The sequence below is a fragment of the Streptomyces sp. MK7 genome (assembly GCF_032658145.1).
Taxonomy (GTDB): Bacteria; Actinomycetota; Actinomycetes; order Streptomycetales; family Streptomycetaceae; genus Streptomyces; species Streptomyces spiralis.
This window is the reverse complement of the sequence record NZ_JAVACL010000016.1, coordinates 1-113,370: the sequence shown is the minus strand read 5'-3', so window position 1 is coordinate 113,370 and position 113,370 is coordinate 1. Positions and strand designations below refer to the sequence as shown.

General features: G+C 72.3%; 106 protein-coding genes, 2 pseudogenes and 1 riboswitch (1 of these 109 only partly in view). Of the genes and pseudogenes, 47 read left to right on the top strand and 61 right to left on the bottom strand.

Features of this window, described 5'->3' with window-relative positions; all coding sequences use genetic code 11:
• Positions 1–247 carry the 3' end of a helix-turn-helix domain-containing protein gene (locus R2S09_RS19490; RefSeq protein WP_316742349.1) on the top strand. It extends 320 nt beyond the left edge of the window, so the window shows 247 of its 567 coding nt (coding positions 321–567); its start codon lies beyond the left edge, outside the window; its stop codon occupies positions 245–247.
• Between the two features lie 71 nt (positions 248–318).
• Here the strand turns inward: R2S09_RS19490 and R2S09_RS19485 are convergent, their stop codons facing one another.
• From R2S09_RS19485 to R2S09_RS19455, 7 genes are all read right to left on the bottom strand, one after another.
• Positions 319–1,575 (bottom strand): TerD family protein, encoded by a 1,257-nt coding sequence (locus tag R2S09_RS19485; protein WP_306183983.1) that lies wholly within the window; start codon positions 1,573–1,575, stop codon positions 319–321.
• A gap of 131 nt (positions 1,576–1,706) precedes the next feature.
• A complete protein-coding gene (locus R2S09_RS19480; protein ID WP_316742348.1) occupies positions 1,707–2,696 on the bottom strand; it encodes a zinc-dependent alcohol dehydrogenase family protein in 990 nt (329 codons plus the stop codon).
• The gene (locus R2S09_RS19475) at positions 2,693–3,553 is read right to left on the bottom strand and encodes a carbohydrate ABC transporter permease (protein ID WP_316742347.1); all 861 of its coding nucleotides are present in this window, start codon (positions 3,551–3,553) and stop codon (positions 2,693–2,695) included. Before R2S09_RS19475 ends, R2S09_RS19480 begins: the two co-directional genes overlap by 4 nt.
• Positions 3,550–4,488, bottom strand: a complete 939-nt coding sequence (locus tag R2S09_RS19470; protein WP_306183769.1) for a carbohydrate ABC transporter permease — start codon at positions 4,486–4,488, stop codon at positions 3,550–3,552. Before R2S09_RS19470 ends, R2S09_RS19475 begins: the two co-directional genes overlap by 4 nt.
• Positions 4,485–5,855, bottom strand: coding sequence for a sugar ABC transporter substrate-binding protein (locus tag R2S09_RS19465; RefSeq protein WP_306183771.1), 1,371 nt, complete (start codon positions 5,853–5,855; stop codon positions 4,485–4,487). The genes R2S09_RS19470 and R2S09_RS19465 overlap by 4 nt, the downstream gene beginning before the upstream one ends.
• 78 nt (positions 5,856–5,933) lie before the next feature.
• Positions 5,934–6,713, bottom strand: coding sequence for a DeoR/GlpR family DNA-binding transcription regulator (locus R2S09_RS19460; RefSeq protein ID WP_316742345.1), 780 nt, complete (start codon positions 6,711–6,713; stop codon positions 5,934–5,936).
• 293 nt (positions 6,714–7,006) lie between these two features.
• On the bottom strand, positions 7,007–7,816 hold the full coding sequence (locus R2S09_RS19455) for an NAD(P)-dependent oxidoreductase (protein ID WP_316742343.1): 810 nt from the start codon (positions 7,814–7,816) through the stop codon (positions 7,007–7,009).
• Between the two features lie 227 nt (positions 7,817–8,043).
• Between R2S09_RS19455 and R2S09_RS19450 the strand changes: the two genes are divergently transcribed.
• Both R2S09_RS19450 and R2S09_RS19445 read left to right on the top strand, forming a co-directional pair.
• Positions 8,044–8,994, top strand: coding sequence for a 5-dehydro-4-deoxyglucarate dehydratase (locus R2S09_RS19450; RefSeq protein WP_316742342.1), 951 nt, complete (start codon positions 8,044–8,046; stop codon positions 8,992–8,994).
• Positions 8,991–10,157, top strand: coding sequence for a hypothetical protein (locus tag R2S09_RS19445; protein WP_306183779.1), 1,167 nt, complete (start codon positions 8,991–8,993; stop codon positions 10,155–10,157). The genes R2S09_RS19450 and R2S09_RS19445 overlap by 4 nt, the downstream gene beginning before the upstream one ends.
• 142 nt (positions 10,158–10,299) lie before the next feature.
• Here the strand turns inward: R2S09_RS19445 and R2S09_RS19440 are convergent, their stop codons facing one another.
• Positions 10,300–11,544, bottom strand: a complete 1,245-nt coding sequence (locus R2S09_RS19440; RefSeq protein WP_306183781.1) for an MFS transporter — start codon at positions 11,542–11,544, stop codon at positions 10,300–10,302.
• Between the two features lie 157 nt (positions 11,545–11,701).
• Here R2S09_RS19440 and R2S09_RS19435 point away from each other — a divergent pair, with 157 nt between their 5' ends.
• The 5 genes and pseudogenes from R2S09_RS19435 to R2S09_RS19415 form a co-directional block, all read left to right on the top strand.
• Positions 11,702–12,301, top strand: coding sequence for a TIGR03086 family metal-binding protein (locus R2S09_RS19435; RefSeq protein ID WP_306183783.1), 600 nt, complete (start codon positions 11,702–11,704; stop codon positions 12,299–12,301).
• Between the two features lie 308 nt (positions 12,302–12,609).
• Positions 12,610–13,266, top strand: a complete 657-nt coding sequence (locus tag R2S09_RS19430) for a GntR family transcriptional regulator (protein WP_316742339.1) — start codon at positions 12,610–12,612, stop codon at positions 13,264–13,266.
• Positions 13,263–14,186 (top strand): dihydrodipicolinate synthase family protein, encoded by a 924-nt coding sequence (locus R2S09_RS19425; RefSeq protein WP_306183786.1) that lies wholly within the window; start codon positions 13,263–13,265, stop codon positions 14,184–14,186. The genes R2S09_RS19430 and R2S09_RS19425 overlap by 4 nt, the downstream gene beginning before the upstream one ends.
• On the top strand, positions 14,183–15,913 hold the full coding sequence (araD, locus tag R2S09_RS19420) for an L-arabinonate dehydratase (RefSeq protein WP_316742336.1): 1,731 nt from the start codon (positions 14,183–14,185) through the stop codon (positions 15,911–15,913). The genes R2S09_RS19425 and araD overlap by 4 nt, the downstream gene beginning before the upstream one ends.
• 342 nt (positions 15,914–16,255) lie before the next feature.
• A pseudogene (locus tag R2S09_RS19415) lies at positions 16,256–17,050 on the top strand (pectinesterase family protein); the annotation flags it as partial.
• Between the two features lie 422 nt (positions 17,051–17,472).
• Here R2S09_RS19415 and R2S09_RS19410 read toward each other — a convergent pair.
• Together R2S09_RS19410 and R2S09_RS19405 are read right to left on the bottom strand one after the other, a co-directional pair.
• Positions 17,473–19,098: an RHS repeat-associated core domain-containing protein gene (locus R2S09_RS19410; RefSeq protein WP_316742335.1), complete on the bottom strand. Its 1,626-nt coding sequence runs from the start codon at positions 19,096–19,098 to the stop codon at positions 17,473–17,475.
• 51 nt (positions 19,099–19,149) lie between these two features.
• Complete coding sequence (locus R2S09_RS19405; RefSeq protein ID WP_316742334.1) at positions 19,150–19,386, bottom strand: RHS repeat domain-containing protein; 237 nt, start codon at positions 19,384–19,386, stop codon at positions 19,150–19,152.
• A gap of 332 nt (positions 19,387–19,718) precedes the next feature.
• Between R2S09_RS19405 and R2S09_RS19400 the strand changes: the two genes are divergently transcribed.
• The gene (locus tag R2S09_RS19400; protein ID WP_316742332.1) at positions 19,719–20,513 is read left to right on the top strand and encodes an HAD family acid phosphatase; all 795 of its coding nucleotides are present in this window, start codon (positions 19,719–19,721) and stop codon (positions 20,511–20,513) included.
• 43 nt (positions 20,514–20,556) lie between these two features.
• On the opposite strand, the gene R2S09_RS19395 is transcribed toward R2S09_RS19400, so the two are convergent.
• The 7 genes from R2S09_RS19395 to R2S09_RS19365 all read right to left on the bottom strand — a co-directional run bounded on the left by R2S09_RS19395 (position 20,557) and on the right by R2S09_RS19365 (position 26,733).
• Complete coding sequence (locus tag R2S09_RS19395) at positions 20,557–20,757, bottom strand: hypothetical protein (RefSeq protein ID WP_306183796.1); 201 nt, start codon at positions 20,755–20,757, stop codon at positions 20,557–20,559.
• 66 nt (positions 20,758–20,823) lie between these two features.
• Positions 20,824–22,272 (bottom strand): penicillin-binding protein 2, encoded by a 1,449-nt coding sequence (locus R2S09_RS19390; protein ID WP_316742330.1) that lies wholly within the window; start codon positions 22,270–22,272, stop codon positions 20,824–20,826.
• Between the two features lie 61 nt (positions 22,273–22,333).
• The gene (locus R2S09_RS19385) at positions 22,334–23,029 is read right to left on the bottom strand and encodes a response regulator transcription factor (RefSeq protein WP_306183984.1); all 696 of its coding nucleotides are present in this window, start codon (positions 23,027–23,029) and stop codon (positions 22,334–22,336) included.
• Positions 23,030–23,046: 17 nt separating this feature from the next.
• Positions 23,047–24,306 carry a histidine kinase gene (locus tag R2S09_RS19380; protein ID WP_316742329.1) on the bottom strand — a complete coding sequence of 420 codons (1,260 nt, stop codon included), beginning with the start codon at positions 24,304–24,306 and terminating at the stop codon, positions 23,047–23,049.
• A complete protein-coding gene (locus R2S09_RS19375) occupies positions 24,303–25,349 on the bottom strand; it encodes a hypothetical protein (protein WP_316742327.1) in 1,047 nt (348 codons plus the stop codon). Before R2S09_RS19375 ends, R2S09_RS19380 begins: the two co-directional genes overlap by 4 nt.
• Positions 25,350–25,485: 136 nt before the next feature.
• On the bottom strand, positions 25,486–25,956 hold the full coding sequence (locus tag R2S09_RS19370; RefSeq protein WP_306183802.1) for a GNAT family N-acetyltransferase: 471 nt from the start codon (positions 25,954–25,956) through the stop codon (positions 25,486–25,488).
• A gap of 3 nt (positions 25,957–25,959) precedes the next feature.
• Positions 25,960–26,733, bottom strand: a complete 774-nt coding sequence (locus tag R2S09_RS19365) for an IclR family transcriptional regulator (protein ID WP_030180087.1) — start codon at positions 26,731–26,733, stop codon at positions 25,960–25,962.
• A gap of 141 nt (positions 26,734–26,874) precedes the next feature.
• Between R2S09_RS19365 and R2S09_RS19360 the strand changes: the two genes are divergently transcribed.
• From R2S09_RS19360 to R2S09_RS19340, 5 genes are all read left to right on the top strand, one after another.
• Positions 26,875–28,404 carry an aldehyde dehydrogenase (NADP(+)) gene (locus R2S09_RS19360; RefSeq protein ID WP_316742325.1) on the top strand — a complete coding sequence of 510 codons (1,530 nt, stop codon included), beginning with the start codon at positions 26,875–26,877 and terminating at the stop codon, positions 28,402–28,404.
• Between the two features lie 44 nt (positions 28,405–28,448).
• Complete coding sequence (locus R2S09_RS19355; protein WP_306183804.1) at positions 28,449–29,057, top strand: DUF1349 domain-containing protein; 609 nt, start codon at positions 28,449–28,451, stop codon at positions 29,055–29,057.
• An 87-nt stretch (positions 29,058–29,144) separates the two neighbouring features.
• The gene (locus R2S09_RS19350; RefSeq protein WP_316742323.1) at positions 29,145–29,648 is read left to right on the top strand and encodes a GNAT family N-acetyltransferase; all 504 of its coding nucleotides are present in this window, start codon (positions 29,145–29,147) and stop codon (positions 29,646–29,648) included.
• A gap of 76 nt (positions 29,649–29,724) precedes the next feature.
• Positions 29,725–30,441 carry a DsbA family oxidoreductase gene (locus tag R2S09_RS19345; RefSeq protein ID WP_316742322.1) on the top strand — a complete coding sequence of 239 codons (717 nt, stop codon included), beginning with the start codon at positions 29,725–29,727 and terminating at the stop codon, positions 30,439–30,441.
• Positions 30,442–30,511: 70 nt separating this feature from the next.
• Positions 30,512–31,609 carry an aminotransferase class V-fold PLP-dependent enzyme gene (locus tag R2S09_RS19340; protein WP_306183810.1) on the top strand — a complete coding sequence of 366 codons (1,098 nt, stop codon included), beginning with the start codon at positions 30,512–30,514 and terminating at the stop codon, positions 31,607–31,609.
• Positions 31,610–31,766: 157 nt separating this feature from the next.
• Here the strand turns inward: R2S09_RS19340 and thpD are convergent, their stop codons facing one another.
• The 4 genes from thpD to ectA all read right to left on the bottom strand — a co-directional run bounded on the left by thpD (position 31,767) and on the right by ectA (position 35,052).
• A complete protein-coding gene (gene thpD / locus R2S09_RS19335) occupies positions 31,767–32,660 on the bottom strand; it encodes an ectoine hydroxylase (protein WP_306183811.1) in 894 nt (297 codons plus the stop codon).
• A gap of 5 nt (positions 32,661–32,665) precedes the next feature.
• Entirely contained in the window at positions 32,666–33,070 is a 405-nt protein-coding gene (locus R2S09_RS19330) for an ectoine synthase (RefSeq protein ID WP_306183813.1), read from the bottom strand.
• Positions 33,071–33,132: 62 nt separating this feature from the next.
• A complete protein-coding gene (gene ectB / locus R2S09_RS19325; protein WP_306183816.1) occupies positions 33,133–34,404 on the bottom strand; it encodes a diaminobutyrate--2-oxoglutarate transaminase in 1,272 nt (423 codons plus the stop codon).
• A 108-nt stretch (positions 34,405–34,512) separates the two neighbouring features.
• A complete protein-coding gene (gene ectA / locus R2S09_RS19320) occupies positions 34,513–35,052 on the bottom strand; it encodes a diaminobutyrate acetyltransferase (protein ID WP_316742320.1) in 540 nt (179 codons plus the stop codon).
• A 739-nt stretch (positions 35,053–35,791) separates the two neighbouring features.
• On the opposite strand from ectA, the gene R2S09_RS19315 reads away from it, so the two are divergent.
• Entirely contained in the window at positions 35,792–36,889 is a 1,098-nt protein-coding gene (locus tag R2S09_RS19315) for an amidohydrolase family protein (RefSeq protein WP_316742318.1), read from the top strand.
• A gap of 298 nt (positions 36,890–37,187) precedes the next feature.
• The gene (locus R2S09_RS19310; protein ID WP_306183821.1) at positions 37,188–38,105 is read left to right on the top strand and encodes an SCO1860 family LAETG-anchored protein; all 918 of its coding nucleotides are present in this window, start codon (positions 37,188–37,190) and stop codon (positions 38,103–38,105) included.
• 164 nt (positions 38,106–38,269) lie between these two features.
• On the opposite strand, the gene cobC is transcribed toward R2S09_RS19310, so the two are convergent.
• From cobC to cobM, 6 genes are read right to left on the bottom strand one after another with little or no spacing between them, the layout of a single operon-like run.
• Positions 38,270–39,349 carry an Rv2231c family pyridoxal phosphate-dependent protein CobC gene (cobC, locus tag R2S09_RS19305; RefSeq protein WP_316742316.1) on the bottom strand — a complete coding sequence of 360 codons (1,080 nt, stop codon included), beginning with the start codon at positions 39,347–39,349 and terminating at the stop codon, positions 38,270–38,272.
• The gene (locus tag R2S09_RS19300) at positions 39,339–40,253 is read right to left on the bottom strand and encodes a sirohydrochlorin chelatase (RefSeq protein ID WP_316742314.1); all 915 of its coding nucleotides are present in this window, start codon (positions 40,251–40,253) and stop codon (positions 39,339–39,341) included. The genes cobC and R2S09_RS19300 overlap by 11 nt, the downstream gene beginning before the upstream one ends.
• Complete coding sequence (locus R2S09_RS19295; protein WP_306183826.1) at positions 40,250–40,840, bottom strand: precorrin-8X methylmutase; 591 nt, start codon at positions 40,838–40,840, stop codon at positions 40,250–40,252. Before R2S09_RS19295 ends, R2S09_RS19300 begins: the two co-directional genes overlap by 4 nt.
• A complete protein-coding gene (gene cobJ / locus R2S09_RS19290; protein ID WP_316742312.1) occupies positions 40,837–42,546 on the bottom strand; it encodes a precorrin-3B C(17)-methyltransferase in 1,710 nt (569 codons plus the stop codon). The genes R2S09_RS19295 and cobJ overlap by 4 nt, the downstream gene beginning before the upstream one ends.
• Positions 42,543–43,793, bottom strand: a complete 1,251-nt coding sequence (gene cbiE, locus R2S09_RS19285) for a precorrin-6y C5,15-methyltransferase (decarboxylating) subunit CbiE (RefSeq protein WP_316742311.1) — start codon at positions 43,791–43,793, stop codon at positions 42,543–42,545. Before cbiE ends, cobJ begins: the two co-directional genes overlap by 4 nt.
• Positions 43,790–44,608, bottom strand: a complete 819-nt coding sequence (cobM, locus tag R2S09_RS19280) for a precorrin-4 C(11)-methyltransferase (RefSeq protein ID WP_306183831.1) — start codon at positions 44,606–44,608, stop codon at positions 43,790–43,792. The genes cbiE and cobM overlap by 4 nt, the downstream gene beginning before the upstream one ends.
• A 95-nt stretch (positions 44,609–44,703) precedes the next feature.
• On the opposite strand from cobM, the gene R2S09_RS19275 reads away from it, so the two are divergent.
• Positions 44,704–45,435, top strand: a complete 732-nt coding sequence (locus R2S09_RS19275; protein ID WP_306183833.1) for a ZIP family metal transporter — start codon at positions 44,704–44,706, stop codon at positions 45,433–45,435.
• Positions 45,436–45,449: 14 nt separating this feature from the next.
• Here the strand turns inward: R2S09_RS19275 and cobI are convergent, their stop codons facing one another.
• From cobI to R2S09_RS19230, 9 genes are all read right to left on the bottom strand, one after another.
• The gene (gene cobI, locus R2S09_RS19270) at positions 45,450–46,181 is read right to left on the bottom strand and encodes a precorrin-2 C(20)-methyltransferase (protein WP_316742310.1); all 732 of its coding nucleotides are present in this window, start codon (positions 46,179–46,181) and stop codon (positions 45,450–45,452) included.
• A complete protein-coding gene (locus R2S09_RS19265; RefSeq protein ID WP_306183835.1) occupies positions 46,178–47,542 on the bottom strand; it encodes a cobyrinate a,c-diamide synthase in 1,365 nt (454 codons plus the stop codon). The genes cobI and R2S09_RS19265 overlap by 4 nt, the downstream gene beginning before the upstream one ends.
• Complete coding sequence (gene cobO, locus R2S09_RS19260) at positions 47,536–48,135, bottom strand: cob(I)yrinic acid a,c-diamide adenosyltransferase (RefSeq protein WP_306183836.1); 600 nt, start codon at positions 48,133–48,135, stop codon at positions 47,536–47,538. The genes R2S09_RS19265 and cobO overlap by 7 nt, the downstream gene beginning before the upstream one ends.
• A complete protein-coding gene (locus tag R2S09_RS19255; RefSeq protein WP_316742309.1) occupies positions 48,135–50,192 on the bottom strand; it encodes a putative cobaltochelatase in 2,058 nt (685 codons plus the stop codon). The genes cobO and R2S09_RS19255 overlap by 1 nt, the downstream gene beginning before the upstream one ends.
• Positions 50,193–50,361: 169 nt before the next feature.
• Complete coding sequence (gene cobN / locus R2S09_RS19250) at positions 50,362–54,012, bottom strand: cobaltochelatase subunit CobN (RefSeq protein ID WP_316742308.1); 3,651 nt, start codon at positions 54,010–54,012, stop codon at positions 50,362–50,364.
• Complete coding sequence (locus tag R2S09_RS19245) at positions 54,009–55,541, bottom strand: cobyric acid synthase (RefSeq protein ID WP_316742307.1); 1,533 nt, start codon at positions 55,539–55,541, stop codon at positions 54,009–54,011. The genes cobN and R2S09_RS19245 overlap by 4 nt, the downstream gene beginning before the upstream one ends.
• Positions 55,538–56,509 (bottom strand): cobalamin biosynthesis protein, encoded by a 972-nt coding sequence (locus R2S09_RS19240; protein WP_306183842.1) that lies wholly within the window; start codon positions 56,507–56,509, stop codon positions 55,538–55,540. The genes R2S09_RS19245 and R2S09_RS19240 overlap by 4 nt, the downstream gene beginning before the upstream one ends.
• A gap of 99 nt (positions 56,510–56,608) precedes the next feature.
• Positions 56,609–56,750: riboswitch (cobalamin riboswitch) on the bottom strand.
• Positions 56,751–56,910: 160 nt separating this feature from the next.
• Positions 56,911–57,141 carry a hypothetical protein gene (locus tag R2S09_RS19235; protein WP_316742306.1) on the bottom strand — a complete coding sequence of 77 codons (231 nt, stop codon included), beginning with the start codon at positions 57,139–57,141 and terminating at the stop codon, positions 56,911–56,913.
• Between the two features lie 34 nt (positions 57,142–57,175).
• Positions 57,176–58,558, bottom strand: coding sequence for an anion permease (locus R2S09_RS19230; RefSeq protein WP_316742305.1), 1,383 nt, complete (start codon positions 58,556–58,558; stop codon positions 57,176–57,178).
• 199 nt (positions 58,559–58,757) lie between these two features.
• Here R2S09_RS19230 and R2S09_RS19225 point away from each other — a divergent pair, with 199 nt between their 5' ends.
• The 3 genes from R2S09_RS19225 (at position 58,758) to R2S09_RS19215 (ending at position 62,267) form a co-directional block, all read left to right on the top strand.
• Positions 58,758–59,471: a class II aldolase/adducin family protein gene (locus tag R2S09_RS19225; RefSeq protein ID WP_316742304.1), complete on the top strand. Its 714-nt coding sequence runs from the start codon at positions 58,758–58,760 to the stop codon at positions 59,469–59,471.
• Between the two features lie 89 nt (positions 59,472–59,560).
• The gene (locus R2S09_RS19220) at positions 59,561–60,691 is read left to right on the top strand and encodes an alpha/beta fold hydrolase (protein ID WP_316742301.1); all 1,131 of its coding nucleotides are present in this window, start codon (positions 59,561–59,563) and stop codon (positions 60,689–60,691) included.
• 157 nt (positions 60,692–60,848) lie between these two features.
• The gene (locus tag R2S09_RS19215) at positions 60,849–62,267 is read left to right on the top strand and encodes a hypothetical protein (RefSeq protein ID WP_306183850.1); all 1,419 of its coding nucleotides are present in this window, start codon (positions 60,849–60,851) and stop codon (positions 62,265–62,267) included.
• Positions 62,268–62,310: 43 nt separating this feature from the next.
• On the opposite strand, the gene R2S09_RS19210 is transcribed toward R2S09_RS19215, so the two are convergent.
• The gene (locus R2S09_RS19210) at positions 62,311–62,724 is read right to left on the bottom strand and encodes a VOC family protein (protein ID WP_306183853.1); all 414 of its coding nucleotides are present in this window, start codon (positions 62,722–62,724) and stop codon (positions 62,311–62,313) included.
• 221 nt (positions 62,725–62,945) lie between these two features.
• On the opposite strand from R2S09_RS19210, the gene R2S09_RS19205 reads away from it, so the two are divergent.
• The 3 genes from R2S09_RS19205 to R2S09_RS19195 all read left to right on the top strand — a co-directional run bounded on the left by R2S09_RS19205 (position 62,946) and on the right by R2S09_RS19195 (position 66,114).
• Positions 62,946–64,544 carry an ABC-F family ATP-binding cassette domain-containing protein gene (locus tag R2S09_RS19205; RefSeq protein WP_316742300.1) on the top strand — a complete coding sequence of 533 codons (1,599 nt, stop codon included), beginning with the start codon at positions 62,946–62,948 and terminating at the stop codon, positions 64,542–64,544.
• Between the two features lie 394 nt (positions 64,545–64,938).
• Positions 64,939–65,160: a helix-turn-helix domain-containing protein gene (locus R2S09_RS19200; RefSeq protein ID WP_029385158.1), complete on the top strand. Its 222-nt coding sequence runs from the start codon at positions 64,939–64,941 to the stop codon at positions 65,158–65,160.
• A gap of 129 nt (positions 65,161–65,289) precedes the next feature.
• Entirely contained in the window at positions 65,290–66,114 is an 825-nt protein-coding gene (locus tag R2S09_RS19195) for an enoyl-CoA hydratase/isomerase family protein (protein WP_306183861.1), read from the top strand.
• Between the two features lie 426 nt (positions 66,115–66,540).
• Here R2S09_RS19195 and R2S09_RS19190 read toward each other — a convergent pair whose 3' ends face one another.
• The 8 genes from R2S09_RS19190 to R2S09_RS19155 form a co-directional block, all read right to left on the bottom strand.
• Positions 66,541–67,296 (bottom strand): SDR family oxidoreductase, encoded by a 756-nt coding sequence (locus R2S09_RS19190; protein ID WP_316742297.1) that lies wholly within the window; start codon positions 67,294–67,296, stop codon positions 66,541–66,543.
• A gap of 5 nt (positions 67,297–67,301) precedes the next feature.
• Positions 67,302–69,116, bottom strand: a complete 1,815-nt coding sequence (locus R2S09_RS19185; protein WP_306183986.1) for a glycoside hydrolase family 15 protein — start codon at positions 69,114–69,116, stop codon at positions 67,302–67,304.
• Between the two features lie 395 nt (positions 69,117–69,511).
• Positions 69,512–70,339 (bottom strand): SURF1 family protein, encoded by an 828-nt coding sequence (locus tag R2S09_RS19180; RefSeq protein ID WP_306183864.1) that lies wholly within the window; start codon positions 70,337–70,339, stop codon positions 69,512–69,514.
• 57 nt (positions 70,340–70,396) lie between these two features.
• Positions 70,397–70,630, bottom strand: a complete 234-nt coding sequence (locus R2S09_RS19175; protein WP_037869664.1) for a hypothetical protein — start codon at positions 70,628–70,630, stop codon at positions 70,397–70,399.
• Positions 70,631–70,828: 198 nt separating this feature from the next.
• Complete coding sequence (locus R2S09_RS19170) at positions 70,829–71,815, bottom strand: DEDDh family exonuclease (protein ID WP_306183867.1); 987 nt, start codon at positions 71,813–71,815, stop codon at positions 70,829–70,831.
• A 194-nt stretch (positions 71,816–72,009) separates the two neighbouring features.
• On the bottom strand, positions 72,010–73,020 hold the full coding sequence (locus R2S09_RS19165) for a CopD family protein (protein WP_316742295.1): 1,011 nt from the start codon (positions 73,018–73,020) through the stop codon (positions 72,010–72,012).
• A 103-nt stretch (positions 73,021–73,123) separates the two neighbouring features.
• Complete coding sequence (locus R2S09_RS19160) at positions 73,124–74,548, bottom strand: CoA transferase (protein WP_316742293.1); 1,425 nt, start codon at positions 74,546–74,548, stop codon at positions 73,124–73,126.
• A 69-nt stretch (positions 74,549–74,617) separates the two neighbouring features.
• On the bottom strand, positions 74,618–76,144 hold the full coding sequence (locus tag R2S09_RS19155; RefSeq protein WP_316742292.1) for a S8 family serine peptidase: 1,527 nt from the start codon (positions 76,142–76,144) through the stop codon (positions 74,618–74,620).
• Between the two features lie 293 nt (positions 76,145–76,437).
• Here R2S09_RS19155 and R2S09_RS19150 point away from each other — a divergent pair, with 293 nt between their 5' ends.
• The 3 genes from R2S09_RS19150 (at position 76,438) to moaA (ending at position 79,557) form a co-directional block, all read left to right on the top strand.
• Entirely contained in the window at positions 76,438–76,794 is a 357-nt protein-coding gene (locus R2S09_RS19150) for a DUF485 domain-containing protein (RefSeq protein ID WP_306183874.1), read from the top strand.
• Entirely contained in the window at positions 76,791–78,425 is a 1,635-nt protein-coding gene (locus R2S09_RS19145; RefSeq protein ID WP_316742289.1) for a cation acetate symporter, read from the top strand. The genes R2S09_RS19150 and R2S09_RS19145 overlap by 4 nt, the downstream gene beginning before the upstream one ends.
• Before the next feature lie 142 nt (positions 78,426–78,567).
• Positions 78,568–79,557: a GTP 3',8-cyclase MoaA gene (moaA, locus tag R2S09_RS19140; protein ID WP_316742287.1), complete on the top strand. Its 990-nt coding sequence runs from the start codon at positions 78,568–78,570 to the stop codon at positions 79,555–79,557.
• 49 nt (positions 79,558–79,606) lie between these two features.
• On the opposite strand, the gene R2S09_RS19135 is transcribed toward moaA, so the two are convergent.
• Together R2S09_RS19135 and R2S09_RS19130 are read right to left on the bottom strand one after the other, a co-directional pair.
• Complete coding sequence (locus R2S09_RS19135) at positions 79,607–79,834, bottom strand: hypothetical protein (RefSeq protein WP_306183880.1); 228 nt, start codon at positions 79,832–79,834, stop codon at positions 79,607–79,609.
• A gap of 200 nt (positions 79,835–80,034) precedes the next feature.
• Positions 80,035–80,481, bottom strand: a complete 447-nt coding sequence (locus tag R2S09_RS19130; protein WP_306183881.1) for a DUF3099 domain-containing protein — start codon at positions 80,479–80,481, stop codon at positions 80,035–80,037.
• Positions 80,482–80,774: 293 nt separating this feature from the next.
• On the opposite strand from R2S09_RS19130, the gene R2S09_RS19125 reads away from it, so the two are divergent.
• Complete coding sequence (locus tag R2S09_RS19125) at positions 80,775–81,062, top strand: GlsB/YeaQ/YmgE family stress response membrane protein (RefSeq protein WP_306183882.1); 288 nt, start codon at positions 80,775–80,777, stop codon at positions 81,060–81,062.
• 63 nt (positions 81,063–81,125) lie between these two features.
• Here R2S09_RS19125 and tyrS read toward each other — a convergent pair whose 3' ends face one another.
• From tyrS to R2S09_RS19100, 5 genes are all read right to left on the bottom strand, one after another.
• Positions 81,126–82,394: a tyrosine--tRNA ligase gene (gene tyrS / locus R2S09_RS19120; RefSeq protein ID WP_306183883.1), complete on the bottom strand. Its 1,269-nt coding sequence runs from the start codon at positions 82,392–82,394 to the stop codon at positions 81,126–81,128.
• Positions 82,395–82,496: 102 nt separating this feature from the next.
• Positions 82,497–83,891, bottom strand: coding sequence for a metallopeptidase TldD-related protein (locus R2S09_RS19115; RefSeq protein WP_316742284.1), 1,395 nt, complete (start codon positions 83,889–83,891; stop codon positions 82,497–82,499).
• A complete protein-coding gene (locus tag R2S09_RS19110; protein ID WP_316742283.1) occupies positions 83,888–85,411 on the bottom strand; it encodes a TldD/PmbA family protein in 1,524 nt (507 codons plus the stop codon). The genes R2S09_RS19115 and R2S09_RS19110 overlap by 4 nt, the downstream gene beginning before the upstream one ends.
• 227 nt (positions 85,412–85,638) lie before the next feature.
• On the bottom strand, positions 85,639–85,839 hold the full coding sequence (locus R2S09_RS19105; RefSeq protein ID WP_316742281.1) for a DUF397 domain-containing protein: 201 nt from the start codon (positions 85,837–85,839) through the stop codon (positions 85,639–85,641).
• Positions 85,836–86,687, bottom strand: coding sequence for a helix-turn-helix transcriptional regulator (locus R2S09_RS19100; RefSeq protein WP_316742279.1), 852 nt, complete (start codon positions 86,685–86,687; stop codon positions 85,836–85,838). The genes R2S09_RS19105 and R2S09_RS19100 overlap by 4 nt, the downstream gene beginning before the upstream one ends.
• 169 nt (positions 86,688–86,856) lie before the next feature.
• Between R2S09_RS19100 and R2S09_RS19095 the strand changes: the two genes are divergently transcribed.
• The 7 genes from R2S09_RS19095 (at position 86,857) to R2S09_RS19065 (ending at position 91,461) form a co-directional block, all read left to right on the top strand.
• Positions 86,857–87,315, top strand: coding sequence for an ATP-binding protein (locus R2S09_RS19095; RefSeq protein ID WP_316742277.1), 459 nt, complete (start codon positions 86,857–86,859; stop codon positions 87,313–87,315).
• 76 nt (positions 87,316–87,391) lie between these two features.
• Complete coding sequence (locus R2S09_RS19090; RefSeq protein ID WP_316742275.1) at positions 87,392–88,537, top strand: SEC-C domain-containing protein; 1,146 nt, start codon at positions 87,392–87,394, stop codon at positions 88,535–88,537.
• Positions 88,538–88,624: 87 nt separating this feature from the next.
• The gene (locus R2S09_RS19085; protein ID WP_316742273.1) at positions 88,625–88,912 is read left to right on the top strand and encodes a type II toxin-antitoxin system Phd/YefM family antitoxin; all 288 of its coding nucleotides are present in this window, start codon (positions 88,625–88,627) and stop codon (positions 88,910–88,912) included.
• Between the two features lie 5 nt (positions 88,913–88,917).
• A complete protein-coding gene (locus R2S09_RS19080; RefSeq protein ID WP_316742372.1) occupies positions 88,918–89,304 on the top strand; it encodes a PIN domain-containing protein in 387 nt (128 codons plus the stop codon).
• A 182-nt stretch (positions 89,305–89,486) separates the two neighbouring features.
• The gene (gene fabG / locus R2S09_RS19075; protein ID WP_030182681.1) at positions 89,487–90,206 is read left to right on the top strand and encodes a 3-oxoacyl-[acyl-carrier-protein] reductase; all 720 of its coding nucleotides are present in this window, start codon (positions 89,487–89,489) and stop codon (positions 90,204–90,206) included.
• A gap of 5 nt (positions 90,207–90,211) precedes the next feature.
• The gene (gene fabI / locus R2S09_RS19070) at positions 90,212–90,979 is read left to right on the top strand and encodes an enoyl-ACP reductase FabI (protein ID WP_316742270.1); all 768 of its coding nucleotides are present in this window, start codon (positions 90,212–90,214) and stop codon (positions 90,977–90,979) included.
• A gap of 158 nt (positions 90,980–91,137) precedes the next feature.
• A complete protein-coding gene (locus tag R2S09_RS19065; protein ID WP_316742268.1) occupies positions 91,138–91,461 on the top strand; it encodes a hypothetical protein in 324 nt (107 codons plus the stop codon).
• Here the strand turns inward: R2S09_RS19065 and R2S09_RS19060 are convergent.
• A complete protein-coding gene (locus R2S09_RS19060; RefSeq protein WP_306183898.1) occupies positions 91,439–92,137 on the bottom strand; it encodes a FadR/GntR family transcriptional regulator in 699 nt (232 codons plus the stop codon). The genes R2S09_RS19065 and R2S09_RS19060 overlap by 23 nt on opposite strands.
• A gap of 82 nt (positions 92,138–92,219) precedes the next feature.
• Here R2S09_RS19060 and R2S09_RS19055 point away from each other — a divergent pair, with 82 nt between their 5' ends.
• The 4 genes from R2S09_RS19055 (at position 92,220) to R2S09_RS19040 (ending at position 94,749) form a co-directional block, all read left to right on the top strand.
• Positions 92,220–93,569 carry a CynX/NimT family MFS transporter gene (locus R2S09_RS19055; RefSeq protein ID WP_399144157.1) on the top strand — a complete coding sequence of 450 codons (1,350 nt, stop codon included), beginning with the start codon at positions 92,220–92,222 and terminating at the stop codon, positions 93,567–93,569.
• Between the two features lie 48 nt (positions 93,570–93,617).
• Complete coding sequence (locus tag R2S09_RS19050) at positions 93,618–93,737, top strand: SGM_5486 family transporter-associated protein (protein ID WP_316742264.1); 120 nt, start codon at positions 93,618–93,620, stop codon at positions 93,735–93,737.
• 181 nt (positions 93,738–93,918) lie between these two features.
• On the top strand, positions 93,919–94,125 hold the full coding sequence (locus R2S09_RS19045) for a hypothetical protein (RefSeq protein ID WP_306183902.1): 207 nt from the start codon (positions 93,919–93,921) through the stop codon (positions 94,123–94,125).
• 105 nt (positions 94,126–94,230) lie between these two features.
• The gene (locus tag R2S09_RS19040; protein WP_306183904.1) at positions 94,231–94,749 is read left to right on the top strand and encodes a histidine phosphatase family protein; all 519 of its coding nucleotides are present in this window, start codon (positions 94,231–94,233) and stop codon (positions 94,747–94,749) included.
• 142 nt (positions 94,750–94,891) lie between these two features.
• Here R2S09_RS19040 and serB read toward each other — a convergent pair whose 3' ends face one another.
• Positions 94,892–96,100, bottom strand: coding sequence for a phosphoserine phosphatase SerB (serB, locus tag R2S09_RS19035; RefSeq protein ID WP_306183905.1), 1,209 nt, complete (start codon positions 96,098–96,100; stop codon positions 94,892–94,894).
• Positions 96,101–96,183: 83 nt separating this feature from the next.
• A complete protein-coding gene (locus R2S09_RS19030) occupies positions 96,184–98,598 on the bottom strand; it encodes a streptophobe family protein (RefSeq protein ID WP_316742262.1) in 2,415 nt (804 codons plus the stop codon).
• Positions 98,599–98,839: 241 nt separating this feature from the next.
• Here R2S09_RS19030 and R2S09_RS19025 point away from each other — a divergent pair, with 241 nt between their 5' ends.
• Positions 98,840–101,380 carry an FHA domain-containing protein gene (locus R2S09_RS19025; RefSeq protein WP_316742260.1) on the top strand — a complete coding sequence of 847 codons (2,541 nt, stop codon included), beginning with the start codon at positions 98,840–98,842 and terminating at the stop codon, positions 101,378–101,380.
• A 129-nt stretch (positions 101,381–101,509) separates the two neighbouring features.
• On the opposite strand, the gene R2S09_RS19020 is transcribed toward R2S09_RS19025, so the two are convergent.
• Both R2S09_RS19020 and R2S09_RS19015 read right to left on the bottom strand, forming a co-directional pair.
• Positions 101,510–102,343 (bottom strand): transglycosylase SLT domain-containing protein, encoded by an 834-nt coding sequence (locus R2S09_RS19020; protein ID WP_316742258.1) that lies wholly within the window; start codon positions 102,341–102,343, stop codon positions 101,510–101,512.
• A gap of 296 nt (positions 102,344–102,639) precedes the next feature.
• A pseudogene (locus R2S09_RS19015) lies at positions 102,640–102,787 on the bottom strand (S-adenosylmethionine:tRNA ribosyltransferase-isomerase); the annotation flags it as partial.
• 121 nt (positions 102,788–102,908) lie between these two features.
• Here R2S09_RS19015 and R2S09_RS19010 point away from each other — a divergent pair.
• The 4 genes from R2S09_RS19010 to R2S09_RS18995 all read left to right on the top strand — a co-directional run bounded on the left by R2S09_RS19010 (position 102,909) and on the right by R2S09_RS18995 (position 106,617).
• Complete coding sequence (locus R2S09_RS19010; RefSeq protein ID WP_316742257.1) at positions 102,909–104,129, top strand: RNA-guided endonuclease TnpB family protein; 1,221 nt, start codon at positions 102,909–102,911, stop codon at positions 104,127–104,129.
• Positions 104,130–104,398: 269 nt separating this feature from the next.
• Entirely contained in the window at positions 104,399–105,544 is a 1,146-nt protein-coding gene (locus tag R2S09_RS19005; protein ID WP_316742255.1) for a GAF domain-containing sensor histidine kinase, read from the top strand.
• Positions 105,537–106,178, top strand: coding sequence for a response regulator transcription factor (locus tag R2S09_RS19000; protein ID WP_316742253.1), 642 nt, complete (start codon positions 105,537–105,539; stop codon positions 106,176–106,178). Before R2S09_RS19005 ends, R2S09_RS19000 begins: the two co-directional genes overlap by 8 nt.
• Positions 106,179–106,371: 193 nt before the next feature.
• Entirely contained in the window at positions 106,372–106,617 is a 246-nt protein-coding gene (locus tag R2S09_RS18995) for a chaplin (protein ID WP_306183916.1), read from the top strand.
• A gap of 159 nt (positions 106,618–106,776) precedes the next feature.
• Here the strand turns inward: R2S09_RS18995 and R2S09_RS18990 are convergent, their stop codons facing one another.
• Entirely contained in the window at positions 106,777–107,565 is a 789-nt protein-coding gene (locus R2S09_RS18990; RefSeq protein WP_316742252.1) for a hypothetical protein, read from the bottom strand.
• Positions 107,566–107,717: 152 nt separating this feature from the next.
• Here R2S09_RS18990 and R2S09_RS18985 point away from each other — a divergent pair, with 152 nt between their 5' ends.
• The 3 genes from R2S09_RS18985 (at position 107,718) to R2S09_RS18975 (ending at position 110,166) form a co-directional block, all read left to right on the top strand.
• Positions 107,718–108,515 carry an ABC transporter ATP-binding protein gene (locus R2S09_RS18985; protein WP_306183920.1) on the top strand — a complete coding sequence of 266 codons (798 nt, stop codon included), beginning with the start codon at positions 107,718–107,720 and terminating at the stop codon, positions 108,513–108,515.
• A gap of 71 nt (positions 108,516–108,586) precedes the next feature.
• A complete protein-coding gene (locus R2S09_RS18980; RefSeq protein WP_306183922.1) occupies positions 108,587–109,018 on the top strand; it encodes an NfeD family protein in 432 nt (143 codons plus the stop codon).
• Positions 109,019–109,206: 188 nt separating this feature from the next.
• The gene (locus tag R2S09_RS18975; protein ID WP_306183923.1) at positions 109,207–110,166 is read left to right on the top strand and encodes an SPFH domain-containing protein; all 960 of its coding nucleotides are present in this window, start codon (positions 109,207–109,209) and stop codon (positions 110,164–110,166) included.
• Between the two features lie 68 nt (positions 110,167–110,234).
• Here R2S09_RS18975 and R2S09_RS18970 read toward each other — a convergent pair whose 3' ends face one another.
• The 3 genes from R2S09_RS18970 to R2S09_RS18960 form a co-directional block, all read right to left on the bottom strand.
• Entirely contained in the window at positions 110,235–110,741 is a 507-nt protein-coding gene (locus R2S09_RS18970; protein WP_306183925.1) for an HNH endonuclease, read from the bottom strand.
• Between the two features lie 188 nt (positions 110,742–110,929).
• Positions 110,930–111,469 (bottom strand): YbhB/YbcL family Raf kinase inhibitor-like protein, encoded by a 540-nt coding sequence (locus R2S09_RS18965; protein ID WP_306183927.1) that lies wholly within the window; start codon positions 111,467–111,469, stop codon positions 110,930–110,932.
• A 75-nt stretch (positions 111,470–111,544) separates the two neighbouring features.
• The gene (locus R2S09_RS18960) at positions 111,545–112,327 is read right to left on the bottom strand and encodes a sporulation protein (protein ID WP_316742249.1); all 783 of its coding nucleotides are present in this window, start codon (positions 112,325–112,327) and stop codon (positions 111,545–111,547) included.
• Positions 112,328–112,467: 140 nt separating this feature from the next.
• On the opposite strand from R2S09_RS18960, the gene R2S09_RS18955 reads away from it, so the two are divergent.
• Positions 112,468–113,118: a DNA-3-methyladenine glycosylase gene (locus R2S09_RS18955; protein WP_306183930.1), complete on the top strand. Its 651-nt coding sequence runs from the start codon at positions 112,468–112,470 to the stop codon at positions 113,116–113,118.
• Positions 113,119–113,370 lie beyond the last annotated feature (252 nt).

Below are 113,370 nucleotides of genomic sequence, written 5' to 3'. Positions count from 1 at the left end.
GCTGCTGGGTTCGGCCGTCACGGAGGGCGGCTCGGCCGCGCTCACGGCCTGCGGGAAGTCGATCAAGAGTGCCGCGGCCCGGCTGGTGGAGGCGGCGCAGCGGGAGGGGGCCCTGCGGGCCGATGTCGAGCCGGTCGACGTCCTGCGGCTGGCGCACGGCGTGGTGTCGGCGTCGGAGCTGGCGGACGGGCAGGGCCGGCACATCCGCCGGTATCTGTCCCTGCTGGTCGATGGGCTGCGGGCGTAGTCGCCGGCCCGGGGCCTGGCCGGGCGGGCGCCCCGCGGGTGAGGGCGCCCCGGCCGTCGTACGGGCAGCGCCTACAGCGCCTGTGCCGCCGGCTTCACCATGTTCCGTACGGTGCGGGCCTTGACGAAGTCGCCCATGGCCGTCATCTCCCACTCGCCGGAGAACTGGCGGATCAGCTTGGCCATCATCACGCCGGTCTGCGCCTCGGCATGGGTGAGGTCGAAGCGCACCAGCTCCTCGCCGGTGGTGGCGTCCAGGAGGCGGCAGTAGGCCTTGGCGACGTCGGTGAACTTCTGGCCGGAGAAGGAGTTGACCGTGAAGACCAGGCCGGTGACCTCCTGCGGAAGGCGTCCGAGGTCGACCGTGATCACCTCGTCGTCGCCGGCGCCCTCGCCCGTGAGGTTGTCGCCGGAGTGCTTGACCGCGCCGTTCAGGATGGCCAGCTTGCCGAAGTAGCAGCTGTCGATGTGATTGCGCTGCGGCCCGTAGGCGATGACGGAGGCGTCCAGGTCGATGTCCGCGCCGCGGAACGCGGGTTCCCAGCCGAGGCCCATCTGCACCCGGGACAGCAGCGGGCGGCCGCCCTTGACCAGGGACACGGTCTGGTTCTTCTGCAGGCTGACCCGGCCCTTGTCGAGGTTGACCTTCCCGGTGCCGGGCGCGGGCGCGGCGGCGGCCGGCGGGGCCGCGGGAGCGGGCGGGGCCTGCGGAGTGACCTGGGGCTGCATGGCGGGCGGCGGCGGGGCCACGGGCTGCGGCGGCGTGCCCGGGTGCGGCGGAACGACCGGCTGGGCCGGCGCGACCGGCTGCTGCGGGGCCGCCGGCGCCGGTGCCGGTTCCTCCACCGTCACGCCGAAGTCGGTCGCGATGCCCGCGAGCCCGTCGGCGTACCCCTGGCCGACGGCCCTCGCCTTCCACTGGCCGTTGCGCAGGTAGATCTCGACGACCACCAGCGCCGTCTCGGTGCCGAGCCGCGGGGGCGTGAACGTGGCCAGGACGCTGTTGTCGTCCGCGTTGCGGATGGTGGCCGTCGGTTCGATGCCCTGGAAGGTCTGGCCCGCGGCGTCCGGGCTCGCGGTGACGACGATCTTCTCGATGCCGGGCGGTACGGCCGCGGTGTCGACCGTGATCGCGTCGGGCGCGGTGCCGCCGCCCGAACGGTAGGTCACGCCCGGGCCGACGGGTTGGTTGTAGAAGATGAAGTCGTCGTCGGAGCGCACCTTGCCGTCGGCGGTGAGCAGCAGGCCCGAGACGTCCAGTCGCACCGGAGCGGCCACGTCCACCGAGACGCGGGCGGCGGCGAGAGGAATGTTCGAGCCGGGGGTCATAGCTGTCATGTGGGGGGTAACGAACGAGGGCGCTTTACCGTTCCCTTACCTGGCGCCCCGGCCCGGCGAACGGGTGACGCGCCCCGCCCCCGCCCTCGGAACGGGCGGCGCGCCCCCCTCGCGGCGCCGCCCTACGGCACCACCACGATCTTCCGTCCCACCCCCGCCGCGAACTGCTCCAGTGCCTCGGGGTAGCGCTCCAGCGGGATCCGGTCGCTGATGAAGACCTCCGGGTCCAGCACCCCGTTCGCGAACAGCTCCGCCGCCCGCTCGAAGCTGTGCAGCACGGCCATGGAGCCGGTGATCGTGATCTCCTGGTTGTAGATGCGGTACGGGTCGATCGTCACCCGTGTGGCGTAGTCGGCCACGCCGAACTGGAGGAACGTGCCGGCCTTCGCCACCCGGTCCAGGCCGTCCTGGATGGCCGCCGCGTTGCCGGTCGCGTCGATCACCAGGTCCCAGCCCTGGGGGCGGTCCAGTTCGTCCGCGCTCGCCGCCGACGCCGACACGCCCAGCCGCCGGGCCGTCTGAAGCCGGGCGGGGTTCAGGTCCACGACGTCCACGCTCGCCGCGCCCGTCCGCTTGGCCAGCTCCAGCATCATCAGGCCCATGGTTCCGGAGCCGTAGATCAGCACATGGGCGCCGAGCCGCGACTGGAGCACGTCGTAGCCGCGCACCGCGCACGACAGCGGCTCCACCAGCGCCGCGTCCTCGGTGCGGACGTGCTCCGGCAGTTTGACGCAGTTGGCCACGGGTGCCACCGCGTACCGGGCCGCGCCCCCCGCCGTCGTCACGCCGATCGCCGCCCACCGCTCGCACAGGTTGTTGTGGCCGGCGCGGCAGTACCGGCACTCGTAGCAGTACAGGGACGGGTCCACCGCCACCCGGTCGCCGGCCGAGACCTCCGTGACCTGGGCGCCGACGCCGACCACCTCGCCGGCGAACTCGTGGCCCGGCACGATCGGCAGCTTGGGCGCGAACTCGCCCTGGAGGATGTGCAGGTCCGTCCCGCACAGGCCGCAGGCGGCGACCTCCACGACGACCTCGCGCGGACCGGGCGTCGGGTCCGGGACGTCGGTGACGACGGCGCGGCCCACGGACTCGATGACGGCGGCCTTCATTTCACGGCTCCCAACGACAGGCCCTGGACCAGTTTGTCCTGGGCGGCGAACCCCGCGGCGAGCACCGGCAGGGAGATGACGAGCGACGCGGCGCACACCTTGGCCAGGAACAGGCCCTGGCTGGTGATGAAGCCGGTCAGGAAGACGGGGGCGGTCTCGGCCACCACGCCGGTCAGGACCCGGGCGAACAGCAGCTCGTTCCAGCTGAAGATGAAGCAGATCAGGGCCGTCGCGGCGATGCCGGGGAGGGCGATGGGGGCGACCACCCGGGCCAGGATCGTGGGCAGGCGGGCGCCGTCGACGCGGGCCGCCTCGATGACCGCGACCGGCACCTCGGCGAGGAAGGACTGCATCATCCACACCGCGATCGGCAGGTTCATGGAGGTGTAGAGGACGACCAGCAGCCAGATGTTGTCGAGCATCCCGGCGTTCTTGGCGAACAGGTAGATGGGCAGCAGGCCCGCCACCACCGGCAGCATCTTCGTGGACAGGAAGAAGAACAGGACGTCCGTCCACTTCCTCACCGGGCGGATGGAGAGCGCGTAGGCCGCCGGCAGGGCCAGCAGGAGCACGAACAGGGTCGAGGCCACCGACGCCGTGACCGAGTTGATCAGCGCCGGCCAGGGGTCCGCGCCGCCGCCGGCGCCGAAGAACTCGCGGTAGCTGTCCAGGGTCAGTGAGGCACCGAAGGAGGGCGGGTTCGTGGCGGCGTCCGCCTCGGAGTGCAAGGAGGTCAGCGCCATCCAGGCGATGGGCAGGAAGAACAGCAGCCCGACCAGCCAGGCGACCAGACCGAGCCCCGCTCCGCCGCGTCGGCGCGGACGGACGGCCGCCGGCTGTGTTGTGATCGTGCTCATGCGCGGGACACCTCCTCGCGGAACAGGGACGACACCACGCGCAGCGCGAAGGTCGCGATGACGATCGAGCCGATGACCACCAGGACGCCGGCGGCCGAGGCGAGGCCGTTCTCGTGGGCCTGGTAGAAGCTCTGGTAGACGGTGTAGGGGAGGTTGGCGGTGCCCAGGCCGCCGGACGTGATCGTGAAGACGGCGTCGAAGTTCTGGACGATGTAGATAGAGCCCAGCAGCGCGCCGAGTTCGAGGTAGCGGCGCAGGTGCGGGAGCGTCAGATGGCGGAAGACCTGCCAGTCGTTCGCGCCGTCCACCCGCGCGGCCTCCAGTTGCTCGTTGTCGCGGCTCTGCAGGCCGGCCAGCAGGATCAGCATCATGAACGGCGTCCACTGCCACACCAGCGAGGCCTCGACCGCGAGCAGCGGAGTGTTGGAGATCCAGTCCGGCTGGGGGCCGCCCACGTAGTGCAGCAACCCGTTGAACAGGCCGTATTCAGGGTTGTAGAGCACATGCTTCCAGAGCAGTGCGGCGGCCACCGGCACGATCAGGAACGGAGCGATCATCAGGGTGCGGACCACGCCGCGACCGGGGAACCTGCGGTTGAGCAGCAGTGCGATGGCCAGGCCCAGGACCAGGCTGGCCAGGACCACGGTGACCGTCAGCAGGACCGTCGTCCACACCGAGTGGCGCAGGTCCGGGTCGGTCAGGACCTGGCGGTAGTTGTCGACGCCGGTGAAGTGACGGTCCTTCGGATACAGGGCGTTCCAGTCGAAGAACGAGATCACCAGGGTGGCCACGAACGGCAGCTGGGTCACCACGATCATGAAGACCAGTGCCGGCAGCAGGGGCGCTCGGACGGCCCACGCGCGCATACGGTTCGGGGGCCGGGTCGCCGGCCGCGCGGCGGCGGTGGCGACCCGGGCGGAGGTGGTGGCTGTCATGATCCCTCGTACTTCTTGCCGACGGCCTCGGCGAGCCGCTGCGACTTCTTCAGCGCGCTGTCCACGGACTGGCGGCCCGCGATGGCGGAGCTGAGTTCCTGCGAGACCTTGGTGCCGAGGTCGGTGAACTCGGGGATGTCGACGAACTGGATGCCGGGCGCGGGGCGCGGCTGCACGCCCGGGTCGTTCGGCTTGGCACTGGCGATGGCGTCCCGGGTGACGTCCGCGAAGGCGGCCGCCTCCTTGCGGTACTCCGGGATGTCGTACGTCGAACTGCGCTTGCCGGCCGGCACGTTGGCCCAGCCGGCCTTCTCGCCCACGAGCTTCTCGTAGCCCTTGCCGGACGCCCAGGAGATGAACTTCCAGGCGTCGTCGGCGTTCTTGGACGCCTTCTGGATGCCCCAGGCCCAGGTGTACAGCCAGCCGGAGCTGGTGGTCTTCTCGACCGGGGCAGGGACATAGCCGATCTTGCCCTTGACCGGGGAGCCGGAGGCCTCCAGCGAACCGGCACCGGACGTGGCGTCGTACCACATGGCCGTCTTGCCCTGGGTCATGTTGTTCAGGCACTCGGCGAAGCCGGACTGCGGGGCGCCGGACTCGCCGTGCCTGCGGACGAGGTCGACGTAGAACTGTGTGGCCCGCTTGAACTCGGGGGCGTCCAGCCGCGCCTTCCAGTCCTTGTCGAACCAGGTGCCGCCGAAGGTGTTGACCATCGTGGTCAGCGGAGCCAGCATCTCGCCCCAGCCGGGCAGCCCGCGCAGGCAGATGCCCTTCATTCCGGGCCGGGCGCCGTCCGCCTTGGCGGCCAGGTCGGCGACCTGCTGCCAGGTGGGCTTGGCCGGCATGGTCAGACCCTTCTGCCGGAAGACGTCCTTGCGGTACATCAGGAAGGAGGACTCTCCGTAGAAGGGCTCGCCGTAGAGCTTGCCGTCCGCCGCGGTCAGGGCCTGCCGCATCGGCTCGAGGATGTCCTGCTGGTCGAATGCGGTGTCCTGCTTCACGTACGAGTCCATCGAGTGCAGCCAGCCGTTCTTGGCGTAGATCGGGATCTCGTAGTTGCTCAGCGTGGCGATGTCGTACTGGCCCGCCTGGTTGGCGAAGTCCTGACTGATCTTGTCCCTGACGTCGTTCTCTGGCAGGACGGTGAAGTGCACCGAGATCCCGGTGTCCTTGGTGAAGTTGTCCGCGGTGAGCTTCTGCAGCTCGACCATCTGCGGGTTGTTCACCATCAGGACGTTGATGGAGTGGGAGGAGGATCCGCCGCCGGCGCCGGCGCCCGAGCAGGCGGCGAGCAGGGGGGTGATCAGCGTTCCTACGGCGGCCACCGCAAGCAGGGCGCGGGGGCTTCGTCGGCTCTGGGGTCGCATGGAGTGCTCCTGGACTCATGGGGAGATATGGGCGCACGCAGGCGTCGGCGTGCCGTTCCGGGGACTGTGTCGGGTTGTTCAGACGCGGATGACCTGCGGTCCCAGCAGGGAGTAGCGGTGGGCCTCGGCCGACGGCAGCAGCGTGCTGGTGACGATCGTCTCCAGGGCGTCGATCTCCGCGAACCGGCAGAAGCTGACCGCTCCGAACTTGGTGTGCACGCCCACGAACACCGTGCGGCGCGCGGCCCGGATGGCCTGCGCCTTCACCTCGCTGACGGCCGGGTCGGGGGTGGTCAGGCCGTGCTCGCGGGAGATGCCGTTGGCGCCGATGTAGGCGAGGTCGATGACGAAGCCGGCCAGCATCTTCGTCGTCCAGTGGTCCACGGTGGCGAGGGTGCCGGAGCGGACCCGGCCGCCGAGCAGCAGCACGGAGATGCCCTCGGCCTCGGCGAGGGTGCCCGCGACCGGCAGGGACGCGGTGACCACCGTCAGCGGCCGGTCCCTGGGCAGGGCCTCGGCGATGAGCTGCGGGGTGAAGCCCTCGTCGACGAAGACCGTCTCGGCGTCCCCGAGCAGTTCGGCCGCGGCGGCCGCGATCCGGCGCTTCTCGGGCACATGGCTGGTGGCGCGGACGGCGAGGGTCGTCTCGAAGCCGGCGCTCTCCACGGGGTAGGCACCGCCGTGCGTGCGGCGGACCAGGCCGTGGTCCTCCAGGGCGCGCAGATCCCGCCGTACGGTCTCCTTGGCCACGCCCAGTTCGGCGGCGAGCACGGTGACGTCGACGGAGCCCGTGGTGCGTGCGACCCGCACGATCTCGCGCTGGCGTTCTTCTGCCGATCTCGCGGTGTTCGCCGTCATCGCCGCACCTGCTTCCGTGCTCACTGCCCGTTCGGGCCCGATCGGGCCGTGGGGGAAGTTCTACCTCCGGCGCGCGGCACTGACCAGGCCTCTTGCCCGCCCGATGCTGCCCGCATGTGCCCGTTTGCCGAGCGGAGTGCCCGCCGCGGACCTGCGCGGCTGTGCGCGGGGGCGTGAGATCGGGCAGGCGGGGTGCCCGAATAGGGGGGCGGGCGGGCCCGTTCGGTGCCCGCCCGCCCCGCGAACGATCGTTTTCCGCCGTATCCCGGCCGTGCCGGCCGGAGCGGCACGGTTCAGTACGGCCAGATCGGCGGGTCGGTCACGAAGTGGCCGCCGAGGCAGGCGTGCGCCGCGTTGTCCGGGTCGAGCTCGCCCTGCTCGGCGACCAGTTTCTCGGCGTACGGCTCGGAGTCGTCCTGCGGCTCGTAGCCCAGCGCCCGCGCGCTGGTGAGGTCCCACCACAGGCGGGTGTTGGCGGAGGAGCCGTAGACGACGGTGTGGCCGACGTGCTCGGCGGTCAGGGCCGCGTGGAAGAGGCGGGCGCCGTCGGCGGGGCTCATCCACATCGAGAGCATGCGCACGCTGGTGGGCTCGGGGAAGCAGGAGCCGATGCGCACCGAGACGGTCTCCAGGCCGTGCCGGTCCCAGTAGAGCTGGGCCAGGTCCTCGCCGAAGGACTTCGACAGGCCGTAGAAGGTGTCGGGGCGGCGCGGGGTGTCGACGGGGATCAGCGGGTCGTCGCCCTGCGGGCGGGGGGTGTAGCCGACGGCGTGGTTGGAGGAGGCGAAGACGATCCGGCGGACGCCCTCCTCGCGGGCCGCCTCGTACAGGTTGTACGTCCCCTCGATGTTCGCCCGGAGGATCTTCTCGAACGGGGCTTCCAGGGAGATGCCCGCGAGGTGGATGATCGCGTCGACGCCCCGGACCGCCTCGCGCAGGGCCGCCCGGTCCGAGAGGTCCGCGGTGATCGCGTCCGGCTCGTCCTCGATCGGCCGGACGTCGAGGAGGCGCAGCGCGTAGCCGTACCCGGGCAGCAGGCCCCGCATCAGGGTGCCGAGCCCGCCGGCGGCGCCGGTGAGCAGAACGGTGCGGGGAGCGGGCATCTTCGGATCTCCTTCAGTCGGCGACCGCATGTATAGACGACATTCACATGCATGGACACGCTAGGGATGCGGGCCGCACCGCGTCAAGTGTGGTGCGCGGGCGCGGATTCCGCCGCCGTGTTGCCGGTTCGCGCGCTTGACCGGCCCCGATGGGGCCCTTTAGCGTGGGATCGTTCATGAATATGGACGTTAATCAGAAACGTGAGCGCCTGTCCTAGGGAGAGCCCGTGCCGTCAGCCCCCCTCGCCGAACGACTCAGCATCCCCAGCGGGCCGCTGTTCTTCCCCGTCACCGCCTACGGCCCGGACGGCTCCGTCGACCTCGACGCCTACCGCACCCATGTGCGCCGCGGCGTCGAGGCGGGCGCCGCGGCCGTCTTCGCCTGCTGCGGCACCGGGGAGTTCCACGCGCTCACCCCCGAGGAGTTCGAAGCCTGCGTCAGCGCGGCCGTGGAGGTGACCGAAGGGCGCGTACCGGTCGTGGCCGGCGCCGGATACGGCACCGCGCTCGCCGTCCGCTACGCACGGCTCGCCGAAGCCGCCGGCGCGGACGGGCTGCTCGCCATGCCGCCCTACCTGGTGGTCGCCAGCCAGGAGGGACTGCTGCGCCACTACCGCGAGCTGACCGCCGCGACCGCCCTGCCCGTCATCGTCTACCAGCGCGACAACGCCGTCTTCACCCCGGAGACGGCCGTCGAACTGGCCCGCACCAAGGGCATCATCGGCCTCAAGGACGGCGTCGGCGACCTGGACCTCATGCAGCGGATCGTCAGCGCCGTCCGCAGCGAGGTCCCCGGCGACTTCCTCTACTTCAACGGCCTGCCCACCGCCGAGCAGACCCAGCTCGCCTACCGCGGCATCGGCATCGGCCTCTACTCCTCCGCCGTGTTCTGCTTCGCCCCCGAGATCGCCCTCGCCTTCCACAGGGCGCTGCGCGACGGCGACGACACCACCGCGCACCGGCTGCTGGACGGCTTCTACCGCCCGTTCGTCGAACTGCGCGCCCAGGGCAAGGGCTACGCCGTCTCCCTGGTCAAGGCGGGCGTACGGCTGCGCGGACTGGACGTCGGCGAGGTGCGCCCGCCGCTGCACGAACCGGCCGAGGACCACGTCAAGCAGCTCGCCCACCTGATCGAGCGCGGCCAGGCGCTGCTGACGGAAGAAGGGGGCCACGCGTGAGGACGTCGGCGTTCGTCTACCCCTGGGATGTCAACGGCGACCCGGCGGCACCGGCCCGTCTCGCCGCGCTCGGCGTCGAGCAGGTGACGCTCGCCGCCGCCTACCACTCCACCCGCGCCCTGACCCCCCGCCACCCGCGCCACCGTGTGGTCACCGCCGAACACGCCGCCGTGCTCTACCCGCCCGGCGGCCGCTGGGCGGGCCGCACCCCGAGGCCGTACCCGGCCGGCGACTGGGCGCCCGGGGACGCCTACGGCGAGGCGGCGGCGGCTCTCGCCGAGGCGGGCCTGGACGTGCACACCTGGGTGGTCCTCGCCCACAACTCCCGCCTCGGCGCCGAGCACCCGGACACCTCGGTCGTCAACGCATACGGCGACCGCTACCCGTGGGCGCCGTGCATCGCCCGGCCCGCCACGCGCGCCTACCTGGTCGATCTGGCCGCCGAGGCCGCCGTGCGGCCCGGGGCGCGCGGCACCGAACTGGAGTCCCTCGGCTGGTACGGCCTCGCCCATCTGCACGCCCACGACAAGACGGCGGGCGTCGCCCTCGGCGAGGCCGGGCAGTACCTGATGTCCCTGTGCTTCTGCCCGGCCTGCCGCGCGGGCTACGGCGAACGCGGCCTCGACCCCGAGGAGCTGGCCGCCGCGGTACGCACCGCCCTGGAACCGGTCTGGCAGGGCGCGGCGCCCTCCGACGGAGGCTGGGCGGGCGTCGAGAAACTGCTCGGCGAGACCATGGCGGACGTCACCCGCGCCTGGCGCGACGACACCGCCCGCACGCTCCAGGAGGCGGCGGTCGCCGCCGTCCGCGCGGCGGCCCCCGCCGGCTTCCAGGTGCTGCTCCACGCCGACCCGGTCTCCTACCGCTGCGGCGCCAACGCCGGCGTCGACCCTGCCCACATCCTGTCCGTCGCCGACGGAGTGGTGGTCCCCTGCACGGGCGGTGCGGGCCTTCTCACCCCGTTCGCCGACCAGAACCGCGCCGGCGCCGTGCTCGCCGCCAACCTGACCATCGTCTCCGGCATGGGCGGCAGACCGGACACCCTGTCCCAGGACGCCGACCGCGCCCGAAACCTCGGCGCGACCGAACTGCGCCTGTATCACGCCGGATTGGCGTCGGACGGCGACCTGGCGGCGGTGCGCTCGGCGCTCGCCGGGCTGTGAGCCAGGGCAGGGGCTGCCGCCGTTTTGGTGCCGAGGGCGGGGTGGTGTCCTGTGGGCCCTTGGTGTCCCGTACAGGGGTGGGGCGGATGCGCTGGGGACGTGGGCCGTGCACGGGTCCGGTCGCGGCCGGACCGCGGCTGTGTCATGTCGGGTTGGCGTCGGACGGCGACCTGGCGGCGGTGCGGCCGGCGCTCGCCGGGCCGTGAGCCAGGGCTGCCGCCGTCACCAGCAGTCCCACAGCCGGCAGGACCAACAGCGCGCGCTGGTCGACGGCCTCGACCAGTACGGCTCCCGCCGCGAGCCCGACGACGTTCGGCACGAAGACCAGCGTGTGGGCGGTGGCGGCCACCCGGCCGACCAGTTCCGCCGGTGTCTCGCGCTGCACGGTGGTGAACACGGCGATCAGCGCGCACGGCAGCCCCGCGCCGATCGCCGCACTGCCGGCCAGGGCCGCCGGGTCGTGCGGCACCGCCCGCACGGCCACCCCGACCGCCGTGAGGGCGATCCCGTACACCGCGAACCGGCGCCCGCCCAGGACGCGCAGCCCCGCACCCGACAGCAGCCCGGCCACGACCGACCCGGCGCCCTGGACGGCGTACAGCACCCCGGCGTACGCCGGGGCGTGCCCGAGGGCGTCCACGACCGCGTAGACCAGCGCCCCGTTCAGGCCCGCGCACAGCATGGTGGCGCCCCCGGCCGGCACCAGGGACCGCAGCCGCGGGTGCGCCCACAGCCGGGGCGCGCCGTCGGCGGTCTGCTCCCACCAGGTACGGGCCGGCCGTACCGGCTTCTCCTCGCGCAGGCGCAACCGCGTGTACAGGACCGCGGCGAGCACGAACGTGACCGCGTCCAGCAGGGCCACCGACCCGCCGCCGTACGCCGCGTACAGGCCCGCGCCCGCCAGCGGCGCGACCAGCTTCATGCCCTCTGTCGCGGCCGTGCGCAGCCCGTTGAAGTCGCCGAGCAGCGCCGGTGACACGGCCGAGGCGACCAGCGCCGACCCCGCCGCGTCCGCCACGACTCCCGTGGCGCCGTGGAGGAGCAGGACCGCGTACAGCAGCCAGACGCGGCCGGGGGAGTCGACGGTGAGGAGGGCGGGCAGGACGGCCGCGAGCAGCAGGTTCGCCCCGACCAGCAGGGGCCTGCGGCGGACGCGGTCGGCGAGCGTGCCCAGCAGCGGTCCGGCCAGGGCCGGTGCCCACATCGCGAGCAGGCACAGGGCGGCGAGAGCGTCGGAGCCGGTGAGGTCCTTCACCCACACCCCGCACGCCAGCCACAGCGCCGACGAGCCGAAGCCGGAGATCACCACCGCCGCCAGGCACAGCCCGGCCGCGCGGTCCCGCAGCACCCGGAGCACCGTCCACTCGGTCGTCCCGATCGTCCTCATGCCTGGCGATCGTGGCCCTAAGGCCCCCTCGTACGGATGGGGCAGATGCCGTAAGCCGGGGTGCCGCCGCCTCCCTCGGCGGCGGCCGGCGATGAGTTCCGGGGCCGGGGACGGTCTGCCCCTCAGGAAGGACCCGACCGGAAACGAGGAGCAGCCGATGAACGACACGACCTTCGACCTCGGACCGCAGACCCGGGCCGTGGCACGGCTGGCGGAGGGCGTGCGCGACGAGCAGCTCGCCGGCCCCACGCCCTGTCCGGACCTGGCGACCCGGAACCTGCTGGGGCACCTGCTGGGCCTGACGGTGGCCTTCCGCGACGCCGGCCGCAAGCACCTGGGCGTCACCACGGACACCTCCCCGAACGCCACCGTGCCCGACATCGGCCCCGGCTGGCGCGAGGAGCTCCCGAAGGCACTCGACGACCTCGCCGAGACCTGGCGCGACCCGGCGGCCTGGACCGGCATGACCCGCGCGGGCGGCGTGGATCTGCCCGGCGAGGCCGCCGGCGCCGTCGTCGCCGACGAGCTGGTGATCCACGGCTGGGACCTGGCGCGCGCCACCGGCCAGGAGTACGAGCCGGACCCGGCCGCGCTGCGGGCGGCGTACGGCTTCCTGCGCGCCGCCGCGGGTGACGGCCTCGTCAGCGGCCGTGGCATCTTCGGCCCCGTCGTGCCCGTCCCCGAGGACGCCCCGCTGCTGGACCGGGCGCTGGGGCTGAGCGGACGGGACCCGCGCTGGAGCCCCCGGCTGCCCTGACCACCCGCGCAAGTCCGGTCCTCCGACGCGTCCGCGCTCTTCGCCGGAAGCCGCCCGCCGGCGAAGCGCGCCAAGTGCGCGCCGGAAACCGCCCGCCTGCGCCGGGCGCCAAGCGCGCGCCGGAAACCGCCCGCCGGCACCGGGCGCCAAGCGCGCGCCGGAAATCCCCCGTCAGAGCCGTCCGCCGGAAACCGTCCGTCCCGTCTTTGTCAGAAGCATTGACGAAACACCGCGCCCCTCTTACCTTCATCGCGTCGTACTCCATACGTCATATATGAGACGCGATACGCGAGATCCGAGAGGCGCGCATGACCTCTGTGCCCACCCCGATCCCCTCCCGCACGCAGTTCGTGCTGGAGGAGATCAAACGCCGTATCCTCACCGGGCAGCTGACGCCGGGCCAGGCCCTGGTCGAGACCGAGCTCGCCGCACAGTTCGGGGTGTCCAAGACCCCGGTGCGCGAGGCGCTCAAGACCCTGGCCGGCACCGGGCTGCTGGTGATGAGCCAGTACAAGGGCGCCACGGTGCGCATGGTGGACGCGGACATGGCGCGCGAGGTCTACGACGTGCGGCTCCTGCTGGAGCCCGAGGCCCTGAAGCGCTCGGTCCGGCGCGGGGCCTGTCTGGACGCCGCCCAGGACGCGCTGCGCCGCGCCGACGAGGCCGCCGACACCGCCGAACGCTCCCTCGCCAACCGCGAGTTCCACCGCGCGCTGTACCTGCCCTGCGGCAACCCGCTGCTCGGCCGGATGCTCGACGAGGTCCGCGACCAGGCCGCCCTCGTCTCCGCCGTCGCCTGGTCCGCCGACCCCTCCTGGGAACGGGAGGCCGCCGAGCACCGGGAGATCCTGCGGCTCGCCCTGGCCGGTGACGCCGACGGCGCGGCCCGTGCCCTGCACTCCCACATCGCGTCGTTCGTGCACCGGGCCTTCCCCGAAGTCCTCGACGAGGAAGGCGGACAATGACCAGCACCGCGTTCGACACCCGGTTCGGGACCCAGCGGGCGGCCCTGGCCGACGTGGTGGCGATCCCGGTGACTCCGTTCGCCGAGGACGGCCGCATCGACCAGGACACCCACCGGGCGCTGCTGCGCCGCCTCCTCGACGGCGGCGTCACCACCCTCACCCCGTGCGGCAACACCGGCGAGTTCTACGCGCTGACCCCTCCGGAGCGGCGGCTGGTCACCGAACTGACCGTCGAGGAGGCCGGGGAGCGCGCGAGCGTCCTCGTCGGGGTCGGCCACGACGTGCCCACCGCCGTCGCCTCCGCCCGCCACGCCCGCGAACTGGGCGCGCGGATGGTCATGGTGCACCAGCCCGTCCATCCCTACGTCTCCCAGGCCGGCTGGGTCGACTACCACTGCGCCATCGCCGAGGCCGTGCCCGAGCTGGGCGTCGTCCCCTACATCCGCAACGCGCAGCTGCCCGGCGCCCGCCTCGCCGAACTCGCCGACGCCTGCCCGAACGTGATCGGTGTGAAGTACGCCGTCCCGGACGCGGCCCGGTTCGCCGCCTTCGCCCGGGACGCGGGACTCGACCGCTTCGTGTGGGTGGCCGGGCTCGCCGAGCCCTACGCCCCCTCCTACTTCTCCGCGGGCGCCACCGGCTTCACCTCCGGCCTGGTCAACGTCGCCCCCGCCGTGTCCCTGAACATGCTCCACTCGCTGCGGGCCGGCGACTACCCGGCCGCGATGAAGGTGTGGGAGCGGGTCCGCCGCTTCGAGGAGCTGCGCGCCGAGGGCGGCTCCGCCAACAACGTCACCGTGGTCAAGGAGGCCCTCGCCTCGCTCGGCCTGTGCCGGCGGGACGTGCGCCCGCCGAGCAAGCCGCTGCCCGAGAGCGAGCGCGCCGAGGTCGCCGCCATCGCCGCGGGGTGGTCGATATGACCGCCCGCAAGCGCCCGGAGGAGCTGCGCAGCCACCAGTGGTACGGCACCGACGGCCTGCGCTCCTTCAGCCACCGCGCCCGCACCCGCCAGCTCGGCTACCTGCCCGAGGAGCACCTGGGCAAGCCGGTCGTCGCGATCCTCAACACCTGGTCCGACATCAACCCCTGCCACGTCCACCTGCGCGACCGCGCCCAGGCCGTCAAGCGCGGGGTGTGGCAGGCCGGCGGCTTCCCGCTGGAGTTCCCGGTCTCCACCCTCAGCGAGACTTTCCAGAAGCCCACCCCGATGCTCTACCGCAACATGCTCGCGATGGAGACCGAGGAGCTGCTGCGGTCCTACCCGGTCGACGGCGCGGTGCTGATGGGCGGCTGCGACAAGTCCACTCCCGCCCTCCTCATGGGCGCCGCCTCCGTCGACCTGCCCACCGTCTTCGTGCCGGCCGGTCCCATGCTGCCCGGCCACTGGCGAGGCGAGGTCCTCGGCTCCGGCACCGACATGTGGAAGTACTGGGACGACAAGCGCGCCGGTCTGATCGGCGACTGCGAGATGACCGAGCTGGAGAGCGGACTCGCCCGTTCCCCCGGCCACTGCATGACGATGGGTACGGCGTCGACCCTGACCGCCGCCGCCGAGGCCCTCGGCGTCACCGTCCCCGGCGCCTCCAGCATCCCCGCCGTGGACTCCGGGCACGACCGGATGGCGGCCCGGGCCGGCCTGACGATCGTCGAACTGGTCCACAAGGACCGCAAGCTGTCCGAGGTCCTCACCGCTGAGGCCTTCGAGGACGCCGTCACCACGGTCCTCGGGCTCGGCGGCTCCACCAACGCGGTGATCCACCTGATCGCCATGGCGGGCCGGGCAGGGGTGAGGCTCACCCTCGACGACTTCGACCGCATCGCCCGCACCGTCCCGGTCCTCGCCGACGTCCGCCCCGGCGGCGAGGAGTACCTCATGGAGGACTTCCACTTCGCGGGCGGCCTGCCCGGCTTCCTCTCCCGCATCCCGGACCTGCTCCACCTGGACCGGCCGACCGTCTCGTACGAGACCCTGCGCGAGCAGATCGCCGGGGCACAGGTGCACGACGACGACGTGATCCGGCCCCGGGACAACCCGGTCGCGGACGAGGGCGGGGTCGCCGTGCTGCGCGGCAACCTCTGCCCGGACGGCGCCGTCATCAAGCACATCGCCGCCGAACCGCACCTGCTGAAGCACACCGGACCCGCGGTCGTCTTCGACGACTACAAGCAGATGCAGCGGACCATCAACGACCCGTCGCTGAACATCACCGCCGACAGCGTGCTGGTGCTCCGCAACGCCGGCCCCAAGGGCGGCCCGGGCATGCCCGAGTACGGCATGCTGCCGATCCCGGACCACCTGCTCAAGCAGGGTGTGCGGGACATGGTGCGGATCTCCGACGCCCGGATGAGCGGCACGAGTTACGGCGCCTGCGTGCTGCACGTGGCTCCGGAGTCGTACGTCGGCGGACCCCTGGCTCTCGTGCGCACCGGGGACCTGATCACCCTGGACGTCGAGGCCCGCGCCCTGCATCTCCACGTGGACGACGAGGAGCTGGCCCGGCGCCGGGCCGCGTGGACACCCCCGCCCACGCGCTACGAGCGCGGCTACGGCGCCCTCTACCACGACCAGATCACCCAGGCCGACACCGGCTGCGACTTCGAGTTCCTGACCCGGCCGGGGAGGGTGCCGGACCCGTACGCGGGGTGATCCCCACAAGTGGAACCCGCACCCCGGCACCCCGCCGGAACCATTCTGGAAGCCCTTCGCCACGTGTATGTGGCAAGCGCTTACTGCCCCGCGAACGGAGAACAGTCGTGACTCCACCTACCGCCGAAGCGGTTGGCTTCCAACTCGAAGGTCGCGGTCCAGCCCGAACCGACCCCGGTTAGCGGAGCGTACGCACGTCACCGCAGAGCATGATGACCATGTCTGCGTCAATCCAGAAGGGGACCCTCGTGGCCCAAGCCGCAGCCGTGGCGAAACCGCCCGCGCCACCCCGGCGGCGCCGTGCCTCCGCCACGCCGCGCAGGCTGCCCTACCTGCTGATCGCCCCGGCCGCCCTGCCGCTACGGCTCACCAGCCGCCCGCCTCACCCCGCGGACCCTCTACGTCGACCCGCACGGCCGCGGCGACTCCACCACCGTCCAGGCGGCCGTGAACGCGGCCACCGGCACCGGCCGGACCCTGGTCCTGGCGCCCGGCACCTACCGGGAGACGGTCGCCGTGGACGCCTCCCGCACGGACATGACCTGGCTCGGCGCCACGGGAGACCCCCGGGACGTGGTGATCGTGTACGACAACGCGGCCGGCACGCAGAAGCCGGACGGTTCGGGCGCCTACGGCACCAGCGGCTCGGCCACGACGACCGTCCGGGCCGACGGTTTCACCGCGCACCGGATCACCTTCGCCAACGACTGGCTGCGCGCGGACCACCCGGACTTCTCCGGCACCCAGGCGGTCGCGCTGAAGGTGCTGGGCGACCGCTCGGCGTTCCGGCAGTGCCGCTTCCTCGGCCACCAGGACACCCTGTACGCCGACTCGATGTCACTCGCGGCCTTCCCCCGCCAGTACTTCGGGCACTGCTACGTCGAGGGAGACGTCGACTTCGTCTTCGGCCGGGCCACGGCGGTGTTCGACGGCTGCCACTTCCACACCCTGAACCGCACGGACCTGGCGGCCGCCCCGTACGGCTTCGTCTTCGCGCCCTCCACCGCGGTCGCCGACCCGCGCGGCTACCTGGTCACGCGCAGCCGTGTCACCAGCGAGGCCCCGGACGGGTACTACAAGCTGGCCCGCCCCTGGGTGCCCAGTTCCGACCCCACCGCCCGCCCTTCACGCACAGTCTTCCGAGGCGAGCGGGCGGAACGCCGACAGAGCGTCCTGGTAGTCGGACGATGCCGCATCCTCTGGAGGGAGAGTGCGGGACAAGGCTTCGGCAGCGGATGCGATCGCCGCAGCGAGCTCAGGTGCGGTCGTGCGGGCGATGAGACCGTCCTTCGTGGCGACGGACACGCCGTCCTTCGCGCGCCGGAACACGAGACCGAAGGAAGTGTCGACGCCGGTGAACGCGTATGTCTTGGCGCTGCTTCGCAGAAAGGGGCCCAGGCCGTCCAGGAGTTGCACGACAGACAGGTAGATCATCATGCCTTGGTCCGGGGAGTGTCCCGCCGACTGCGCCGTGCCGAGATCGCCGGTGACGTGGATGTCTCCCAGGTCGAATCCGCTGGGTCGGCCCTGGCCGGGGCGAACGGTGAACTGCACGGTGATCACGGCGTGTAACTCTTTCCTACGGGGAAGAAGGTGATGATGCGGTTTCCGTCCTCCGAGTCGACGACCAGTCGGTACCGGGCTCGCATTCCGTTGACGACCATTCTCTTTTCAAAGGTCTGCATCCGACGCGCGGGGTCCGATACCCGTGTCCCCTTGTCGATCATCGTCTGCGCGGCTTTCTCCACCTGTGCACGGGTGGTCGACGGGGGCATGAGGTCACCATGACCGCCGGAGGCGGTGCCGGCGATGTGCCGCTCGTCGATGTGCTGCCACCCCTCCTTGGGGTTGCCGTTCTCCATTCTGGGAGATGTGCGGCAAGCCGCGAGGCCATGGGGATCGATCCAGGTGAGCGGGTTCGGCCCGTACCAACAGGGATTTGGGCCGGCGTCGAGTCCGAGCGGATCGGGTGATATGTAGCGCGCGGTCTCCGGGTCGTAGTACCGGTGGAAATTGTGGTGCAGACCCGTCTCGGCGTCCCAGTACTGGCCCGGAAAGCGGATGGGGCAATCCACGGACTCGCTGTCGTCCGTCGGAGCCGGGTATGCGTTCCCCCACAGAGTCGTACGGCGCTGCCATGCCACGTCGCCGTCGACGGACACAAGTTCGGTCGGCGTACCGACCAGGTCCGTGATGACCGCATGGAAACGGGCGGTGCGGTCGGGGTCGGCCGTCGCTTCCTCCGCCAGCCGGGCGAAGAACGAGGTGCCCGGGTGCCGGACCGCGGGTCTGTGGTCGATCTGGGCGACGGGACGGTGCGTTCCCGGTGCGTACTCCCACGTCTTGACCCTGCCGTCAGCCGTGCTCTGCTCGGCCACCTGACTGCCGTCCCAGCACCATTCCGTGCGTTCGCCGGCCGTACCGGAGCCGTCCGTACGGTATTTCGCGGTGCGGCGGCCGATCGCATCATATGCGTAGCGCCAGTGCTCGCCCTCGGGGGTGATGGCGTCGGTGAGCCGATCCTCGGCGTTCCAGCTGTACGTCCACTGCCGCTTCTGCCCATTGAGCAGTCTGCGGGTCCTGCGGACCAGGCGGCCTTGAGCGTCGTACTCGTACTCGGTGCGCCCGGAGCGGCGGATCAGGGTGCCCTTGAACTCACGATCACCGGATGCGTCGTGATGCGGAGCGGCGACGTGGACCACGTTGCCGACGACGTCGTATGCGTACGTCTCGGCCCAGCCGTGCGCTCGTACCCCCGTGACGCGTCCCATGGTGTCCACGTCGAAACGGCGGGTACCGGACGTCAGTTCGCGGATCTCTGTCACATGACCGGCGGCCTGGTAGGCGTAGGCGCGATGCTGAAGCAGGCGCTCGGTACCCGCAGATACATGCACCGCCAGGGACTGAGTGGTGAGACGGTCGCCTCGGTCCCAGGTCTGGGTGAGCGCAACCGCCTTTCCGATACGCCGCTGGACTTCGCGTCCCACGGCATCATGGACGAACCGCAGTTCGCCGTTTCCGCTCTCCAGACTGATGGGCCTGCCCACGGGGTCGTATGTCCACCGCGACACCATCCCGCTCGGTGTCTGCCGACCGGTGCGGCGGCCGAGGGCGTCGTACGTGTACCGGGTCGTGCGACCATTGACCGTCTCGGTCAGAATCCGCCCCAGTGCGTCCCGCTCCATGGTGACATCGGCGTCCGCATTGGCCGCGCGGACCAGAGCGCCGTCGGGCCCCTAGACGAACGACGTGACATCCTCCGTACCGGACCGATGCTCCGCGACCCGCCCCAGGGCGTCCCGGGTGAAGCGCATGGTTTCCCCGGCACCGTTGGTGCGTGAGGCAAGGCGTCCTGCCGCGTCGTGCGCATACGTGAGGACACGGCCGTCGAAGTCCGTCTCCGTGACCAGCCGCCCCGCCTCGTCGTAGCGGTACGACCAGGTCAGGTTACGGGCCTCGTCCTCAACGCTCACCGGCACCGCCGTGCTTGCCGTCACCGTCGACCTCGCCGTGGCCCATCGGCGGTCTTGATGTCCAGGACCTTGCTCGGGTCCTTGCCTTCGCCCACCTGGCAGTCCTTCCCCCGTTCGCGATCGCGGCTCCCGACCCTAGGGGAGGCGGGTCAAGCGGAGGTCATGCCGCAACCACATGCGGGCAATGCCCCGTGTGAAGGAATTGCGTATCGATCGGGTAACGCCGCTCGCGGCTGGTGCGCAATGCGCGTAGACAGTGCGTGACCTGGTGCCGCGTCATGTATTTGGCGCAATCTCACCGGTCACGTCCATCGACCAGATCCGGAGATCCCATGCGGAAGTCCCTCAGAGCCGCCGCCCTCGCCGCGGCCTGCGCCGTCGCCGGTGGTGCCCTCTACGGCGCCGGTGCCGCCACCGCCGGGCAGTCCACCGCCAACTCCACCCACGAGCCCTACAACATCGGGCTGCTGACCAAGGACATCGACACCTACTACGGCACCACGCCGGACGGCAACGGCGTCTACCAGGCGTCCCCGGACAGCCCGTACGCCAAGGACCTGGCGCGCATCGACGCCGACGCCAAGCGGTACATCGACAAGGCGGCCCGCCAGGCCGGGCACAAGGCCGACAAGCCGGCCGTCGTCTTCGACATCGACGACACGCTGCTGCTCAGCCTGGACTACGAGAAGAAGAACAACTACGGCTACAGCAGCGCCACCTGGGCGGCCTACGTCAACCAGGCCGACCGGCCGGAGGTCTTCGGCAGCCCCGAGCTCGTGCGGTACGCCGCGAGCAAGGGCGTCACCGTCTTCTACAACTCGGGTCTGAGCGAGGCCCAGCGCTCCGCCGCCGTGGAGAACCTGAAGAAGGTCGGCGCCGACGTCAACCTCGACGCCGACCACATGTTCCTCAAGGACACGGCCAACCCGCCGGCCTACCTGAGCGGCTGCGCCGCCCCGGGCGCCTGGAAGTGCACCACCGTCCAGTACAAGTCCGGTACCCGCAAGCACATCGAGGACCTCGGGTACGACATCGTCGCCAACTTCGGCGACCAGTACTCCGACCTCGACGGCGGCTACGCCGACCGCACCTACAAGCTGCCCAACCCGACGTACTTCGTCGGCTGAGCCGCACGGCGCGCGGGCGGCACGGCGTCCGGCGGCCGATCCGCTACGGGTCCGCGCCGGGTGCGGTGCCGCCGGGTGCGGTACCGCCCGGCGAACTGCTGTCGGCCGAGGTGCCGGCGCCGTCGCGCGGCGTGAAGTCGCCGGTCACCGACCGGTGCCGTCCCCGCGCGATGGCCGTCGCCGTGCAGCGGTCCTCCCGCGCGTTCCGGCCGCCGCGGTCGTGGTCGTACTGCCCCGCGAACACCCACGTGCCCGCCGGGACCGTACGCCCGGTCCTGAAGGCCGCCCGCACAGCCTGCGGGGGCCACTGTCAGTCGGCGAGGGCCGCCTTCATCATCGCCTTGGCCACCGGTGCCGCCAGTCCGTTGCCGCTGACCTCCGAGCGGGCCGCGTCCGACTGCTCGACGACCACCGCGACCGCGACCTGCTTGCCGGTCGCCTGCGAGGTGCCGTAGGACGTGAACCAGGCGTAGGGCACCTTGCTGTTGTTCTCGCCGTGCTGGGCCGTGCCCGTCTTGCCGCCGACCGTCACACCGGGGATCCGGGCGTTGGTGCCGGTGCCCTGCTCGACCACCGTGCGCATCGCCGACCGCAGCTGCTCGGCGGTGCGGGAGCTGACGATCCGCTTGCTGTCGGCGGAGTCGTCGTAGTTCCGCAGCACGTCGCCGTTGCCGTCGGTGGTCCGCGACACCATGTGCGGGGAGACGAGCTCGCCGCCGTGGGCGATGGCCGCCGACACCATCGCCATCTGGAGCGGAGTGGCGGTGACGTCGAACTGGCCGATGCCGGTGAGCGCGGTCTGCGCCTTGTCCATGCCGGAGGGGTACACGCTCGGGTAGGCGCGCACCGGCACGTCCTGCGACTCGTCGTCGAAGCCGAACTTCTCGGCCATCGCCCGCACCTTGTCCTGGCCCAGATCGACGGCCATCTTCGCGAAGACGTTGTTGCAGGAGTACTGCAGCGCGGTGCGGATGTCGGCGTCCTCGCAAGGGGCGCTCGGGTTCTCGTTCGACAGCACCCGTGTGGTGCCCGGCAGCGTGTAGGGGTCGGGGCTGTCCGTCCTCACGTCGACCGACGAGTACAGCCCGTCCTCCAGCGCGGCCGCCGCCACGACCAGCTTGAACGTCGAGCCCGGCGGCAGCGGCCGGCGCAGCGCGCGGTTGGTCATCGGCTTGTCGGGATCCCGGGTCAGCTTCTTCCAGGCGTCGCCGTCGCCGGCGCTGAGCACGGTGGGGTCGTACGACGGCGTGGAGACCACCGCGAGGATCTTCCCCGTGGCCGGGTCGATCGCGACGGCGGCGCCCTTCTTGTCGCCGAGCGCCTCGTAGGCGGCCTTCTGCACGTCCGGGTCGATCGTCGTGATCACGTCGCCGGGGGTGGCCCGCTTGCCGGTGAGGGTGTCGAGCGGGTTCTTCAGCCGGGTGTCGGTACCGTCCAGGAGGTCCTGGTAGATGCCCTCCAGCTGGGTCGCGCCGTAGGCCTGCGAGCTGTAGCCCGTGACCGCCGCGTACAGCTTGCCGTCGAGGTACGTCCGCTTGTACTTCAGGTCGCCGCTGGTCTCGGCCGAGCCGGTGATCGCGCTGCCGGCGACGACGATGTTGCCCAGCGGCTGGGCGTACGTCTCGATCGCCCTGCGCCGGTTGTCCTTGTCGTCGGCGAGGGCCTTGCCGTCGTAGAACTGCACCCAGGTCGCCCTGGCCAGCAGCGCGAACACGAGCAGCAGTGTGAAGACGGCCGCCCGCCTGATCGTCTTGTTCATCCCGTTCATCCCAGTGGAGGACGAGGGGGAAGGGGCGGAACGTTCCCGTCCGCCCGGTTTCTCATCGGACGTTCATGAAGCCCGACTCGTAGGCGGCGATCACCGCCTGGGTGCGGTCGCGGGCGCCGGTCTTCGCCAGCACCCCCGCCACATGCGTCTTGACGGTGGCGGGGCCGACCTCCATGCGCCGGGCGATCTCCGCGTTGGTCAGCCCGGCCGCCATCAGCCGCAGCACCTCGCCCTCCCGGACGGTGAGCCGCGCCACCCAGGCCGGCGGTGCCGCGGACGCGCGCGCGTGCTCCTCGGCCAGCGCCCGTACGGCCGACGGGAACAGCAGGGTGTCGCTGCGCGCGACGAGCCGCACCGCCTGCACCAGGGTGTCGGCGTCCGCCCGTTTGAGCAGGAACCCGGCGGCTCCGGCGCGCAGAGCGTCGTAGACGTAGGAGTCGTTCTCGAAGGTGGTGACGACCACGATCCGGGGCGGGGCCGCGGTGAGTGTGGCGAGGATCTGCTCGGTGGCCCGGATGCCGTCGACCTCGGGCATGCGCACGTCCATGAGGACCACCTCGGGCCGTGTCTCTCGCACGACGGACACCGCCTCGGCGCCGGTCGCAGCCTCCCCGACGACCGTCAGGTCCGGCTCGGCGGCCAGGATGGCCCGCAGGGCGGTGCGGACCATGCGCTCGTCGTCGGCGAGCACGATCCGGATGACCGGCTCAGGCGCCGGCGGCTCACGTGTCAGCGGCTCACTCGTCATACGGGTCCCTTCGACCGTCATACGGGTCCCTTCAGCGGCAGTCGTACCCACAGGCGCCACGCCCCGTCCGCCTCACCCGCGTGCGCAGCGCCGCCCAGCAGCCGGGCGCGGTCCGCGACGCCCCGCAGCCCGTGGCCGCCGCCGGGCCGGGCGGGGGCCGCCGCAGGCCCCTGCCTCAGCGGGTTCTCGACGGTGATCTCCAGGTGCCCGTCCACGGCGCCGATCCGGACCGTGACCGGGACCTGCCCGCCCGCGTGCTTGAGCGCGTTGCTCAGCCCCTCCTGGACGATGCGGTAGGCCTCGCGGGAGACCACCGGGGGCAGCGCCGAGGGGTCGGTGTCCACCTCGGCGGTGATGCGCGGACCGCCGGCGCGGGTGCGGCGCAGCAGTCCGTCGAGGTCGGCGGCGAGGGTGGGCGCCGGGGCCGTTCCGGGGGCGTCGCCGTCCCGCAGCACACCCAGGACGGCGTCGAGTTCCCCGACCGTGCGCCGTGCGGTGTCCTCGATCGCGGCGAGCGCCTCCCGGACGAACTCCGGGTCGGTGCCGAGGAGGCGGCGGGCCGCGCCCGCCTGGAGGGTGACGGCGCTGAGCGCGTGCCCCACGGAGTCGTGCAGTTCGCGGGCGAGCCGGTTGCGTACGGCGAGGCCGGCGGCGCGGGCCTCGGCGGCGGCCAGCCGGTCCTCCGGGCCGGGCCCGAGCAGGGCCGGCGCCCAGCGGGCGAGGAGGGTGCCGCAGCCGGCCGCGCAGCCGGCGAGCGCGAGCAGGGTCGCCGCGCCCGCGACCGGAGCGAGCACCAACGCCCAGGAGCGGCTCAGCACTTCGGGCAGGCCGAGCCGGGTGTCGCGCAGGCCCGCGAAGACGGGCAGCACGATCAGCACCACCCCGAACGGCGGCACCGACAGCGACATGCCGGAGACGATCCCGCCGAGTCCCAGGTGCAGCGTGAACCAGGCCGCCGTACGCCCCTTCGCGGCCCGGGTCCGGGCGGGCCCGTCGGCCAGAGCGCCGGCGTCCACCCCGCACAGCGCGCGCACCGCCGCCACCGACATCGGCCGGGTCAGCGGGAACAGCGAGGTGACCGCGGCCAGCGGCAACCCGACGGCGAAGGAGGCCAGTTGCAGCGGAAGCGAGGTGAACACGTCCGACGAGCCGCTGACCGGGCCGACGATCACCGCGCCCACCAGGACGTACGGCATGACGAGTGCGCCGCCGAGGATCAGATGGATCCAGCGGCGGCGCGCCACACGGCCCAGCAGCAGCCGGAGGAATCCCCTCACGCCACCCGCCGGTCCTGTTGCCCCGCGTGTGCGGCCGAGCGCTCGGCGAGGAAGTGCGCGCCCAGGGCCGCCACCAGGAAGCCGGTGATCATCTGGACAGCGTAGACGAGGTTCATCGGCGGTGTGGGCCGGTCGGCGAGTTCCTCCACGGAGGTCAGCGAGGCCAGCGACAGCCAGCCGCCCCAGCAGACCAGGACGCCCGAGCCCACCCAGGCCGGCGCGAGCGGCACGGCCACCGGCAGCCGGCGGCCGCGCCGGAAGGCGAGCTGAACGGCGCCGGCGACGGCGGCGAGGACGAAGCAGGCGTCGGTCGCCTCCAGGACGTAGAAGTCGGAGGTCCGGTCCGCGACGCGGCCCGCACTGAGACCCGCGGTGCCGCCGCACGCCCACACCAGGTGCGTCACCAGCGGGAACAGGGCGAACACGCAGGCCGCCACGGCGCACACGCGCTGCGCCGGCCTGACCGCCCCGGCGGGCAGCTCTCCCACCCGCCCGCGCCACACATGCCCCCAGCGGCCCCGGGCGTAGAGCAGGAACAGCGCGCCGAGGGCCAGACCCTGCACGATGAAGCCGGTGTACACCACCCCGAACACCCACTCGTGCAGGAACGGCCGGCGGCCGGTGCCGGACGACTTGTCCACCGCCCCGCCCAGCGCGCGCACCAGGAGTTGCAGCGGGTAGCCCGTCATGATCGGCGCGAGCAGCCCCGTGGCCACCCATGCCGGCAGGGCGAGCAGCCAGGCCGGCACCCGCAGCCCCCGCGGCCGGGTCAGCAGCAGCGCCAGCACGATCACGGCCGCGTCCAGGAGCACGCTGACGGTGTTGGCGACGGCCATGGCCGTGCGGTGCTCCAGCAGCGTGCTGCCGTCCGGGATCCCGATGCGGCTCCCCGCGATCCAGGCGGTCTTGAGCGAGAGGTACGGCACACAGGCCGCGATCGCGACGGCCCGCAGCACTCGGCGCGGCCGGTCGAGGACGGCCGCGGGGGTGCCGGCGGTGGGGGCCTCGGCGGTGCCGGGCGGAAGGGCGGGCGACTCGGTCATGCCTCCACGCTCCCGCGGGCACCGCGCCCCGGCCTCCCGCGCGCCGACGATCCGCCTCCGCCGCGCGGGGGAGGCGCCGTACGCCCCTACGGCGCCTGCCCGTACGCCGCTACGGCGCTCGCTGTCCGGGGCCGCGTCAGCCGTGCAGGGTGAGCACCGTCTCGTCGATCTCCTCCCCGCGTGCATGGGCGTACCCCCGGGCCGTCGCGGTCCGCCGGAAGCCGCACTTCTCCAGCACTCGCAGCGAGCCGGCGTTGTCCGAGGCCGCCCGGGCGTACAGCGGGCGTTCGGGGACCTGGGCCAGCAGGGCGCGCAGCGCGGCCGTGGCGATGCCCTGCCCCCAGTAGGCGCGGTCCACCCAGTAGGTGACCTCCCGCTCGCCCGGCTCGCCGTACACCGCGGTGCTGCCCACCACGTCACCGTCGGCCAGGATCGTGCGCAGCACGTCGGAGGAGGCGCGCACCTTGGCCCAGTGGGCGTCGAAGGCGTCCCGGTCGGCCGGGTCCTGCGGGGTGAAGGCGGCCATCCGCAGGGACTCGGGATCGTTCATCTGCCGGAAGAACACGGGCAGATCGCTGTCGTGGACCTCGCGGAGCACGACTTCCATGGCTCACAGCCTCCGGGTGGCGAGCGTCAGGCGGTCACGGGCGTCGAAGAGGGCATCCTTCACCATCTGCTCGTGCGCGGGCGTCAGGCGCGCCACGGGGATCGAGCAGCTGATCGCGTCGCGGGCCGGGGTGCGGTACGGGATCGCCACGCCGAAGCAGCGCAGGCCCAGCGTGTTCTCCTCGCGGTCGACGGCGTAGCCCTGCTCACGGATCTGGTGCAGCTCCTCGATGAGCTTCTCGCGGTCGGTGATGGTGTGCTCGGTCAGCGCGGGCAGCGTCTCCGGGAGCATCTTGCGGACCTGCTCGTCGGTGTACGTGCTCAGCAGCGCCTTGCCGAGCGAGGTGGAGTGGGCGGGCAGGCGGCGGCCGACGCGCGTGAAGGGGCGCAGGTAGTGCTGCGACTGGCGGGTGGCCAGGTAGACGACGTTGGTGCCGTCCAGACGGGCCAGGTGGATGGTCTCGGTGGTGTCGTCGGAGAGGCGGTCCAGGGTCGGCCGGGCGGCCGCGACCACCTCGTCGCCGTCGATGTAGGAGGTGCCCACCAGCAGCGCGCGCACCCCGATGCCGTACCGGGTGCCGGTCGCGTCGGTCTCCACCCAGCCCAGCTCGACGAGCGTGCGCAGCAGCATGTACAGACTGGACTTGGGATAGCCGACGGCCTCCTGGACCGCGGCCAGGGAGTGCATGCCGGGGCGGCCGGCGAAGTACTCCAGCAATTCCACGGTCCGCACCGCGGACTTGACCTGCGCCCCGCCGCCCGTCTCGCCTGCCGCCATCGCCCTTGACCCCTTCGTTCGACGAGGACCTGAAGATATAGTCTCCGGGAGCATATTCATCATCAGAGACAGTGTTCAGTATATCGAACGTCTCTGAGGGATGACCCACGTACTGCGGCAAGACATGTGGAGGGACCCGCGGTGGCAGCAGCACCAGTCTGGAGCGTCGATCCCCGTACCGGGAAGCAGCGGGAACAGGTTGCGGTGGAGGCCACAGCGGAGGAGGTCGACGCCGCCGTCCGGGCCGCGCACGCGGCGCGCGGCGCGCTCGCCGACCGCACCGTGCGGGCCGCCTTCCTGCGCACGGCCGCCGACCGCCTCGAGGCGGCCCGGGACCACCTCGTGGAGGCCGCGGACGCCGAGACCGCGCTCGGCCCGGTCCGGCTCACCGGCGAACTCGCCCGGACCTGCTACCAGCTGCGGGCCTTCGCGGGCATCGTCGACGAGGGCGCCTTCCTCGACGTGATCATCAACCACCCCGACGACACCGCCACCCCGCCGGTGCCGGACCTGCGCCGCTACAAGGTGCCGCTCGGCGTCGTCGCCGTCTACTCCGCCTCCAACTTCCCCTTCGCCTTCTCGGTCGCCGGCGGCGACACCGCGAGCGCGCTGGGCGCCGGGTGCCCGGTGGTCGTCAAGGCCCACCCCGACCACCCGGCGCTGTCCGAGCTGGTCGCCAGGGTGCTGCGGTCCGCCGCCGCCGAGCACGGCATCCCCGGGGGCGTGCTCGGGCTGGTGCACGGCTTCGAGGCGGGCATCGAGCTGATCAGGCACCCGCTGGTGGCCGCCGCGGGCTTCACCGGCTCCGTACGCGGAGGCCGGGCCCTGTTCGACGCGGCCGCGGCGCGGCCGGTGCCGATCCCCTTCCACGGCGAGCTGGGCTCCCTGAACCCCGTCCTCGTCACCGAGGCCGCCGCCGCGGAGCGCGCCGAGGCCATCGGCGCCGGGCTCGCCGGGTCGATGACGCTCGGCGTCGGACAGTTCTGCGTCAAGCCCGGCCTGGTGCTGGTCCCGGCGGGCGCGTCGGGCGACACCCTGGTGAAGTCGCTGACGGACGCCGTCAGCGACACCGAGGCCGGCGTCCTGCTCGACCACCGCATGCGCGACAACTTCCTCACCGGCATCGCCGAACGCGCCGAACTGACCGGCGTGGACTCGCCGGTCACTCCGGGCGCGGGCGGCGAGCACACGGTGAGCGCCGGCTTCCTCACCGTCCCGGCCGAGCGGCTGGCCCGGGAGGGCGACCACGACCTGCTGCTGGAGGAGTGCTTCGGACCCGTCACGGTCGTGGCCCGCTACACCGACGACGGCGAGGCCACGGCGGTCCTCTCCCGGCTCCCCGGCAACCTCACCGCGACCGTGCACCTGTCCGCCGAGGAGGCGGCCGGCGAGGGACGCGGCGCCGAGCTGCTGGCCGAGCTGACCCCGCTCGCCGGACGCGTCCTCGTCAACGGCTGGCCGACCGGTGTCGCCGTGGCCCCCGCCCAGCACCACGGCGGCCCCTACCCGGCGACCACCTCCACGTCCACCTCCGTGGGCGGCACGGCGATCGAGCGCTGGCTGCGGCCGGTGACGTACCAGAACGCCCCCGAGGCGCTGCTGCCGCCGGAGCTGCGCGACGACAACCCGCTGGGCCTGCCCCGCCGCTACGACGGCCGCCTGGAACGCTGACCCCCCGGGCCGTACGGCGCGGGGAGAACTGGGAGACTCCGGCCATGGACGTAGAACTCCCCGAACTCCCCTTCGCCCTGCGCACCTACGGTCCGGACGGCCACTGGTCCTACGAGGACGGGGTCCTCACCGGCTGGGCGGGTCCCCGGCAGGACCGTTTCGTCCCGCCCACCGGTGAGGCCCTGGACCCCGCCTCCGACGCGCCCCGCCTCCTCGGGGCGCCCGAGGGCGACTTCCAGCTGATCGCCCGGGTCACGGTCGGCTTCAACGCGTCCTTCGACGCGGGCGTGCTCTACGTCCACGTCGGCGAGCGCGCCTGGGCCAAGCTCTGCCTGGAGTACTCCCCGAACGTGCCCACCATCTGCACGGTGGTCACCCGGGGTCACTCCGACGACGCCAACTCCTTCACGGTCGAGGGCAGCTCGGTGTGGCTGCGGGTGAGCCGCACCGGCCGCGCGTTCGCCTTCCACGCCTCCCGCGACGGCAAGCACTGGACCTTCGTACGCCTGTTCACCCTGGGCGACGAGAAGGAGACGGGCGCGGCCCTGATCGGCTTCATGACCCAGTCGCCCCTGGGCGAGGGCTGCGTGGTGACCTACGACCACCTCGAGTTCCGCCCCAACTGGCCGGACGACCTGCGGGACGGCAGCTAGAGGTTCAGCTAGGGGGTGTCTCGTTCTTTCGAACCGGGCCGGGTCCGGCCTGAAACCGGCGGCGGCCGCCGGTACGTCCTCCGTTGTGTGATCAGTGAACGAGTGAAGGGCGCTCCGGTGATCCGCACCGCCCTGCCCGTCGAGGCCGAGACCATCGCCGACCTGCACTTCCGGGCCCGTTCGACGTACTACCCGGACGGCGTCCCGCAGGCCGGCGTCGACTGGTGCGAGGCCTGGCGCGGGTCCATCGAGCGCCCCGACGGACATGTGCTGTGCGCCGTCGAGCACGGCCGGATCGTCGGCATCGCCTCCTTCCGCACCCCGGACGGCGCACCCGCGGACACGGTCAAGCTGTTCCAGTTCCACGTCGACCCCGGCCACTGGCGCTCCGGCATCGGTACGGCCCTGCACCGGGCCTGCGTGGAGGAGTGGCAGGCCGACGGCAAACGCACGGCCGTCCTGGAGGTCCACGCCGACAACACCCGCGCCCAGGCCTTCTACGCCCGCCGGGGCTGGCTCCCCGACCCGGGGAACCCGCCCGCCGAGGGGGACCACCACCTGGCCCTGCGGTACGCCGTGACCGGGGAATGAAAGCGAGCTCGTTGAAGGTTCAGGTATCGGCGGAGAGAGTCTCCGTGGCTGTGCGAGCTGGAGAAGAGCCGAGAGTATGCGTGTCGAAATCTGGACCGATATCGCCTGTCCCTGGTGCTACGTCGGAAAGGCCCGTTTCGACAAGGCGCTGGCCGCCTTCCCGCACCGTGACCAGGTCCAGGTGGTGCACCGCTCGTTCGAGCTGGACCCGCACCGGGCCAAGGGCGATGTGACGCCCGTGCTCACCATGCTCACCCGGAAGTACGGGATGAGCGAGGCGCAGGCGCAGGCCGGTGAGGACAACCTGGGCGCGCAGGCCGCCGCGGAGGGCCTGGAGTACCGCACCCGGGGCCGCGACCACGGCAACACCTTCGACATGCACCGTCTGCTCCACTTCGCCGAGGAACAGGGCCGGCAGAGCGCACTGCTGGACGCCCTCTACCGGGCGAACTTCGCCGAGGAGCGGTCCGTCTTCACCGAGGGCGACGAACGGCTGGTCGAGCTCGCCGTCGCCGCCGGGCTCGACGCCGACGCCGCCCGCACGGTGCTCGCCGACCCCACCGCCTACGCCGACGAGGTCCGCGCCGACGAACGCGAGGCCGCCCAGCTCGGCGCCACCGGGGTGCCGTTCTTCGTGCTCGACCGGAAGTACGGCGTCTCCGGCGCCCAGCCCGCCGAGGTGTTCACCCAGGCGCTCGGCCAGGCGTGGGGCGACCGCCCCCCGCTGACCCTGCTCGACGACGGTGGCGCCGAGGCCTGCGGGCCGGACGGATGCGCGGTGCCTCAGCACTGACGGCCGCCTGATCGCGCAGGTCGGCGCCCATGCATAAGCGTTCCTTGGGAGCTTCGCGCAGAATTCTGCGATGGACTTCGACTTCACGGGGCCGCACAGTGGTCCCATGGAGACCTTCGAGACCCTCGTCCGTGCCGAGTTCGCCCCGAAGAACACCTACCTGAACACCGCCGGCAACGGCCTGCTCCCGGCCCGCACCGTGACCGCCCTGCACCGGGCGGTGCGGCTACGGGCCGAGGGCAGGCCGCTCGGTTCCCTGTACGAGGACGTGGAAGCCGTCCGAGCCTCCTTCGCCCGGCTGGCCGGCGTGCCGGTGGAGCGGGTGGCCACCGGCGCCTCCGTCGCCGAGTACGGAGCCCTGATCGCCGCCTCGCTGCCCGCCGGGGCCGAAGTCCTCACCGCCGAGGCCGACTTCTCCTCGCTGGTGAACCCCTTCCACATGCGCGCGGACCTCACGGTGCGCGTCGTCCCGCTGCAGCGGCTGGCCGAGTCCGTCCGGCCCGGCACCGCGCTCGTCGCGGTCAGCGCCGCCCAGTCCGCCGACGGCCGCCTGGCCGACCTGCCCGCGGTGCGCGCCGCCGCCCGGACGCACGGGGCCCGCGTCTACGTCGACGCCTCCCAGTCGGCCGGCTGGCTGCGCGTCGACCCGGACGGCTACGACTTCCTCGCCGCCGTCGGCTTCAAGTGGCTCATGGGCCCGCACGGCGCCGCGTTCTTCGTCGCCCCGGGCGCCGCCGACGACTTCGGCGGGCTCACCCCGCTGCTCGCCGGCTGGTCCGCCGGTGAGCGGCCCTGGGACAGCTGCTACGGCCCGGTCACCGAACTCGCCCACGCCGTCCGGCGGTTCGACGTCAGCCCCGCCCTGTTCACCTACGCCGGGCTGCGCACCTCCCTCGAACTGATCGAGGAACTGGGCGCGGAAGCCGTCCACGCGCACGACGTCGCGCTGGCCGATCGGTTCCGCAAGGGGCTCGGCTCCCTCGGGCACGAGCCGGTTGCGGCGCCGGGCTCCGCGATCGTGTCCGTACCCGGACTCGGCCGTCGCCAGGGCGAGTTGAGTGCCGCCGGCATCGAGGTGTCCGACCGGGCGGGCAACCTGCGCGCCGCGTTCCACCTCTACAACACGGAGGCGGACGTGGACCGGCTGCTGGACGTGCTGGCCGGGTGAGAACAGCCGGCAGACACAGCCGGGCAGGGGCCTCCCGTCCCACACGAGGAGGCCCCTGCCCTGGATCAGAGGGAAGCGCGGGTCACTTCACGGGAGTGAAATCCCTCGCCCCGATGCTGCCTTCTCCGGGGGGCGACCCCCGGAGCCCCGGCCGGGCTCAGCGCACCGGAGTGAAATCCCTCGCCCCGATGAACTCCGGCCGCCGGACCGGTGCCGCGAACGGCTCCACCGCCGTGTTCTCGACGCTGTTGAACACGATGAAGACGTTGCTGCGCGGGTACGGCGTGATGTTGTCGCCGGAGCCGTGCATGCAGTTGCAGTCGAACCAGGTGGCCGAGCCGGCCTTGCCGGTGAAGAGCCTGATGCCGTACTCGCTCGCGAGCGCGGTCAGTGCCTCGTCGGACGGCGTGCCCGCGTCCTGCATCTGCAGCGACTTCTTGTAGTTGTCCTGGGGCGTGGCGCCGGCGCAGCCCAGGAACGTCCTGTGCGACCCCGGCATGATCATCAGACCGCCGTTGGTGTCGAAGTTCTCGGTCAGCGCGATCGAGACGGACACCGTGCGCATGTTCGGCAGGCCGTCCTCGGCGTGCCAGGTCTCGAAGTCCGAGTGCCAGTAGAAGCCGCTGGCCCCGAAGCCCGGCTTGACGTTGATCCGGGACTGGTGGACGTAGACGTCCGAGCCGAGGATCTGCCGCGCCCGGCCGACCACCCGTTCGTCGCGCACCAGGTTCGCGAACACCTCGCTGATCCGGTGCACCTCGAAGACCGAGCGGATCTCCTTGGACTTGGGCTCGACGATCGAACGTTCGTCGGCCCGGATCGCCGGGTCGCTCACCAGCCGGTCCAGCTCCCGCTTGTAGACGGCGACCTCGTCCGGGGCGATGAGCTGGTCGACGGCGAGGAAGCCGTCGCGCTCGTACGCCTGGAGGTCGGCGCCCGCGATCGGTCCGGGCGTGTCCGGGGAACCCCAGACGACCGGGTCCTGGCGGGGGGCGGTCACCTCGGTGGTGCCGCGGGTGGGGTACAGGTCGGTGACGCTCGTGGTCGTCATGCGGTTCACACCTCCTCGGGCTCGGTGAGCAGCGGGTAGACGCCGTTCTCGTCGTGGTCCTCGCGGCCGGTCACGGGCGGGTTGAAGACGCAGATGCAGTGGAAGTCCTCCTTGACCTTGAGCGTGTGCCGCTCGTGGCCGTTCAGGAGGTACATCGTGCCGGGCGTGATGTGGTACGTCTTCCCGGTCTCGCGGTCGGTCAGCTCCGCCTCGCCCTTCGTGCAGACGACGGCCTCGATGTGGTTCGCGTACCACATGTCGGTCTCCGTGCCCGCGTACAGGATCGTCTCGTGCACGGAGAAGCCGACCTTCTCCTTGGCGAGGACGATCCGCTTGCTCTCCCAGGTGCCGGATGCCGCCTTCACATGCCGGTCGGTGCCTTCGATCTCCTTGAACGAACGGACGATCACGGTGTTGCGATGCCTCCTAGGTGGGGGTTCGGACAGGTGGGGGGTTCGGACAGGTGAAAGGGTCAGACGGTTTCCCGCACGGCGCGGGCGAGGCTGCGCAGGCCCTCGTCCAGCTCGTCCGGGGTGATGGTGAGGGCCGGCAGGAGTTTGACGACCTCGCTCTCCGGACCCGACGTCTCGACGAGCAGACCGAGTTCGAAGGCGCGCCGGGCGACCCGCGAGGCACGCGCCTTGTCGTGGAACTCCATGCCCCACACCAGGCCGCGGCCGCGGTACTCCTTGACGTCGGCCAGGTTCTCCTCGGTGATCGAGATCAGCGCCTGCTCGATCTGCTCGCCGCGCGTCCGGGTCTGCTTCTCCATGGCCGCCCCGTCGGCCCAGTAGGCCTCCAGGGCGGCCGTGGCGGTGACGAACGCCGGGTTGTTGCCGCGGAAGGTGCCGTTGTGCTCGCCCGGCTCCCAGATGTCCAGCTCGGGCTTGAACAGACACAGCGACATGGGCAGCCCGTATCCGCTGATGGACTTGGACACGGTGACGACGTCCGGCGTGATCCCGGCCTCCTCGAAGGAGAAGAACGCGCCGGTGCGCCCGCAGCCCATCTGGATGTCGTCGACGATCAGCAGCATGTCCTGGCGCGCGCACAGGTCGGCGAGCGCCCGCAGCCACGCGGGGCGTGCCACGTTGATGCCGCCCTCGCCCTGCACGGTCTCGACGATCACCGCGGCGGGCTTGTTGAGCCCGGAGCCCTGGTCCTCCAGGATCCGCTCGAACCAGAGGAAGTCCGGGACCTGGCCGTCGAAGTAGTTGTCGAACGGCATGGGCGTGCCGTGCACCAGCGGAACACCGGCGCCGGCCCGCTTGAAGGCGTTGCCGGTGACGGCGAGGGAGCCCAGCGACATCCCGTGGAAGGCATTGGTGAACGACACGATGGCCTCGCGTCCCTTCACCTTCCGCGCCAGCTTCAGCGCGGACTCGACGGCGTTCGTCCCCGTCGGCCCCGGGAACATGACCTTGTACGGCAGGTCGCGCGGACGCAGCACCAGGTCCTGGAACGTCTGCAGGAACTGGCGTTTGGCGGTGGTCGACATGTCGAGCCCGTGCGTGACGCCGTCGCGCTCCAGGTAGTCGATCAACGCCCGTTTCAGGACGGGGTTGTTGTGGCCGTAGTTGAGCGAACCGGCGCCCGCGAAGAAGTCGAGGTACTCGTGTCCGTCCTCGTCGTACAGATGGCTGCCGCGCGCGCGGTCGAACACGGTGGGCCAGCCGCGGCAGTAGCTGCGCACCTCGGACTCCAGGGTCTCGAAGACGCTCAGGTCGGGCTGGGTGATGGTCACGACGAATCGCTCCTCGGGTGGGGAGAGGGGGAGGTCGGTCGAGGTCGGAAGGGGAAGTGAGTGACGGTCAGGCGGGGCCGGTCGGTCAGGTCGGCCAGGCCGGCCAGGTCAGAGGGCGAGCGGCCCGATGCGGTACAGGACCTCGGGGTCGTGCGGCCCGTCCGGGAACTGCTCGGCCCCGAACAGGACCTCGCGCTCGACCGGGGCGTTGTGGCGGGCCGCGTAGGAGGTGAAGAGCCGCTCGGAGGCGATGTTGCCCGGGGTGATCGTGGTCTCGACGGCGGTCAGCCCGCGCTCGGCGGCGACGCGCGCGGTCAGCGCGTCCAGCAGCCGGGCGGCCAGGCCCTTGCCGCGGTGGCCGGCGTCGACGGCGACCTGCCACACCAGGAGGGTGCGGGGGCGGTCGGGCCGCACGTATCCGGTGACGAAACCGACGGGCGCGCCGTCGGCGCCGCGCGCCACCGCGGAGGTGGCGGCGAAGTCGCGGCACCACAGCAGATAGCTGTACGAGGAGTTCACATCCAGCGTTCCGGAGTCCTTGGCGAGCCGCCAGAGCGCGGCGCCGTCGGCGACGGCGGGACGCTCGACGGAGATGGCGTCCGGCATTTCCGTGCGGTCGGTTCGCAGGTCTGCTTGTGCGGCAGTCATGCGAATTGAACTTACCGAGCCGAATTCAAAAATGCATCGTCGGATGCCCTTACGTGACACGCCTGCTTGTGTTATCACGCGGGCGCGCGTTCGCGCGTAGGGCTGGCGTGATGTGGGGTTTTGTCCATCTGTGCCCGGGCAAAAAGGGCAGGACTATGGGGTGTGTCACAATGACGTAACTCTCCCGGAATCCCTTGGAATTGCATCGCTGAGTGTTCGCGGAATCTATGTGTTTAGGGTCCGGAAAACGGGGCAGAAGAAGACGGGAAGCTGCCTGGTTCATATTCTCGGAATTACTTTGTTGCATTCATGTCCCGGTAACCCCGTCAATGCGTTGGAAAGCGGTCCGTTCGACCTCCGTGAGGTGGGGTGCCGGACCGGTCCGGGCGGGATGGGCGACGGAGCGGGGCGGCCCGACCGCCGGGCCAGGTGCGGGGGTCGGAGTGAGACCTGGGACGAATCAAACATCCACTTTCGGCCATCGTGCCGCCGCAGCGGGCCCCGGCACGCGTGGGCATCCGGCCCGGACCGCCGGGTGCTCCGGGCCGTCCGGGTGGTCCGATGGGCCCGGATTCCGGGTCCGGTCGTCTCTCGATCGCCGCGGGGGCGACGGCGACGCATTCGAGCGTATCCGGCGGCCGTCACCCGCCTCCGCCCGGTGATGCCCGAGGGGCAGGCAGGCCGGCGGCGGAGGGAGGGGGTGGACGCGGCCCCGCGGTGGCTCATTAGGGTGCGGGACATGAGCGATGGCGCGGTGCTGCACGTGAAGGGGCGGGTGCTCGTCGGCCCCGACGAGGACCAGGTCCGGGACGAGCTGTGGGTGGTCGGCGGCCGGATCACGTACGAGTGCCCCATCGGTGCCCGGGACGTGCGGACCGTGGCGGGCTGGGCGCTGCCCGGCCTGGTCGACGCCCACTGCCACGTCGGTCTGGACGCGCACGGCCCGGTCGCGGACGACGTCTCCGAGAAGCAGGCACTGACCGACCGCGAGGCCGGCACGCTGCTGATCCGCGACGCCGGCTCCCCCTCGGACACCCGCTGGATCGACGAGCGCGACGACCTGCCGAAGATCATCCGGGCGGGCCGGCACATCGCCCGCACCCGCCGCTACATCCGCAACTACGCCCACGAGATCGAGCCCGAGGACCTGGTCGCGTACGTCGCCCAGGAGGCCCGGCGCGGCGACGGCTGGGTCAAGCTGGTCGGCGACTGGATCGACCGCGACCTCGGCGACCTGTCCGCCTGCTGGCCCCGCGAGGCCGCCGAGGCGGCGATCACGGAGGCGCACCGCCTGGGCGCGCGCGTCACCGCGCACTGCTTCGCCGAGGACTCCCTGCGCGACCTCGTGGAGGCGGGCATCGACTGCGTCGAACACGCCACGGGCCTGACGGAGGACTTGATCCCGCTGTTCGCCGAGCGCGGCGTCGCGATCGTCCCCACCCTGGTCAACATCGCCACCTTCCCCGCTCTGGCGGCCGGCGGCGAGTCGAAGTACCCGCGCTGGTCGGCGCACATGCGCAGCCTCCACGAGCGCCGCTACGACACCGTCCGCGCCGCCCACGACGCGGGCATCCCGGTGTACGTCGGCACGGACGCCGGAGGCGCGCTGCCGCACGGCCTGGTCGCCGGCGAGGTCGAGGAACTGGTCACGGCCGGCATCCCGCCCCTTCAGGCCCTGTCCGCGGCGACCTGGGCGGCACGCTCGTGGCTCGGCCGGCCCGGCCTGGACGAGGGCGCGCCGGCGGACCTCGTCGTCTACGAGACGGACCCGCGCGCGGACGTACGGGTGCTGGCGGGCCCGCGCCAGGTGGTGCTGAACGGCAGGATCGTCGCCTAGCGCCGGTCAGCGGCTCGTGCGGCAGCGGTCAGCGGTTGTCGCCGCACCGGGTTGACGGAACGTGACCGGTGGGGGTCCCGCTCGTTGCGCACTCCCGTCGTGCGCGCCGGGGCGTCCACCAGCGCCTTCGCACGGAAGGGGGAAGAGGAGGGACGACAGGGAACGCCCGTGCCGAAAGAATCGAAAACCAGGCCGGAAACCCCACGATGGAGTGAAGTCACGCTGGATCGCTGTCCGTTCACTCTCAGTGCGTAATCCTTTCGGGGTCCCAAGCAGTCATCTCTGGGGGTCCCACACCGTGAACGGCCACACCTTCCGCCTGCCCGCGCGCCGTTGCGCCACCGCCGCCGCGGCCACCGTCCTGGCCGCCGGCCCGGTGACGCTGGCCGGCGCGGGCTCCGCCCACGCGACCGCCGACCACGGCCGCGCGAGCGCGTCCGTGCTGCGCACCGGCCTCGACGTGTCCCTGCTCAACAAGTCGGTGAACGTCCCGCTCGCCGTCTCCCTCGACGAGGTCCAGGCACCGCGCAGCGCCGAGCAGACGGCGCTGACGGCCCGTCTCGACGGCGTGAACGGCGGAAAGCCGTTCAGCGTGCTGCGCGCGGACGTGGCGAAGTCCGCCGCGACGACCTCGGCGGCCAAGGCCGAGGGCACCGTGACCCTCGCCCACGCCCGCATCCACGTCCCCGGCCTCCCCCTGCTGTCCCTCATCGAGGTCGACCAGGTCACCTCCCGCGCGACCTGCGAGGCGGGCAAGCCCCCGGTGGCGACGAGCAACGTCCTGGGCGCCGTGACGGTGCTCGGCAAGAAGGTGACCCTCACTTCCGGCGGCACGACCGCTGTTCAGGTCCCCGGCGTCGGAGGGGTCCGCCTGGACCTCTCCCAGCGCGAGACCACCTCCCGCACGGCCGCGGCGACGGCCCTCCGGCTGAAGGTCTCCGTCAACCCGCTGAAGCTCAACGTCGCCGAGGTGGAGGGCACGTTGACCCTCGCCAGGACGACGTGCGAGTCCCCGACACCCGCCGAGGAGCCGTCGGCGCCCTCCACACCCCCCACCCCCGACACGAAACCCCAGGCCGCCCCCGCCGCGAAGCAGGACCTCGCGGAAACAGGAGGCAGCTCCCTGACCCCATACCTGGCAGGCGGCTCGGCCGTGCTGCTGGCAGCGGGCGGGGGAGCGGTGGCGTTCGCCCGCAGGCGCAAGGGGAGGGACTGAGCCACCGGGCGGGCGGGACGATGGCAGGTGGCGCACGTCAGTGACGGCGCGCGCCAGCCGTGCAGCGGGCGTGTACGCCCGGTTCTCGATCTTCCAAGGTGACGCGGTCCACTGGCGATGGAACCTCTGGCAGCCCGCTCCAGGCCGCACCGCTGCCCGGCCCCCTACACGGAGCGCAACGCACCCCCCAACGCCACCAAGAACCCGTCCGCCACCCCCAGGCCCCGCACCGCGACTCGTAGCCACTCCGCCCCCAGCCCGGGAAACGTGTCCCCGCGCCGCACCGCGTACCCGCGCTCGCGCAGCCGGTGGCGTACCTCCGCGGCGCCCGGCAACCGCACCAGCACGAAGGGGCCCTCGGCCGGCTCCACCACCCGGACCCCGTGCGCCCCCAACGCCCCCAGGCCCGCCACCAGGTGGGCCCGGTCCGCCGCGATGCGGTGGGCCGCCGCTTCCGCCTCGGCCAGTGCGCGTGGTTCCACGCACGCCTGCGCCGCCGCGAGCGCCGGGGTGGACACCGGCCACAGCGGCTGGGCGCGCTCCAGTTCGGCGACGGTCTCCGGGTCGGACAGGACGTAGCCGATCCGCAGACCGGCCAGCCCCCAGGTCTTGGTCAGGCTGCGCAGCACCACCAGCCCGGGCACGTCCGTGCGGCCGGCCAGCGCCTCCCGCTCGCCAGGGACGGCGTCCATGAAGGCCTCGTCCACGACCAGCACCCGCCCGGGGCGGGCCAGGCGGGCGATCGCGGCCGCCGGGTGCAGTACCGACGTCGGGTTCGTCGGGTTGCCGATCACGACCAGGTCCGCGTCCTCGGGGACGGCCGCCGGGTCGAGGCGGAAGCCGTCCTCCGCGCGGAGCAGCACCCGGTCCACGGTGTGGCCCGCGGCCCGCAGCGCCGCCTCCGGCTCCGTGAACTGCGGATGGACGACGACCGGCCGCCGTACCTTCAGGGCGCGCGCCAGCAGCACGAACGCCTCCGCCGCCCCCGCCGTCAGCAGCACCCGCTCCACCGGCAGCCCGTGCCGTGCCGCCACCGCGGCCCGTGCGATCCGGCCGTCCGGGTAGGCGGCCAGACCGGCGAGCGAGTCGGCGATCCGGTCCCGCAGCCAGGCCGGCGGAGTGTCCGCGCGGACGTTCACCGCGAGGTCGACCAGCGTCGCACCTTCGTCCCGTACCTCCGCGTCCCCGTGGTGCCGCAGGTCGTGACCGTCGTGTGCGTCCCCGAAGGAGCCCTCAGTGCGCATGCGAGTGAGCGTGCCCTCCGTGATGGTGGTGCCCGTGGCCGTCGTCGTCCGGATGGAAGTGCGGCTGCTGCGGCAGCCCCACCTTGTCCTCGAAGCCCGGCAGCGCGATGCGGTACACGCACGAGTCGCAGTTCATCCGCAGATCGCCCTTCACCGCCTCCTCGTACCGCTCCAGCACCAGATCCAGCAGCTCCGGCTCGGGACCGATGACGGCCGCGGACCGCACCTCGACCTCCGGGTGCGCCGCCGCCCACTCCCGCGTCTGCTGCCGCACCCGGTCCGGCAGGATCCCGGTGAACAGGAAGTACGGCAGGACGACGATCCGCTTCGCGCCCAGCCGCGCACACCGCTCCAAACCGCTCGGCACGTCCGGCGCCGCCAGCGACACGAACGCCGTCTCCACGCCCGCGTATCCGCGTCCCTCCCACAGCAGCCGCGCCGCCTTCAACACCTCGGCGTTGGCGTCGGGATCGGTCGAGCCGCGCCCGACGAGCAGCACGGTCACGTCCGACCGGTCCGCGTCCGTGCCCTCCAGCGCCTCCTCGAGCCGCCGCTCCAGGACCCCCAGCAGCGCGGGATGCGGGCCCAGCGGACGGCCGTAGGTGTACGAGATCCCCGGGTGCCGTTCCTTCTCACGGGCCAGCGCCGCCGGGATGTCGCCCTTGGCGTGCCCGGCGGACACCAGCATCAGCGGGACGGCCGCGAACCGCCGTACACCCCGCGCCACCATTCCGGCGACGGCGTCGCCCAGTGGCGGCGGGGACAACTCGATGAAGCCGCCGGCGACGGGCACGTCGGTCAGGCGGAGCTGCAACTGCCGGACGAAGTCGCGGAACGCCTCGGCCCCGGCGTCGTCCCGGGTGCCATGACCGGCGATGAGCAGGGCGGGCGGCGGGGTGGTCACGATTGCTCCTCGGAGTGTGAAACGGGGTGGTACAGCAGGGCGTTGAGCGCGGCGGCGGCGACCGCCGAACCGCCCTTCTCGGACACGTTGCTCACGGCGGGCAGCCCGCTGGCACGCAACGCGGCCTTGGACTCGGCGGCCCCGACGAAGCCGACGGGCAGGCCGATGACGAGCGCGGGCGAGACGTCCAGCGCCAGCAGCTCCTCCAGGGCGGTCGGCGCACAGCCGATCACCCACAGGGCGCCCGGCCCGACCTCCTCGTACGCCAGCCGTATCGCATGGGCCGAACGGGTCAGTCCGGTGCCGGACCCGGCGTCCTTCAGCCGGCACACGGTCTCCCGCCGGGTGATACCGGCCGCGACCATCTCCACGTCCACGACGACCGGCGCTCCGGCGTGCAGCGCCGCATGCGCCCTGGCCAGCTCGCCCTCGTCCATGACGAGATCGCCGGCGTACTCCAGGTCGGCGGAGGAGTGGACGACCCGCTCCACCACCGACCGGGTCAGCGGCGGGAGGCGCGAGGTGTCCAGCCGGGCCCGCAGCCGCCGGAAGGACTCCTGCTCGATGGGGTGGACCACACGGTTCACTGGGTGCCCTCCTGCGTGCGCGCGCGCTCCTGCCAGCGGTAGCCCCGCGGGGTCACCATGCGCCCCGCGATGTTCCGGGTCGCGGTGTTGCCCACGGTCACGACCGTCATCATGTCGACCGTCGCCGGGTCCAGCCCGGCCAGCGTCGTCACACGGCTCGACTCGTCCGGACGGGACGCGTTGCGTACGACGCCGACCGGCGTCGCCGGCTCCCGGTGCTCGGCGAGGACGGCGAGCGCCTTCGGCAGCTGCCAGTCCCGGCCCCGGGAGCGGGGGTTGTAGAAGGTCACCACGATGTCGGCCTCGGCCGCGGCCCGCACCCGCCGCTCGATGACCTCCCACGGCGTGTGCAGGTCGGAGAGGCTGATCGACACGTGGTCGTGCCCGAGCGGCGCACCGAGGATCGCCCCGGCCGCCAGCGCCGCCGTCACGCCGGGCACACCGACCACGTCGATGTCGTCCGACGCCTCGGCGAGCGCGGGCGAGGCCATGGCGTAGACGCCCGCGTCGCCGCTGCCGATCAGCGCGACCGCGTGCCCGCGCCGGGCCTCGGCGACCGCCGTGCGCGCCCGTTCCTCCTCGGCTCCGAGGCCCGACTCCAGGATCCGGGTGCCCGGGCGCAGCAGGTCGCGGATCTGGTCGACGTACTGGTCGAGCCCCACGAGCACGGAGGCGCGCCGCAGCTCACCGGCCGCGCGCGGGGTCAGCAGGTCCCGGGCGCCGGGACCGAGTCCGACGACCGCGAGCCTGCCGCGCCCCGGACGCCGCGCCACGGCGCAGGTCGCCATGGCCGGCAGCCCGTCGGCACGCTCGGACTTCCGCTTGGGCACGAGGAGTTCACCGCCGCGCGCCAGCGCCGCCGCCTCCGCCACGGAAGGGGTGCCGACGGCCGCGAGCGGCGCGCCGGACGGGTTGGGCACCTCGACGGCCGCCAGTTCCCCGGCCGGATACGTCACCAGGGGCACCCCCAGCCGCTCGGCGGCGGTCACGATGCCCGGCTCCTGCGACTTGGCGTCCACGGTGGCGAGTTCGGCCACCGACCTCACCGACAGCCCCGCCTCCCGGAGCGCGTCCTCGACCAGCCCGAGCACCTCCTCGACCGGCGCTCCCTTGGACGCCCCCACCCCGACGACCAGGGACGGCGGCCGGAGGATCACCTCCCGCTCACCCGGTTCGACGGCCCGGTCCGTCAGCCGGACGGTGTACGACCCCTGCGCCGAGGCCGGCAGCGGCGGCAGCGGCCACGGCACCTCGGCCTCCAACGCCACCGGTTCGCCGTCCAGCAGGGCCCGAGACACCGCGGCCACCGATCCCTCGTACGGGAACCCGAGCGTGTCGAGACCCGGCAGCCCCACGGCGTCCGTCGCCGTCGTCAACACCGGCTCGGCGCCCAGCAACTCGCCCACCTCGCGGGCGAGTCCGTTGGCGCCGCCGCCGTGCCCGCCGACCAGCGACACCGCGAACCGGCCGCCCTCGTCCACACACACCACACCCGGGTCGGCCGTCTTGTCGCCGAGCAGCGGCGCGATCAGCCGCACCACCGCACCCGTCGCCAGGAAGCACACCAGCTGCTCGCACTCCGCGAACGCGGCCCGTACGGCCTCCCTGACGGGACCCTCGTACACCCGGGTGCGGTCCGGCCACGCCGCGGCCAGCCGGTCCCGCGCCGCCGCCCCCGCCGCGGTGGCGGAAATCAGGCCGATCACTGGTCAACTCCTTCGTCGGAAACCGGGGTTCTGATGCCCCAGAGCAGAAACACGGGATTGGTGGCCGCCAGCCGGGTCACGTCCCCCGGCAGCGGCGCCAGCCGCGACGACTGGAGCAGCACGCCGTCGCACACGAACCCGGCGGACGTGAGCGCCGCCCGCGCCGCCGGCACCCGGTCCAGCGCGGCCATGGCGACGACCACGGTCCGCCGCGCCCGCCGCGCGCACGCGCCGACGATCGCGGGCAGGTCCGCGCCCCCGCCGCCGACGAACACCGCGTCGGGGTCCTCCAGCCCGTCCAGGGCGGAGGGCGCCGCGCCCCGCACCACACGCACGTCCACGCCGTGGGCCCGCGCGTTCGCGCGGACGCGCTCCGCCCCGTCCGCCGTCTTCTCGACGGCGACGACGGCCGCGCCGAGCCGCGCGCACTCCACGGCCACCGACCCCGACCCGGCGCCCACGTCCCACACCAGGTCGCCGAGGTGCGGCCCGAGCCGGGCCAGGGCCAGCGCCCGCACCTCGAACTTGGTGATCATCGAGTCGCGGTGCGCGAACGCGCCCTCGTCCAGCGCCCATCCGCCGGAACGGCCTGGAACCCCGGCGACCGTACGCACCGCCCCCAGCGCCCGCCCCTCGTCCAGGCAGACCACCACGCTCACCGCCGGCCCCCAGTCGCGGGCGGCGGCCTCCGCGGGCGTCACCCGCTCCACGCGTTCCCGCTCCGGATCGCCGAGCGCGCTCGCCACGACCAGCACCCGGTCGCCGCAGGTACCGGCCAGCGCGGCCCCCAGCTCGGCGGGCCCGGCCCCCGGCCCGGTCAGCACGGCGACCTTCGGCCGGACCCGGCAGACGTTGACGGCCGTGCGCAGCTCCCTGCCGTGCGCGCTGACGACCACGGCGTCGTCCCAGGGCAGCCCCAGCCGCGCGAAGGCGGCGGCGACGGAGGAGACACCCGGACGGACGTCCAGCCTCCCGGACCCGAACCGCTCGGCCAGCGCCCGCACGATCCCGAAGAAGCCGGGGTCGCCGGAGGCCAGCACGACCACGCGCCGCTCCTTGCCGGCGTACTCCTCGATGACGTCGAGCGCCGGCGCCAGCGGCCCCAGCACCACCCGCTCGGCGGTCCGAGGGAGCAGTGCGGCGTCCAGGTGCCGCCGTCCGCCCACGACGAGCTCGGCGCCGCGCAGCACCTCACCGTCGTACGCCGCGCCCGTGCCCGTACCGACGACCGTGATCCTCGAGGTCATGTGCTCGCACCCCGGGCGCGCAGGGCCTTGCGGGCCTCGGGGTCGGCCTTGCGGTAGCCGTGGAAGTGGCCGGGGTGGTACAGGTGCGAGCGGGTGCCGTGCGCGTCCAGCGCCGGGCCGACCAGGAAGAGGGTGTGCTTCCAGAGCCTGTGCTCCTTGACCGTCTCCTCCAGCGTCCCGATCGTGCACTTCACGACCAGTTCCTCCGGCCAGGTCGCCTGGTACGCCACGACGACCGGCGTGGACGTCGGATAGCCGCCCTCCAGCAGCTCCCGCACCAGCTGCCCGCTGCGCGCCGCTGACAGGAAGACCGCCATCGTGGTGCCGTGCCGGGCGAACTCGCGCACCTCCTCGCCGGGCGGCATCGGCGTCTTGCCGCCGCCCAGCCGGGTCAGCACGACCGACTGCGCCACCTCGGGAATGGTCAGCTCGCGCTGCGCGAGCGCGGCCACGGCGGAGAAGGACGACACACCGGGCACGACCTCGGTGGCGATCCCGATGCGCGCGCACCGGTCGAGCTGCTCCTGCGTGCCGCCCCACAGCGCCGGGTCGCCGGAGTGGATGCGGGCCACCTTCAGGCCCTCGGCACGGGCCCGCTCGTACACGGCGACGACGTCCTCCAGGGACATGGCCGCCGAGTCCAGGATCTCCGCGCCCTCACGCGCGTGTTCGAGGACCTCCGCCTGGACCAGGCTGGCCGCCCAGATCACGACGTCGGCCTCGGCGATCGCGCGCGCGGCACGGAACGTCAGCAGGTCGGCGGCGCCGGGGCCGGCACCGACGAAGGTCACCTTGCCGGTGGGGGCATCGGCCATGAGGTCGGATCCTCTCGTACGGAATGTCACGGTGTGTGGGGGTGTGAAGACGGCCGGATGTGCGCGATCGGGGGTCGATCGGATAGCAAGGGCACATGGCGGTCTTCGTCGCGCTCGGCGCGTTCCTGATGACGCTGGCCGGCGGCTGGACGGCACAGCGGGTGACCGACCGTCGCCACCTGGTCCTCGGACTGGCGGGCGGCCTGATGCTGGGCGTGGTCGGCCTGGATCTGCTGCCGGAGGCGCTGCACGCGGCGCGCCGGGAGGTGTTCGGCGTACCCGCGGCCCTGCTGCTGTTCGTGGCCGGCTTCCTGATGGCCCACCTGGTCGAGCGGCTGCTGGCCGCACGGCAGGCCGCGCACGGCGGCGAGGAGCATGATCACCGTCGCGCGCCCGAGGTGGGCCTGACGGCCGCCGCGGCGATGGTCGGCCACAGCGCGATGGACGGCCTGGCGATCGGCGCGGCCTTCCAGGTGGGCGGCGGCATGGGCGCGGCCGTGGCACTCGCCGTGATCGCACACGACTTCGCCGACGGCTTCAACACCTTCACCCTCACCAGCCTGTACGGCAACGCCCGCCGCAAGGCTCTCGCGATGCTGTTCGCGGACGCCGTCGCACCCCTCGCCGGAGCGGCCGCCTCGGCGTTCCTCACCATCCCGGAGCCGGTCCTCGGCGGCTATCTCGGCCTGTTCGGCGGTGCGCTGCTGTACCTCGCCGCCGCCGAGATCCTGCCCGAGGCCCACCATGAGCACCCGGCCCGCTCCACCCTGCTGTGCACGGTGGCCGGCGCCGCGTTCATCTGGCTGGTGGTCGGCATCTCCGGATGACCGCGTGCCCGGAGTCACAGCTTCCCGCCCCGCCCGCCGTCCCGCCGGGGCGGCGCGATCAGCGTCGACAGATACGGCAACGGCGCCCCGTCCAGCTCGGCGGCCGGACGCACCGACTCCTCGGGCAGCCCGAGGGCCGACCCCCACACGGCGTCCCCGAGCCGCCCGGTCTCCCTCAGCACCTCGGCGACCTCGGCGGCCTGCCGCCCGAACTTGTACGCCACGACCGTCCCCGGCCCGGCCAGCGCCTCCTTCAGCACGGCGGACCCGGCGGTCACCGGCACCAGCGTCAACGGCTCGGTGCCCTCGGTGAGCACGGCCCCGGACCGCGCCGCCAGATCCTGCATGGCGGTGATGCCGGGCACGGTCTCCACGACCACGCCGGGCACCAGACCGGCGACGGTCTGCGCGAGATACGTGAACGTCGAGTACACGTTGGGGTCGCCGATGGTGGCGAAGGCGACCGAGCCGTGCTCCCTCAGCAGCCCGGCGACCCGCTCGCCCGCCGCGTCCCACGCGGCCTCCCGGCGCGCCCGGTCGGACCGCTCGTTCAGCGCGAACACCACCCGGACGACCTTCTCCTCGGGCACGTAGTGCAGCACGGTCGCCTCGGCTCGTCCCCGCTCCCCGGTGTCCATCACGGGGACGACGACGACATCGGCCGCGCGCAGCGCGCCCACGCCCTTGACGGTCACCAGCTCCGGATCGCCCGGACCGACCCCGACCCCGATCAGCCTGCTGCTCATGACGTCCGGCACCTCTCCACGAACCGACGGGCGACACCGGGCGCGGCGGCCCAGTGCGTGTGCAGATAACTCGCGTGCACGCCCTGCTGTACGAAACCCTCGACCCGCCGCACGGGAGCCCTCAGCCCCCAGGCGGGAGCCGCTCCGGCGCCGGGCTCGAGGACCGTGCGATGGAACTCGTGCCCCCGCATCCGCGTCCCGGCGGCGGCCAGCGCACTGTCCCCGACGGCCACCGCGTCCCGGTAGCCGAGGGTCAGCCGTTCAGTCATGCGTGCGGTGGCGTCGAGCACGCCGCACATGGGGCGGCCGTCCAGCTCCCGGCACAGATACAGCAGCCCGGCGCACTCGGCGGCGACGGGAGCACCGCTCAGCGCGAGCTCGGCGACGGCCTTGCGGAGAGGTTCGTTGGCGGACAGCTCGGCGGCGTACACCTCGGGGAACCCGCCGCCGATCACGATCCCGCGCGTCCCCTCGGGCAGTCGCTCGTCGCGGAGCGGATCGAAGGGGACGACGCCGGCGCCGGCGGCACGCAACAGCTCGGCGTGCTCGGCGTAGGAGAACGTGAACGCCTCTCCGCCGGCGACGGCGACCACCGTCCCGTCCTGGGGCGATCCGGCCACGGCCTCGGCCGCGTCCCAGGCCGCACCCGGCAACGCACCCGCGCTCCGCGCCAGCGCCACCAGCGCGTCCAGGTCACAACCGTCCGAGACCTGCGCCCCCATCGCCGCGACCGCCTCCACGGCCGCCGCCCGCCGCTCGGCGACCGGCACCAGCCCGAGATGCCGCGACGGCGTGTCGACCTGCGGCGCCCGCCGCAGCACCCCGAGCACAGGCACCCCGACCGAGTCCAGCGCCTCCCGCAACAGCACCTCGTGCCGATCCGAGGCGACCTTGTTGAGGATCACCCCTCCGACCCGCACCTCCGGATCCCATGTCACGAACCCGTGCACCAGCGCGGCCACCGACCGCGACTGCGAGGACGCGTCCACGACGAGCACGACGGGGGCCCGCAGCAGCTTCGCCACCTGCGCCGTGGACGCCAGCTCACCCTCGCCCGCCGCCCCGTCGTACAACCCCATCACGCCCTCGACGACCGCGATGTCGCACCCGCGCGCCCCGTGCAGGAACAGCGGCCCGACCAGCTCGGGCCCGCACAGGTAGGCGTCCAGGTTGCGCCCCACGCGCCCGGTGGCGAGCGCGTGGTACCCGGGATCGATGTAGTCCGGCCCGACCTTGTGCGGGGACACGGACAGTCCCCGCCCGGCCAGGGCGGCCATCAGCCCCGTGGCGACGGTGGTCTTGCCGCTGCCGGAGGCCGGCGCGGCGACGACCAGCCGGGGCACGGACGGGGAACTCACCACTCGATGCCCCTCTGACCCTTCTGCCCGACGTCCATGGGGTGCTTGACCTTGGACATGTCGGTGACGAGGTCGGCGAAGCCGACGAGCCTCTCCGGGGCGTTCCGCCCGGTGATCACCACATGCTGGGTGCCCGGCCGGTCGCGCAGCACGTCGACGACCTCGTCGGTGTCGACCCACCCCCAGTGCATCGGGTACGCGAACTCGTCCAGCACGTACAGCCGGTACGTCTCGGCCGCCAGGTCCCGCTTGACCTGCTCCCAGCCCTCGCGGGCCTTGGCCTCGTTGTCCATCTGGGCATCCCGCTGGACCCACGACCAGCCCTCGCCCATCTTGTGCCAGGCGACGCTCCCGCCCTCGCCGGAGTCGCCGAGCACGCGCAGCGCCCGCTCCTCGCCGACCCGCCACTTCGCCGACTTGACGAACTGGAACACCCCGATCGGCCAGCCCTGGTTCCAGGCGCGCAGCGCCAGCCCGAAGGCGGCGGTGGACTTGCCCTTGCCGACGCCGGTGTGCACGACCACGAGCGGCCGATTGCGCCGCTGACGTGTCGTCAGCCCGTCGTCCGGCACGACACTCGGCTGCCCCTGTGGCATTACGCGGCCCTCCTGTTGCCCTGAACGTCCCTGACCAGCCCGGCGATCGCGTCGGCCCGCAGCTCGTCGAGCGTGACGGCCGTACCGCCCAGCTCACCGGCGAGCTGTCCGGCGAGCCCCAGCCGCACCGGCCCCGACTCGCAGTCCACGACCACGGACGCGACACTCTCGGACGCCAACAGGCGCGCGGCCCGCCCCGCCAGCGCCACCGGCTCCGGACCACCCGTGGCCCGCCCGTCGGTCACCACCACGAGCAGCGCCCGCCGCACCGGGTCCCGCAACCGCTCCACCCGCAGCACGTCGTGCGCCTTCAGCAGTCCGGCCGCCAGCGGCGTACGGCCACCGGTCGGCAGCGACTCCAGGCGCACGGCGGCGGCGTCCACGGAGGAGGTCGGCGGCAGCGCGACCTCGGCACCGGACCCCCGGAAGCTCACCAGTCCCACCTTGTCCCGCCGCTGATAGGCGTCCAGCAGCAGCGACAGCACGGCACCCTTCACGGCGCCCATCCGCTGCCGCGCCGCCATCGACCCGGATGCGTCGACCACGAACAGCACGAGATTGGATTCGTGGCCTTCCCGTACCGCCTGCCTGAGATCGTCCCGGCGCAGGAGAAGCCCAGGTCCCGTGCGGCCCCGCGCCCGCTGATGCGGGGCGGCGGCCCGCACGGTCGCGGCCAGGTGCAGCTTGTTCAGCGTCCCCCGCGGTCGCCGGGCCCCGGTGGTCCGCCCCTGCTCGGTGCGCGCCCGGGAACGGCGCCCCGCGGCACCCTCGCCGATGCCGGGCACGCTCAGCACCTTGGTGCGGAAGGGCTCGGCGGCCCGCGCGGGAGCCTGCTCGCCCGCACCGGCGCCGGACGTCTGCGGCTCGCCGCCCTCGCCGGCCTCGGTCCGGGCGCCCGACCCGTACGGCGGGCCGTCGGCCTGCGGCGGCTGCCCGCCGCCCCCGCCGTCCCCGCCGTCCCCGCCGTCCCCGCCGTCCCCGCCGTCCCCGCCGTCCCCGCCGGGGCCGTCCGGTCCCGGATCCGGATCCGGATCGTCGTCCTCGGACCCGCCGAACTCCCGCAGGGTCTCGTCGAGTTTGTCCTCGTCCAGCCCCGGCGCGTCGAAGGGGTTGCGCCGCCGCCGGTGCGGGAGGGCCAGCAGCGCGGCCTGCCGCACGTCCTCGGCGAGCACGTCGGTCCGCCCCGCCCAGGCCGCCAGCGCCGTCGCCGTACGCGCCATCACGATGTCGGCGCGCATGCCGTCGACCTCGAACGCCGCGCACGTGGCGGCGATCTGCCGCAGCGCCCCGTCCCCGAGCCGCACGGACGGCAACAGCGTGCGGGCCGCCACGATCCGGGCCCGCACGGCCGCCTCCTCCTGCGCCCAGCGGGCGGTGAAGACGGCCGGATCGTCGTCGTAGGCGAGCCGCCTGCGCACGACCTCCACCCGCTGCTCCGGCTCCCGCGAGGCCGCGACCTCCACGGTCAGCCCGAACCGGTCCAGCAACTGCGGCCTGAGCTCGCCCTCCTCGGGATTCATGGTCCCCACCAGCAGGAACCGGGCGGCGTGCCGCACGGAGACGCCCTCGCGCTCGACGTACGAGGCGCCCATCGCGGCCGCGTCCAGCAGCAGGTCGACCAGGTGGTCGTGGAGCAGGTTGACCTCGTCGACGTAGAGGATGCCGCGGTGGGCGTCGGCGAGGAGTCCCGGTTCGAACGCCTTGACGCCCTCGGAGAGCGCCCGCTCGATGTCGAGGGCGCCGACCAGCCGGTCCTCGGAGGCGCCGACGGGGAGTTCCACCATGCGGGCGGGGCGCGGCACACCCGGCCCCGGCTCGTGCGGGCCGTCGGGGCAGCCCGGGTCGGGGGCGGCCGGGGCGCAGGAGAACCGGCACCCGGGGACGACGTCCACCTCGGGCAGCAGCGCCGACAGGGCGCGTACGGCCGTGCTCTTGGCGGTGCCCTTTTCACCGCGCACAAGAACTCCGCCGACTGACGGGCTCACCGCATTGAGGAGCAGCGCAAGTCGGAGGTCGTCCTGCCCGACGACGGCAGTAAACGGGTAGGGCGTGCTCACGCGGCGATCACTCCTTCGTGTGATGCGTCGGAGATTTGATCCAGCTCCGGCCGCAGCCGTGTCATGGTCAAGACCTGCTCCCCGCCGAAGCGGGGGTGATCCGGCGCCGTTGTATCCGTGACAGCGGATTGCAGCCTGCTCCCCGCTGACGCGGGGGTTGCCAGGGAGATCACGCGTCTCCCTCCAGATCTCCCTCAAGCTCGAGGTAGGTCGCCCGGAGCCGGTCCAGGGTTTCCTGGTCCGGCTCCGCCCAGAGCCCGCGATCCGCCGCCTCCAACAGGCGCTCGGTAATGCCCCTCAGGGCCCACGGATTCGAGCGCTTCATGAAGTCCCGGTTCTCCGGGTCGAAGACGTACTCGGCGCTCAGCTTCTCGTACATCCAGTCGTCGACGACCCCGGCCGTGGCGTCGTACCCGAACAGGTAGTCCACGGTCGCCGCCATCTCGAAGGCTCCCTTGTAGCCGTGTCTTCTCATCGCGCTCATCCAGCGCGGATTGACCACCCGGGCCCGGAAGACACGGTGGGTCTCCTCGCCCAGGGTCCGGGTCTTCACCTGGTCCGGTACGGCGCTGTCGCCCACGTACGCCTCGGGCGAGGAACCCGTCAGATGCCGCACCATGGCGACCATGCCGCCGTGGTACTGGAAGTAGTCGTCGGCGTCGACGAGATCGTGCTCGCGCGTGTCCACGTTCTTCGCGGCCACCGCGATCCGGCGGAACGCCGTCTCCATGTCCCCGCGTGCCGCCCGTCCGTCGAGGCCGCGCCCGTAGGCGTAGCCGCCCCACACCGCGTACACCTCGGCGAGGTCCGCGTCGCTGCGCCAGTTCCGGGCGTCGATCAGCGGCAGCAGACCGGCGCCGTAGGCCCCCGGCTTGGAGCCGAAGATCCGGGCCGTCGCGCGCCGCCGGTCACCGTGCTGGGCCGCGTCCTCCTCGACATGCGCTCGCACGAAGTTGGACTCGGCGGGCTCGTCCAGCTCGGCCACGGCCCGTACGGCGTCGTCGATCAGGCCGACGACGTGCGGGAACGCGTCCCGGAAGAATCCGGAGATGCGGACCGTGACGTCGACGCGCGGCCGGCCCAGCTCCGCCAGGGGCACGATCTCGAAGCCCGTCACCCGGCGCGAGGCGTCGTCCCAGACCGGGCGGCAGCCCAGCAGCGCCAGGATCTCGGCGATGTCGTCACCCTGCGTGCGCATCGCGGACGTGCCCCAGACCGTCAGGCCGACGGACCTCGGGTACTCGCCCGTGTCCTGCAGATACCTCTGCACCAGGGAGTCGGCGAGCGACTGGCCGACCTCCCAGCTCAGCCGCGAGGGAATGGCCTTGGGGTCGACCGAGTAGAAGTTCCGGCCGGTGGGCAGGACGTTGACCAGGCCGCGGGTCGGGGATCCGGACGGGCCGGCCGGGACGTAACCGCCGTCCAGCGCCCGCAGAATGTGCCCGATCTCGTCGGTGGTGCGGGCGAGCCGCGGCACGACCTCGGCGCAGGCGAACTCCAGCACCGCGACCGCGTCCGGGAGTCCGGTGCCGAGCGCGTCATTCAGAACCGCGCGCACGGCCGTGCGGTCCCAGGCCCGCTCCTCCATGCCTTCCGCGATCCGCCGGCACAGCTGCTCCAGCAGGTCGATCGCGTCCGCCGCCGTACGGGACGGGCCGTCCACCAGGTCGGTCAGCTCGACCGGCACCTTGACCGGGGCGCCCGGCTCGGCCAGCAACTCCTTCTCGCCGAAACCGAAGTGGGCGGCCAGCGAGGCCCGCAGACCGGGCAGCGCGTTCGCCTGCCCGCCCCACACCTGCGAGGCACGCAGTACGGCGAGGACGAGGTTCACGCGCGGCTCGCCGACCGGGCCGCCGCCGAGGATGTGGAGCCCGTCCCTGATCTGCACGTCCTTGATCTCGCACAGATAGCCGTCGATGTGCATGACGAACTCGTCGAACTCGTCGTCGTCCGGCTGCTCGGCCACGTGCAGGTCGTGGTGGAGCTCGGCGGCCTTCACCAGCGTCCAGATCTGGGCGCGCACCGCCGGCGCCTTCGCCGGGTCGAGGTCGCTCACCAGCGCGTACTCGTCCAGCAGCTGCTCCAGCTTGGCCAGATCGCCGTAGGTGTCGGCGCGCGCCATCGGCGGTACGAGGTGGTCGACGACCGTGGCATGACCGCGCCGCTTGGCCTGCGTGCCCTCGCCGGGGTCGTTGACGATGAAGGGGTAGACCAGGGGGAGGTCACCCAGCACGGCGTCCGGCGCGCAGCCGCGGCTGAGCCCGAGTCCCTTGCCGGGCAGCCACTCCATCGTGCCGTGCTTGCCCATGTGCACGATCGCGTCGGCGCCGAAACTGTTCTCGAGCCAGCGGTAGGCCGCCATGTAGTGGTGCGAGGGCGGCATGTCCGGGTCGTGGTAGATCGCGATCGGGTTCTCGCCGAAGCCGCGCGGCGGCTGGATCATCACGACGACGTTCCCGAACCGCAGGGACGCCAGGACGATGTCCTCGCCGTCGACGTAGAGCGAACCCGGCGGCTCGCCCCACGCCTGAAGCATCCCGTCCCTGAGCTCCGGGTCGAGCTTGTCGAACCACGCCCGGTAGTCGGCGAGCGGCACGCGCGCGGGAGCCGCGGCCAGCTGGTCGTCCGTCAGCCACTCCACGTCGTGGCCGCCGGCCTCGATGAGCCGGTGGATCAACTCGTCCCCGCCGGCGGGGTATTCGGTGAGCGAGTACCCGGCGTCCCTGAGCGCGTCGAGCACGCGTACCGCCGAAGCCGGCGTGTCCAGGCCCACCGCGTTGCCGACGCGCGAGTGCTTCGTCGGGTACGCGGTGAAGACGAGTGCGAGCTTCTTGTCCGCGTTCGGCTTGTGCTTCAACCGCGCGTGCCGTACGGCGATCCCGGCCACCCGGGCGGCCCGCTCGGGGTCGGCGACGTACACCGGCACGTCGTCCGGGCCCTGCTCCTTGAAGGAGAACGGCACGGTGATCAGCCGGCCGTCGAACTCCGGGATCGCGACCTGCATCGCCGCGTCCATGGGGGACAGGGCGGCGTCGGACTCGTCCCAGGCGTTCTTCGACGACGTCAGGCACAGTCCTTGCAGAACGGGGATGTCCAGGCCGGCCAGCGCGCCGACGTCCCAGGACTCATCGTCACCGCCCGCCGACGCCTGCGAGGCATGGGTGCCGCCGGCGGCGAGCACGGTGGCGACCAGGGCGTCGGCCTGCCCCAGCAGCTCGTACAGCCCGGCGTCGGCACCGCGCAGCGAACCGCAGTAGACCGGCAGCGCGTTGGCGCCCCGGGCCTCGATCGCCTCGCACAGGGTGTCCACGAAGGCGGTGTTCCCGCTGAGTTCGTGGGCGCGGTAGAAGAGCACGCCGACGGTCGGGCGGCCGTCCCGGAGCTCGTGGGAGCCGTGGACGCCGTACTCCGGCATCTTCCGCGGCTCGTCGAAGCCCTCGCCGGTCAGCAGCACGGTGTCGGACAGGAACCGGGACAGCTCGAGCAGGTTCGCGGGGCCGCCCTCGACCAGGTACCTGAGGGCCTCGGCCACCACGCCGGCCGGCACGGACGACTCGGCCATCAGTTCGGCGTCCGGCACGGCCTCCCCGCCCAGCAGCACGGTCGGCACCCCGGACGCCTTCAGTGCGGCCAGCCCCTCCTCCCAGGCGCGCTTGCCGCCGAGCAGCCGTACGACGGCGAGATCCGCGCCGTCGAGCAGGCCGGGCAGCTCCTGCGCCACGTCCACCCGGGTGGGGTTGCCGATCCGGTAGACGGCGCCGGAGGCCCGGGCCGCCAGCAGATCCGTGTCGGCGGTCGACAACAACAACACTGTGCTCATGCGGGCGCTCCCGGTGGGATGAAAGGCAGTCCTTGCGGCGCGCCCGACTCGATGAGCCGCCACAGCGCGTCCGTGTCCGCGTGCTGTTCGATCAGATCGCCGAGCCGGTCCAGCTGCTCCTCGCGCAGCGCGGCGAACGAGGTGTCCGGTGCCGGTGTGAAACGGCGTCCCGCCGCGGCCGCGACCTCGCGCAGGAAGGCCCGCCGGAAGGCGTCCGACTCCAGCGAGCCGTGCCAGTGCGTGCCCCAGGTCCGGCCGACCCGGCAGCCGTCCAGGCGGTGTCCCCGGTCATCGAGGATGAACGCCTCTCCGCCCGTGACGTCGGCGATCCCGTGGTGGATCTCGTACCCCCCGACCGGCTCGCCGAGGGCCTCGCCCACCGGCCGGGTGAGGGTCTTCTCGCGGGCGAACCGCACCCGCACGGGGAGGACGCCGAGGCCGGGGACGGCCCCGGCGCGCGACTCCACCTCGTCCTCGATGTGCTCGCCGAGGATCTGGAAGCCGCCGCAGATCCCGAGGACCGGACGTCCCTCGGCGGCCCGTCTCACGAGCGCGTCCGCCAGCCCGCGCTCGCGCAGCCACTGAAGCGCCCGTACGGTCCCGCGCGTGCCCGGAACCACCACCAGGTCGGCGTCGGCCAGCTCCTCCGGGCGGTCCACGAACCGGACGACGACGCCGGGTTCGGCGGCGAGCGCGTCCACGTCGGTGAAGTTGGACATCAGCGGGATCGCGCACACGGCGACGCGCAGCACGTCCTCGCCGACGGGCGGGGCCACCGTGGACTCGCGGACGGTGCCCCGCAGGGACACGCGCAGCCCGTCCTCCTCGTCGATGCCGAGCCCGTGCCGGAAGGGCAGGACGCCGTACGTGCGCCGCCCGGTGAGGTCCTGGAGCATGTCCAGTCCGGGCTCCAGGAGGCTGACGTCCCCCCGGAACTTGTTGACGAGGAACCCGGCGACGAGCGCCTGGTCCTCGGGTGAGAGCAGCGCGACCGTCCCGAAGAACGAGGCGAAGACACCCCCGCGGTCGATGTCCCCGACGACCAGCACGGGAAGCCGCGCGTTCCGCGCGATCCCCATGTTCACGATGTCCGTCCGGCGCAGATTGATCTCCGCCGGAGACCCCGCCCCCTCACAGATCACGGCGTCATACGTGCCCCGAAGCTCGGTGAGGCAGTCCAGCACGGTGCCCAGCAGCCGCTGCTGGCGTCCGCCGTGGTAGCCGCGCGCGCTCAACTCGCCCACCGGCTTGCCCAGCAGCACCACCTGGCTGCTCTGCTCCCCGCCCGGCTTGAGCAGCACCGGGTTCATCAGCGCGGTCGGCTCGATCCGGCAGGCCTGGGCCTGCATGGCCTGCGCCCGCCCGATCTCCGCGCCCTCGGGTGTGACGAAGGAGTTGAGGGACATGTTCTGCGCCTTGAAGGGCGCGACCTTGACGCCCTGCCGCACCAGCCACCGGCAGATCCCGGCCGTGACGACGCTCTTCCCGGCGTCGGAGGTGGTGCCGGCGACGAGCAGACCACCGCTCATGACCTACGTCCCTTCGTCGGACCGTTAATGCGGTTGCTGCGGTTGCGCAGGAGCCTGACGGCGGCGCAGGTGCCGAGCGCGAGCCAGCTCACGCGCCGTGAGAGCCGTACGGCCCGTTCGATGTCCCCGGCCCGCACGGCGCGCCCGGCGCCGTTGAGCACCGGCCGGTGCTCAACGCGCCCCCCGTACGACAACGTGCCGCCCATCCGTACCCCGAGCGCCCCCGCGAACGAGGCCTCGACCGGACCGGCGTTGGGGCTCGGGTGCCGGTCGGCGTCGGCGCGCCAGGCGCGCAGGGCGCCCCGCGGGTCCGGGCCGGCCGCGGCCGCGAGGACGGCGGTGAGCCGCGCCCCCGGCCACCCGGCCAGGTCGTCCAGGCGCGCCGAGGCCCAGCCGAAGCGCCGGTACCGGGGCGACGTGTGCCCGACCATGGCGTCCAGGGTGTTGACGGCCCGGAACCCGGCGAGCCCCGGCACGCCGGCGACGGCGCCCCACACCAGCGCGCCCACCACGGCGTCGGAGGTGTTCTCGGCGACCGACTCCACCACGGCCCGGGCGATCCCGTCGGCGTCGAGTGCCTGAGGGTCGCGTCCGCACAGGTGCGGCAGCCGCGTTCGGGCGGCGGCCACGTCGCCCGCTTCCAGCGCCCGTCCGATGGTGCGTGCCTCCCGGGCGAGGGAGGTCCCGCCGACCACGGCCCAGGTGGCGGCGCCGGTCAGGGCGACGGACGCGACCGGGGAGGTACGGACGGCGCGCGCGGCGGCGGCACCGAGCGCGGCGGCGCCGCCGGCGCACAGGGCCGTATGAAGTGCGCCCCATCCCCGGTGGTCCCGCCACAGCACGCGTTCCACGGCGCCCGCGGCCCTGCCGAACACAGCGACCGGATGTCCCCGGCGAGGATCGCCGAGGAGGAGGTCACCGAGGAGGCCGGCGGCGGCGCCGTACGCGAAGACGCGATCGGCACCCATGGGTTCAGCCGGCTTCGGGGTCGGGCAGAGCGTCGCTGATGGACCTCGGTCGGCAGCCGCGCATGGCGATATGTCCTCACTCAGGGTGTCCACGCCCTGGTTCGACGAGACCGGCGGTGAGAGTTCCTGGCTCCCGGGGTTCCTACCCCGGTGACAGTGGCGGGACCGCGCCGGATTCGCACCGGCTTCCTCTCCTGCCGCCGTACATGGCTCCGGCAGTCCACCACGCGCCGCGAACAGCCGTCAACTCACCGTTGACCTGCGAAGGGATACTGAGATGAGGCCCACACCCGACGGTGTGAAACGCCCGCCCCGCCCGTTCGCCGAGGTGGCGACGCGGGCGGGGCGGGCGGTGGGACGCTCTTGACTTCCGGGGCCCGGACAGCGGTTCTGACCGGCCGTCAGCCCTTGCCGACGATGAGGTAGATGCCGTAGGCCACCGCGGCGGCGCAGGCGGCGAAGCAGACGTAGGCGCCGGTGACGGCGAGGGCCCCGCTGCCGCTGCCCTGCGTGACGGCCCGCTCCCGCCGGGACAGCCCCGCGATGCCGAGGGTGAACAGTGCCACCAGGCCCACGGTGACCGCGAGGCTGACGCCGAAGACGGAGCCGAGGGCTGCCCAGTCGATCTTCATGGTGATGCTTCCTTGGGTGCCGGGTGTGCGGGGGTCAGACGGTGGCGGCCGGCGGGGTGGCCGGGGTGGACGCGGTCGGCGCGGGCGCCGGATCGATGACGGGCGGGTCGATGACGGGCGGGTCGATGACCGTTGCGTCGATCACGGGCGCGTCGATGACGGGCGTGGTCGGCTGGGCGGGGATCTTCGCCGTGAGCGGCTCGACGGCGGGGGACTCCTCTGCGGAGACCGGTGCCGTGGAGGCGGGGGCGGGGGCCGCCGGGGGCGGGGTCACGGCGGCGATCGCCTGGGTCACGACGCCGGCCGGCTCCTCGGTCGCGCTCTGGGTGACGTTGGTGTGGTCGACGACCTGGCGGCGGGAGATCTTCCAGATCGCCGCGCTCGAGGCCACCAGGAACACGGCGACGAGCGCGGTGCCCCAGTCGCCCAGTCCGGTGACCTCCTCGGCGCCCGCGCCGACCAGGGCCGCGGCCGGCAGCGTGAGCACCCAGGCGATGGCCATGCGGCCCGCGGTGGACCAGCGGACCACACCGCCCGTGCGGCCCAGCCCGGCGCCCATCACCGAGCCGGAGACGACGTGCGTGGTGGAGAGCGAGAAGCCGAGGTGGGAGGAGGCCAGGATGGCGGTGGCCGCGCTGGTCTGGGCGGCGAAGCCCTGCTGCGGCTGGAGGTCGGTCAGGCCCGTGCCCATGGTGCGGATGATCCGCCAGCCGCCGATGTAGGTGCCGAGCGCGATAGCCAGGCCCGCGGAGAGGATGACCCAGGTGGGAGGGTTGGAGCCGGGGGCGATGGCGCCGCCGGCGATCAGGGCGAGGGTGATGACACCCATCGTCTTCTGCGCGTCGTTGGTGCCGTGGGCGAGCGAGACCAGGCCGGCGGAGGCGATCTGCCCGGCGCGGTGGCCCTTCTCGGCCGCCTTGCCGTCCGCCTTCTTGCCGATCGTGTACGACAGCCGGGTCGCGACCATCGCGGCGAGGCCCGCGACGACCGGAGCCGCGACGGCGGGCAGCAGCACCTTGGTGACGAGCACACCGCCGTGGACCGCGCCGAAACCGGCGGAGGCGATCGCCGCGCCGATCAGACCGCCCATCAGGGCGTGCGAGGAACTGGACGGAAGTCCGACCAGCCAGGTCAGCAGGTTCCAGAGGATCGCGCCGACCAGGGCGGCGAAAATGACCTCGGGACGGATGCCGGCCTCGTCGACGAGACCTTTGGAGATCGTGTTGGCGACCTCCACGGAGAGGAAGGCGCCCACCAGGTTGAGCGCGGCGGACATGGCCACCGCGACCTTGGGCTTGAGTGCGCCGGTCGAGATGGTGGTGGCCATCGCGTTGGCGGTGTCGTGGAAACCGTTCGTGAAATCGAACGCGAGTGCGGTTACCACCACAATCGCGAGGATCAGCGAGAAGCTTTCCATTTACCCAGGCAATCGTTCGAGCGTCATTGGCTGGTTGAACGTAGGTAACCAGGGTGAACAGAAGATGAACTGGGTCGGTCTTCGGGGTGTCCGAATCTGCTTCCCAGAGGTTCCCTTCGGCCGGCGCGGGCCGCTGTCCGTGGCCCGGGAGAGCGGCTGTCACTGGCCTGCCGCACGTCCGGGCTGAAAGGATCACGGCATGGCTGAGCGGGACACGCGAGTGACGGATGCAACAGATCCGGGGGGTGCTCGGCAGGTGCGGGAGCCGGAGGCCCGCGCCTGGCGCGAGCTGGTCGCGACCGCCCGGCGCGCGGTGGCCGACGGGCTGGTGGTCGGCACCTCGGGCAACGTGTCGGTGCGTGTGGGGGACACCGTGCTGGTCACGCCGTCGGGCGTGCCGTACGACCGGCTCACGCCGGACGACGTCACCGGCGTCGGACTCGACGGCCGGCAGGTGCTCGGCACGCTGGTACCGACCAGCGAGCTGCCCATGCACCTGGCGATCTACCGGGCCACCGACGCCGCCGCCGTCGTCCACACCCACGCCGTGCACGCGACGGCCGTCTCGACACTCGTCCCCGAGCTGCCCCTGGTCCACTACATGGCCGCCGCGCTCGGCGGTCCGGTGCGTGTCGCCCCCTACGCGACCTACGGCACCGAGGAGCTGGCCGGGAACATGCTGCGCGCCCTCGCCGGCCGCTCCGGCTGCCTCCTGCAGAACCACGGCACCGTCACCTACGGCGCCACCCTCGACCAGGCCTACGACCGCACGGCCCAGCTGGAGTGGATGTGCCGGCTGTGGCTGACCGCGTCCTCGGTGCCGGGTCTGGCCCCCTCCCTGCTGTCGAGCGAACAGCTGGCCCGGGTGACGGAACGGCTGCGGGGCTACGGACAGCCGACCGGTGAGGGGTGAAGCCGGCTCTTTCTGGAACTCGCAGGAACATGTCACCCCGACCCTTCCTCCCGCTGGCCGGTGACCGGGTACGCCACGACACTGGACCTGTGCGCACCGTAGTCAGAGCGACGGCAGCGGCCGTCACCGCGACCCTTGCGGCCGGCGTGGCGAGCGTCGCCGCCGGCCGGCTCGCCAGCGACGCCGCGCTCAAGGCGCCCCCGGGCCGGCCCCTGCCCACCGAACCCCGGCTGACCGTGCACAGCACGGCCGCGGGCCAGATCACGCTCACCCGGGACCTGGCCTCCCTCCGGCCCGGCACGTACGGCCTGGCCGGCAACGGCTCCCACGCGGTCGTCGGGCCCGTCCTGCCGGACGCCCCGCACCTGCCCGACACGGTCGTACGCCGACTGGAACGGAGCACGCACGGACAGCTGCATCCCCGCGACAAGGTCTGGCTCACCCCGAACCTGTACATCGGCGACCCCCGTTCCGCCCTCGGCCTGAACCACGACGACGTGGAGGTCCCGGGCGAACTCGGCACGTTGCCCGCATGGCTCGTGCCGGGGGTCCGCGAGACCTGGGTGATCACCGTGCACGGGCTGGGCACCACCCGCGAACTCCCCCTGAACATCATGAAGTTCCTGCACAGCAGGCACTTCCCGGTGCTCGACGTCACCTACCGCGGCGACCTGGGCGCGCCCCGCTCCCCGGACGGCCTGAACCACCTCGGCGAGACCGAGTGGCGCGACCTGGACGCGGCGATCGGCTACGCCGTGCGGTACGGCGCCGAACGGGTCGTCCTGCACGGCTGGTCCACCGGCGCCACCATGGCGCTGCGTGCCGCCCTCGACTCGGACCTGCGCGACCGCGTCTCCGGGCTGATCCTGGACTCGCCCGTGCTCGACTGGGAGGCGACACTGCGCGCCCTGGCCGGGGCACGGCACACACCGCGCCCCCTGCTGCCGCTCGCGGTGCGCGCCGCGCAGGGCCGCGTGGGCCTGTACGGCGACCGGCTCGCCCGGGCGAACGACCCGGCGCGGCTCACCGTGCCGACGCTGATCTTCCACGGCCCCGGCGACGAGGTGGCCCCCTGGCGCCACTCCCGCCGCCTCGCCGCTCGCCACCCCAACCTGGTGGCCCTGCACACGGTCCCGGACGCCCCGCACAGCGCCATGTGGAACGCCGACCCCGACGGCTACGAGGAGGCCCTGCGCCGCTTCCTCACCCCGCTGATGTGACGGGGCCGGTGGGCGGCCGGGGTGGTTCCGTTTGGGGCGGCGGGGCTGGCTTGTTCCGCTCTGTCGGGCACCCTGGGGACCCCTGCGTTGGCCATCTCCGTCGCCCGCCGTGACATTCCGTTTGGGTTTTCCGACCGTCAAACGGAAGACTGCACCCGTGACGTCCCGTATCCCGCGCGACTCCAGGCTTCGACTCGTCCGACCCCGACCCCTGGCCGCCGCCCCTCGAGCCGTGAACCAGCGGCGCCCGCGCCGCACCGCACCGCGCCCCCCGGAGGGCACCCCGGCACCCGCGGAACTGGCCAGAATGGCGCGCTCCGGCCTCGCCGGGGCGGTCCGCGTCGCCCGCTGGGCCGACGCCGCCCTCGGACCCGGCCGGAACGGGGCGACCGCCGACGGCAAGGCCACCCTCTCCGAGGCGACCGCGCGGCAGGCCGCCGCCGAGCTGCGCCTGGGCGTCGCCCAGGTCCGCGCCGACTGGGACACCGCCCGCCTCGCCGGCCTGGTCGAGGTGCACGGCGACAACGCCCGCCCCGGCTGGCGGCTGCGCGCCTGGGACCGCGACGACAGCGCCGTGCTGCGCGGCTGGGTGGCCCTCTTCGACGCCTGGTCGCTGGCCTGCCCGGAGCCGGGGGGCCAGGAGGCCGCCGCCGTCGCCGAGGTCGTCTCGGCCATGCCGCAGGTGCTCTCCTTCCTCCAGCTCTCGGCCGGCCCCGTCCCGGTCGAGCAGCTCCTCGACCTCCTCCGGCAGCGCGTCACCGAGCTGCGCACCGCACGCTGCGAGGTGCCCTACGACGCCCAGCCCGCCGTACCCGCCGCCGAGCCGGCGAGCCTCGCGGGCCCCGCCGAGGCCGCCGCACTGGCCCCCCTGCTCGACTGGGCGCTGCGGGCGCTCGCCTCCGTCGGCGCGCTCACCTACGGCGACGGCCAGGCCACACTCACCCCGCTGGGCAGCTGGGCGGTCTGGGTCAAGCTGGAGCAGATCTGCGTCGCCGCCCAGAGCCCCGCGGGGAACATCGAACAGGCGGCCGAGGACATGCTCCGCGGCTGCGCCCAGCTGCGCCCGAACGCGGCCCGCGCCGAGTACCGGGCCTGGCTCGCCGCCCGCCCCGTCGGCAGCGCCGTCACCGAACTGCTCGGTGCCGCACGCGGCGAGGACGCCCTGCTGCGCGGCCTCGCCTTCGAGGCGCTGAGGGTCGTGGGCGCCCCCGCCGAGCCCGACGTACGCGCCGTGCTCGACGAGCCCGCGCTGCGGCCGTACGCCCTGCTGTGGCTGGCGGAGCACGACGGCGTCGACCCCGAGGACGCCCACGAGGTCCTCACCCGGGAGGAGGCCACGTGGCTGTGGGTGGACACCGCCGCCGCCGTCGCCGACCACGGAGAGGCGCCGATGCTCGTCCGCCATCTGGAGGCCGCGCTCCAGCCCACCGTCCCCGCACTGCTGGACGAGGTACGGGCCGTCGGGCACCCCCGTACCGTGCAGGTGCTGGTGGCGCTCGCCGCCGCCCACCCCGACCCCTCCCTGGCGAAGGCGGTCCGCCGGGCCGCCTTCCAGGTGCACACCGGCGGCAACTAGGGCCTTTCGTTTGGATCAGGCCGGCCTGCCCGCGGGAGGCAGCTCAGGCCTCCATGCGCGGGGCGTACGTGCCGAAGCTCCAGATGTTGCCCTCGGCGTCCCGGGCCATGTAGTCCCGGGACCCGTAGTCCTGGTCCGTGGGGGGCATCAGGATCTCCACGCCGTGGTCCACCGCGCGCTGGTAGTGGCCGTCCACGTCGTCCACCACGACGTACACCCCCGCCGGGCCCGCGCCGCGCATCGCCTCGTCGAAGCGGCCGCCGCGGCCCTTGGAGCCGAGCATCACCGCGCCGTTGCCCTGCACCAGCTCGGCGTGGTGAACGAGGCCGTCCTCGCCCTCGTAGACCGTCAGCTCGGTGAAACCGAGGGCCTCGGTGAGCTGCTTGACGGCCGCCTTCGCGTCCGCGTACAGCAGCGTGGGGAAGACGCTCGGGCGCCCGCCGACCGTGTCCGCCATGCCGATCACTCCCTTGTGAGTCGGTACTCGCCGGAAAGTCCGGTTCGCCGCCCAGTCTGGCACCGGCCACTGACAACGCCCCGGCGCTCACGCCGCGAACGCACGGGAAAACCGCTTGCACACCCCCGTTAGACTGTTCCGCATGGCCATTCTCCTCGCGCATTAGAGGGCGGGTACGTCCCCAGCCGCCCATCCGCCCCCACCTGCCCTGGAGTCTGTCCGTGATCTCCGCTTCCGGCATCGAGCTGCGCGCCGGTGCCCGCATCCTCATCGAGAGCGCCACTTTCCGCGTCGCCAAGGGCGACCGCATCGGCCTGGTCGGCCGCAACGGCGCCGGCAAGACGACCCTGACCAAGGTCCTGGCCGGCGAGGGCATCCCCGCCGCCGGCACCGTCACCCGCTCCGGCGAGGTCGGCTACCTCCCGCAGGACCCCCGCACCGGCGACCTCGACGTGCTCGCGCGCGACCGCATTCTCTCCGCCCGCGGCCTGGACGTACTGATCCGCAAGATGCGCGAGAACGAGCAGCGCATCGCCACCGGCAAGGGCGCCACCCGTGAGAAGGCCCTCAAGCAGTACGAGCGCCAGGAGACCGAGTTCCTCACCAAGGGCGGATACTCCGCCGAGGCCGAGGCCGCCACCATCGCCGCCGCGCTCAACCTGCCCGACCGGGTGCTCGGCCAGCCCCTGCACACGCTCTCCGGCGGTCAGCGCCGCCGTATCGAGCTGGCGCGGATCCTGTTCTCCGACGCGGACACGCTGCTCCTGGACGAGCCGACCAACCACCTCGACGCGGACTCGATCATCTGGCTGCGCGACTACCTGAAGACCTACCGCGGCGGCTTCATCGTCATCTCGCACGACGTCGACCTGGTCGACACGGTCGTCAACAAGGTGTTCTACCTGGACGCCAACCGTTCGGCGATCGACGTCTACAACATGGGCTGGAAGCTCTACCAGCAGCAGCGCGAGGCCGACGAGAAGCGCCGCAAGCGGGAGCGGGCCAACGCCGAGAAGAAGGCCGCCGCGCTCAACGCCCAGGCCGACAAGATGCGCGCCAAGGCCACCAAGACGGTCGCGGCGCAGAACATGGCCCGGCGTGCGGACAAGCTGCTCGCCGGCCTCGAGGCGGTCCGGCAGTCCGACAAGGTCGCCAAGCTGCGCTTCCCCGAGCCCGCGCCGTGCGGCAAGACGCCGCTGATGGCCGAGGGCCTGTCGAAGTCGTACGGCTCCCTGGAGATCTTCACCGACGTCGACCTGGCCATCGACAAGGGCTCCAGGGTCGTCATCCTCGGCCTCAACGGCGCGGGCAAGACCACCCTGCTGCGCCTGCTCGCGGGCGTCGAGCAGCCCGACACCGGCGCGGTCGTCCCCGGCCACGGGCTCAAGCTCGGCTACTACGCCCAGGAGCACGAGACCCTGGACGCCGACCGCACGGTCCTGGAGAACATGCGCTCGGCCGCCCCGGACATGGACCTCGTCGAGGTCCGCAAGGTGCTGGGCTCGTTCCTGTTCTCCGGTGACGACGTCGACAAGCCGGCCGGGGTCCTCTCCGGCGGCGAGAAGACCCGCCTCGCCCTCGCCACCCTGGTCGTCTCCTCCGCCAACGTGCTGCTGCTCGACGAGCCGACCAACAACCTCGACCCGGCCAGCCGCGAGGAGATCCTCGGGGCGCTGCGCACGTACAAGGGCGCGGTCGTCCTGGTCACGCACGACGAGGGAGCGGTCGAGGCGCTCCAGCCGGAGCGGATCATTCTGCTGCCCGACGGCGTCGAGGACCTGTGGGGCTCCGACTACGCGGACCTCGTCGCCCTGGCCTGACCGGGACCCGCCCTGCCGGGGCTCCGGTCGGGCTCCGTGCCGCCTCCGGTGACCCTCTGCTCACCCTCTGATCAACGGCGTATGGATCATTCGGCCCATCGGTGATCCATCATCTGTGTGAGATCTCCTCGTATCGAGGTGTGTCGTACACGGATTTCCCGGCCGAGCCCTTACGTACCAAGGGCTCGGCCGTCGTGCGCCTGTGACCTGGGACTTCGTGGAACAACCCGTTCGGCGGTATCGACGGCACCGTATGGAATGCTGGATTCCGCTTGTGGGGGCCGACTCCTGTCGTCACAACCATGTCGCACAGACCTTGCCGAATGGGTGGCCATCGGGCCCGGGAGGGGTGATCATGAGGAGACCAGAGCGCACTTCCCATGAGGAGGCACGGGTGGCCGAGACTCTGAAGAAGGGCAGCCGGGTGACCGGCGCCGCGCGCGACAAGCTCGCGGCAGACCTGAAGAAGAAGTACGACGCCGGTGCGAGCATTCGGGCGTTGGCCGAGGAAACCGGCCGCTCGTATGGCTTCGTGCACCGGATGCTCAGCGAGTCGGGCGTCACGCTCCGTGGGCGTGGCGGGGCGACGCGGGGCAAGAAGGCCCCGTCGGCCTGATCTCGGGAGGGCCATCGGCTTCGATGGTGACCACCCGGTCGGGCAGCCGAACGGCCGGGTGGTTACTGTGCAGTCACTTAGGATGCCCGCGCTGGCGTCCTGGACGACCGCACCCATCGGAGGCGCACCATGGCTTCGCCCGAGCACGACCTCGACCCGGTACGTGACCCAGTATCCGACGTACTCGACAAGGACGGCGTGCGGCTCACCGTGGACGACTCGATCGCCACGGTGACGCTGACCAACCCGGCCAAGCGCAACGCGCAGAGCCCCGCCCTGTGGCGGGCGCTCGCCGAGGCCGGGCGGCTGCTGCCGGGCTCCGTCCGTGTCGTGCTGCTGCGCGCCGAGGGCAAGTCCTTCTCCGCCGGCCTCGACCGGCAGGCGTTCACGCCGGAGGGATTCGACGGCGAGCCGTCGTTCATCGACCTCGCACGCGGCAGCGACGCCGAGCTGGATGCGACCATCGCCGAGTACCAGGAGGCGTTCACCTGGTGGCGGCGCAGCGACCTCGTGTCCGTCGCCGCGGTCCAGGGGCACGCCATCGGGGCGGGCTTCCAGCTGGCGCTCGCCTGTGATCTGCGCGTCGTCGCCGACGACGTGCAGTTCGCGATGCGCGAGACCAGCCTCGGGCTGGTACCGGACCTCACCGGCACGCATCCGCTGGTGGGGCTGGTCGGCTACGCCCGCGCCCTGGAGGTCTGCGTGACCGGCCGGTTCGTGACCGCCGAGGAGGCGGTGAACACCGGGCTGGCCAACCTCGCCGTGCCCCGCGACCAGCTCGATGCGGCGGTCGGCGACCTTGCCTCGGCCATCCTCGCCGCGCCCCGCGACGCGGTGATCGAGACCAAGGCCCTGCTCCAGAGCGCCCGGACCCACAGCTACGAAGCCCAGCGCGCCGCCGAACGCCAGGCCCAGGCTCGCCGCCTGCGCGACCTGGCCGGCCTCGGCGAGTAACCGGCCCGACCGGCCCACGCGCTGCGGCCGCCCCCTCCGGCCGGGCCCGGTGCCCGGTCGTCGCCGCTCGCCCCAGCCGCGCCAGTCCGGTCGTCGCCGGTGGTCGCCGGTGGTCGCCTTCACCGGCGACGACCATCCGCGCGGTGCCCGCGTCCCGGCGCTGTGCTCCCAGCCGCCGTGCCGCCCCGAGCCGGGGCGCATGCGGTGGGCGACGGCGTACGGCTCCGCCTGCGACGCGCGACGTGCGGCGCGCGCCCTCGGGCCCTGGCCCAGGCCGGCCGGTCGTACTCACCGGCCTGCCGTCTCCACCGTGCCCGCGTCCGGCCACGGCGTGACCAGGTGACCGTGACCAGGTGAGGGAGCCGCTTCCGGACGGGCGCGGTGGGCAGGTGACTGCCCGCGCGCGTCCGCAGGCCGGGCGGGGGGTCAGAAGCCGTGTCGGGCGCCGCCGTCGACCGGGAGCATGATGCCGGTCAGGTAGGACGCCGCCGGGGACAGGAGGAACGCCGTCGCGCGGCCGAACTCCTCCGGGGTGCCGTACCTGCGCAGGGGGATCCGGGACTCGTTCGCCGCGCGGGTCGCCTCCGGGTCCGCCGAGAGCCCGTCCAGCTCGCGCACGCGGTCCGTGTCGATGCGGGCCGGAAGCAGACCGACGACCCGGATGCCGCGCGGCCCCAGTTCGTCCGCGAGGGACTTGGCGAACCCGGCGAGCCCGGGCCGCAGGCCGTTGGAGATGGTCAGCCCCGGGATCGGCTCGTGCACCGAACCGGACAGCACGAAGCCGATGACACCGCCCGCCTCCAGCTCCGCCGCAGCGGCCCGGGCCAGCCGCACCGCGCCCAGGAACACCGACTCGAACGCCGACTGCCACTGCTCGTCGGTGTTGTCGGCGACGAAGCCGGGCGCCGGTCCGCCGACGCTGACCAGGACGCCGTCGAAGCCCCCGAAGTGCTCCCGCGCGGCCGCGATCAGCCGCGCCGGGGCCTCGGCGTCGGCGTTGTCCACGCCCACCCCGACGGCGTTCGCGCCCAGCTCGGCCGCCGCGTCGGCGGCCCGCTTCCCGTCCCGTCCGGTGATGACCACCTTCGCCCCGTCGGCGACCAGCTCGCGCGCGGCGGCGTTGCCCAGCCCGCGGGTGGCCCCGGTGACGACGTACACCCTGTCCTTCAGCCCAAGATCCATGGCCCCTATCCTGCCCGGTCGTCCCCGAACAAGGCGAGGGCGGTGTTCACCAGGCCGATGTGGCTGAACGCCTGCGGGAAGTTGCCGAGCTGCCGGCCCCCGCCCGTCGCGTCGTCCACCCGGTACTCCTCCGCCAGCAGCCCCACGTCGTTGGCGAGGCCCACCAGCCTCTCGAACAGCTCCCGGGCCTCCCGGGTCCGGCCGGTGATGTGCAGCGCGTGGGCGAGCCAGAACGAGCACACCAGGAAGGTGCCCTCGCCGCCGGGCAGCCCGTCCACGGCCGCCGCGCCGGCGCCGTCCGTGTCGGTGCTGTAGCGGTGCAGCAGGCCGTCCTTGCGGAGCTCCGCGCGGACCGCGTCGATGGTGCCGGTCACCCGAGGGTCGTCCGGCGGCAGGAAACCCACTCGCGGAATCAGCAGCAGGGCGGCGTCGAGCTCGCGCGAGCCGTAGGACTGCGTGAACGTGTTCCGTTCGGGGTCGTAGCCCTTCTCGCACACCTCGCGGTGCACCTCTTCGCGCAGCGCCCGCCAGCCCTCCAGATCGCCGTGCAGCGCCGGGTTCTCCTCGAGGGTGCGCACCATCCGGTCGGCGGCCACCCACACCATCACCTTGGAGTGCACGAAGTGCCGCCGGCCGCCGCGCACCTCCCACAGCCCCTCGTCGGGCTGCCGCCAGGCCCGGCGCAGGAAGTCCAGCAGGGAGCACTGCATCGACCACATGTGCGGCCGGGAGGACAGGCCCGAGCGACGGGCCAGCGACAGCGAGTCCAGGACCTCGCCGTACACATCCAGCTGAAGCTGTTTCACCGCGTCGTTGCCGATCCGTACGGGCGCCGAGCCGGCGAAGCCGGACAGCCACGGCAGCTCGTACTCGGGCAGCCGGCGCTCACCCGCGAGCCCGTACATGATCTGCAGATCCGCGGGGTTGCCCGCGACCGCGCGCAGCAGCCAGTCGCGCCACGCCTCGGCCTCCTCCTGGTAGCCCGCCGACAGCAGGGCGCCCAGGGTGAGGGTGGAGTCGCGCAGCCAGCAGTAGCGGTAGTCCCAGTTGCGCACCCCGCCCAGGTCCTCGGGCAGGGAGGTGGTCGGGGCGGCGACGATGCCGCCGGTGGGGGCGTAGGTGAGCGCCTTCAGCGTGATCAGGGAGCGGACGACGGCGTCCCGGTGCGGGCCGGTGTAGCGGCAGCGCGCCGCCCAGGCCCTCCAGTCGACGACGCTGTGGTCCAGCGCCCGGAACGGGTCGACCAGCGGCGGGCGCGGATCGTGCGAGGGGTGCCAGGTCAGCACGAACGCCACCTTCTCGCCCTCGGCGACGGTGAACTCCGCATGGGTGCGGAAGTGCTCGCCCCAGGTGCGCACCGGCGGCTCGCTGCGCAGCCACGCCGAGTCCGGCCCGGCGACGGCGACCCGGTGGCCGTCGGCCTTGCGCACCCAGGGGACGATCGAGCCGTAGTCGAAGCGCAGCCGGAGCGTGCTGCGCACGGTCACCCGGCCGCTGAGGCCCTCCACGATCCGTACCACGTCGGGGGCCCGGTCGCGCTGCGGCATCAGGTCGGTGACGCGGACCGAGCCCTCGGGGGTGTCCCACTCGGTGTCGAGGACCAGCGTGTCCGGGCGGTAGGCGCGGCGGGTGCAGGGGCCCTCGGCGCCCTTGGGAGCCAGGCGCCAGTGGCCGTTCTCCTCGTCGCCGAGCAGCCGCGCGAAGCAGGCGCCGGAGTCGAAGCGGGGCAGACAGAGCCAGTCGATCGAGCCGTCCCTGCCGACCAGGGCGGCGGTCTGCTCGTCACCGATGAGCGCGTAGTCCTCGATCCGCGGGTGCACGGATGTCCGGATTCCCGTTGAAGGCACCGGGCAATCAGACGCCCAGGGCCTGTCCGGCGGATCAAGGTGCAGATAGGCGACGGCGCCGATCAACCCGGATGTGCCTGCCAGCCCCCGTGTCTGCGCCGTGATCCGCCGGACAGGCCCTACTAGCTTAGCTAGGGCGTGTTTCGAAAGTCCCTCCCCCAGCCTTCGGCCGGGAGGTGCCCCCAGGCCCGCGACGCCTGGCACGGCACCTCGCCGCGTTGTCGGGGTCGTCCACGTACGCCCAGTACGCGGACGACCCTCCGCCTTGCGATGCTCCCCCACTGCCTCAACGGCGTGGGAGGTGCCCCCGGCACCAGACGCCGCGGGCCCCGCCCTTCGGGCGGACGACGCTACTTTCGAAACACGCCCTAGACCGCGGCGGGTTCCGTCTCCTTCGCCGCGGTTTCCTTCGCCGCCCCCGCGCGCTCCTTGAGTTCGCGGCGGGCCAGCACCAGCCAGCCCACGGGGACACCCGCGGCGAACAGCCACCACTGGATGGCGTACGGCAGGTTGATGTCCCCTATGCCGATCCAGCTGCTGTCCTCCCTGGGCGACGGGAGCAGTTCGGGACTGCCGCCCTTGGGCGCGGGAGAGGTCAGCTCGATGTAGCCGCCGAACACCGACTTGGCGGAGGTGTCGCCCGAGTCACGCAGCAGCGCGCCGACCTGTTCGCTGTTGATCAGCATGATCTGGCGGTCGGGCAGCCCCTTGACGTTCTTGATGCCGCTCGCGGCCGTCGTCTCGTCCCGCATCAGCCGGCCGGTGACGGTGATCTCGCCCGACGCCGGTGCCGGAATGCTGGGGAAGGCGGTCTGCGAGGCGGAGGAGGGGATCCAGCCGCGGTTGACGAGGAGGGTCCTGCCGTCGTCCAGCACGAACGGGGTCAGGACGTGATAGCCGACCTGGTCGTCCGCGTTCGTACGCCGGCGCACCACCAGTTCGTGCGCCGTGTCGAAGTGGCCCTTGGCGGTCACCCGGCGGTAGATGGCGTCGTGGGCGACGGATCCGCCGACCGAGGTGAGCGACTCGACGGGCACGGGCTTCGCCGCCAGCGAGGCGGTGATCACCTGGTTCAGCTTCTGCCTGTGGTCGTGGCGGTGCAGCTGCCAGAAACCCAGCCAGATCATCGTCGGGATGAGCAGGAGAGCCACGAGGGTGATGATCACCCACTGGCGGGTCAACAGGAAGCGGTACACCCCACGACGGTACCTCCCCGGCCGTGGGGTTCTTCCCGCAGGGGGTGCCGGGTGTCCTCAGACATGGTCGACGATTCCGACCTTCCCCTCCGCGCGGGCGCAGTGCCCGCCGCAGTACCAGTGGCCCTCGACCTCGACGCCCTGCCCGATGATCTGCACCCGGCAGTGCTCGCAGATCGGCGCCATGCGGTGGATCGCGCAGGCGAAGCAGTCGAAGACGTGCACCGCGCCCTGGGCGTGCACCTCGAAGGTCATACCGTAGTCATTGCCGCATACTTCACATCTGGCCATGCGCCACAGGGTGAGCCGTGGCCGCCTCGCGGGCGAGCGGCCGCCGGGCGAGTCGCCCGGCAATCACCCGTACGCCCGCCGGTCACCCGTACGCGTGCCGGTCACGTGTGGGCGGGCAGGTCACCGTGAGGCGCGCCGGTCACCCGTGGCGGCCACGTCGTCCGCCCGTCCGCCGGGCCGTGCGTCCGTCGTCGCCGGTCAGTCGCCGTCCGCCGGTTCCACGTCCCCGAGCAGCTGCCCGAACGCCGCCTCGTCCACCACCGGCGTGCCGTACAGCCGCGCCTTGACCACCTTCGACGTGCCCGAGTCCGGGTCGTTGGTGACGAGCAGGCTGGTCAGCCGGGACAGGCTGGTGGCGACATGCAGCCCGGCTTCCGTCGCGCGGTCCTCCAGCAGCTCGCGGTCGACGGAGGTGTCACCGGAAAAGGCGATCCGCATGCCCTGCTTGAGACGTTTGCCCTCTTCGTAACGGCCCGGGTTGGGATAGGGGCATGCGGGTCTTTTGCGGGACGGGCGCCAACTGCCCGCCCGGTAGCCGCCGTAGCCGCCGGACGGCTGCCGGGGCACGGGCCGGTCCGACCACTCCGTCAGCGGCCGGCACTCCAGCAGCGGCAGCCGCACGGCGCCGGCCGCCGCGGCCGCGAGGCTCGGCCGGAACGCCTCCGCCAGCACCCGCGCGTCGTCCAGCGCGTGGTGCGCCCGCCGCTGTACGACGCCGAAGTGCGCCGCCAGCGACTCCAGTTTGTGGTTGGGCAGCGGCAGCCCCAGCTCCTTGGAGAGCGCGATGGTGCACAGCCGCTGCCGCACCGGTGCCTCGCGCTTCGCGCGCGCGTACTCCCGGGCGATCATCTGCCAGTCGAACACCGCGTTGTGCGCGACGAGCACCCGGCCGGCCAGCCGGGCGGAGAACTCGTCGGCGATGTCCTCGAAGAGCGGCGCCCCTTCGAGCACCTCGCTCGTCAGACCGTGGATCCACACCGGTCCCGGATCCCGCTCCGGGTTGACCAGCGTGTACCAGTGGTCCTCCACCTCGCCGCGCGCGTCCAGCCGGTAGACCGCCGCGGAGATGATGCGGTCGTCGCGGGCCAGGCCGGTGGTCTCCACGTCAACGACCGCGTATCCCTGCGGATACGCGGCCGGCCACGGTGTGGGGGACGGCCCTGCGAGCGTGCGGTCTTCGAGCATGGTCACTGAGGATACGGGCCGTGACTGACAGCCCGGTCCCTCAGGTGGCCACCGCGCCACCCGCGTACACCGGTACGCCCGCACGCCACTTCGTGCGCCGGTCATGCGTGCGTGGCGCAAACCGGGCGAATCGCATCGGAGTTCGCCTCGCCCGGCGCCACCCCGCCGCGCATCGGCGCCGGCCGCCCTGTGAATCAGCTCCAGCGGGTCGGGGGCGGCAGCGCCGTCAGCAGCCCCGACACCATGACCACCACGGCCAGGCCGGCGATCTCCGCGCGCGCGGGGGTGCACGCCGTCAGCGGGTCGGGCGCCCGGCGCAGCCGGAGCCGCGCCCAGAGGGCCAGCAGGACGACGCCGGCCACGAGGATCACCTTGGCGAGCAGGGTGCGGCCGTAGGCCGTCGCCGTCAGCTGGTGCAGCACCGTCTCGGGCGGCATCCGGCGCAGGGTGCTGCACACGCCCGTCGCGGTGACCGCGGCGAGCAGTACGGCCGCCCCGCGCGCGTAGCGGCCCAGCAGCGCGGCGGCCGCCTCGGTGCCTCGCCGGCGCCGCAGCGTGCGCAGGGTGTGCAGCAGACCGCCCGCCCACAGCGCCCCGCACACCAGGTGCGCGAGCGTCAGGCCGGAGCCGAGCAACGAGCCGCTCTCGGTGGGGGGATGGGCGCGCAGCGCCTCGGCCACGGCCACCGCGCCGAGCGGCAGGACCTGGAGTCGCGGGTGGCGTGAGAGCGCGCACAGACCGGCCGGCGGGAAGGCGTTGACCTCCAGCAGGGCCAGTGAGCCGTCCCGGGTGCGGTAGAGGCCGCCCACATCGATCTGGGTCGGGCTGTGCGGCACCAGGTGGCCGGTGGCCACCACGGAGGCGAGTCCGAGGGCGGCGAGGAAACCGGCGGCGGCCGCGTACAGGGACCAGGTGCGCGGAGGCTCCGCCGCGGGGCCGGGAAGGCCGTCGGCCAGCCGGTTCACGAACAGTTCGCCGACGGGGACGCACAGCGCCGCGAACAGCACCGCCCGCAGCAGGGTGATGCCACCGGCTGCGGGGGCGGCTGCCTCTCCGGTGCCGTGCAGGGCGGCCGACGGACCGAACAGCGGGATCAGCGCGGCGAGCGCCACCAGGGCGAGGACGGCGGCCGCCCGTAACGTCGCGGCCCGCCGCCCCCTCCCGCCGGCGTCTGCCGCCTCGGAGGCCGGTCGTATGAGCGTCACCCCAGGATCTTCACCAGCCACCACAAACGGGGCAAGTGGGCACAAGCAACTGAGGGAACGGCATTCCGCCTGACGGTGTCCGCGCGCCGTCACGCCCGTGTGCTCACGCCCAGCGGGCCGCGTCCGACCCCCAGCGGCCGGGTGGCCGGGCCCAGGCGGCGGGGCCGCCGGTGAAGGTCACGGGCGGCAGGGCGTACCGCAGCCGGCCGATCCCGCTGTCCGTCTCGCCGAGCCACGGCTCCGGCCCGTCGTATGGGGCGCCCGTCACGGAACCCGGGACCGTGCCCGTCCCGGCGGAACCCGGCGCACCGCCCGGCTCGCTCGCACCCGGACCGCTGCCCCCCGTCAGCCATGCCGCCGTCCGCGCCAGCGACAGCCGTACGACCCGGCTGCCGCCCTCGGCGGACTGCTCGGTCAGGGCCCGCAGCACCGCGCCCGCCAGGAGACAGCCCGTGCCGTGGTCCAGCGCCTGCGCGGGCAGCGCGCCCGGCCGCCGCGCCGTCCCCTCGACCGCCGCGATGCCGGTGGCGACCTGGACGAGGCTGTCGAAACCGCGCCGCCCGCCCCACGGCCCGTACCCGCCCCACGCCGACAACTGCGCCACGACCAGACCGGGCCGTCGCTCGGCCAGCGCCTCGGGGGAGAGGCCGAAGCGGTCCAGGGCGCCCGGGCGGTAGCCGGTGACGACGACGTCCGCCTCGGCCAGCAGCTCCTTCAAGGCCGTCCGGTCGGCCGCCAGGTCCAGGAGCGCCGACCGCTTCCCGAAGCCCGTGTCGGCGTGCTGGTCGGCGAGTTCGGGCAGTTGCGGAGCGTCCAGGCGCAGCACGTCCGCGCCCAGCAGGGCGAGGGTGCGGGTGGCGACGGGCCCTGCGATGACCCGGGTCAGGTCCAGCACGCGCAGCCCGGCGGCCGGCAGCAGGGGCGCTCCCTCGACGGCGGGGAGCACGCGCGCGCGTGCCTCGTCCGGCCGCTCGCGCTCGACCAGCGGCCGGGCGGCCGCCGCGGCGCCCTGCTCGTGCGCGGCCCACTCCTCGGGCGTGCGCAGCGCGACGGCGAGGCCGCCGGCCGCGTACACGGCCTCCTCGACGTCGAGCGCGGACCGCTCGGCGAGCGTGCCCTCCACGGCCGCCGGGTCGGCGTCCTGCGGCAGCCCCAGCGCCACGAGCAACCGCTGCCGGTGGTGCGGGTAGTTGGCGTGCGTGCGCACCCAGCCGTCGGCCGTCCGCCAGAACCGTGACAGCGGCGCGAAGGTGAGCGGTGGCCGCCCGTCGACCAGCAGATGCCGCTCACTGGTGAACGCGGTGGCCACGGCACCGTCGTCCACGCGGACCGCGGGCACCTCGGTGCGCCCGGCCCGTCGCGCGGCCAGCTCCGCGGCGGCCAGCGCACAGGCGCCCACGCACGCGCGTGCCAGCTCCCGCACGGGAAGGCGCGCCCCGAGCGCGCCCTCCCGCTCCACGGTGGTGACCCGCGACACGAGGGCGGGATCGCCGCCCAGCGCGGACCATGCGAACCTGATGTCAGTCATGACTGCACTATGCAGTATTGACTGAATCAGTATAGGTCGCGTACCCCCGTCTGGACGGCTACTCGTCGGCTACTTGGTCACCGCGGCCAGCGCGTCCGCCGTGCCCCAGCCGTAGAAGCCGTTGCGGTTCTTCGTGCCCTCGCACACCGCGTCGACCTTGCCGTCCCCGTTGATGTCGTACGGGTCCGTGCACGGCGTGGCGCTGGCCTCCGCGTACAGCAGCGCCTTCACCAGAGCCGCGGGGGCGTGCGGATGCGTCGACTTGATCAATGCCGCAACCCCGGCGACATGCGGGCTCGCCATCGATGTACCGGCCATGTAGCCCCACTTGCCACCCGGCAGCGGACCCAGGATCAGGCCGCTGGTCGCCGGCGGCTCGGGCTTCTGGTACATCGTGGAGTCACCGCCCGGCGCGGCGATGTCGATGACACCGAGACCGTAGTTGGAGAAGGACGACTTGACGCCCTTCGCACCGGTCGCCGCCACCGTGACGACACCCGGCAGCTGGGTCGGGATGTCGTAGCACTTGTGCGGGTCGATCACCCGGTCCCCGGGCGTGGAGTCGTTCGGGGAGACCGGGTCGGTGATCGAGTGGGAGGCCAGGTCGTAGTTCTCGTTGCCCGCCGCCGCGACGTTGACCGTGCCCTTGCGCTCCGCGTACTGCGAGGCCCGCCGGACGGCCTCCACCAGTGCCTTCTGGTCCGGGTCGTCCGCGCAGTTGAAGTACCACGGGTCGGTGTAATAGCTGTTGTTGGTCACGTCGACACCGTGCTCGGCCGCCCACACGAAGCCGCACACCACGGCCTCCGTGTAGAAGAACCCGTCCGGGTTGGCGACCTTGATGCCGGCCACCTTCACCCCCGGCGCCACACCCGTGATGCCGACGCCGTTCTTCGCGCCCGCGATCTCCCCGGCCACATGCGTGCCGTGCGGACTCTCGGCGGCGCTCGGCCGCCAGGCGCCGTCGGTGGTGTCCGGCTTGCCCGACACACAGTTGACGGAGGCGGCGCGGTCGAAGTTCGGGGCGATGTCCGGGTGGGTGTCGTCCACACCCGTGTCGATGACGGCGACGGTGACGTTCGGGCTGCCGAGCGTCTTCTCGTGCGCCTTGTCGGCCTTGATGGCGGGCAGGTCCCACTGCAACGGCTCCAACGGGTCCTGCCCGTCGGCCGCTTCGGAGCCCGCCTCGGCCGCCTGCGCGGCGGTCAGCGGCTTCGGCGCGCCCACGTCGGTGGTCGACTGCGCGGGCAACGGCGCCGTACGCGTGGCGCCCGCGGACTCCACCCCGGGCGCCTGGCGTATGGCCTTCGCGAAGCCCGGGTCGGCGGAGTGGACGACGATGACGCCTATCTGGTCGTACGACGTCACGATCGTGCCGCCGGCCTTCGCGATCGCCTGCTTCACCTGGGCCGAGACGCCGTGTCCGGGACGGACGTTGACGACGTAGCTCAGCGAGGCCGCGTCGGTCTCGGTGGCGGTGGACTGCGCTCGGGGCGACGCCGAGGCCACGGCCGGCAGGAAGCCGAGTGAGGCGGTCAGCGACAGCGCGACCGGTACGGCCAGGGCGAGTCGGCGTCTGGAACGCAGATGAGCCATGGGGTCTCCACATCATCCGGATACAGAACCGCCCGAGACACAGGTGTGCTGCTCGGGCGGATACATGACGGTGGTGCAGGGCGAAGCTATCCCGCCCCCTCACCGGCCAGCAATGACTTGGCAATGACTTCCCCAGGCCACTTGCGAAAGAACGCGCGGAACTTGAACCGGTCCTCGCGCGGCGCCGTGGACCTTGGACGGGAGCCCCAGCACCCTCGGGCCCCCTGTCCCATCCGCATCCGCATCCGGTCCGACCGCAGCCGGACCCGCTGTCGCAACGCGAGGAGACTGACGTGGCCACCGAGACACCGCCACCCTCGAATACGCAGGTCCCCCTCCCCTCCACCGAGGAGTTCGCCGCGGTGCAGGAGAGCGCCGAGTTCGGTGAACTGCGCCGCTCCTACCGCGCCTTCGCCTTCCCCCTGACCATCGCCTTCACCGCCTGGTACCTGCTGTACGTCCTGCTGTCCAACTACGCGGGCGACTTCATGGGCACCAAGCTCTTCGGCAACATCAACGTCGCCCTGGTCCTCGGACTGGCCCAGTTCCTCACCACGTTCCTCATCGCCTGGTGGTACGCGCGGCACGCCGCCGCCAAGCTCGACCCCAAGGCGGAGGCCATCAAGTCCCGGATGGAGGGCGGAGCATGACCACCGCACACCCCGCAGCGCACACCCTGCTGGCCGCCGGTGAGGCGAGCGAGCACCGCACGCTGATCATCACCCTGTTCGCGGTCTTCGTCGCCGCGACCCTCGTCATCACCGTCTGGGCCGGCCGCCAGACCAAGGACGCCGCCGACTTCTACGCCGGCGGGCGGCAGTTCACCGGATTCCAGAACGGCCTCGCCGTCTCCGGCGACTACATGTCCGCCGCGTCCTTCCTCGGCATCGCGGGCGCCATCGCGCTGTTCGGCTACGACGGCTTCCTGTACTCCATCGGCTTCCTGGTCGCCTGGCTGGTCGCCCTGCTCCTGGTCGCCGAACCGCTGCGCAACTCCGGCCGCTACACCATGGGCGACGTCCTGGCGTACCGGATGCGCCAGCGCCCCGTCCGCACCGCCGCCGGCGCCTCCACCATCGTCGTGTCGATCTTCTATCTGCTGGCCCAGATGGCGGGCGCGGGCGTTCTGGTCTCGCTGCTGCTCGGCATCACCAGCGACGGCGGCAAGACCGGCATCGTGGCCCTGGTCGGCGTACTGATGATCGTGTACGTCACCATCGGCGGCATGAAGGGCACCACCTGGGTGCAGATGGTCAAGGCCGTGCTGCTGATCGCCGGCGCGATCCTGCTGACCTTCCTGGTGCTGCTGAAGTTCGACTTCAACGTCTCCGACCTGCTCGGCAGCGCCGCCGACAACAGCGGCAAGGGCGCCGCGTTCCTGGAGCCCGGCCTGAAGTACGGCGCCACCGGCACCACCAAGCTGGACTTCCTCTCGCTCGGCATCGCCCTGGTGCTCGGCACCGCCGGACTGCCGCACATCCTGATCCGCTTCTACACCGTCCCGACCGCCAAGGCCGCCCGCAAGTCCGTGATCTGGGCGATCGGCCTGATCGGCGCCTTCTACCTGATGACCCTCGCCCTCGGCTTCGGCGCCGCCGCCCTCATCAAGCCGGACGAGATCATCGCCTCCAACAAGGCCGGCAACACCGCGGCCCCGCTGTTGGCCCTGCACCTGGGCGGCGTGGACTCCAACTGGGGCGCCGTCCTGCTCGCCAGCATCTCGGCCGTCGCCTTCGCCACGATCCTCGCCGTCGTCGCGGGCCTCACCCTCGCCTCGTCCTCCTCCTTCGCCCACGACATCTACGCCAACGTCATCAAGAAGGGCACCGCCACCGAGAAGCAGGAACTGGGCGCGGCCCGCTGGGCGACCGTCGGCATCGGCGCCGTCTCCATCGTCCTCGGCGCCCTCGCCCGGGACCTGAACGTCGCCGGACTGGTGGCCCTCGCCTTCGCGGTCGCCGCCTCCGCCAACCTGCCCACCATCCTCTACAGCCTGTTCTGGAAGCGGTTCACCACCGCCGGCGCCCTGTGGTCGATCTACGGCGGCCTGGTCACCGCGGTCGGCCTGGTGCTGTTCTCGCCGGTGGTCTCGGGCAAGCCCACGTCGATGTTCCCGGACGTCGACTTCCACTGGTTCCCGCTGGAGAACCCGGGCCTGATCTCCATCCCGGTCGGCTTCCTGCTGGGCGTCCTCGGCACCCTGCTGTCCAAGGAGACCCCGGACAGCGGCAAGTACGCGGAACTGGAGGTGCGCTCGCTGACGGGCACCGGGGCCCACTGAGATGTCCGGTGCGGCCGCGTCGTAGGTCCCTACGACGCGGCCGCGTCCCACCTCGTCGGGATCACCCCTCGGCCGATGTCGGTGGTGTCACGTAGGCTCAAGGTGACGGAAGACAAGTGTTCCGGACGAGGGAGGGGGCCACGTGCTCATCGACACTTACGGCCGAGTGGCCACCGACCTGCGGGTCTCGCTCACCGACCGGTGCAATCTGCGCTGCACCTACTGCATGCCCGAGGAGGGCCTGCAGTGGCTGGCCAAGCCCGACCTGCTCACGGACGACGAGATCGTCCGCCTGATCGACATCGCGGTCACCTCCCTGGGCGTCAAGGAGGTCCGCTTCACCGGCGGCGAGCCCCTGCTGCGCCCCGGCCTGGTCGGCATCGTCGAGCGCGTCGCGGCCCTGGACCCACGCCCCCAGATGTCTCTCACCACCAACGGCATCGGCCTGAAGCGCACGGCGACGGCCCTCAAGGCGGCCGGCCTGGACCGGGTCAACGTCTCCCTCGACACGCTCCGCCCGGACGTCTTCAAGGCGCTCACCCGCCGCGACCGCCACAAGGACGTCCTCGAAGGTCTGCAGGCCGCCCGCGAGGCCGGTCTGACCCCCGTCAAGGTCAACACCGTCCTGATGCCGGGCCTGAACGCCGACGAGGCCCCGGACCTCCTGGCCTGGGCCGTGGAGCACGACTACGAGCTGCGCTTCATCGAGCAGATGCCCCTGGACGCCCAGCACGGCTGGAAGCGCGACGGCATGGTCACCGCCGGCGACATCCTCGCCTCCCTGCGCACCCGCTTCGAGCTGGCCCCCGAGGAGGCCGGGGCGCGCGGCTCCGCCCCGGCCGAGCGCTGGCTCGTCGACGGCGGCCCGCACCGCGTCGGTGTCATCGCCTCCGTCACGCGACCGTTCTGCGCGGCCTGCGACCGCACCCGCCTCACGGCCGACGGGCAGGTCCGCACCTGTCTGTTCGCCACCGAGGAGACCGACCTGCGCGGCGCCCTGCGCTCCGGCGCCCCCGACGAGGAGATCGCCCGCATCTGGCGGCTGGCGATGTGGGGCAAGAAGGCGGGCGCGGGCCTGGACGATCCGTCCTTCGTCCAGCCGGACCGGCCGATGTCCGCCATCGGCGGCTGAGGTCCGGTCCCCAGGGGGTGTCTCGCCGCCTTCGGAGGCTCGGGAGCCGTCAGGGGCTTTCGGGGCGCTCGGAGGCTTCCCACTCCTTCAGAAGGACCACGTCCTTCAGGAACCCCCGCACCCCCAGGAACTGCGACAGGTGTTCCCGGTGCTCCTCGCACGCCAGCCATGTCTTGCGGCGCTCCGGCGTGTGGATCTTCGGGTTGTTCCAGGCCAGCACCCACACGGCGGCGGCACGGCAGCCCTTGGCGGAGCAGATCGGGGTCTCGTCAGTCACAGCTTCGTCTCACAGCCACGGCACACAAGGCGACGCCGAGCAGCCACGGGGGGAGCTGCCCGGCGTCGGTCTGTCGCTCCGACGGGGGATGCGGAGCGCGTACGAAGTATGTCACGGGTAACCCGTCGCCCGGCACCGGAACAACATGATTGATCTGAGCATTTCTTGAGCTTCCCGTCCGGGCCGGCGGTCGGCGCCGGTCACACGCCGTCGTGGGGCTCGCGTGCCGCGCCCGTGGCGCTGCCCGGGGTGCCGTTCGGAGCGCTGTTCGCCGCGCCCGCCGCCGGGTCGGCCGTGGTGTCCCGGGCACCGGACTCCGCGAAGCCGTCCTCCTCGTTCCGCGGCGACGTGATCATCGGCTTGGTCGGCATGGCGACGAACGTCGACGGCAGGTTCGGCGCGTTCTCCCGCCCCGCGTTGGCGATCACCACGGCGATATAGGGCAGCACCAGCCCGAGCACCAGCGCCACGATCGCCACATACCGCTCGACGTTCCACAGCGCCACCGCGAGGAGCACCGACACCGTACGGATCGACATCGAGATGACATACCGGCGCTGACGGCCGCGCACGTCCTCCTGCAGGCCCGTCCGGGCTCCCGTGATCCGGAACACCTGGACGTGGCCACCGCCATGCTGCTTCCGCATCACAATCCACCATTCGCCCGCATCGGACAGTTCCCCGGCTCCCTGCCCGGTCGCCCACCGGCAGGAAACACCGGTCCGCACCTGCTCCACGTTACGCCGCGCCGACCGCGCCTACGAGGCCGGGGCACCCTCTGCCTGCGCGAACGACCCGTATGCGTCCGCGCGGGCGCACGCGGTGACTCCGCCCGTCCACGCCCCCGGCGCCCGATGCGTACAGCCGCGCCCGGCATGCGGCGCAGGGCCGTCCGGCCGACACTGACCGTAGCGGTCACATCGAGCCGGAGGAGGCGGCCATGGGCTGGTTGTGGGCGATCATCGTGGGCTTCGTGCTCGGCCTGATCGCCAAGGCGGTGATCCCCGGCAAGCAGCACAGCCCGCTCTGGCTCACCACCATTTTCGGCATGCTCGGCGCGATCGCCGGCAACGCGGTCGCCCGTGCGGCCGGCGTCGCCGAGACCCGCGGCATCGACTGGAGCCGGCACATCTTCCAGCTCGTGGCCGCGATCATCATCGTCGCTATCGGCGACATGGCGTACATGGCGCTGTGGGGCAACAAGAAGCGGCGGCGGGAGCGGGCATAGCGCGCCGGACACGAGAAAGAGGTGGCCTCCTGGGAGACCACCCCTTCCTCATGCGGTGTCCCTTCAGGCGCCGGTGACCTCGACCGCCGCCAGGTTCTTCTTGCCCCGGCGCAGCACCAGCCAGCGGCCGTGCAGCAGGTCCTCAGCGGCGGGGACCGCGTCCTCGGCGGTCACCTTGACGTTGTTCACGTAGGCACCGCCCTCCTTGACCGTGCGGCGCGCGGCCGACTTGCTGGGCACCAGGCCGACCTCGGCGAACAGGTCGACCACCGGGCCCAGCTCGGTCACCCGCACGTGCGGCACCTCGGACAGCGCCGCGGCGAGCGTCCGCTCGTCCAGCCCGGCCAGCTCGCCCTGGCCGAACAGGGCCTTGGAGGCGTCGATCACCGCGGCCGTCTGGTCGGCGCCGTGCACCAGCGTCGTCAGCTCCTCCGCCAGCGCGCGCTGCGCGGCCCGGGCCTGCGGACGCTCCTCGGTCTGCCGCTCCAGCTCCTGAAGCTCCTCGCGGGACCGGAAGGACAGGATGCGCATGTACTTGGAGATGTCCCGGTCGTCCACGTTCAGCCAGAACTGGTAGAACGCGTACGGCGTCGTCATCTCCGGGTCGAGCCAGACGGCGCCGCCCTCGGTCTTGCCGAACTTGGTGCCATCCGCCTTCGTCATCAGCGGCGTCGCCAGCGCGTGCACGCTGGCGTCCGGCTCCAGCCGGTGGATCAGGTCCAGGCCGGCCGTGAGGTTGCCCCACTGGTCGCTGCCGCCCTGCTGGAGCGTGCAGCCGTGGCGCCGGTACAGCTGCAGGAAGTCCATGCCCTGCAGGATCTGGTAGCTGAACTCGGTGTAGCTGATGCCCTGGTCGGACTCCAGACGGCGGGCCACCGAGTCCTTCGTCAGCATCTTGTTGACGCGGAAGTGCTTGCCGATGTCCCGGAGGAACTCGATCGCCGACAGGTTCTGCGTCCAGTCCAGGTTGTTCACCATGACCGCGGCGTTCTCGCCCTCGAAGGACAGGAACGGCTCGATCTGCCGGCGCAGCCTGTCCACCCAGCCGGCGACCGTCTCCGGGTCGTTCAGGGTGCGCTCCGCGGTCGGGCGCGGGTCGCCGATCAGGCCCGTGGCGCCGCCGACCAGCGCCAGCGGCCGGTGACCGGCCTGCTGGAGCCGGCGCACGGTGAGCACCTGCACCAGGTGCCCCACGTGCAGCGACGGCGCGGTCGGGTCGAAGCCGCAATAGAACGTGACGGGACCGTCCGCGAGCGCCTTGCGCAAAGCGTCCTCGTCAGTGGACAGGGCGAACAGCCCCCGCCACTTCAGCTCGTCGACGATGTCCGTCACGGTTCTCGTGTCTCCTAGATGATCTCGTGGGTGGTCCCGCCGGTGATCGCGGGTGATCACGCCGGCGGTTCCGGGCCAGTCGGGTGACAGCCGACTACGAGGTTATACGCCCTGGCTGACAGAGCTCATATTGAAATCGGGGACGCGCAGCGCCGGCATCGCGGCCCGGGTGAAGTAGTCGCTCCACTCGCGCGGCAGGGTCTTCTCGGTCCGCCCGGCCTCCGCGGCCCGGCCCAGCAGGTCCACCGGCGACTCGTTGAACCGGAAGTTGTTGACCGCACCGGTCACCTCGCCGTTCTCGACCAGGTACACCCCGTCCCGGGTCAGCCCCGTCAGCAGCAGCGTCGCCGGGTCCACCTCGCGGATGTACCACAGGCAGGTCAGCAGCAGGCCGTGCTCGGTGGCGGCGACCATCTCCTCGAGGGAACGCTCGCTGCCGCCCTCCAGGATCAGGTTCCCGGCCGACGGGGCCACGGGCAGCCCGGTCAGGCCCGCGCTGTGCCGGGTGGTCAGCAGATGCCGGAGCTCGCCGTCACCGATCCACTCGGTCGCCTGTACCGGCAGCCCGTTGTCGAACACCGACTGGTCGCCGCCGGAGGAGTGCGCGACCACGAACGGAGCGCACTCCAGACCGGGCCGGCCCGGATCGCTGCGCAGGGTCAGCGGCAGCCCGCTGAGCTTCTCGCCGACGCGGGTGCCGCCGCCCGGCTTGGAGAACACCGTCCGCCCTTCGGCCGCGTCCCGGCCCGACGAGGACCACATCTGGTAGATCAGCAGATCCGCGACGGCGGTCGGCGGCAGCAGCGTCTCGTAGCGCCCCGCGGGCAGCTCGATCCGCCGCTGGGCCCAGCCGAGCCGTACGGCCAGCTCCGCGTCCAGCGCCGCCGGGTCGACGTCCTTGAAGTCCCGCGTGGACCGTCCCGCCCACGCCGAGCGCGTACGGTCCGGGGACTTCGCGTTCAGCTCCAGGGTTCCGACGGGCTGGTCGTGGCGCAGGCGCAGACCCGTCGAGGTACCGAGATACGTCGACACCAGCTCGTGATTGGCGAAGCCGTACAGCTCGCGGCCACCGGCACGCGCGCGTGCGAAGGACTCGCCGAGGGCCGGGGCGAAGTCCGCGAACACCGCCGAGGACGTCTCGGCGGGCGCGTCGGTGAAGCCGGGGGACTGCGGCACGCCCGTGACCAGCGGCTGCGCGTCCTCGGCCGGCCCGGCCCCGCGCGCGGCCTCCTCGGCGGCCCGCACCAGCGGCTCCAGCTCGTCCTCGGTCACGGCCGACCTGGACACGACGCCCGAGGCGGTGCCCTCCTTGCCGTCGACGGTCGCGACCACGGTGAGCGTGCGCCCGCGCGTGACACCGTTCGTGGTGAGCGCGTTGCCCGCCCAGCGCAGGTTGGCGGTGGAGTGCTCGTCCGCGATGACGACGCACCCGTCCGCCCGGGACAGTGCGAGGGCGCGCTCGACGACCTCGTGCGGCTTGCTGGTACGCGGGCTCATCGACCGGCCTCCTGGGTGGTGTTCAGGATGTTGACGCCCTTGAAGAGGGCGGAGGGGCAGCCGTGGGACACGGACGCGATCTGGCCCGGCTGGGCCTTGCCGCAGTTGAAGGCGCCGCCGAGGACGTACGTCTGCGGGCCGCCGACGGCCGCCATGGAGCCCCAGAAGTCGGTGGTGGTCGCCTGGTAGGCGACGTCCCGCAGCTGCCCGGCCAGCCGCCCGTTGACGATCCGGAAGAACCGCTGACCGGTGAACTGGAAGTTGTACCGCTGCATGTCGATCGACCAGGACCGGTCGCCGACGACGTAGATGCCCCGGTCGACGCTGCCGATGAGATCCTCGGTCGACATCCCCGCCGGATCCGGCCGCAGCGACACGTTCGCCATGCGCTGCACCGGCACCCGGCCGGGGGAGTCCGCGTAGGCGCACCCGTTGGACCGTTCGAACCCGGTCAGCTTCGCGATCCTGCGGTCCAGCTGGTAGCCGACCAGCGTGCCGTCCTTCACCAGGTCCCAGGACTGCGCCTCGACGCCCTCGTCGTCGTAGCCGACGGTCGCCAGACCGTGTTCGGCGGTGCGGTCGCCGGTGACGTTCATCAGCTCCGAGCCGTACTTCAGCTTGCCGAGCTGGTCGAAGGTGGCGAAGGAGGTGCCGGCGTAGGCGGCCTCGTAGCCGAGGGCCCGGTCCAGCTCGGTGGCGTGCCCGATGGACTCGTGGATGGTCAGCCACAGGTTGGAGGGGTCCACGACCAGGTCGTAGACGCCCGCCTCGACGCTCGGGGCGCGCATCTTCTCGGCCAGCAGCTCGGGGATCTGTTCGAGTTCGGCGTCCCAGTCCCAGCCGGTCCCGGTGAGGTACTCCCAGCCGCGCCCCACGGGCGGGGCCAGCGTCCGCATCGAGTCGAACTCCCCGCTGGACTCGTCCACGGACACGGCCGTCAGCTGCGGATGCAGCCGCACCCGCTGCTGGGTGGTCACGGTGCCCGCGGTGTCGGCGTAGAACTTGTTCTCGTGCACGGTGAGCAGCGAGGCGTCGACGTGGTCCACGCCGTCGGCCGCCAGCAGCCGCCTGCTGAAGCCGGCGAGCAGCGCGGACTTCTCCTCGTCCGGCACGGAGAACGGGTCGATCTCGTACGACGACACCCAGGTCCGCTCGGCGTGCACCGGCTCGTCGGCCAGCTCGACCCTCTCGTCGGCCCCGGCCGCCTTGATCACCTGGGCGGACAGCCGCGCCATCGCCACGGCCTGCGAGGCCACCTTGGCGGCGGCGGCCAGCGTCAGATCCACTCCGGAGGCGAACCCCCACGTACCGCCGTGCACCACCCGCACCGCATACCCCAGGTCGGTGGTGTCCGACGACCCGGCCGGCCGGGCGTCCCGCAGCCGCCAGGACGCACTGCGCACCCGTTCGAACCGGAAGTCGGCGTGCTCGGCACCGAGGGCACGCGCGCGTGCGAGTGCCGCGTCGGCGAGGGGGCGCAAGGGGAGCGCCAGGAACGACTGATCGATCTCATGGGGCACGGGCGGGTTTCCCTTCGCTGTCACCACCGGGTCCGTCGAGCTCGGACCGTGCGAATCACCGATACATCACCGATACGGAAGTCAAACACGCCGCGCACCCTCCGTACACGAGGGTTTTCCCTCTGGGCGGGCGAAAGTCCGCGGGCGCCTGGGCTGTCGGCGACAGCGCGGCGGGCGGGCCGGGATCGCTCCCGTGCCCGCCCGTGATCAGTGCGTACGACGCGTACTCAGCCGTCGAGCGACGATCCTGCCGCGAGTGCGGTGAACGCCGCCCACGTGGTCGGCGTGACGACGAGAGGACGGATCGCCTTGGCCTTGGAGTCGCGGATGTGGACCGCTTCGGTGCGCACGGCGACCTCGACGCAGTTGTCCCCGTCTCCGCCGCTGCAGCTGCTCTTGAACCAGCTCAGCTCAGGGGTGCTGCTCATAGCGCTCCTCGCATCCGTTCCAGCAGGTTCACCGTAGCCCGGCAATCCAGGGCCGGTGAACGCAGCTTGCCATAGCGCTGGTGAAGGATGCTGACCTCCCTTGGGGCAGCGAGCAGATTGCTTGATCGGTGCCCTTCGACGTAGCCGAACCACTGGTGCGCCGCTGTTTCGGCCAGGTACAGCTGGCCGTCGACTCCGCAGTGATCCTCCTGGTACAGCGGCATGATCTGGATCTCGACGTTGGTCTGTTGTCCGACGTTCAGCAAGTGGTCGATGACAGCCCTTGTGACCTGGGCGCCGCCGACCCCGCGCTCCAGAACGGCCTGTTCGATGATGAAGGCGAACGCGGTGTTCGGCCGTTCGGTCAGGAGCGCCTGGCGTTTCAGCCGTGCCGCCACCTTGTGCCTGATCTGCTCTTCGGACCAGGGCGGGAGCTGACGCTCGAACACCGCCCGTGCATAGCCCTCCGGCTGCAACAACCCCGGAACCGCCCGGCACTCATACGCGTACAAGGAGATCGCCTCCTCCTCGACGCTCGCCCACTGCCGGAACCACGACGCCAGCCCCGCCCGCCTCGTCAGACTCCTCGCCGCCGCCGTGAGGACCTTGAGCGCGACCGGACCCAGCACCTCCGCCGCCCGCGCGGGCAGATCCCCCGGAGGGAACCGCTTCCCCTGCTCGATCTTCGCGACGTACGCGGCCGAGTACCGCACTCGCAGCGCGAACTCCTCCTGAGCCAGCCCGGATTCCTCGCGCAGCGCCTTCAGGACCGCGCCGAAGGTCTTGAGACTGTCGGAGAGCTCGGGTTCCGAGTTCGTACCGCCGCCTCCGCCGTGGTCCGCCGTCATCGCCGCGTGCCTCCTGTGCTCACGTTCTCGCCGGTCCCCGCTCAACCCGTCCAACCCACCCAGGGTCACGCTGAGTTACCGACCCGGTCCAGAGTGTGCACTGGTACAGCCGTGTCTGTATGGGTTTCGGGCCTGTTGGCGGGGTGGGAGGCGCCGGAACGCTGGGTGCATGCCAGCACCACACACCCAAGAGGCCCTTACCGTGCGTGTGTTCGTCCAGCGGTTCTCCGCCACCCGGCGCGGGGCGCGGCTCGCGCGTCGGCTGGCCGTGCACCGGCTCGACGTGTGGGACGTGCCGTACGGCAGCCCGGCCTCCGAAGCCGTCGCTCTCGTCGTCGCCGAGCTCGCGGCCAACGCCGTCCTGCACGGCCGTGTCCCCGGGCGGGACTTCGAGCTGAGGCTGCGCTGCGACCGCGCCGCGGGTGCCGTACGCGTCGAGGTGTCGGACACCCATCCAGGGCGCCCGGAGCCCGCGGACCCCGACCAGGAGGCCGAGCAGGCCGGGGAGGCCGAAGGCGGCAGGGGCCTGCTCCTCGTCGAAGCCGTCGCGGTGCGCTGGGGCGTCCAGGAGCGTACCGGGCCGGGCAAGACCGTATGGGCGGAGTGTGTGCTGCCCACGTCGTCATGAGTCGTGAGGTCACCCGGTCGGTGGTCTCCTGGGGTTCCACCACCGGCTCGATCCCACGCCCATTACGGTGAGCGCCATGGCCAGCAAGAGCCGTACCACCGGCAAGAGGAAGAAGACCCGCGGGAACAGGCGGAGCCCGGCTCCCCGAACGGCAGCCTCCGCGTCCGTCACCCCCACCCAGGCCGCCGAGGAGTACGAACGGCTGGTGGAGCAGTACCCGGAGGACCGGGAGGAGCTGCTTCTGGAGGCCGCCTCGGCGTGGAGCGACGCGGAGGAGCACGGCCGCGCGCTGGCGTTGTACGAGCGGCTGCTGGATCCGGACGGCCCTGACATCGACCAGCCGGATCTGGTGGACGCGCTCCGGATCAACGCGTTGTGGGACGCCGGGCGCCGGGACGAGGCACGCACGGCGGCCGCCGCGTTCCGCAGGCGCCATCCCCGGCACGCGGGCGCGTGGATGTTCGTCGCCGAGGTCTTCGAGTCCGCGGACGAGACGGCGACGGCGGCCGAGTGGTACACGGCGGGCATCACGCACGCCCTGGGCGCCGGTACGCCGGTGACGGCCGACACGGTGGAGGAAGCCCCCGACGGCTTCGACCTGGAGACGCTTCTCATCGGCCGCCACCGGGTGCGGCGCCTGCTCGGTGCGGCGCACGACGACTGGGACGACGTGGCGGACGAGCTGCACCAGCGGCGCGCATCGCCCCTGCGCGGCCGGATGCGCCCACTGGACGAACTGCACGATCCGGTCCGTCTCAAGCGGTTGGCCCAGGGGGGTGCCGATGCTCTGAAGGCGGAGTTCGAGGAGTTGGCGGAGACGCTGGCCGAGGACCAGGCGGCGCCCACCGGTCCGCTGAAAACCTGCGTCCTGTTCTGGCCCCGCGAGGAGTTCGACCGTCTGCTGCAGCGCTGGCCGTCCGTCACGGACGCATACGGCGACGACCACGCCGACCACCTGCGGCAGGTCGAGCACACGCTACGGGAACTGTCGGATGAAGGGGGCACGCGCCTGGCGGTCGGCCGGGCGACGGTGGGCGGTCTGGAGGCGCACGTGCGCGAGGCCGGCGGGTCCCCCGACGCGCCGTCGGCCCGGTCCGGCTACTCGGCCGAACTGGCCCGCAGGGGAGAGGCGACCGACTGGCCGCCGCCGCGAAACGGCCCCTGCTGGTGCGGCTCGGACCGCAAGTACAAGAAGTGTTGCGGGAACCCTGCACTCGGTTGAGCGGTGCGACGAGCCAACGCCCAGGCGCGCCGTAGGTGCAATTACGGGAGTGTAGGTGCAATGCCTGCGACGGTAAGGGAGTCCGACATGAGCACCATTTCCGTTCGCGAGTTCTCCTACAATCCGAGCGCGGTCTTCGCCCGCGTGGAGAAGGGGGAGACCGTCGAGGTCACCCGTCACGGCAACGTCATCGCGATACTGGTCCCGAGTGGCGGTCCGATGGAGCGGTACGGGCATCTGGTGGCCGAAGGCAAGATCAAGCTCAAGGCGGCGACCGTGGCCGACCTGGCGGACTTCCCCCGGTACGACATCCCCGATGACGCGCCGGACCCGCTGGAGTCCCTGCTCGCCGAGCGCGAGGAGTACTACCGGTGATCTACATGGACTCCTCCGCGTTGATCATGTTGCTGACCGGGCGGGCGAACGTCTCCGCGCTTGACGCCTTCCTCGCGGACTTCCCACAGGCGCCGCTGGCGACGTGCACCGTCGGTTTCGTGGAAACCGTGCGCCACCTGGACCGGGCGGGCAGTTTCCCGCGAGCCCTGACGGATCTCGATGAGCGGGGGACGGAGATCCTCCTGGGGCGGGAGGTCCGTGACCTGGCCACCCGTGTCGGCCCTGGCCTGCGCGCGCTGGATGCCCTTCATGTGGCGAGCGCGCTCTCCCTGGAGCGAGAACTGGTGGCGCTCGTGACGTACGACCGCCGGATGCTCGACGCGGCGCGCAAGGAGGGCCTGCCCGCCCACGCCCCCGGTCTGGAGGAGTGACCCGAGGCCGTCCTCGTGGCCTGCCGACTGTAGAGACCCGACAGGAGGCGGGCTGTGCCACTGTGGGTGCCCGCTTCCCCGCCGGCCTGGGTGGACCGATAGGTTTTCGGGTGAAGCCGCCTGCTCATCGAGGTGTCCGGGCGCGCTGTGAACGCTTCAGACCGCTACGAAAGGGTGATCCGTTGAGCCGCTCGGTTCTCGTCACCGGAGGCAACCGGGGCATCGGCCTCGCCATCGCCCGCGCGTTCGCCGACGCCGGCGACAAGGTCGCGATCACGTACCGGTCGGGTGAGCCGCCGGCCGACCTGACGGATCTGGGCTGCCTCGCCGTCAGGTGCGACATCACCGACCCCGAGCAGGTGGAGCAGGCCTACAAGGAGATCGAGGCCCAGCACGGCACGGTCGAGATCCTCGTCGCCAACGCCGGCGTCACCAAGGACCAGCTCCTGATGCGCATGTCCGAGGAGGACTTCGCCTCCGTCATCGACACCAACCTCACCGGCACCTTCCGTGTCGTCAAGCGTGCCAACCGCGGCATGCTGCGCGCCAAGAAGGGCCGTGTCGTCCTGATCTCCTCGGTCGTCGGCCTGCTCGGCTCGGCGGGACAGGCGAACTACGCCGCCTCCAAGGCCGGCCTGGTCGGCTTCGCGCGCTCCCTCGCCCGTGAGCTGGGCTCGCGCAACATCACCTTCAATGTCGTCGCCCCCGGCTTCGTCGACACCGACATGACCCGGGCGCTGAGCGACGAGCAGCGCGAGGCGATCATGGCGCAGGTGCCGCTGGGCCGGTACGCGCAGCCGGAGGAGATCGCCGCCGCGGTGCGGTTCCTCGCCTCGGACGACGCCTCGTACATCACTGGAGCCGTCATCCCCGTTGACGGCGGACTGGGAATGGGTCACTGATCACCATGAGCGGAATTCTCGAGGGCAAGCGCGTCCTGATCACCGGTGTGCTGACGGAGGCCTCCATCGCCTTCCACGCCGCGAAGCTGGCCCAGGAGCAGGGCGCCGGGGTCATCCTCACCGCGTTCCCGCGGCCCACGCTGACCGAGCGCATCGCCAAGAAGCTCCCCAAGCCCACCAAGGTCGTCGAGCTGGACGTCACCAACGACGAGCACCTGGCGCGCCTGGCCGACGTCGTCGGCGAGGAGCTGGGCGGCCTCGACGGCGTCGTGCACTCGATCGGCTTCGCGCCGCAGGACGCGCTCGGCGGCAACTTCCTCAACACGCCGTTCGAGTCGGTCGCCACCGCGATGCACGTCTCGGCGTTCTCCCTGAAGTCGCTGACCATGGCCTGCCTGCCGCTGATGCAGAACGGCGGCTCGGTCGTCGGCCTCACCTTCGACGCGCAGTTCGCCTGGCCGCAGTACGACTGGATGGGCCCGGCCAAGGCCGCCCTGGAGGCGACCAACCGCTACATGGCGCGCGACCTGGGCAAGCAGAACATCCGCTGCAACCTCGTCTCGGCGGGCCCGCTCGGCTCCATGGCCGCCAAGTCCATCCCGGGCTTCAGCGAGCTGGCCTCCGTCTGGGACACCCGCTCCCCGCTGGAGTGGGACCTGAAGGACCCCGAGCCGGCCGGGCGCGGCATCGTCGCCCTGCTGAGCGACTGGTTCCCGAAGACCACCGGCGAGATCATCCACGTGGACGGCGGTCTGCACGCCATCGGCGCCTGACACGCGCACTGTCCAAGGGCCCGCTTCCCCCAGGGGAGCGGGCCCTTCGCGTCACCCGGTCGGCTCATCCGGCCGGGCGGGGCGGACCGGTCGTCCCGCACCCTGGGACTGCGCTCACCTCGCGTTTTCCCTCCCCAGCACGGCCGAGGAGGCCCCCTGTGCGTCCGTTCCGCAGCGTGGCCTCGGCGACCTGGGCCGCGGGGCTGGGACTCGTCCTGCTCCTGCCGTACGACGCGTCGGCGGCCGAGCCGTTCGGTGCGACCTGCCGCAGCACCGTCTCCGGGTCCGAGGTGACCGCCTACTGCCACAACCCGTACCCCGAGACCGACCGCGTCGCCCTGCACATCGAATGCGCCCGGTGGTGGGACCTGGACGGTGACGGCGCCCCGGTGGACGTGGGACCCTCGCAGACCGTCCGGATGACCGGCCGCTGCTGGAAGGAGATCCGCTCGGTGTGGATCAGTCACCCGCGGGCGGACTGAACCCGAGCCGGGCCGCACGGCACAGGAACGGGTAGCTCGCGGCCTCGGCGGCGGCCGCCTCCGCGTCGCCCGTGCGGATGGCGTCGACCAGCCGCGTGTGGTCCATGTAGGTGTCCGGGGTCAGCCCCGCGCCGACGTCCGCGCGCAGCCAGTCCCGCAGCACCTCGCCCAGATCCGCGTACATCGCGGTCATCACGTCGTTGTGGGATGCGGCCACCACGGCCAGGTGGAAGGTCGCGTCCGCGGTCACGAACGCCTCCGCGTCCCCGGAGGCCCAGGCCTCCTCCCGCCGCACGAGCAGTGCGTCCAGCTGCTTGAGGTCCTTCTCGCCGCGCCGCTCTGCGGCCAGCTTCGCCGCGGCCGACTCCAGCGTGGAGCGCAGCTCGGCGATGTGCCGAGGGTCGGCGCCGGCGAACCGGCGGTGCATCACGCCGGCCAGCTCGCTGGTCGCCACGACGTACGTGCCGGAGCCCTGGCGGATGTCCAGCAGCCCGTTGTGCGCCAGCGCGCGGACCGCCTCGCGCACGGTGTTGCGGGCGACACCGAGCTGGTCGACCAGCTCCGGCTCCGTCGGGATGCGGGAGCCGACCGGCCACTCGCCCGAGGTGATCTGGTGCCGCAGCGCTGCGATGACCTGCTCGGACAGCGCCGACCGGCGTGGATGGCTCAGGGGCATGGCACACCTTCGCACGCGGGGCCCGGAAGCCGACTCCCGGGCCATGGACGGTCAATCATCCCATCATTCTATGATGGACCTCATGGCACGCGAGGAAACCACCCGGACGACGACGCCCACGACCGAGCCGCAGACCACGGCCGCGACCGCCGCTTCCCGGGTACCCGGGACACCACCGGAGCCCGGGAAGTCGTCCACGCGCGCGTGGACCACGCGCCTGGTCATGGTCGGCATCGTGCTGGCCGCCGTGAACCTGCGTCCCGCCATCACCAGCCTCGGCGCCCTCCTGGAGGAGGTCCGCGACGGACTCGGGATGAGCGGCAGCATGGCCGGGCTCCTCACCTCCGTGCCGCCGCTCTGCTTCGCCGTCTTCGGCGTCATGGCCCCCCGGCTGGCCCGCCGCTTCGGCCCCGCCGCGGTGGTGTGCGCCGGCATGGCCGCCATCACCGCCGGGCTGCTCATACGCCCCTACGCCGGGAACACTGCGGGCTTCCTCGTCGCCAGCGCGCTCGCGCTCATGGGCATCGCCGTCAGCAACGTCCTGATGCCGGTCCTCGTCAAGCGCTGGTTCCCCGACCGCGTCGGATCCATGACCGGCCTGTACTCCATGGCCCTCGCCCTGGGCACCTCGACCGCCGCCGCGGCGACCGTCCCGCTGACCGGCGCCCTCGGCGGCGGCTGGCAGCCCGGCCTCGCCGTGTGGGCGGCGCTCGCGGCCGTGGCCGTACTGCCGTGGCTGCCGCTGGTACGCGACCGGGGCAGCGCGCCGGCCGGCCGGGCACCGGCCGAGCAGCGGTCCGTACGGCACGAGCCCGCGCGCACGGATCAGACCCCGCAGGCCCCCGCGCCGCGGATCACCCGCAGTGGCACCGCCTGGGCGCTGGCCGCCTTCTTCGGCCTCCAGGCCACCGCCGCCTACATCACCATGGGCTGGATGGCCCAGATCTTCCGGGACGCGGGCGTGTCCGCCGGCAGGGCCGGACTGCTGCTCGCGGTCACCATGGTGATGGGCGTGCCGCTGGCGTTCGTCATCCCCCGCCTGGCCACCCGGCTGCCCCACCAGGGGCCCATCGTGGTCGTGCTCGGCCTCTGCGGCCTGGCCGGATACGCCGGCCTCTACCTCGCGCCGGCCGCCGGCGCCTGGGCCTGGGCGCTGCTGCTCGGCGTGTCCAACTGCGCCTTCCCGCTGGCGCTCACCATGGTCGGCATGCGCGCCCGGACCGGACCGGGCGTCGTCCAGCTGTCGGCGTTCGCCCAGAGCACCGGCTACCTGATCTCCATCCCGGGACCGCTGCTGGTCGGCGTGCTGTACCAGAGCAGCGGCGGCTGGGGGGTGCCCATCGCGCTGATGACCGGCCTGATGATCCCGCAGATGGTGGTGGGCTGGCTGGCGGGACGCGACCGCACCGTGGAGGACGAGGCGACGCGCTGAACCGGCCCCGGCGCACCCGCGCCGGGGCCCGGGTGCGAGACTGGGGCCATGCAGCCTGTGCTCGACCCGAACCCCCAGAACAGCCAGAAGAAAATGCTGCTCGTCTTCGGCGCGTTCTTCGCCATCTTCGTGATCATCGCCGTCATCGCGACGATCGCGTCCCCCTGACCCCCGCGAGAATCGCGTGCCCCTGACCCCGGGGTGGGGCCAACCCCCGATCCCCTAGGGGGCGAGGGTCAGGGTCAAGTGGGTGGATCACCGGATGGGCCGGGGCCCGCCGGTTCCGTAACTTCGAGGTGTGACCGCGAGCGGCGGTCCCAGGAGCACTCGAAGACCCACGGAGGCGATCATGGCGGCCCGAACGCACTCCCGGCCCCGCCCGGCGACCACGGGTGGCGTCGACATGCGGTTGCCGTGGTGGGCCCTGGCCCTGCCCGCCCTCGCCTTCGTCACTCTGCTCGCCCTGATACTCAACCCGTCGGGCGGCCACGCGAGCGCGGGCGACCCCGCCATCACGCAGCTGCTGCAGCACGCCCAGGAGCTGCTCTCCCACTGAGGTGGTCCGGCCGGCCCCGGCGCCCCCGGCGCGAGCCCCGCCACCCGCGAAGGCGCATGTCAACTCCCTGCGCCCCATGGCCTGTTTCGTGCGAAGCTGGGAGCCATGAGCGTCGCAGAACCCCGCAGGATTGTCCTCTTCCGGCATGCGAAAGCCGACTGGCCCCAGGTGTCCGACCACGAACGACCGCTGGCTGAGCGGGGCCGCAAGGACGCCGCTGTGGCCGGCCGCAAGCTGGCCGACTCCGGTGTTCCCTTCGACCTTGCCCTGTGCTCGACCGCGACCCGGACCCGTGAGACCTGGAAGCTCGCTGTCCACGAGCTGCCGCACCGGCCGAAAACCGTCTACGAGGAGCGGATCTACGAGGCCTCGCCCGGCGAGCTGATCACCGTGCTCAACGAAACGCCGGACGACATCCACAACGTCGTCCTGATCGGCCACAACCCGGGTGTGCAGGGACTCACCGAGGTGGTGTGCGGCGCGTCCGAGGCCGAAGCCCGCGAGCGCATGAGCCGCCGCGGCTTCCCGGCCGCCGCCTTCGCCGTCGTCACCTTCGAGGGCTCCTGGAAGAGCCTGGAGCCCGGGGTGGCCACGCTGGTCGACTACTGGGCGCCGTCGGAGTAGCCCGACCGTCCGGCCACCACCCGCGGACGGGGCCCGGCGCCTGCGCGGCCGCCGGGCCCCGGGGCCACCGATCCGGCCCCAGGGACCGTCACCGCGGGCGTCCGGGCCGCGAGCCTCCCGCCCTGTCCGGCCCCGCCCGGCCTCAGTCCTCCTCGTGCGCGTCCGCCGCCTCGACCTCTTCGCGGGTGACACCCAGCAGATACAGCACGGTGTCCAGGAACGGCACGTTCACCGCGGTGTGCGCCGCCTCCCGCACCACCGGCTTGGCGTTGAAGGCCACGCCGAGACCGGCTGCGTTCAGCATGTCCAGGTCGTTCGCGCCGTCACCGATCGCCACCGTCTGCGACAGCGGGACGCCCGCCTCGGCCGCGAACCGGCGCAGCAGCCGCGCCTTGCCCGCCCGGTCCACGATCTCCCCGGTGACCCGGCCCGTCAGCTTCCCGTCGACTATCTCCAACGTGTTGGCCTGCGCGAAGTCCAGCCCCAGCCGGTCCTTGAGATCGTCCGTGACCTGGGTGAAGCCGCCGGAGACGACACCGACCTGGTAACCGAGCCGCTTCAGCGTACGGATCAGCGTGCGCGCGCCCGGCGTCAGCCGCACCTCACTGCGCACCTTGTCCACCACCGAGGCGTCCAGCCCCGCCAGCAGCGCCACCCGTGCGTGCAGCGACTGCTCGAAGTCCAGCTCGCCGCGCATCGCGGCCGCCGTCACCTCGGCGACCTTGTCCTCGCAGCCCGCGTGCGCCGCGAACAGCTCGATCACCTCGTCCTGGATGAGGGTCGAGTCCACGTCCATGACGACCAGACGCTGCGCCCGCCGGTGCAGGCCCGCCGAGACGACCGCGACATCGACACCGAGTGCCGCCGCGTCCGTGACAAGGGCGGTGCGCAGCGGCTCCGTCTCCACGCCGGACACCGCGAACTCCACCGCCGTGACCGGGTACTTGGCCAGCCGGAAGATGCGGTCGATGTTGCCGCCGGTCTTGGTGATCCGCGCGGCGATCTGCGCGGTCGCCTCCGCAGTGAGGGGATGGCCGAGCACGGTGACCAGGGAGCGTCCGAGGCCGCGCGGCCGGTTGTCGCCACGGCCGGAGATGATCTCCGCCTGCATCTTCATCGACTCGGCCCAGCTGTGCACGGTGGCCCGCAGGTCGCCCTCCAGCCCGGCGGGCGGCTGGGTGACGAGCGCGCACAGCACCATCCGGCCACGGGTGACGACCTGCTCGATGTCGACCACGTCGACGGAGTAGGCGGCGAGGGTGTCGAAGAGGCCGGCCGTGATGCCCGGCCTGTCCTTCCCGAAGATCTTGACGAGAAGGGTGAGGTCATCAGAACTCTGCGAAGCGCTCATGGTGATTCCACCGTATCCGGCACCCAGTGCCTGCCGCCCCTCAGGTCCGCCTGGCGGACAGGGGACACGACCGCCCGGCGGGGTCACTTCCGGGGCGGTGTCCTCGGCGTCCTCGGTGGCCTCGGCGGAGGGGGCGGAGGGGGCGCGTCCGGCGGACCGTCATCGGGCGGGGGCGCCACCGGCGGCGGAGGCGGAGGGGGAGGCGGCCACGTCCCGGACCTCGGCCGGGAGCGCCGTCCGTGCGGACGCGGCGGCGGTGCGACGGGGCCCACCATCGTGGGCGCCTGGGCCACATCCTCCGGCGCGGGCGCGGGCGTCGCCCGCCCCGTCACGGAACCGTCCTTCCGACCGCGCCCCTCCTCCGACGACCGGGAGCTCTCCGGTGGCCGGGCGTTCCGCGTCGGACGGGCGGCCTCCGGCGTTCGGACGTCCTGCGTGGGCCGGGTGTCGTCGGGTGTTCGGGCTTCCTCGGGCGGCCGGGCGGCCTCCGGTGGCCGGGTGGGCGCTGCCGGCCGGGCGGCCTCCGACGGCCGGACGCCCTTGGGCGACCTGTCCTTGTCCACCGGGCGGGCGTCCTCCGGCCGCGGGTTGACCGACGGCCGGGCGACCTGCGCCGGCCGGGCGTTCTGCGTCGGCCGGGCGTCCTCCGGCGGGCCGGCACCGAACTCCGGTGGACCGGCACCGACCTCTGGCGGCCGGGGTCCGGTCTCCTCCGGGCGGCCGCCCTTCTCCCTTCCCCGCAGCTCACCGGGCAGCCGGAGGTACGGGTTGGTGGCCGGGTTCGGCGGCCGGAACGGCGTACCGGGGGAGTAGGGGCCGGCCTGCCCCGCAGGGCGCCACGGCTCATCGGCGGCCCCGGAGGACGGGGCATCGGACCGTACGCCGGACCGGCTCCCGGGCCGTACGGACCTCCCGACGTCGTCCCCGGCACTGCCCACCGGACGAGGGCCGCGACCCGGAGTTGGCTCCGCACCACCTGGACGAGCCCCCATGCCGCCGGCACCCCCGGCACCCCCGCCCCCCTCCATGACACCCAGTGCCAGTGCCAGTGGCGCCGCGCGCCGCCCCGCCACCCCGGCCGCGGTCGCCAGCAGCGCCCCGGCGGCCCCCGCCCCGGCGCCCCACACCGCGCCCAGCAGCAGGGCCGTGCCCAGATGCCCGTGCAGCTCGATCCCCGCGCCGAACGCGTCGACGCCGAGCACGGACAGGGAGGCGTTCACGGACACGTCCGTCAGCCAGGCGAGCAACGGCAGCGCCGCAGCCGTGACAAGCCCCAGCCGCAGCGCACACCGCCCCACGAACCCCAGGGCCCGCGATCCCCGCACCGCCGCCCCGGCAGCACGACCGGCGTGTGCCACCGGCGTGCGCACCGCGGTCAGCACCCCTGCCAGCAGCATCATCAGTGCCGCCGCCACTCCCAGCAGCCACACGCGCCCGTCCAGGTCGGCCAGCCGTGCCAGCGTGACCGGCCGGTCGGAGTCCGCGTCCAGCAGCCGGTCCAGCGGATCCGGCAGCAGTGTCGCGAGCACGCCCGTGGCCCTGCCGTCCCACGGGACGAAGAGTCCGACCGGAACACCGAGCCAGACCCCGCCCGGCGCACCGAGCAGCGCGGCCCCCGCGATGCGCCGGGGGTGGGGGTCGCCCACCGCCGCGTATCCGGCGGCGGCCAGACCCGCCACCACTGCCGTCAGCAGCACGGTGACGAGTGCGGACACGGCCGGCCGCACCACCCGGTGCACGGCGGTCCAGCCGCGCGGCAGGGGAGTGCGGCGCGAGGCGAGCAGCGCGATCAGCAGGATCCCGGCCGACCAGCCGAGCCCGCCGAGCAGCGTGGGCGCCGCGTCGACACGGAAGCCGACGGCCGCCTTGGCGTCGATGAGCTTGCCGATGTTGTCGGGCAGGAGCCCGCCGATGTCGCCCAGGTCGCCGAGCCCCGGAATGCTCAGACCGCCCGATCCTCCGCCCCCCGATCCGCCGCCGTTCCCGCCGCCCGGCAGCCGGTCCAGGCCCAGCGAGGCACCGTCGATGGTGACCACGTCGTGCCCGGCCCAGGCCAGCCCGCCCAGCATCGCCACGAACAGCACCACCACCGCCCCCGCGCGGGCGAGCAGTTCGGCCGGGGCGATGACAACCCCGGCCGCGCGCAAGGACCGTAGGAAGAACCACGACAGCAGCAGCGCCCCGACCAGGCTCACGCCCAGTGGCGTGATCTGGATGGCGGTGTGCGCCGTCGCCCCCTTCAGACCGAACACGGACACGTCCCCGGACGGCGTGACCGCACCACCGGCCCCAAGTGCCACCACCGCGGCGGTCATCGGGCCGAGCGAACCGGCCGAGTCCGCCCCGAGCAGGTGCAGCCCGAGCGCGGCGGTGGCCGCCATGCCCGTCAACGCCCAGCTCACACAGGCGATCGCGGACAGCAGCACACCGAGCCACGGCAGAGGCGCGGCCGGCCCGGCGGTCCCGGCTTTCGTGGCAGCCTTCGTGGCAGCACTCATGGCAGACCCCCCGATCCGCGGCACGGCGTGGCAGCCGCACATGTCCCCCTCGCGAGGAATACCACTCTCCGGCCGGGTTTCAACCCCGTCAACGCCGTCGGCCGAAGCGTGCGTTACCCACTCATGACAAGGCCCGGGTTTCGGTCACGGGCCGGAGCCTGAAATAGTTCCCCACGATGTTCGACATCCCTAGACTCCCTGTGATGGGGGTAACTCGGGGGACAACTCAGTGGGGCATGGAGTGCCGGAACTCGTACTGGAAACCAATGGACGGACCTGGACGCTCGACCCGTCCAGGCCTTACACCCTGGGACGCGATCCGCAGGGAGACATCGCCTTCGACGATGCCAGGGTCTCCTGGCGGCACGCGACGGTCAGTTTCAACGGCCGCAGTTGGGTCATCGAGGACCACGGCAGCACCAACGGCACATTCGTGCAGGGCCAGCGGATCCACCAGATGGAGATCGGTCCCGGCTCGGCCGTCCACCTCGGCAACGCCACCGACGGGCCGCGGCTGAACCTCTCGGCCGCCGCTTCCGCCGTCGCCACGCCGCAGGCCCAGCCCCAGCAGCAGCCGTACGCCGCACAGGGCGCGAACCCCGGCTGGGGCCAGCCGGGCCAGCAGCCGCCCGCCGCTCAGCAGGCCGCGCAGCAGCAGGCCCCGCAGGCCGGCTGGCAGCAGCCGCAGCAGGCGCCGTCGATCCCGCAGCAGCAGGGCCCCGGTGGTGGCGCGGGGGCGCCGCCGGTCTACGGCGACCGCAGCCCCACCACGTTCCACCAGTTCTCCCTGGGCCGGGTGATGCGCATCGGCCGTGCGCTGGAGAACGACCTGGTCGTCTCCGACCTTCAGGTCTCCCGCCACCACGCGGAGTTCCACGCCACGCCCGACGGCCGCTTCGAGATCCGCGACCTGGGCTCGCACAACGGCACGTACGTCAACGGCCAGCCGATCGCCAAGGGCGGCTCGGCGCTGCTCGGGCCGAACGACATCGTCGGCGTCGGCCACTCCACGTTCCGCCTGGTCGGCGACCGGCTCGAGGAGTTCGTCGACACCGGTGAGGTGTCCTTCTCGGCCCGCCACCTGACCGTCACGGTCGACGGCGGCAAGCAGATCCTCAAGGACGTGTCCTTCGGCGTCCCGGAGAAGTCGCTGATCGCGGTCATCGGCCCGTCCGGCTCCGGCAAGTCCACCCTGCTCAAGGCGCTCACCGGTTACCGCCCCGCCGACCAGGGCGAAGTCCTCTACGACAACCGGAACCTGTACAAGCAGTTCGCCGAACTGCGCCAGCGCATCGGTTTGGTCCCGCAGGACGACATCCTGCACAAGGAACTGACGGTCAAGAAGGCCCTGAAGTACGCGGCCAAGCTGCGCTTCCCGGCCGACACCACGGCCGCCGAGCGCGATGCCCGCATCGACGAGGTGCTGCGCGAGCTGAAGCTCGACATCCACAAGGACAAGAAGGTCACCTCCCTCTCCGGTGGCCAGCGCAAGCGCGTCTCGGTGGCCCTGGAGCTGCTCACCAAGCCGTCCCTGATCTTCCTGGACGAGCCGACCTCCGGCCTCGACCCGGGCATGGACCGCGACGTCATGCAGCTGCTGCGCGGCCTGGCCGACGACGGCCGTACGGTCCTCGTGGTCACCCACTCCGTGGCCGAGCTGGCGCTGTGCGACAAGCTCCTCGTGATGGCACCGGGCGGCTCCGTCGCCTACTTCGGCCCGCCCGAGGAGGCGCTGAACTTCTTCGGCTACGACAGCTGGGCCGACGTCTTCTCCGCCTTCGAGAACTACCGCGACTACGACTGGGCGGGCCGCTGGAAGGGCTCGCAGCACTACCAGATGTACGCCGCGGACATCGACGCCGTCGCCCCGCAGTCCGTACCCATGCCTCCGCCGCAGGCCATGAAGCCGCCCAAGCCGCAGGGCTGGGGTTCGCAGCTGCTGACCCTGATCCGCCGGTACGTCGCGGTGATCGCCTCCGACAAGGGCTTCCTGGCGCTGACGGTGATCCTGCCGGCGGTGCTCGGCGCGGTCAGCCTGCTGATCGACCACAACCACGGGCTGCTGGTCAACAAGGCGGTCAACCCGAAGACGGGCCTGCACATCCCGAACGGCACGGCGACCACGGTCCTGCTGATCCTCGCGGTCGGCGCGTGCTTCGCGGGCGCGGCGAACTCGGTCCGAGAGCTGATCAAGGAACGGGTCATCTACGAGCGGGAGCGCGCCACCGGACTGTCCCGCTCGGCGTATCTGATGTCCAAGGTCGTCGTGCTGGGCGCGGTCACCGTGCTGCAGGGCCTGATGGTCGGCCTGATCGGCTTCTCCAGCCGTGAGATCCCCGACCAGGGGCTCGTGCTGGGCGGCTCGACGCTGTTCGAGCTGTGCCTGCCGATCATGGCGCTCGGCTTCACCTCGATGATGTTCGGCCTGGTCATCTCCTCGCTGGTGAAGACCGCCGAGAAGACGATGCCGCTGCTGGTGATGTTCGCGATCATCCAGGTGGTGTTCACCGGCTGCCTGTTCACGCTGCACGGCACGGTCGGCGTCAACGAGTTCTCGTACCTGATGCCCTCGCGCTGGGCGGTGGCCGCGGCGGGCGCCACGCTCGACTTCAACAACATCGCCCCGAACACCGACGACCCGACCAGCACCGACCCGCTGTGGAACCACGAGGCCTCGGCCTGGGGCATCGACATGGTGGCGCTGATCGTCCTCGGCGTCGTCTGCGGCTTCCTGGTGGCGCGCTTCCTGCGCCGTCACGAGCCGGAGGTCATGCGCAAGTAGGACCGTCCGCGGCGACGAAGGACCGTCCGCGGCGGCGAACCGCCGTCCAGGACACGGCGAAGGGCGGCACCCCGCACCGGGGTGCCGCCCTTCCGCGTTGTCGTCAGAGGCCCGCGCCGACCTCCGAGGTCAGTACGCGCTGTTGACGTTGTCCATCGAACCGTATCGGTGCGCCGCGTAGTTGCAGGCGGCGGTGATGTTCGCGACCGGGTCGTAGATGTTCCACGACGTGCCCGGGACGTGGTACGCGCGGAAGGTCGGGTCGATGACCTGGAGCAGGCCCTTGGACGGGATGCCGTTGCGGGCGTTGATGTCCCAGAGGTTGATGGCCTTCGGGTTGCCCGAGGACTCCCGCATGATGTTGCGGTGCAGGCCGCTGTAGGAGCCGGGGATGTTGTGCTGCTTCATGATCGCCAGCGACTGACGGATCCAGCCGTTGAGGTTGTTGCCGTAGGTGGTGGCGGCGGCGACCGTCCGCATCTGCGGGCGCTGCGCGGACCGGCTCGCGGCCTTGGCCTTGCGGGCGGCCTTGGCCTTGCGGGCGGCCTCGGCCTTGCGCTTGGCGGCGGCCTCGGCCTTCCGCTTCGCGGCCTGCTGCTTGGCGGCGGCCTGCTTCTTGGCCTCGATGGCCTGGATCTTCACGCTCTCGCCCGCGAGCTGGTCGGTGACGGCGGCCTTGACGTCCTCGACGGGCTGCGAGCCCACCTGGACCGGAGCGGCGACGGCGTCGGCGGAGACGGACGTGGCGCCCTCGCCGCCTGCGACGGCCACGGGAACGGCGATGGCGGCGGCGGCGAGGGTGGCGGTACCGGCGACGGCGGCCTTCTGGACCCTGCTCAGCGTACGACCGCGGCGGACGAGCTCGTCGGTCTTGGTCCGGGTCAGCGTACGACCCTGATGGAGGAACTCGGTGGCCTTGGTCAGGGCGCGACTATGGCGGAGAGAACGGAAGTTTGCGGGCATGGCGAATGGACCTCTTCGAGTAGCGCGGAGGTCGCTCTCCGGACTGCGGGAGGGGGTCCTTCCCGCGCAAACGCCGCGAGCGGAACTCGCGGCGCTGAGCGACGAGAGCCATTCTTAGCGATCGCAAAATCTCGGGGCAAAGATGTGACGTACGAAGCCGGGTAGTGGATCAGGAACAGACAAAACGGGACAGACAAGGGCGTCTGCCCCGTTCGTCGGGGGTCGTTCTGTCTCCTATGCGTGGTCGTATGTGATGTGGGTCCTATGCGCGTCCTCACATCGCGGGGGCGGCTTCCTCACCGGGAGTTGCCGTCGCAACCCTCTGGGTGAGCGTGCTGGGCCGGGAGGACGAGATGCACGTCGGCGAACTCGTGCCACAGGTAGCGCCGCGCAGGCCTCCTCGTAACTCCGGTCGATCGCCGCCCACCCGGCCACCGCCTCCATTCACGCCGGTGGTGAAGCGAGTCCGGCGGTTGCGACGCGGAGCGTCGCCGGACCGTTCCAGCGGAGCTGGATTGAGCTGATCCGCCCCGGACTGTCAGCGGCCGGTGCCAGCGTCCGGATCATGCTGCTTCGGTGTGCCTTCCGTCTCGACCCGGCGCCCGGTCAGCGCATGGCGCTGGCCCGGGCCTTCGGGTGCGCGCGGGTGGTGGACAACGCCGCGATCGCGGCGCGTGAGCGGGCCCGGGCGGCCGGTGAGCCGTTTCCCACCGCGGCTGTCCTGTCCAGGACGCTGCTCACCGAGGCGAAGAAGACCCTCGAGCGGCACTGGCTGGGCGAGGTCTCCGCAGTGGTACTGCAACAGGCGCTGCGGGACGCGGAGAGCGCGTACCGGAACTACTTCGCCTCCCTCGAGGGCGAGCGCAGGGGTCCGAAACTGGGCGCGCCGCGGTTCAAGTCGCGCAAGGACCACCGTCAATCGGTCCGGTTCACCGCGAACGCCCGCTGGAAGCTCACCGAGACCGGCCGCCTGAGCCTGCCGAAGATCGGCGAGATACGTGTCAGGTGGTCACAGCCCCTGCCGTGTGTGCCCTCCAGCGTCACCGTGATCAAGGATGCGGCGGGCCGGTACTTCGCCTCTTTCGTCGTCGAAACCGAGCCGGCCACCGACGCGGAACGGTTGCCCGCGAGCGACCGGGCTGTGGGCATCGACCTCGGCCTGACCCACTTCGCGGTGCTGTCCGACGGCACGAAGATCGACTCCCCGCAGTTCCTGCGCCGCGCGGAGAAGAAACTCAAGAAGGCCCAGCGGGAGCTGTCCCGCAAGCAGAAGGGATCGAAGAACCGGGAGAAGGCCCGCCTGAAGGTGGCCCGCGCGCACGCGCGGGTGGCCGACGCGCGTCGCGAGTTCCATCACCAGCTCTCCACGCAGCTGATCCGTGAAAACCAAACGGTCGGGGTGGAGGACCTGGCGGTGGGCGGCCTGGCGCGCACCGGGCCGGCCGAGAGCATCCACGATGCGGGCTGGTCCCAGTTCGTGGGCATGCTCGCCTACAAGGCCGACCGGTACGGCCGCACCCTGGTCAAGGCCGGCCGGTTCGAGCCCACCAGCCAGGTGTGCTCGGCCTGCGGCCACCCAGGCGGTCGTAAACCCCTCAACGTGCGGGAACGGACCTGCCCGGCCTGCGGCACGGTCCACGACCGGGACCACAACGCCGCGAAGAACATCAAGGCCGCCGGACTGGCGGTGACAGCCTGTGGAGCGAAGGTAAGACCGGGACCTGTTCCGGCACAGCGCGAGGAAGCAGGAAGCCACGGAATCCGGACCGGAGCCCGTGCCGCGTAGGGCACAGCACCGGGCCGGAAGGCCAGAATCCTCAGGCTTCAGCCCGAGGAGCAAGTCAATGGCATGACACGTCCCCGCCGGGCCGCCCGCCCCGCCTCGGACGCGGGTCCCGGACAGCCGGGGCCCTTCGCCCTACACCGCACGACCCGGGCCCGCGACCTGGTCCCACCGGACCCGCGACCTGGTCCACCGGTCCTACGCCCACCGGCGCAGACCGCGCCTCCACAGGTCCGATCCGCACTGTCACACCCCGCCGGTACCGTGAGGGCATGAGTCAAGGTCCCCGGTCGGGGCTGTCCGCGGTGAGCTCCGCGCTGCTGGCCATGAGCAGGCACCTGGAGGTGCGCGACGTCCTGAAGACGATCGTCGCCTCGGCCCGCGAGCTGCTCGACGCCCAGTACGCGGCCCTCGGCGTCCCGGACGACCACGGCGGCTTCGCCCAGTTCGTGGTGGACGGAGTCAGCGACGAGCAGTGGCGCGCCATCGGCCCGCTCCCGCGCCAGCACGGCATCCTCGCGGCCATGCTCCACGAGGCCAGGTCGCAGCGCCTGGCCGACGTGCGCAAGGACCCCCGCTTCGAGGGCTGGCCGGCCGCCCACCCCGAGCTGTCCGACTTCCTGGGCCTGCCCATCCGCGACGGCGACGAGGTCCTCGGGGCCCTGTTCCTCGCCAACAAGCGCTGCCCCAGACCGGAGGGCGGCTGCGGCTTCACCGAGGAGGACGAGGACCTGCTCTCGATCCTCGCCCAGCACGCCGCGATCGCCCTCACCAACGCCCGCCTCTACGAGCGCAGCCGCGAGCTGACCATCGCCGAGGAACGCTCCCGGCTCGCCCACGAGCTGCACGACGCCGTCAGCCAGAAGCTGTTCTCGCTGCGCCTGACCGCCCAGGCCGCTGCCGCCCTCGTCGACCGGGACCCGGCGCGCGCCAAGGGCGAACTCCAGCAGGTCGCCGTGCTCGCCGCCGAGGCCTCCGACGAACTGCGCGCCGCAGTCGTGGAGTTGCGCCCCGCGGCCCTCGACGAGGACGGCCTGGTCGCCACCCTGCGCACCCAGGTCCAGGTCCTCGACCGCGCCCACGGCGCGCACGTCACCTTCACCGCCCGCTGCTTCCGCGCCCTGCCGGCCGCCCAGGAGGAGGCCATGCTCCGCGTCGCCCAGGAGGCCCTGCACAACGCGCTGCGGCACTCCGGCGCCGAACATGTCGACGTCACCCTGGAGCGCCGGGGCCGCGGAGCCGTCCTGCGCGTCACCGACGACGGCAGGGGCTTCGACCCCAGGGCGGTCCGGCGCGCGGGCCGCCACCTGGGCCTGGTCTCCATGCGGGACCGGTCGAGCGGGGCCGGTGCCACGCTGACGGTGGAATCGGCGCCCGGCAAGGGCACCACGATCGAGATGGAGGCCCCCGGTGGCTGACGCAATCAAGGTGCTGGTCGTCGACGACCACCAGGTGGTCCGCCGGGGCCTGCGCACCTTCCTCGAGGTACAGGAGGACATCGAGGTCGTCGGAGAGGCCGCGGACGGCGCGGAGGGCGTCGCCCGCGCCGAGGAACTACGGCCCGACGTCGTCCTCATGGACGTCAAGATGCCCGTCATGGACGGCGTCGAGGCCCTGCGCCGGCTCCGGGAGCTCGGCAACCCGGCGCGCGTGCTGATCGTCACCAGCTTCACCGAGCAGCGCACGGTCGTCCCCGCGCTGCGCGCGGGCGCCGCCGGGTACGTCTACAAGGACGTGGACCCCGACGCGCTCGCCGGCGCCATCCGCTCCGTGCACGCGGGACACATCCTCCTCCAACCGGAGGTCGTGGGCGCCCTGTTGTCCGAGGAGGAGAACAACCCCGGGCAGGGCAGGGGGAGTTCGCTCACCGAGCGGGAGCGGGAGGTCCTCGGCCTGATAGCGGACGGCCGCTCCAACCGCGAGATAGCCCGCGCCCTGGTCCTGTCCGAGAAGACGGTGAAGACCCACGTGTCGAACATCCTGATGAAGCTCGACCTGGCCGACCGCACCCAGGCCGCGCTGTGGGCCGTACGCCATGGCGTGACCGGCTGACCTGTCGCCTGCCACCCGCCTCCCGCGGAACCGTAGGTCTGCTCCTGCCCACGGCAATTCGGAGGGTTCCGCTCCGGCTGAGATTCATACCGTCGTGGGAATGTCCCCCGGATGGCGCAACCTCCGCCTGCCCCGGCCGTTCTCCAGTGCGTGCCGCGGCGACTGCCGTGGCGACCACCAGAAGGGCTGAGAAGTGAAGAACCTGAAGAAGGCAGCGGCCGTGGCGACGGTGGCCGGCGGGATCGTGGCCGCCGGTGCCGGAATGGCCTCCGCCCACGACGGCGCCTCGGCCGCCGGCGTCGCCAAGGGCTCCCCGGGCGTCGTCTCGGGCAACGTCGTCCAGGCCCCGATCCACGTCCCGGTCAACGCCGTCGGCAACAGCGTCAATGTCATCGGCGTCCTCAATCCGGCCTTCGGCAACCTCGGCCTCAACCACTGACCGGCCCGCCCACCGCTGCCCACGGCCTCCCGGCTCCGCGGGGAGGCCGTCAGGCGGTCAGGCCGCAGAGCTTCGTTCCGCCGGTCGGCAGAACCAGCCCGTCTGGGTGCGCAGCCCCCCGGGGCGCTCGCACCACGCACGGCGCGAATCAACCCTCGGTCACCGCACCCTCTTCTCCCGCTCCTCCACAACGGAGTTGTACGCAGCCACCTGCGCCCGCCGAGCCGTCCGCTCCACCGGCCGCAAGGCGGCACCCCGCGCGGCCATCTCGGACGCGCTCACCGCACCGCCGTGCCCGTTGTCGTACGCCAGCGAGATCAGCAGCCTCACCCGCTGCGCCAGCTCCAGCACCCGCACCGCCCGCGGCGGATACCCCGGCGCCAAGACCTCCTGCCCCCGCTCCGCCCGCGCCCGGTACGCGTCGATCGCCGCCTCGGCGACCGGCCCCGACGCGGCGACGTCCAGCCGCGACAGCACCTCCGTCGCCTCCCGCAGCGCCTCCGCCAGTTCCCGTTCCGCCTCGCCCAGCGACGGCACATCGGCCGGCGGCGCCTCCCGCACCGGCAGCACGTGCCACACCACCTCGACGTGCACATCACCCTCGGGCCCCGCCTCGTGCACCTCGGGCACCAGCCCGAACGCGGCGCCGTGACAGACCACCGCCTCCTCGGCATCCATCGCCCGCGCGTTGAACTCCGGCGGCCCGCTCAGCCCCAGCGGATGCCCCGGCGCGGGCAGCGCCACCCGCAGCGCGCCCACCCCGAGCGCCCGCAGCCGCCCCAGCGCGAGCGTCAGCCCCACGGGCCCGGACTCGCCGGGCAGCCCCTCCACCCGATGGACGGCGTCCTCACCCACGATGGCGAGCACGGCGTCGTCCGGCGAGACAAGTCCGGCAAGAAGGGCATTTCCCCAAGCGGCAAGGCGTCCAGAGCGCGGTTCCGAAAGCATGCCTCCACCCTAAGGACCGGACCGATGGAACGGCCCGCCCATCTCGTGGCGTAGATTCGTTGGGGGCTGCGCCCACCGGCGCGGCGGACCGAGCCACAGGCGTACGCGACAGCCGAGACCGGCGGCACACTGCAAGGGGAGACAACGCGCTCATGAGCGATGTTCTGGAGCTTCAGGACGTATCCGTGGTCCGCGAGGGCCGGGCTCTGGTGGACCAGGTCTCCTGGTCGGTCAAGGAAGGCGAGCGCTGGGTCATCCTCGGCCCCAACGGCGCCGGCAAGACCACCCTCCTCAACGTCGCCTCCAGCTACCTCTACCCCAGCAAGGGCACCGCCACCATCCTCGGCGAGACCCTCGGCAGGCCCGGCACCGACGTCTTCGAGCTGCGCCCCCGCATCGGCGTGGCCGGCATCGCCCTGGCCGAGAAGCTCCCCAAGCGCCAGACCGTCCTGCAGACCGTGCTCACCGCCGCCTACGGCATGACCGCCGGCTGGCACGAGGACTACGAGGACGTCGACGAGCAGCGCGCCCGCGCCTTCCTCGACCGCCTCGGCATGACCGACTACCTCGACCGCCGCTTCGGCACCCTCTCCGAGGGCGAGCGCAAGCGCACCCTGATCGCCCGCGCCCTGATGACCGACCCCGAGCTGCTGCTCCTGGACGAGCCCGCCGCCGGGCTCGACCTCGGCGGCCGCGAGGACCTGGTCCGCCGCCTCGGCCGGCTCGCCCGCGACCCCATCGCCCCCTCGATGATCATGGTCACCCACCATGTCGAGGAGATCGCCCCCGGCTTCACCCACGTCCTGATGATCCGCCAGGGCAAGGTCCTCGCCGCCGGACCCCTGGAGCTCGAACTCACCTCCCGCAACCTCTCCCACTGCTTCGGCCTCCCGCTCGTCGTCGAGCAGGTCGGCGACCGCTGGACCGCACAGGGCCTCCCGCTGTCCTGAGACACCCGTCGGCCCGGGCCACCCCCTTCGCGCCCTGTCCGCCGTAGGACCCGCGGCCCTACCATGACCATGTGAACGACATCGACGCATGGGTGTGGTGGCTCGTCGGCGCAGCGGCGCTCGGAATCCCGCTCGTGGTGACCGCGATGCCGGAGTTCGGCATGCTCGCGGTCGGCGCCGTCGCCGCCGCGGTCGTCGCCGGGTTCGGCTTCGACGTCGTCGTCCAGGTGATCGCCTTTCTCGCCGTCTCGGTCGCCCTCATCGCCGTCGTCCGGCCCATCGCGGCCCGGCACAGCAGACAGCGCCCCCAACTCGCCACGGGCATCGATGCGTTGAAGGGCAAGCAGGCCGTCGTGCTCGAACGTGTCGACGGCTCCGGCGGCCGTATCAAGCTCGCCGGAGAGATCTGGTCGGCGCGCGCGCTCGACACCGACCGTGCCTACGACGTGGGCGCGGAAGTCGACGTCGTCGACATCGAGGGGGCCACCGCCATCGTCATCTGACCTGCACCGGACGAGCTGGACCGAACGACCGGCACGGGGACACCGGACCGGGGTCACCGGGACCGGCCGACCTGGACCGAACGCCCCACGCGGCATGCGACGGTCTGTCAGACTCGACCAGCAAGATCTTCAACAGCTCACAGGATCTTCCGAGAGCGCCGAGGCGGAGAAGGGTACGGGAAGCAACGATGGCACCGGTCATCATCGTCCTGATCGTTCTGGTGGTGTTGGTCTTCATCGCCCTGATCAAGACGATCCAAGTCATCCCGCAGGCCAGCGCCGCCATCGTGGAGCGCTTCGGCCGTTACACGCGGACGCTCAACGCGGGCCTCAACATCGTCGTCCCGTTCATCGACACCATCCGCAACCGCATCGACCTGCGCGAGCAGGTCGTCCCGTTCCCGCCGCAGCCGGTGATCACCCAGGACAACCTGGTCGTCAACATCGACACCGTCATCTACTACCAGGTGACCGACGCCCGGGCCGCCACCTACGAGGTCGCCAGCTACATCCAGGCCATCGAGCAGCTCACCGTCACCACCCTGCGCAACATCATCGGCGGCATGGACCTGGAGCGCACCCTCACCTCCCGCGAGGAGATCAACGCGGCCCTGCGCGGCGTCCTCGACGAGGCCACCGGCAAGTGGGGCATCCGCGTCAACCGCGTCGAACTCAAGGCGATCGAGCCGCCCACCTCCATCCAGGACTCGATGGAGAAGCAGATGCGCGCCGACCGTGACAAGCGCGCCGCCATCCTCCAGGCCGAAGGTGTCCGGCAGTCCGAGATCCTGCGCGCCGAGGGCGAGAAGCAGTCCCAGATCCTGCGCGCCGAGGGTGAGGCCAAGGCCGCCGCCCTGCGCGCCGAGGGCGAGGCCCAGGCCGTCCGTACGGTCTTCGAGGCGATCCACGCCGGCGACCCGGACCAGAAGCTCCTGTCCTACCAGTACCTCCAGATGCTCCCGAAGATCGCCGAGGGCGACGCCAACAAGCTCTGGATCGTCCCCAGCGAGATCGGAGACGCCCTCAAGGGCCTGTCCGGCGCCATGGGCAACCTGGGAGCCATGGGCGGCGGTTCGGGCTCCGGAGGAGGCTCCTCCAACAGCGGCGGCACGAGCACGGAACGCCGGGAGAAGCCGCAGATCGACTGAGCGACCGAGCCGTGGCACGGCAGCGGGGCCCGCCTTCGTCACGAAGTCGGGCCCCGCTGCCGTACCGACTACGCCGCCGGCTGCGCGAGCCACTCCGGCAGCGCCGCGAGATCGTCCGCCCCGAGTGCCAGCAGCATCGCGTCCGCCGGGGTCGGCTCGAACGGCTCCCGCAGCAACGGCATCCCCGCCTGCTCCGGAGTCCGGTCCGCCTTGCGGTGGTTGTCCTCCGCGCACGAGGCCACCGTGTTCAGCCAGGTGTCCTGCCCGCCCTGCGACCGCGGCACCACGTGGTCCACGGTCGTCGCCCGCCGCCCGCAGTACGCGCACCGGTGCCGGTCCCGCACCAGCACACCCCGCCTGGACCACGGCGCTTGTCTTCGGAACGGCACCCGCACGTATCTGCACAACCGGATCACCCGGGGCGCGGGTATGTCCACCGCCGCTCCCCGCATACGCAGCTCGGGGTGGGCCTGCTCGACCACGGCCTTGTCCTGGAGCACCAGAACGACGGCTCGGTTCAGCGTCACCGTCGACAGCGGCTCGAAGCTCGCGTTCAGCACCAGCGTGCCCCGCATCCGGCCCACCTCCCGTGTGCACCTGCCCACCCCCCGGCGGGCTCGGATCAACTCTGGACGGGCGCGCCGTGATGGACAACGCAATAAAAATGCCCGCCTCCGATCACTTCCAAGACCGGAGGCGGGCAAACGTTCGGTGAACGCCGTTTTCCGCGGCGGACACGTCAGCGGCACGTCAGGGCGATACGTCAGCCCTCGGCGGGGTTCTCGTACTCACCGATCAGCTGGGCGCGCGCCAGTGTGTGGAACCGCAGGTTGAAGCCCACCACCGCGGGGGAGGCGTCCGCGTCCGGACCGAGCTTCTCCTGGTCGACGGCGTACACCGTGAAGACGTACCGGTGCGGTCCGTCCCCGGGCGGCGGCGCGGCACCCCCGAAGTCCTTCGTCCCGTAGTCGTTGCGCGCGTGCACGGCGCCCGCGGGCAGCCCCTCGAACTTGCCGCTGCCCGCACCGACCGGCAGCTCCGTCACCGAGGCCGGGATGTCGAACAGCACCCAGTGCCAGAACCCACTGCCCGTCGGCGCGTCCGGGTCGTAGCAGGTCACGGCGAAGCTCTTGGTCTTGGCCGGGAACCCCTCCCAGCGCAGCTGCGGCGAGGTGTTCCCGGCCGCGTGGACCTGAGCGTCCTTGAGCGTCGCGCCCTCCTGGACGTCGTCGCTCGTGACCGTGAAGGACGGCACGGGCGGATGGAAGTCGTGGGGGAGCGGCCGCCTCTTGAGCTCGGTCACCTCGGTACCTCCTGATCGGTTACGGGCTGATCCGTTACGGGCGATCCCTGATCGACGGAATCACCGGTCCCGAGCCTAGAACCAGTTGCGCCTGCTCCCGACCTCGGCGATCCACTGGTGCAGATACGCCGCCCAGTCGGTCCCCTGGTAGTCGTGCAGACCCACCTGGAACGAGCGGTAGGTGTCGCTGCCCTCACTGAACAGACCCGGCTTCTTGTCCATCTCCAGCACCACGTCCATCGCGTGTTCGTCCGCGACGAAGCTCAGCTCGACCTGGTTCAGCCCCCGGTACTGCGACGGCGGGTAGAACTCGATCTCCTGGTAGAACGGCAGCCGCTGCCGCGTCCCGCGGATGTGCCCGCGCTCCATGTCGGCGTTCTTGAACCGGAAGCCCAGCTGGATGAAGGCGTCCAGGATCGCCTTCTGCGCCGGCAGCGGGTGCACGTTGATCGGGTCCAGGTCGCCGGAGTCCACGGCACGCGCGATCGCCAGCTCCGTGGTCACGCCGATGTGCATGCCCCGCAGCGCCTGCCCGTCGATCATCGTGACTGGCGTCTCCCAGGGGATCTCCAGGCCGAACGGCACCGCGTGCACCGCGCCCGCCTGCAGCTCGAAGGCACCGCCGAGCCGGACCTTGGTGAACTCGATGTCCTGCTTGTACTCCTGGTCGCCGCTCTCGACCTCGACCTTGGCCTGGAGCCCGACCGACAGCCCCTCGATCTCCTGGTTCACGGACCCGCCCTGGATCCGCACCTCGCCCTGGACGACCCCGCCCGGCACGACGTTGACCTCGTGCAGGACGGTCTCCACCGAGGCCCCGCCGGCCCCGAGGCTCGCGAGCAGCTTCTTGAACGCCATTGACTCTCCCTTTACGTATGGATCCCTGATCCCTACATACGCGATCCGGCCACCACCGGTTCCGCGCCCACAGCCTTGCAACAGACCTCACAGATCGACGACCCCTGGGACACCACCCGGCTGGACTACGCTCGTAAGCCATGATCGCGCCCTCGGACCGTACGCCCCTGCCCAGAGAGTTCTTCGACCGCCCCGTAGTGGAAGTCGCCCCCGACCTCCTGGGGCGCCTCCTGGTGCGTACGACCCCGGACGGCCCCATCGCCCTGCGCCTGACGGAGGTCGAGGCCTACGACGGCCCGAACGACCCCGGCTCCCACGCGTACCGCGGCCGCACCGCCCGCAACGAGGTGATGTTCGGTCCCCCCGGTCATGTGTACGTCTACTTCACCTACGGCATGTGGCACTGCATGAACCTGGTCTGCGGACCGGAGGGCCGGGCGAGCGGGGTGCTGCTGCGCGCCGGCGAGATCGTCGAGGGCGCCGAGCTGGCCCGCACCCGCCGAATCTCGGCCCGCAACGACAAGGAACTGGCCAAAGGCCCGGCCCGTCTGGCCACCGCCCTGGACGTCGACCGGTCCCTCGACGGCACCGACGCCTGTGCCGCCGGCGACACCCCGATACGGATCCTGACCGGCACCCCGATCCCCTCCGACCAGGTACGCAACGGTCCGCGCACCGGCGTCGCCGGCGAGGGCGGCAACGGTGACGTCCACCCGTGGCGCTTCTGGATCGCCGACGATCCGACGGTGAGCCCGTACCGGGCCCACGTGCCGAGGCGCCGCAGAAGTTGACTCGCACCCGGAAGGTGCGTAACGTAGCCCGAGCCGCTGAACCGGGTACGGCGTTCGCCTGCAGCCGGAGCGGCCAACCCACTACTTACCGAGCACCCCTCAGCGGGGTCGTTTCTGGTGTGCTCGCATGCCCGAATTCGAACCGGCTGAACTCGATTATGAATCGGGACGGGAATCGGCTAACGTAGTGAAAGTCGAAAGGCAGACGGCCGAAAGCCAGGAAGCCCGAGACAAAAACTCCCGCCGACTGGG

Coding starts and splice junctions, on each gene's coding strand:
- R2S09_RS19355 (WP_306183804.1), top strand. CDS start 28,449: ATGGACGTAGAACTCCCCGAACTCCCCTTCGCCCTGCGCACCTACGGT.
- R2S09_RS19095 (WP_316742277.1), top strand. CDS start 86,857: ATGCCAGCACCACACACCCAAGAGGCCCTTACCGTGCGTGTGTTCGTC.
- R2S09_RS19485 (WP_306183983.1), bottom strand. CDS start 1,575: ATGACCCCCGGCTCGAACATTCCTCTCGCCGCCGCCCGCGTCTCGGTG.
- serB (WP_306183905.1), bottom strand. CDS start 96,100: ATGAGCGCTTCGCAGAGTTCTGATGACCTCACCCTTCTCGTCAAGATC.
- R2S09_RS19090 (WP_316742275.1), top strand. CDS start 87,392: ATGGCCAGCAAGAGCCGTACCACCGGCAAGAGGAAGAAGACCCGCGGG.
- R2S09_RS19470 (WP_306183769.1), bottom strand. CDS start 4,488: ATGACAGCCACCACCTCCGCCCGGGTCGCCACCGCCGCCGCGCGGCCG.
- R2S09_RS19170 (WP_306183867.1), bottom strand. CDS start 71,815: ATGCTCGAAGACCGCACGCTCGCAGGGCCGTCCCCCACACCGTGGCCG.
- R2S09_RS19375 (WP_316742327.1), bottom strand. CDS start 25,349: ATGACCGAGTCGCCCGCCCTTCCGCCCGGCACCGCCGAGGCCCCCACC.
- R2S09_RS19400 (WP_316742332.1), top strand. CDS start 19,719: ATGCGGAAGTCCCTCAGAGCCGCCGCCCTCGCCGCGGCCTGCGCCGTC.
- R2S09_RS19030 (WP_316742262.1), bottom strand. CDS start 98,598: ATGAGTGCTGCCACGAAGGCTGCCACGAAAGCCGGGACCGCCGGGCCG.
- R2S09_RS19390 (WP_316742330.1), bottom strand. CDS start 22,272: ATGAACAAGACGATCAGGCGGGCGGCCGTCTTCACACTGCTGCTCGTG.
- R2S09_RS19345 (WP_316742322.1), top strand. CDS start 29,725: ATGCGTGTCGAAATCTGGACCGATATCGCCTGTCCCTGGTGCTACGTC.
- R2S09_RS19455 (WP_316742343.1), bottom strand. CDS start 7,816: ATGCCCGCTCCCCGCACCGTTCTGCTCACCGGCGCCGCCGGCGGGCTC.
- cobC (WP_316742316.1), bottom strand. CDS start 39,349: ATGCGCACTGAGGGCTCCTTCGGGGACGCACACGACGGTCACGACCTG.
- R2S09_RS19225 (WP_316742304.1), top strand. CDS start 58,758: ATGGCTGAGCGGGACACGCGAGTGACGGATGCAACAGATCCGGGGGGT.
- R2S09_RS19195 (WP_306183861.1), top strand. CDS start 65,290: ATGGCTTCGCCCGAGCACGACCTCGACCCGGTACGTGACCCAGTATCC.
- R2S09_RS19440 (WP_306183781.1), bottom strand. CDS start 11,544: ATGAGGACGATCGGGACGACCGAGTGGACGGTGCTCCGGGTGCTGCGG.
- R2S09_RS19040 (WP_306183904.1), top strand. CDS start 94,231: ATGAGCGTCGCAGAACCCCGCAGGATTGTCCTCTTCCGGCATGCGAAA.
- R2S09_RS19410 (WP_316742335.1), bottom strand. CDS start 19,098: ATGGAGCGGGACGCACTGGGGCGGATTCTGACCGAGACGGTCAATGGT.
- R2S09_RS19020 (WP_316742258.1), bottom strand. CDS start 102,343: ATGCCCGCAAACTTCCGTTCTCTCCGCCATAGTCGCGCCCTGACCAAG.
- R2S09_RS19190 (WP_316742297.1), bottom strand. CDS start 67,296: ATGGATCTTGGGCTGAAGGACAGGGTGTACGTCGTCACCGGGGCCACC.
- R2S09_RS19460 (WP_316742345.1), bottom strand. CDS start 6,713: ATGACGGCGAACACCGCGAGATCGGCAGAAGAACGCCAGCGCGAGATC.
- R2S09_RS19235 (WP_316742306.1), bottom strand. CDS start 57,141: ATGAAGATCGACTGGGCAGCCCTCGGCTCCGTCTTCGGCGTCAGCCTC.
- R2S09_RS19465 (WP_306183771.1), bottom strand. CDS start 5,855: ATGCGACCCCAGAGCCGACGAAGCCCCCGCGCCCTGCTTGCGGTGGCC.
- araD (WP_316742336.1), top strand. CDS start 14,183: ATGACCGCCCGCAAGCGCCCGGAGGAGCTGCGCAGCCACCAGTGGTAC.
- R2S09_RS19005 (WP_316742255.1), top strand. CDS start 104,399: ATGAGTCAAGGTCCCCGGTCGGGGCTGTCCGCGGTGAGCTCCGCGCTG.
- cobI (WP_316742310.1), bottom strand. CDS start 46,181: ATGAGCAGCAGGCTGATCGGGGTCGGGGTCGGTCCGGGCGATCCGGAG.
- R2S09_RS19385 (WP_306183984.1), bottom strand. CDS start 23,029: ATGACGAGTGAGCCGCTGACACGTGAGCCGCCGGCGCCTGAGCCGGTC.
- ectA (WP_316742320.1), bottom strand. CDS start 35,052: ATGACTGCCGCACAAGCAGACCTGCGAACCGACCGCACGGAAATGCCG.
- cobN (WP_316742308.1), bottom strand. CDS start 54,012: ATGAGCACAGTGTTGTTGTTGTCGACCGCCGACACGGATCTGCTGGCG.
- R2S09_RS19370 (WP_306183802.1), bottom strand. CDS start 25,956: ATGGAAGTCGTGCTCCGCGAGGTCCACGACAGCGATCTGCCCGTGTTC.
- R2S09_RS19085 (WP_316742273.1), top strand. CDS start 88,625: ATGAGCACCATTTCCGTTCGCGAGTTCTCCTACAATCCGAGCGCGGTC.
- R2S09_RS18990 (WP_316742252.1), bottom strand. CDS start 107,565: ATGCTTTCGGAACCGCGCTCTGGACGCCTTGCCGCTTGGGGAAATGCC.
- R2S09_RS19340 (WP_306183810.1), top strand. CDS start 30,512: ATGGACTTCGACTTCACGGGGCCGCACAGTGGTCCCATGGAGACCTTC.
- fabI (WP_316742270.1), top strand. CDS start 90,212: ATGAGCGGAATTCTCGAGGGCAAGCGCGTCCTGATCACCGGTGTGCTG.
- R2S09_RS19430 (WP_316742339.1), top strand. CDS start 12,610: ATGACCTCTGTGCCCACCCCGATCCCCTCCCGCACGCAGTTCGTGCTG.
- R2S09_RS18975 (WP_306183923.1), top strand. CDS start 109,207: ATGGCACCGGTCATCATCGTCCTGATCGTTCTGGTGGTGTTGGTCTTC.
- cobO (WP_306183836.1), bottom strand. CDS start 48,135: ATGCCACAGGGGCAGCCGAGTGTCGTGCCGGACGACGGGCTGACGACA.
- R2S09_RS19210 (WP_306183853.1), bottom strand. CDS start 62,724: ATGGCGGACACGGTCGGCGGGCGCCCGAGCGTCTTCCCCACGCTGCTG.
- R2S09_RS19155 (WP_316742292.1), bottom strand. CDS start 76,144: ATGGCTCATCTGCGTTCCAGACGCCGACTCGCCCTGGCCGTACCGGTC.
- R2S09_RS19115 (WP_316742284.1), bottom strand. CDS start 83,891: ATGAGCCCGCGTACCAGCAAGCCGCACGAGGTCGTCGAGCGCGCCCTC.
- cobM (WP_306183831.1), bottom strand. CDS start 44,608: ATGGCCGATGCCCCCACCGGCAAGGTGACCTTCGTCGGTGCCGGCCCC.
- R2S09_RS19480 (WP_316742348.1), bottom strand. CDS start 2,696: ATGAAGGCCGCCGTCATCGAGTCCGTGGGCCGCGCCGTCGTCACCGAC.
- R2S09_RS19435 (WP_306183783.1), top strand. CDS start 11,702: ATGAACGACACGACCTTCGACCTCGGACCGCAGACCCGGGCCGTGGCA.
- R2S09_RS18970 (WP_306183925.1), bottom strand. CDS start 110,741: ATGCGGGGCACGCTGGTGCTGAACGCGAGCTTCGAGCCGCTGTCGACG.
- R2S09_RS19175 (WP_037869664.1), bottom strand. CDS start 70,630: ATGGCCAGATGTGAAGTATGCGGCAATGACTACGGTATGACCTTCGAG.
- R2S09_RS19240 (WP_306183842.1), bottom strand. CDS start 56,509: ATGGGTGCCGATCGCGTCTTCGCGTACGGCGCCGCCGCCGGCCTCCTC.
- R2S09_RS19080 (WP_316742372.1), top strand. CDS start 88,918: ATGGACTCCTCCGCGTTGATCATGTTGCTGACCGGGCGGGCGAACGTC.
- R2S09_RS19045 (WP_306183902.1), top strand. CDS start 93,919: ATGGCGGCCCGAACGCACTCCCGGCCCCGCCCGGCGACCACGGGTGGC.
- cbiE (WP_316742311.1), bottom strand. CDS start 43,793: ATGACCTCGAGGATCACGGTCGTCGGTACGGGCACGGGCGCGGCGTAC.
- R2S09_RS19100 (WP_316742279.1), bottom strand. CDS start 86,687: ATGACGGCGGACCACGGCGGAGGCGGCGGTACGAACTCGGAACCCGAG.
- R2S09_RS19130 (WP_306183881.1), bottom strand. CDS start 80,481: ATGCGGAAGCAGCATGGCGGTGGCCACGTCCAGGTGTTCCGGATCACG.
- R2S09_RS19315 (WP_316742318.1), top strand. CDS start 35,792: ATGAGCGATGGCGCGGTGCTGCACGTGAAGGGGCGGGTGCTCGTCGGC.
- R2S09_RS18960 (WP_316742249.1), bottom strand. CDS start 112,327: ATGGCGTTCAAGAAGCTGCTCGCGAGCCTCGGGGCCGGCGGGGCCTCG.
- R2S09_RS19160 (WP_316742293.1), bottom strand. CDS start 74,548: ATGACTGACATCAGGTTCGCATGGTCCGCGCTGGGCGGCGATCCCGCC.
- R2S09_RS19055 (WP_399144157.1), top strand. CDS start 92,220: ATGGCACGCGAGGAAACCACCCGGACGACGACGCCCACGACCGAGCCG.
- R2S09_RS18955 (WP_306183930.1), top strand. CDS start 112,468: ATGATCGCGCCCTCGGACCGTACGCCCCTGCCCAGAGAGTTCTTCGAC.
- R2S09_RS19365 (WP_030180087.1), bottom strand. CDS start 26,733: ATGGCGGCAGGCGAGACGGGCGGCGGGGCGCAGGTCAAGTCCGCGGTG.
- R2S09_RS19060 (WP_306183898.1), bottom strand. CDS start 92,137: ATGCCCCTGAGCCATCCACGCCGGTCGGCGCTGTCCGAGCAGGTCATC.
- R2S09_RS19230 (WP_316742305.1), bottom strand. CDS start 58,558: ATGGAAAGCTTCTCGCTGATCCTCGCGATTGTGGTGGTAACCGCACTC.
- R2S09_RS19425 (WP_306183786.1), top strand. CDS start 13,263: ATGACCAGCACCGCGTTCGACACCCGGTTCGGGACCCAGCGGGCGGCC.
- R2S09_RS18985 (WP_306183920.1), top strand. CDS start 107,718: ATGAGCGATGTTCTGGAGCTTCAGGACGTATCCGTGGTCCGCGAGGGC.
- R2S09_RS19050 (WP_316742264.1), top strand. CDS start 93,618: ATGCAGCCTGTGCTCGACCCGAACCCCCAGAACAGCCAGAAGAAAATG.
- R2S09_RS19125 (WP_306183882.1), top strand. CDS start 80,775: ATGGGCTGGTTGTGGGCGATCATCGTGGGCTTCGTGCTCGGCCTGATC.
- R2S09_RS19275 (WP_306183833.1), top strand. CDS start 44,704: ATGGCGGTCTTCGTCGCGCTCGGCGCGTTCCTGATGACGCTGGCCGGC.
- R2S09_RS19475 (WP_316742347.1), bottom strand. CDS start 3,553: ATGAGCACGATCACAACACAGCCGGCGGCCGTCCGTCCGCGCCGACGC.
- R2S09_RS19010 (WP_316742257.1), top strand. CDS start 102,909: ATGCTGCTTCGGTGTGCCTTCCGTCTCGACCCGGCGCCCGGTCAGCGC.
- thpD (WP_306183811.1), bottom strand. CDS start 32,660: ATGACGACCACGAGCGTCACCGACCTGTACCCCACCCGCGGCACCACC.
- R2S09_RS19145 (WP_316742289.1), top strand. CDS start 76,791: ATGACCACCGCACACCCCGCAGCGCACACCCTGCTGGCCGCCGGTGAG.
- R2S09_RS19245 (WP_316742307.1), bottom strand. CDS start 55,541: ATGAGCGGTGGTCTGCTCGTCGCCGGCACCACCTCCGACGCCGGGAAG.
- R2S09_RS19105 (WP_316742281.1), bottom strand. CDS start 85,839: ATGAGCAGCACCCCTGAGCTGAGCTGGTTCAAGAGCAGCTGCAGCGGC.